Annotated in this window: 111 protein-coding genes, 1 tRNA gene and 4 pseudogenes (2 of these 116 cut by a window edge); 75 read left to right on the top strand and 41 right to left on the bottom strand. The window is 69.7% G+C overall.

The genetic code is table 11. The features are described 5' to 3' along the window. Positions 1 to 1,283 carry the 5' portion of an aminomethyl transferase family protein gene (locus tag AB0H62_RS32215; protein WP_360590262.1) on the bottom strand. It extends 121 nt beyond the left edge of the window, so the window shows 1,283 of its 1,404 coding nt (coding positions 1-1,283); the start codon lies at positions 1,281 to 1,283; its stop codon lies beyond the left edge, outside the window. A 331-nt stretch (positions 1,284 to 1,614) separates the two neighbouring features. Between AB0H62_RS32215 and AB0H62_RS32210 the strand changes: the two genes are divergently transcribed. The 22 genes and pseudogenes from AB0H62_RS32210 to AB0H62_RS32105 all read left to right on the top strand — a co-directional run. Next, complete coding sequence (locus AB0H62_RS32210; protein ID WP_360590260.1) at positions 1,615 to 2,496, top strand: methylenetetrahydrofolate reductase; 882 nt, start codon at positions 1,615 to 1,617, stop codon at positions 2,494 to 2,496. After that, entirely contained in the window at positions 2,493 to 3,365 is an 873-nt protein-coding gene (purU, locus tag AB0H62_RS32205; protein WP_220239707.1) for a formyltetrahydrofolate deformylase, read from the top strand. The genes AB0H62_RS32210 and purU overlap by 4 nt, the downstream gene beginning before the upstream one ends. Before the next feature lie 24 nt (positions 3,366 to 3,389). Further along, positions 3,390 to 3,734, top strand: a complete 345-nt coding sequence (locus tag AB0H62_RS32200; protein ID WP_220239708.1) for a protocatechuate 3,4-dioxygenase — start codon at positions 3,390 to 3,392, stop codon at positions 3,732 to 3,734. Next, positions 3,727 to 4,581: a class III extradiol dioxygenase subunit beta gene (locus AB0H62_RS32195; protein WP_360590257.1), complete on the top strand. Its 855-nt coding sequence runs from the start codon at positions 3,727 to 3,729 to the stop codon at positions 4,579 to 4,581. Before AB0H62_RS32200 ends, AB0H62_RS32195 begins: the two co-directional genes overlap by 8 nt. Beyond that, entirely contained in the window at positions 4,578 to 5,285 is a 708-nt protein-coding gene (locus AB0H62_RS32190; RefSeq protein WP_360590255.1) for an alpha/beta fold hydrolase, read from the top strand. The genes AB0H62_RS32195 and AB0H62_RS32190 overlap by 4 nt, the downstream gene beginning before the upstream one ends. A gap of 15 nt (positions 5,286 to 5,300) precedes the next feature. Further along, positions 5,301 to 5,597, top strand: coding sequence for a muconolactone Delta-isomerase family protein (locus AB0H62_RS32185; RefSeq protein ID WP_220239711.1), 297 nt, complete (start codon positions 5,301 to 5,303; stop codon positions 5,595 to 5,597). Positions 5,598 to 6,450: 853 nt separating this feature from the next. Further along, positions 6,451 to 6,903 carry a hypothetical protein gene (locus AB0H62_RS32180; RefSeq protein WP_220239712.1) on the top strand — a complete coding sequence of 151 codons (453 nt, stop codon included), beginning with the start codon at positions 6,451 to 6,453 and terminating at the stop codon, positions 6,901 to 6,903. A 571-nt stretch (positions 6,904 to 7,474) separates the two neighbouring features. Then, a complete protein-coding gene (locus tag AB0H62_RS32175) occupies positions 7,475 to 8,761 on the top strand; it encodes a bifunctional GNAT family N-acetyltransferase/ATP-binding protein (protein WP_360590252.1) in 1,287 nt (428 codons plus the stop codon). A 256-nt stretch (positions 8,762 to 9,017) separates the two neighbouring features. Further along, positions 9,018 to 9,797, top strand: a complete 780-nt coding sequence (locus AB0H62_RS32170; RefSeq protein WP_220239713.1) for an isocitrate lyase/phosphoenolpyruvate mutase family protein — start codon at positions 9,018 to 9,020, stop codon at positions 9,795 to 9,797. 879 nt (positions 9,798 to 10,676) lie between these two features. Then, on the top strand, positions 10,677 to 13,424 hold the full coding sequence (locus AB0H62_RS32165) for an AAA family ATPase (protein ID WP_360590250.1): 2,748 nt from the start codon (positions 10,677 to 10,679) through the stop codon (positions 13,422 to 13,424). 510 nt (positions 13,425 to 13,934) lie between these two features. Next, entirely contained in the window at positions 13,935 to 14,255 is a 321-nt protein-coding gene (locus AB0H62_RS32160; RefSeq protein WP_360590248.1) for a hypothetical protein, read from the top strand. A gap of 303 nt (positions 14,256 to 14,558) precedes the next feature. After that, positions 14,559 to 15,575: a nitroreductase gene (locus AB0H62_RS32155; RefSeq protein ID WP_360590246.1), complete on the top strand. Its 1,017-nt coding sequence runs from the start codon at positions 14,559 to 14,561 to the stop codon at positions 15,573 to 15,575. After that, the gene (locus tag AB0H62_RS32150) at positions 15,572 to 16,456 is read left to right on the top strand and encodes a universal stress protein (RefSeq protein ID WP_360590244.1); all 885 of its coding nucleotides are present in this window, start codon (positions 15,572 to 15,574) and stop codon (positions 16,454 to 16,456) included. The genes AB0H62_RS32155 and AB0H62_RS32150 overlap by 4 nt, the downstream gene beginning before the upstream one ends. After that, a complete protein-coding gene (locus tag AB0H62_RS32145) occupies positions 16,453 to 17,085 on the top strand; it encodes a CBS domain-containing protein (RefSeq protein WP_220239716.1) in 633 nt (210 codons plus the stop codon). The genes AB0H62_RS32150 and AB0H62_RS32145 overlap by 4 nt, the downstream gene beginning before the upstream one ends. Then, complete coding sequence (ppk2, locus tag AB0H62_RS32140) at positions 17,082 to 17,954, top strand: polyphosphate kinase 2 (RefSeq protein WP_220239717.1); 873 nt, start codon at positions 17,082 to 17,084, stop codon at positions 17,952 to 17,954. Before AB0H62_RS32145 ends, ppk2 begins: the two co-directional genes overlap by 4 nt. 51 nt (positions 17,955 to 18,005) lie before the next feature. Then, positions 18,006 to 18,842: a universal stress protein gene (locus AB0H62_RS32135; RefSeq protein WP_360590241.1), complete on the top strand. Its 837-nt coding sequence runs from the start codon at positions 18,006 to 18,008 to the stop codon at positions 18,840 to 18,842. Between the two features lie 18 nt (positions 18,843 to 18,860). Then, positions 18,861 to 19,433, top strand: coding sequence for a CBS domain-containing protein (locus tag AB0H62_RS32130; protein WP_360590239.1), 573 nt, complete (start codon positions 18,861 to 18,863; stop codon positions 19,431 to 19,433). A gap of 49 nt (positions 19,434 to 19,482) precedes the next feature. Next, positions 19,483 to 19,764, top strand: coding sequence for a DUF1918 domain-containing protein (locus AB0H62_RS32125; protein ID WP_360590237.1), 282 nt, complete (start codon positions 19,483 to 19,485; stop codon positions 19,762 to 19,764). Next, complete coding sequence (locus tag AB0H62_RS32120) at positions 19,751 to 20,644, top strand: universal stress protein (protein ID WP_360590235.1); 894 nt, start codon at positions 19,751 to 19,753, stop codon at positions 20,642 to 20,644. The genes AB0H62_RS32125 and AB0H62_RS32120 overlap by 14 nt, the downstream gene beginning before the upstream one ends. 308 nt (positions 20,645 to 20,952) lie before the next feature. After that, positions 20,953 to 21,567 (top strand): CBS domain-containing protein, encoded by a 615-nt coding sequence (locus AB0H62_RS32115; protein WP_360590233.1) that lies wholly within the window; start codon positions 20,953 to 20,955, stop codon positions 21,565 to 21,567. Beyond that, positions 21,564 to 22,466: a universal stress protein gene (locus tag AB0H62_RS32110; RefSeq protein WP_220239722.1), complete on the top strand. Its 903-nt coding sequence runs from the start codon at positions 21,564 to 21,566 to the stop codon at positions 22,464 to 22,466. The genes AB0H62_RS32115 and AB0H62_RS32110 overlap by 4 nt, the downstream gene beginning before the upstream one ends. Next, positions 22,463 to 22,872, top strand: a pseudogene (locus tag AB0H62_RS32105) (hypothetical protein); the annotation flags it as partial. The gene AB0H62_RS32110 and the pseudogene AB0H62_RS32105, both read left to right, overlap by 4 nt. A gap of 113 nt (positions 22,873 to 22,985) precedes the next feature. On the opposite strand, the gene AB0H62_RS32100 reads toward AB0H62_RS32105, so the two are convergent. Continuing rightward, positions 22,986 to 23,546, bottom strand: a complete 561-nt coding sequence (locus AB0H62_RS32100; protein ID WP_360590231.1) for a universal stress protein — start codon at positions 23,544 to 23,546, stop codon at positions 22,986 to 22,988. 595 nt (positions 23,547 to 24,141) lie between these two features. Here AB0H62_RS32100 and AB0H62_RS32095 point away from each other — a divergent pair. Then, complete coding sequence (locus AB0H62_RS32095; protein WP_360590229.1) at positions 24,142 to 24,714, top strand: nitroreductase family protein; 573 nt, start codon at positions 24,142 to 24,144, stop codon at positions 24,712 to 24,714. Between the two features lie 28 nt (positions 24,715 to 24,742). Then, complete coding sequence (locus tag AB0H62_RS32090; protein WP_360590227.1) at positions 24,743 to 25,030, top strand: hypothetical protein; 288 nt, start codon at positions 24,743 to 24,745, stop codon at positions 25,028 to 25,030. A 58-nt stretch (positions 25,031 to 25,088) separates the two neighbouring features. Here the strand turns inward: AB0H62_RS32090 and AB0H62_RS32085 are convergent, their stop codons facing one another. Further along, positions 25,089 to 25,511: a CBS domain-containing protein gene (locus AB0H62_RS32085; protein ID WP_220239725.1), complete on the bottom strand. Its 423-nt coding sequence runs from the start codon at positions 25,509 to 25,511 to the stop codon at positions 25,089 to 25,091. Between the two features lie 216 nt (positions 25,512 to 25,727). Between AB0H62_RS32085 and AB0H62_RS32080 the strand changes: the two genes are divergently transcribed. The 4 genes from AB0H62_RS32080 (at position 25,728) to AB0H62_RS32065 (ending at position 27,710) form a co-directional block, all read left to right on the top strand. Next, complete coding sequence (locus tag AB0H62_RS32080) at positions 25,728 to 26,327, top strand: hypothetical protein (RefSeq protein WP_360590225.1); 600 nt, start codon at positions 25,728 to 25,730, stop codon at positions 26,325 to 26,327. A 49-nt stretch (positions 26,328 to 26,376) separates the two neighbouring features. Then, positions 26,377 to 26,676 (top strand): dsRBD fold-containing protein, encoded by a 300-nt coding sequence (locus AB0H62_RS32075; RefSeq protein ID WP_360590223.1) that lies wholly within the window; start codon positions 26,377 to 26,379, stop codon positions 26,674 to 26,676. A 13-nt stretch (positions 26,677 to 26,689) separates the two neighbouring features. Beyond that, positions 26,690 to 27,211: a flavodoxin gene (locus AB0H62_RS32070; protein WP_360590221.1), complete on the top strand. Its 522-nt coding sequence runs from the start codon at positions 26,690 to 26,692 to the stop codon at positions 27,209 to 27,211. 328 nt (positions 27,212 to 27,539) lie between these two features. Further along, on the top strand, positions 27,540 to 27,710 hold the full coding sequence (locus tag AB0H62_RS32065; protein ID WP_220239728.1) for a hypothetical protein: 171 nt from the start codon (positions 27,540 to 27,542) through the stop codon (positions 27,708 to 27,710). A 56-nt stretch (positions 27,711 to 27,766) separates the two neighbouring features. Here AB0H62_RS32065 and AB0H62_RS32060 read toward each other — a convergent pair whose 3' ends face one another. Further along, a complete protein-coding gene (locus AB0H62_RS32060; protein WP_360590219.1) occupies positions 27,767 to 28,393 on the bottom strand; it encodes a hypothetical protein in 627 nt (208 codons plus the stop codon). Between the two features lie 177 nt (positions 28,394 to 28,570). Here AB0H62_RS32060 and AB0H62_RS32055 point away from each other — a divergent pair, with 177 nt between their 5' ends. From AB0H62_RS32055 to AB0H62_RS32040, 4 genes and pseudogenes are all read left to right on the top strand, one after another. Next, positions 28,571 to 29,104: a flavodoxin domain-containing protein gene (locus tag AB0H62_RS32055; RefSeq protein WP_360590217.1), complete on the top strand. Its 534-nt coding sequence runs from the start codon at positions 28,571 to 28,573 to the stop codon at positions 29,102 to 29,104. 289 nt (positions 29,105 to 29,393) lie between these two features. Beyond that, positions 29,394 to 29,642 (top strand): annotated as a pseudogene (locus tag AB0H62_RS32050) (PEP-utilizing enzyme); the annotation flags it as partial. Positions 29,643 to 29,674: 32 nt separating this feature from the next. After that, the gene (locus tag AB0H62_RS32045) at positions 29,675 to 30,181 is read left to right on the top strand and encodes a universal stress protein (RefSeq protein WP_220239731.1); all 507 of its coding nucleotides are present in this window, start codon (positions 29,675 to 29,677) and stop codon (positions 30,179 to 30,181) included. A gap of 10 nt (positions 30,182 to 30,191) precedes the next feature. Next, positions 30,192 to 30,893: a CBS domain-containing protein gene (locus AB0H62_RS32040; protein WP_360590215.1), complete on the top strand. Its 702-nt coding sequence runs from the start codon at positions 30,192 to 30,194 to the stop codon at positions 30,891 to 30,893. Positions 30,894 to 31,074: 181 nt separating this feature from the next. Here AB0H62_RS32040 and AB0H62_RS32035 read toward each other — a convergent pair whose 3' ends face one another. From AB0H62_RS32035 to AB0H62_RS32015, 5 genes and pseudogenes are all read right to left on the bottom strand, one after another. Beyond that, positions 31,075 to 31,677 (bottom strand): DoxX family membrane protein, encoded by a 603-nt coding sequence (locus AB0H62_RS32035; protein ID WP_220239733.1) that lies wholly within the window; start codon positions 31,675 to 31,677, stop codon positions 31,075 to 31,077. An 18-nt stretch (positions 31,678 to 31,695) separates the two neighbouring features. Next, positions 31,696 to 31,998, bottom strand: a complete 303-nt coding sequence (locus AB0H62_RS32030; protein WP_255637875.1) for a PLD nuclease N-terminal domain-containing protein — start codon at positions 31,996 to 31,998, stop codon at positions 31,696 to 31,698. A gap of 265 nt (positions 31,999 to 32,263) precedes the next feature. Then, positions 32,264 to 32,497, bottom strand: a complete 234-nt coding sequence (locus AB0H62_RS32025) for an SHOCT domain-containing protein (RefSeq protein WP_220239734.1) — start codon at positions 32,495 to 32,497, stop codon at positions 32,264 to 32,266. Positions 32,498 to 32,525: 28 nt separating this feature from the next. Next, positions 32,526 to 33,539, bottom strand: coding sequence for an NAD(P)H nitroreductase (locus tag AB0H62_RS32020; protein ID WP_360590213.1), 1,014 nt, complete (start codon positions 33,537 to 33,539; stop codon positions 32,526 to 32,528). Between the two features lie 617 nt (positions 33,540 to 34,156). Further along, positions 34,157 to 34,456: pseudogene (locus tag AB0H62_RS32015) on the bottom strand (alpha/beta fold hydrolase); the annotation flags it as partial. 240 nt (positions 34,457 to 34,696) lie between these two features. On the opposite strand from AB0H62_RS32015, the gene AB0H62_RS32010 reads away from it, so the two are divergent. Further along, a complete protein-coding gene (locus tag AB0H62_RS32010; protein ID WP_360590211.1) occupies positions 34,697 to 35,482 on the top strand; it encodes an AraC family transcriptional regulator in 786 nt (261 codons plus the stop codon). Between the two features lie 106 nt (positions 35,483 to 35,588). On the opposite strand, the gene AB0H62_RS32005 is transcribed toward AB0H62_RS32010, so the two are convergent. Continuing rightward, complete coding sequence (locus tag AB0H62_RS32005; RefSeq protein WP_360590209.1) at positions 35,589 to 35,981, bottom strand: hypothetical protein; 393 nt, start codon at positions 35,979 to 35,981, stop codon at positions 35,589 to 35,591. A 264-nt stretch (positions 35,982 to 36,245) separates the two neighbouring features. Here AB0H62_RS32005 and AB0H62_RS32000 point away from each other — a divergent pair, with 264 nt between their 5' ends. Further along, positions 36,246 to 36,758 carry a DUF2199 domain-containing protein gene (locus tag AB0H62_RS32000; protein ID WP_360590207.1) on the top strand — a complete coding sequence of 171 codons (513 nt, stop codon included), beginning with the start codon at positions 36,246 to 36,248 and terminating at the stop codon, positions 36,756 to 36,758. A 199-nt stretch (positions 36,759 to 36,957) separates the two neighbouring features. On the opposite strand, the gene AB0H62_RS31995 is transcribed toward AB0H62_RS32000, so the two are convergent. The 3 genes from AB0H62_RS31995 to AB0H62_RS31985 form a co-directional block, all read right to left on the bottom strand. Beyond that, positions 36,958 to 37,371, bottom strand: a complete 414-nt coding sequence (locus tag AB0H62_RS31995; protein WP_220239739.1) for a hypothetical protein — start codon at positions 37,369 to 37,371, stop codon at positions 36,958 to 36,960. A gap of 282 nt (positions 37,372 to 37,653) precedes the next feature. After that, the gene (locus AB0H62_RS31990) at positions 37,654 to 39,348 is read right to left on the bottom strand and encodes an FAD-binding protein (protein ID WP_220239740.1); all 1,695 of its coding nucleotides are present in this window, start codon (positions 39,346 to 39,348) and stop codon (positions 37,654 to 37,656) included. A 70-nt stretch (positions 39,349 to 39,418) separates the two neighbouring features. After that, positions 39,419 to 41,572, bottom strand: coding sequence for a PQQ-binding-like beta-propeller repeat protein (locus tag AB0H62_RS31985; protein ID WP_360590204.1), 2,154 nt, complete (start codon positions 41,570 to 41,572; stop codon positions 39,419 to 39,421). Between the two features lie 264 nt (positions 41,573 to 41,836). Here AB0H62_RS31985 and AB0H62_RS31980 point away from each other — a divergent pair, with 264 nt between their 5' ends. From AB0H62_RS31980 to AB0H62_RS31960, 5 genes are all read left to right on the top strand, one after another. Continuing rightward, entirely contained in the window at positions 41,837 to 41,980 is a 144-nt protein-coding gene (locus AB0H62_RS31980; RefSeq protein WP_220239742.1) for a hypothetical protein, read from the top strand. After that, on the top strand, positions 41,965 to 42,654 hold the full coding sequence (gene pqqC / locus AB0H62_RS31975) for a pyrroloquinoline-quinone synthase PqqC (protein ID WP_220239743.1): 690 nt from the start codon (positions 41,965 to 41,967) through the stop codon (positions 42,652 to 42,654). The genes AB0H62_RS31980 and pqqC overlap by 16 nt, the downstream gene beginning before the upstream one ends. Further along, positions 42,651 to 44,045, top strand: a complete 1,395-nt coding sequence (gene pqqE / locus AB0H62_RS31970; protein ID WP_220239744.1) for a pyrroloquinoline quinone biosynthesis protein PqqE — start codon at positions 42,651 to 42,653, stop codon at positions 44,043 to 44,045. Before pqqC ends, pqqE begins: the two co-directional genes overlap by 4 nt. Positions 44,046 to 44,134: 89 nt before the next feature. After that, entirely contained in the window at positions 44,135 to 44,908 is a 774-nt protein-coding gene (locus tag AB0H62_RS31965) for an MBL fold metallo-hydrolase (RefSeq protein WP_360590202.1), read from the top strand. A gap of 61 nt (positions 44,909 to 44,969) precedes the next feature. Next, entirely contained in the window at positions 44,970 to 45,941 is a 972-nt protein-coding gene (locus AB0H62_RS31960) for a ThuA domain-containing protein (RefSeq protein WP_360590200.1), read from the top strand. Positions 45,942 to 45,999: 58 nt separating this feature from the next. Here AB0H62_RS31960 and AB0H62_RS31955 read toward each other — a convergent pair whose 3' ends face one another. From AB0H62_RS31955 to AB0H62_RS31930, 6 genes are read right to left on the bottom strand one after another with little or no spacing between them, the layout of a single operon-like run. Beyond that, positions 46,000 to 46,758 carry an ABC transporter ATP-binding protein gene (locus AB0H62_RS31955; RefSeq protein WP_220239747.1) on the bottom strand — a complete coding sequence of 253 codons (759 nt, stop codon included), beginning with the start codon at positions 46,756 to 46,758 and terminating at the stop codon, positions 46,000 to 46,002. Further along, positions 46,755 to 48,584 (bottom strand): branched-chain amino acid ABC transporter ATP-binding protein/permease, encoded by a 1,830-nt coding sequence (locus tag AB0H62_RS31950; protein ID WP_360590198.1) that lies wholly within the window; start codon positions 48,582 to 48,584, stop codon positions 46,755 to 46,757. The genes AB0H62_RS31955 and AB0H62_RS31950 overlap by 4 nt, the downstream gene beginning before the upstream one ends. Further along, on the bottom strand, positions 48,581 to 49,450 hold the full coding sequence (locus tag AB0H62_RS31945; RefSeq protein ID WP_220239749.1) for a branched-chain amino acid ABC transporter permease: 870 nt from the start codon (positions 49,448 to 49,450) through the stop codon (positions 48,581 to 48,583). Before AB0H62_RS31945 ends, AB0H62_RS31950 begins: the two co-directional genes overlap by 4 nt. Before the next feature lie 52 nt (positions 49,451 to 49,502). After that, positions 49,503 to 50,663 (bottom strand): ABC transporter substrate-binding protein, encoded by a 1,161-nt coding sequence (locus tag AB0H62_RS31940; RefSeq protein WP_360590196.1) that lies wholly within the window; start codon positions 50,661 to 50,663, stop codon positions 49,503 to 49,505. Positions 50,664 to 50,695: 32 nt separating this feature from the next. Further along, positions 50,696 to 52,441: a thiamine pyrophosphate-binding protein gene (locus AB0H62_RS31935; protein WP_220239751.1), complete on the bottom strand. Its 1,746-nt coding sequence runs from the start codon at positions 52,439 to 52,441 to the stop codon at positions 50,696 to 50,698. Between the two features lie 32 nt (positions 52,442 to 52,473). Beyond that, positions 52,474 to 53,952 carry an aldehyde dehydrogenase family protein gene (locus AB0H62_RS31930; protein WP_360590193.1) on the bottom strand — a complete coding sequence of 493 codons (1,479 nt, stop codon included), beginning with the start codon at positions 53,950 to 53,952 and terminating at the stop codon, positions 52,474 to 52,476. Between the two features lie 208 nt (positions 53,953 to 54,160). On the opposite strand from AB0H62_RS31930, the gene AB0H62_RS31925 reads away from it, so the two are divergent. The 4 genes from AB0H62_RS31925 to AB0H62_RS31910 are packed head-to-tail and all read left to right on the top strand — an operon-like array spanning position 54,161 to position 57,560. Further along, positions 54,161 to 54,970 carry an IclR family transcriptional regulator gene (locus tag AB0H62_RS31925; protein WP_360590191.1) on the top strand — a complete coding sequence of 270 codons (810 nt, stop codon included), beginning with the start codon at positions 54,161 to 54,163 and terminating at the stop codon, positions 54,968 to 54,970. 58 nt (positions 54,971 to 55,028) lie between these two features. Continuing rightward, positions 55,029 to 56,267, top strand: coding sequence for a CoA transferase (locus AB0H62_RS31920; protein WP_360590189.1), 1,239 nt, complete (start codon positions 55,029 to 55,031; stop codon positions 56,265 to 56,267). 1 nt (position 56,268) lies between these two features. Continuing rightward, positions 56,269 to 57,072: a citryl-CoA lyase gene (locus tag AB0H62_RS31915; protein ID WP_360590187.1), complete on the top strand. Its 804-nt coding sequence runs from the start codon at positions 56,269 to 56,271 to the stop codon at positions 57,070 to 57,072. Positions 57,073 to 57,083: 11 nt separating this feature from the next. Then, positions 57,084 to 57,560: a type II 3-dehydroquinate dehydratase gene (locus tag AB0H62_RS31910; protein ID WP_360590185.1), complete on the top strand. Its 477-nt coding sequence runs from the start codon at positions 57,084 to 57,086 to the stop codon at positions 57,558 to 57,560. Positions 57,561 to 57,758: 198 nt separating this feature from the next. Here AB0H62_RS31910 and AB0H62_RS31905 read toward each other — a convergent pair whose 3' ends face one another. Then, positions 57,759 to 58,871, bottom strand: coding sequence for a Gfo/Idh/MocA family oxidoreductase (locus AB0H62_RS31905; RefSeq protein ID WP_360590183.1), 1,113 nt, complete (start codon positions 58,869 to 58,871; stop codon positions 57,759 to 57,761). Positions 58,872 to 59,086: 215 nt separating this feature from the next. Continuing rightward, positions 59,087 to 59,875, bottom strand: coding sequence for a TetR family transcriptional regulator (locus tag AB0H62_RS31900; protein WP_360590181.1), 789 nt, complete (start codon positions 59,873 to 59,875; stop codon positions 59,087 to 59,089). 278 nt (positions 59,876 to 60,153) lie between these two features. Between AB0H62_RS31900 and AB0H62_RS31895 the strand changes: the two genes are divergently transcribed. Genes AB0H62_RS31895 through AB0H62_RS31860 form a run of 8 tightly spaced genes read left to right on the top strand, consistent with a single transcriptional unit; the run spans position 60,154 to position 70,860 of the window. Next, positions 60,154 to 62,313, top strand: a complete 2,160-nt coding sequence (locus AB0H62_RS31895) for a N,N-dimethylformamidase beta subunit family domain-containing protein (protein ID WP_360590179.1) — start codon at positions 60,154 to 60,156, stop codon at positions 62,311 to 62,313. Between the two features lie 40 nt (positions 62,314 to 62,353). Next, positions 62,354 to 63,355, top strand: coding sequence for a sugar ABC transporter substrate-binding protein (locus tag AB0H62_RS31890; RefSeq protein ID WP_220239760.1), 1,002 nt, complete (start codon positions 62,354 to 62,356; stop codon positions 63,353 to 63,355). Between the two features lie 8 nt (positions 63,356 to 63,363). Continuing rightward, positions 63,364 to 64,905, top strand: coding sequence for a sugar ABC transporter ATP-binding protein (locus AB0H62_RS31885; protein WP_220239761.1), 1,542 nt, complete (start codon positions 63,364 to 63,366; stop codon positions 64,903 to 64,905). Then, positions 64,902 to 65,909, top strand: a complete 1,008-nt coding sequence (locus AB0H62_RS31880) for an ABC transporter permease (protein WP_220239762.1) — start codon at positions 64,902 to 64,904, stop codon at positions 65,907 to 65,909. The genes AB0H62_RS31885 and AB0H62_RS31880 overlap by 4 nt, the downstream gene beginning before the upstream one ends. Before the next feature lie 43 nt (positions 65,910 to 65,952). Next, entirely contained in the window at positions 65,953 to 66,750 is a 798-nt protein-coding gene (locus AB0H62_RS31875) for a DeoR/GlpR family DNA-binding transcription regulator (protein ID WP_360590176.1), read from the top strand. After that, positions 66,747 to 68,198, top strand: a complete 1,452-nt coding sequence (locus AB0H62_RS31870) for an FGGY family carbohydrate kinase (protein ID WP_360590175.1) — start codon at positions 66,747 to 66,749, stop codon at positions 68,196 to 68,198. Before AB0H62_RS31875 ends, AB0H62_RS31870 begins: the two co-directional genes overlap by 4 nt. Continuing rightward, a complete protein-coding gene (locus tag AB0H62_RS31865) occupies positions 68,198 to 69,607 on the top strand; it encodes an NAD(P)/FAD-dependent oxidoreductase (RefSeq protein WP_360590173.1) in 1,410 nt (469 codons plus the stop codon). Before AB0H62_RS31870 ends, AB0H62_RS31865 begins: the two co-directional genes overlap by 1 nt. Beyond that, positions 69,604 to 70,860, top strand: coding sequence for an FAD-dependent oxidoreductase (locus tag AB0H62_RS31860; RefSeq protein ID WP_360590170.1), 1,257 nt, complete (start codon positions 69,604 to 69,606; stop codon positions 70,858 to 70,860). The genes AB0H62_RS31865 and AB0H62_RS31860 overlap by 4 nt, the downstream gene beginning before the upstream one ends. 195 nt (positions 70,861 to 71,055) lie before the next feature. On the opposite strand, the gene AB0H62_RS31855 is transcribed toward AB0H62_RS31860, so the two are convergent. Further along, a complete protein-coding gene (locus AB0H62_RS31855) occupies positions 71,056 to 71,967 on the bottom strand; it encodes a LysR family transcriptional regulator (RefSeq protein ID WP_360590168.1) in 912 nt (303 codons plus the stop codon). Between the two features lie 123 nt (positions 71,968 to 72,090). Between AB0H62_RS31855 and AB0H62_RS31850 the strand changes: the two genes are divergently transcribed. Next, positions 72,091 to 73,242 (top strand): alkene reductase, encoded by a 1,152-nt coding sequence (locus AB0H62_RS31850; RefSeq protein ID WP_360590166.1) that lies wholly within the window; start codon positions 72,091 to 72,093, stop codon positions 73,240 to 73,242. 257 nt (positions 73,243 to 73,499) lie between these two features. Here AB0H62_RS31850 and AB0H62_RS31845 read toward each other — a convergent pair whose 3' ends face one another. Next, a complete protein-coding gene (locus AB0H62_RS31845; protein WP_220239769.1) occupies positions 73,500 to 74,837 on the bottom strand; it encodes an acyl-CoA dehydrogenase family protein in 1,338 nt (445 codons plus the stop codon). A gap of 140 nt (positions 74,838 to 74,977) precedes the next feature. On the opposite strand from AB0H62_RS31845, the gene AB0H62_RS31840 reads away from it, so the two are divergent. From AB0H62_RS31840 to allB, 10 genes are all read left to right on the top strand, one after another. After that, a complete protein-coding gene (locus AB0H62_RS31840; RefSeq protein ID WP_360590163.1) occupies positions 74,978 to 76,180 on the top strand; it encodes a LytTR family transcriptional regulator DNA-binding domain-containing protein in 1,203 nt (400 codons plus the stop codon). A 94-nt stretch (positions 76,181 to 76,274) separates the two neighbouring features. Next, positions 76,275 to 76,397, top strand: a complete 123-nt coding sequence (locus AB0H62_RS31835) for a hypothetical protein (RefSeq protein ID WP_360590161.1) — start codon at positions 76,275 to 76,277, stop codon at positions 76,395 to 76,397. A 220-nt stretch (positions 76,398 to 76,617) separates the two neighbouring features. Further along, positions 76,618 to 78,081, top strand: a complete 1,464-nt coding sequence (gene lnt, locus AB0H62_RS31830; RefSeq protein WP_360590159.1) for an apolipoprotein N-acyltransferase — start codon at positions 76,618 to 76,620, stop codon at positions 78,079 to 78,081. A gap of 71 nt (positions 78,082 to 78,152) precedes the next feature. Further along, the gene (locus AB0H62_RS31825; protein WP_360590157.1) at positions 78,153 to 78,344 is read left to right on the top strand and encodes a hypothetical protein; all 192 of its coding nucleotides are present in this window, start codon (positions 78,153 to 78,155) and stop codon (positions 78,342 to 78,344) included. Continuing rightward, entirely contained in the window at positions 78,289 to 79,125 is an 837-nt protein-coding gene (locus AB0H62_RS31820; protein WP_360590155.1) for a transporter substrate-binding domain-containing protein, read from the top strand. The genes AB0H62_RS31825 and AB0H62_RS31820 overlap by 56 nt, the downstream gene beginning before the upstream one ends. Before the next feature lie 21 nt (positions 79,126 to 79,146). Beyond that, positions 79,147 to 79,806: an amino acid ABC transporter permease gene (locus AB0H62_RS31815; RefSeq protein WP_360590153.1), complete on the top strand. Its 660-nt coding sequence runs from the start codon at positions 79,147 to 79,149 to the stop codon at positions 79,804 to 79,806. A gap of 20 nt (positions 79,807 to 79,826) precedes the next feature. Continuing rightward, positions 79,827 to 80,621 (top strand): amino acid ABC transporter ATP-binding protein, encoded by a 795-nt coding sequence (locus AB0H62_RS31810; protein ID WP_360590151.1) that lies wholly within the window; start codon positions 79,827 to 79,829, stop codon positions 80,619 to 80,621. A 2-nt stretch (positions 80,622 to 80,623) separates the two neighbouring features. After that, positions 80,624 to 81,529 carry an NAD(P)-dependent oxidoreductase gene (locus tag AB0H62_RS31805; protein WP_220239776.1) on the top strand — a complete coding sequence of 302 codons (906 nt, stop codon included), beginning with the start codon at positions 80,624 to 80,626 and terminating at the stop codon, positions 81,527 to 81,529. A 40-nt stretch (positions 81,530 to 81,569) separates the two neighbouring features. After that, positions 81,570 to 82,295, top strand: coding sequence for an SDR family NAD(P)-dependent oxidoreductase (locus AB0H62_RS31800; protein ID WP_360590149.1), 726 nt, complete (start codon positions 81,570 to 81,572; stop codon positions 82,293 to 82,295). Positions 82,296 to 82,344: 49 nt separating this feature from the next. After that, positions 82,345 to 83,751, top strand: coding sequence for an allantoinase AllB (gene allB / locus AB0H62_RS31795; protein WP_360590147.1), 1,407 nt, complete (start codon positions 82,345 to 82,347; stop codon positions 83,749 to 83,751). 128 nt (positions 83,752 to 83,879) lie between these two features. Here the strand turns inward: allB and AB0H62_RS31790 are convergent, their stop codons facing one another. From AB0H62_RS31790 to AB0H62_RS31780, 3 genes are read right to left on the bottom strand one after another with little or no spacing between them, the layout of a single operon-like run. Next, positions 83,880 to 85,895 (bottom strand): ABC transporter ATP-binding protein, encoded by a 2,016-nt coding sequence (locus AB0H62_RS31790; RefSeq protein WP_360590145.1) that lies wholly within the window; start codon positions 85,893 to 85,895, stop codon positions 83,880 to 83,882. 21 nt (positions 85,896 to 85,916) lie between these two features. Beyond that, positions 85,917 to 86,813, bottom strand: coding sequence for an ABC transporter permease (locus tag AB0H62_RS31785; protein ID WP_220239780.1), 897 nt, complete (start codon positions 86,811 to 86,813; stop codon positions 85,917 to 85,919). A 28-nt stretch (positions 86,814 to 86,841) separates the two neighbouring features. Next, positions 86,842 to 87,789, bottom strand: coding sequence for an ABC transporter permease (locus tag AB0H62_RS31780; RefSeq protein WP_220239781.1), 948 nt, complete (start codon positions 87,787 to 87,789; stop codon positions 86,842 to 86,844). 349 nt (positions 87,790 to 88,138) lie between these two features. On the opposite strand from AB0H62_RS31780, the gene AB0H62_RS31775 reads away from it, so the two are divergent. The 6 genes from AB0H62_RS31775 to AB0H62_RS31750 are packed head-to-tail and all read left to right on the top strand — an operon-like array spanning position 88,139 to position 93,998. Next, positions 88,139 to 89,776, top strand: a complete 1,638-nt coding sequence (locus tag AB0H62_RS31775) for an ABC transporter substrate-binding protein (RefSeq protein ID WP_220239782.1) — start codon at positions 88,139 to 88,141, stop codon at positions 89,774 to 89,776. Further along, positions 89,773 to 90,753, top strand: a complete 981-nt coding sequence (locus tag AB0H62_RS31770) for a Gfo/Idh/MocA family oxidoreductase (protein ID WP_220239783.1) — start codon at positions 89,773 to 89,775, stop codon at positions 90,751 to 90,753. The genes AB0H62_RS31775 and AB0H62_RS31770 overlap by 4 nt, the downstream gene beginning before the upstream one ends. Beyond that, the gene (locus tag AB0H62_RS31765) at positions 90,750 to 91,487 is read left to right on the top strand and encodes an SDR family oxidoreductase (protein WP_360590142.1); all 738 of its coding nucleotides are present in this window, start codon (positions 90,750 to 90,752) and stop codon (positions 91,485 to 91,487) included. The genes AB0H62_RS31770 and AB0H62_RS31765 overlap by 4 nt, the downstream gene beginning before the upstream one ends. Before the next feature lie 20 nt (positions 91,488 to 91,507). Continuing rightward, positions 91,508 to 92,437 (top strand): allantoinase, encoded by a 930-nt coding sequence (locus tag AB0H62_RS31760; RefSeq protein WP_360590140.1) that lies wholly within the window; start codon positions 91,508 to 91,510, stop codon positions 92,435 to 92,437. Beyond that, a complete protein-coding gene (locus AB0H62_RS31755; RefSeq protein WP_220239786.1) occupies positions 92,434 to 93,240 on the top strand; it encodes a sugar phosphate isomerase/epimerase in 807 nt (268 codons plus the stop codon). The genes AB0H62_RS31760 and AB0H62_RS31755 overlap by 4 nt, the downstream gene beginning before the upstream one ends. Next, positions 93,237 to 93,998 (top strand): SDR family oxidoreductase, encoded by a 762-nt coding sequence (locus tag AB0H62_RS31750; protein ID WP_360590138.1) that lies wholly within the window; start codon positions 93,237 to 93,239, stop codon positions 93,996 to 93,998. Before AB0H62_RS31755 ends, AB0H62_RS31750 begins: the two co-directional genes overlap by 4 nt. Positions 93,999 to 94,060: 62 nt before the next feature. Here AB0H62_RS31750 and AB0H62_RS31745 read toward each other — a convergent pair whose 3' ends face one another. Further along, positions 94,061 to 94,783: a GntR family transcriptional regulator gene (locus AB0H62_RS31745; RefSeq protein ID WP_220239788.1), complete on the bottom strand. Its 723-nt coding sequence runs from the start codon at positions 94,781 to 94,783 to the stop codon at positions 94,061 to 94,063. After that, positions 94,780 to 96,102 carry an amidohydrolase family protein gene (locus tag AB0H62_RS31740; protein WP_360590135.1) on the bottom strand — a complete coding sequence of 441 codons (1,323 nt, stop codon included), beginning with the start codon at positions 96,100 to 96,102 and terminating at the stop codon, positions 94,780 to 94,782. The genes AB0H62_RS31745 and AB0H62_RS31740 overlap by 4 nt, the downstream gene beginning before the upstream one ends. Before the next feature lie 108 nt (positions 96,103 to 96,210). Here AB0H62_RS31740 and AB0H62_RS31735 point away from each other — a divergent pair, with 108 nt between their 5' ends. Continuing rightward, positions 96,211 to 96,975 carry an SDR family oxidoreductase gene (locus AB0H62_RS31735; RefSeq protein WP_220239790.1) on the top strand — a complete coding sequence of 255 codons (765 nt, stop codon included), beginning with the start codon at positions 96,211 to 96,213 and terminating at the stop codon, positions 96,973 to 96,975. A gap of 169 nt (positions 96,976 to 97,144) precedes the next feature. Continuing rightward, positions 97,145 to 97,303: a hypothetical protein gene (locus AB0H62_RS31730; protein ID WP_360590133.1), complete on the top strand. Its 159-nt coding sequence runs from the start codon at positions 97,145 to 97,147 to the stop codon at positions 97,301 to 97,303. Between the two features lie 443 nt (positions 97,304 to 97,746). Here the strand turns inward: AB0H62_RS31730 and AB0H62_RS31725 are convergent, their stop codons facing one another. From AB0H62_RS31725 to AB0H62_RS31705, 5 genes are all read right to left on the bottom strand, one after another. Further along, positions 97,747 to 99,441 carry a GAF domain-containing protein gene (locus tag AB0H62_RS31725; protein ID WP_360590131.1) on the bottom strand — a complete coding sequence of 565 codons (1,695 nt, stop codon included), beginning with the start codon at positions 99,439 to 99,441 and terminating at the stop codon, positions 97,747 to 97,749. 480 nt (positions 99,442 to 99,921) lie between these two features. Continuing rightward, on the bottom strand, positions 99,922 to 100,206 hold the full coding sequence (locus AB0H62_RS31720) for a hypothetical protein (protein ID WP_360590129.1): 285 nt from the start codon (positions 100,204 to 100,206) through the stop codon (positions 99,922 to 99,924). Next, entirely contained in the window at positions 100,149 to 100,820 is a 672-nt protein-coding gene (locus AB0H62_RS31715) for a hypothetical protein (protein ID WP_360590127.1), read from the bottom strand. The genes AB0H62_RS31720 and AB0H62_RS31715 overlap by 58 nt, the downstream gene beginning before the upstream one ends. Positions 100,821 to 100,846: 26 nt before the next feature. Beyond that, positions 100,847 to 101,803 carry a hypothetical protein gene (locus AB0H62_RS31710; RefSeq protein WP_360590125.1) on the bottom strand — a complete coding sequence of 319 codons (957 nt, stop codon included), beginning with the start codon at positions 101,801 to 101,803 and terminating at the stop codon, positions 100,847 to 100,849. A gap of 218 nt (positions 101,804 to 102,021) precedes the next feature. Then, positions 102,022 to 102,174, bottom strand: coding sequence for a hypothetical protein (locus AB0H62_RS31705; protein WP_360590123.1), 153 nt, complete (start codon positions 102,172 to 102,174; stop codon positions 102,022 to 102,024). A 206-nt stretch (positions 102,175 to 102,380) separates the two neighbouring features. Here AB0H62_RS31705 and AB0H62_RS31700 point away from each other — a divergent pair, with 206 nt between their 5' ends. Next, entirely contained in the window at positions 102,381 to 103,034 is a 654-nt protein-coding gene (locus tag AB0H62_RS31700; protein ID WP_360590121.1) for a GNAT family protein, read from the top strand. Between the two features lie 22 nt (positions 103,035 to 103,056). Here the strand turns inward: AB0H62_RS31700 and AB0H62_RS31695 are convergent, their stop codons facing one another. The 3 genes from AB0H62_RS31695 to AB0H62_RS31685 all read right to left on the bottom strand — a co-directional run bounded on the left by AB0H62_RS31695 (position 103,057) and on the right by AB0H62_RS31685 (position 104,205). Then, complete coding sequence (locus AB0H62_RS31695) at positions 103,057 to 103,329, bottom strand: hypothetical protein (RefSeq protein WP_360590119.1); 273 nt, start codon at positions 103,327 to 103,329, stop codon at positions 103,057 to 103,059. A 60-nt stretch (positions 103,330 to 103,389) separates the two neighbouring features. Beyond that, positions 103,390 to 103,671, bottom strand: coding sequence for a hypothetical protein (locus AB0H62_RS31690; RefSeq protein ID WP_360590118.1), 282 nt, complete (start codon positions 103,669 to 103,671; stop codon positions 103,390 to 103,392). Between the two features lie 276 nt (positions 103,672 to 103,947). Continuing rightward, entirely contained in the window at positions 103,948 to 104,205 is a 258-nt protein-coding gene (locus AB0H62_RS31685; protein WP_360590117.1) for a hypothetical protein, read from the bottom strand. A gap of 296 nt (positions 104,206 to 104,501) precedes the next feature. Here AB0H62_RS31685 and AB0H62_RS31680 point away from each other — a divergent pair, with 296 nt between their 5' ends. Together AB0H62_RS31680 and AB0H62_RS31675 are read left to right on the top strand one after the other, a co-directional pair. After that, positions 104,502 to 104,918 (top strand): hypothetical protein, encoded by a 417-nt coding sequence (locus AB0H62_RS31680; RefSeq protein ID WP_360590115.1) that lies wholly within the window; start codon positions 104,502 to 104,504, stop codon positions 104,916 to 104,918. Between the two features lie 286 nt (positions 104,919 to 105,204). Beyond that, entirely contained in the window at positions 105,205 to 106,098 is an 894-nt protein-coding gene (locus tag AB0H62_RS31675; RefSeq protein ID WP_360590113.1) for a class I SAM-dependent methyltransferase, read from the top strand. Between the two features lie 44 nt (positions 106,099 to 106,142). Here AB0H62_RS31675 and AB0H62_RS31670 read toward each other — a convergent pair. Beyond that, positions 106,143 to 106,216, bottom strand: a tRNA-Met gene (locus AB0H62_RS31670). Positions 106,217 to 106,801: 585 nt separating this feature from the next. Here AB0H62_RS31670 and AB0H62_RS31665 point away from each other — a divergent pair. Then, positions 106,802 to 107,743: a recombinase family protein gene (locus AB0H62_RS31665; RefSeq protein ID WP_360590111.1), complete on the top strand. Its 942-nt coding sequence runs from the start codon at positions 106,802 to 106,804 to the stop codon at positions 107,741 to 107,743. An 814-nt stretch (positions 107,744 to 108,557) separates the two neighbouring features. On the opposite strand, the gene AB0H62_RS31660 is transcribed toward AB0H62_RS31665, so the two are convergent. Both AB0H62_RS31660 and AB0H62_RS31655 read right to left on the bottom strand, forming a co-directional pair. Continuing rightward, on the bottom strand, positions 108,558 to 108,971 hold the full coding sequence (locus AB0H62_RS31660) for a hypothetical protein (RefSeq protein ID WP_360590109.1): 414 nt from the start codon (positions 108,969 to 108,971) through the stop codon (positions 108,558 to 108,560). A 13-nt stretch (positions 108,972 to 108,984) separates the two neighbouring features. Further along, positions 108,985 to 109,941 (bottom strand): annotated as a pseudogene (locus AB0H62_RS31655) (RHS repeat-associated core domain-containing protein); the annotation flags it as partial. 39 nt (positions 109,942 to 109,980) lie between these two features. Between AB0H62_RS31655 and AB0H62_RS31650 the strand changes: the two are divergent. Further along, a complete protein-coding gene (locus AB0H62_RS31650; protein ID WP_360590107.1) occupies positions 109,981 to 110,724 on the top strand; it encodes a site-specific integrase in 744 nt (247 codons plus the stop codon). Positions 110,725 to 110,868: 144 nt separating this feature from the next. Here AB0H62_RS31650 and AB0H62_RS31645 read toward each other — a convergent pair whose 3' ends face one another. Next, entirely contained in the window at positions 110,869 to 111,372 is a 504-nt protein-coding gene (locus AB0H62_RS31645; protein ID WP_360590105.1) for a hypothetical protein, read from the bottom strand. Next, positions 111,372 to 113,293 carry the 3' end of a DNRLRE domain-containing protein gene (locus AB0H62_RS31640; protein ID WP_360590103.1) on the bottom strand. Its footprint extends 5,689 nt past the window's final position, so the window shows 1,922 of its 7,611 coding nt (coding positions 5,690-7,611); the start codon falls outside the window, past its right edge; its stop codon occupies positions 111,372 to 111,374. Before AB0H62_RS31640 ends, AB0H62_RS31645 begins: the two co-directional genes overlap by 1 nt.

Here is a 113,293-nt window from a genome sequence, read left to right as displayed (position 1 = left end):
CGGGAGCCGCCGTCCGGCTCGCCCCAGACCACGCGGACCTCCGCTCCGAGCGGCACGTCGGGGTTGACCGTGGCCAGAGACAGGGCGGCGCGCTCGTTCGCGCTGTAGCCGGTGAACAGCGACAATCCGATCCGGTTGCCGTCGGCGTCGAGCACCGAGTCGAAGTTCGACGAGCCGTAGTTGGCGTTGGGCAGGTCGAAGAACTGGTAGCCGGGACCGTCCGGATCGACGGGTGAGGTGAGCAGGGTGCCCACGTCTTCGGCGTTCCACGCGAGGGTGACCTTGCGCCGTTGGCTCTCGGGGTCGATCGCGGCGAGCGCGTCGCGGCCGATGAAGTCGTGGTCGAACTTGACGAACGAGCCGTAGCCGAGCTCCCAGGGGTTGAGGTAGTAGTCCTCGATCCGGTCGGACACGAAGCTGCCGGCCAGCGCGTTGGTCGCCTCGTAACTTTCGGCGCCGAGCCATTCGCGGTACGGGCGCAGCTGCTCGCCGGTGTAGATCGCGGGCAGCGGCGACGGGATCCAGCCGGACTCCATCGTGTTGCACGAGTACGCGCGCGCCCCGGCCGGCTCGAGCCCGAACTCGCGGCCGGCTTCCAGGATGGTTTCGCGCACCTCGTCGTAGGTTTCGTACGGGCCCCACAGCTCCAGGCCGGGCGCGCCCGCCATGCCGTGGCGCAGGGTCCGGACCTGCCGGCCGGCGATGTTCAGGTGTCCCATGCGGAAGAACCGGACCTGCTCCACCGGGCCGCCGTGGACCTTTTCGATCACGGGCCAGGCGTTCGGGCCCTGGATCTGGAAGCGCCACAGATCCCGGGTCACCGGCTTGCCGTACGGCCGCGACGGCGACCGCTGGTCCAGCCGCAGCTCGACGTCGTAGCCCTGGCTCGCGTGGAAGGTCAGCCAGTTGGCCACCGGGGCGCGGCCGACGAACACGAATTCTTCCTCGGCCAGCCGGAACAGGATGCCGTCGCCGATCACCCCGCCGTCGGGCGAGACGGGGACGAACTGCTTGGCCGAGTCGACCGGGAACTTCGCGACGCTGTTGATGCCGGTGTCGGAGATCAGCTTCAGCGCGTCGGGGCCCGAGAGGAAGAGGTTGACCATGTGGTGGGTCTGGTCGAACAGCACGGCTGTGGACCGCCAGGCGATCACCTCGCGGCGGAAGTTGGTGAACTCGGCCGGGACGACCGGGTAGATGTAGGCGCCGAGCTGGGAATTGCGGAGCAGGTCCACCGTGTTCCCCGCGTGATCGACCACGTCCTGCAGGCTTTTCGCGCTCATGTGCGGTCCGTTCTCGTGCGACTGGTGTCTGGGTCCCGGCGGCGGTCGCACGCCGCCGGAAGGCCGAGGGCCACTCGCCGGTCCTGGGCTGCCCCCGTTGGACGGTAGGCCCGCGGAGGTGCCGAGCGTGAGGTCCCGCAGGCCGGTCTCGGCTACGTCATTCGACCTAGGCGCATCGCGCGGGGCGGACGCCCCCGTCATTTGTCGCGGTGAACTAGGCCTCCCTGCCGGACGAAAAACGATCGGCGTTCCGTTCTACTGGTGGCCGGCCGATGGCGCGCCGGTCGGCGCGGCAGGCAGCGCTTGCGGTACGAGGAAACGAGGGCGGCGCATGACCATCCAGCAGGAGGTTGCGGGCTCGGGGCGCCGGCGGCCGGATCTGGCCGATCTGGTGCGGACCATGAGCTACGAGGTGATGCCGTTCCGCGGCACCGAGTCGGCCGTGCTCGAGCACGTGCCCACCGCCGTCCCGTTGACGGTCACCGTCACCGAGGCGAAGGGTATCGACACCACCCTGGACCTGACCGAACGTCTGCTGCGTCACGGTTATCAGGTCGCTCCGCACCTGCCGGCGCGGCAGTTCATCGACCGCGCCCACGTCGCCGACGTGGTAACCCGCCTGCGTGAGACCGGGGTGCGGTCGGTGTTCGTCATCGGGGGTGACGCGCCGAAGCCGGCGGGCGAGTTCGCCGACGCGTACGCCTTGCTGCGGGCGATGGAGGACCTGGGCCACCCGTTCACCGACGTCGGTATAGGTGGCTACCCGGAAGGCCACGCGAAGATCCCGGCCCCCGCGCTCGAGCGGGGGTTGCGGCAGAAGGCTCCGCTCGCGACCCGCGTGATCACCCAGATCTGCTTCGACGCGGCGGTCACCGGCGCGTGGTCCGCGGGACTCTCCGCCTCCGGGATCGACCTGCCGGTCCACATCGGACTGCCGGGCCCGGTGAACCGCCAGAAGCTCGTGCGGATCTCGGCCGGGATCGGGCTGGGGCAGTCGGCGCGGTTCCTGCGCAAGCAGCAGAACCTGATGTGGCGGTTGCTGCTGCCGCGTGGTTACGAACCGACGAAACTGGCCAGGCAGCTCGCCGCCGAGGCGCCGCGCGGCGGCAACGTCCACGGGCTGCACGTCTTCACGTTCAACGAGCTCGCGAAGACCGAAGCGTGGCGGCAGGAGCTGCTCGCCCGGATCGAGGGAAAGGACGGGCGCGCGTGACCGGGGCCACCCAGGACGACGACTACGGGCGCCTGATCGTGCAGGGCGCGGACCGGCCGGGGATCGTGGCGACCGTGTCGGGGGTGCTGACGGACGAGGGCGCCAACATCGTCTCGCTCGACCAGTCGACCAGCGATCCGTCCGGCGGCCGGTTCTTCCAGCGCACGGTTTTCCACTTGGCGGATCTGCCTTCGCGGCTGGCCGACCTGAACGCGACATTGGAAACGCGCCTGGGCGAACAGCTGGGACTCGAGTTCCGGCTGGTGGAGGCGAGGCGGCGCAAGCGGGCCGCGATCCTGGTGTCCAAAGCGGACCACTGCCTGCTCGACCTGTTGTGGCGCCAGCGCCGCGGCGAGGTGCACATGACGGTGCCGATGGTGGTGTCGAACCACCCCGACCTGGGCGACGACGTGCGCGGCTTCGACATCCCGTTCTTCCACGTGCCGGTGGGCAAGGGGGACAAGGCGGCCGCTGAGAAAGAACAGCTGAACCTGCTCAAGGGCAACGTCGATGTGGTGGTGCTGGCGCGCTACATGCAGATCCTGTCCGCCGATTTCCTCGCCGAGCTCGGCGTGCCGGTGATCAACATCCACCATTCGTTCCTGCCGGCGTTCGTCGGCGCCGGGCCGTACCAGCGGGCGAAGGAGCGCGGTGTGAAGCTCGTCGGCGCGACCGCGCACTACGTCACCGAAGACCTCGACGAGGGGCCGATCATCGAGCAGGACGTGATCCGCGTGTCGCACCGGGACTCGGTACCCGAGCTACAGCGAAAGGGGGCGGACGTCGAACGGCTCGTGCTCTCTCGCGCGGTGGCGTGGCACTGCGACGACCGCGTCGTCCGGGACGGCTCCACCACCGTGGTGTTCTAGCCGGGGGAACGGAAGGGAGTGGCTATGACGAAGGCCCGTGACGACTACCTGCTCGACCTGCGCGCGAGCCGGCGGGGGTACGCGCTGAACAAGATGTGCCTGTCGCTGAAGGACGAACGGAACCGGCGGCGGTTCACCGAGGACGAATCCGCCTACTGCGACGAGTTCGGGCTGTCGCCGGAGCAGAAGAAGGCGATCCTCGAGCGGGACTGGACCGGGATGCTCGAACTCGGCGGCTCCGTCTTCTACACCTACAAACTGGCGATGCTGGACGGGAAGTCCATGCAGTACCTCGGCGGTGTGTTCACCGGCATGACGGCCGAGGAGTTCGCCGAGGCGATGCGATCGGGAGGGCGGAAACTTGGCTAGGGTGATCTGGGGTCTCGCCACGTCGCACGTCCCGTCGATCGGCGCGGCGATGGACAACCGCAAAACCGCCGAGCCGTACTGGAAACCGTTGTTCGACGGGTACGCAGCGGCCCGGGAGTGGATGGCCGAGCATCGGCCGGACGTCGCGGTGATCGTGTACAACGACCATGCCAACGCGCTCGACCTCGACCTGGTCCCGACCTTCGCGGTCGGCACCGCGGAGTCCTACGAAGTGGCCGACGAGGGCTGGGGCCGCCGCCCGGTGCCACCGGTCGTCGGTGCGCCGGAGCTGAGTGAGCACCTCGTCCGCCGGCTCATCGACGACTCCTTCGACATCGCGACCTTCCACGGCCTCGACGTCGACCACGGCCTCACCGTGCCGCTGTCGGTGTACTGCCCGGATCCGGGGGAGCAGTGGCCGTGCGCGGTGGTGCCTGTGCTCGTCAACGTCATCCAGCACCCGCAGCCCACGGCCGCCCGCTGCTACGCGCTGGGGCAGGCGATCGGACGCGCGATCCGGTCGTTCCCGGAGGATCTCAGCGTCGCGGTGTTCGGCACCGGCGGCATGTCGCACCAGCTGGCCGGTGCTCGCGCGGGTTTGATCAACACGCCGTTCGACCGCATGTTCCTGGAGAAGATCGAGACCGACCCGGAGGCCCTCACGCGGCTCACGCGGGAGGAGTACGTCGCCCGGGCCGGCACGGAGGGCATCGAGCTGATCATGTGGCTGGTGATGCGGGGCGCGATGGACGAGCGGATCACGCGGATCCACGAGACCTACCACGTGCCGGCGTCCAACACCGCGGCCGCGCTGGCGCTGTTCGAGAACGGGGGAGGACCCGCATGACCGCTTTCGTCCTGCTGCACGGAGCGTGGCACGGGGGCTGGGCTTGGCAGCGGGTGGCCCCCGCGCTGCGCTCGGCCGGCCACGAGGTCTTCGCACCGACGCTGACCGGGCTCAGCGACCGCGCCCACCTGCTCAGCCCCGCGGTGGGGCTCGGCACGCACATCCAGGACGTCGTGAGCCTGCTCGAGGCGCACGACCTGCGCGACGTCGTGCTGGTCGGGCACAGCTACGCCGGGCAGGTGGTCACCGGTGTCGCCGATCGGGTGCCCGAGCGGCTCGCCAAGCGGGTGTACCTCGACGCGTTCGCCGGCCGTGACGGCGAAGCCGCCATCGACCTGCTGCCCGAGCAGGTCGCCGGACACTACCGCGAGTCGGTGGCCGGCCCGGGTTTCGGCTGGCTCATCCCCGTCCGGTCCCTGAGTGTGCTCGGCGTGACGGACGAGGCCGACCTGGCGTGGCTCGGCCCGCGCCTGACGCCGCAGCCGTGGCTGACCTACACCGAGCCGCTGCGTCTCACCGGCGCGGGCGAGGGCGTGCCCGCGGAGTTCGTCGAGTGCACGGACTGGATGCGGGTGTTCCGGACCCACGCGGAGCGGGCCGCGAACCGCGGCTGGCCCGTGCACGAGATCGCCACCGGGCACGAGGCAATGGTGACCGCGCCCGGCGAGCTCGTGGACCGCCTGCTCGCGATCGCGAAGTCGTAGCCCACCGGAGGAACCGTGGAATTCCTGGTCCGCACCGAGAACCTGCTGCCGCCCGAGACCCCGGACGAGCTCCGTGAGCGGCTGCGCAAGGCCGAACGCGAGCGCGCGCACGAGTTGCGCGCCGCCGGTGTGCTCAAACGACTGTGGCGGGTGCCGGGCCGCAACGCGACCATCGGCCTGTACGAGGCCGAAGACCCGGCCGCCCTGCACGACGCCCTGACCTCGCTGCCGATGTGGAAGTGGATGGACGTCAACGTCGAGGCACTGGCCACTCATCCGCAGGAGCGTTCGGCGGGGAACGGAGCGCCGTGACGCGGTAGTACTCGCTGAGCGGGGGACGAGTTCGACGGACACCATCGGCGATCCGTGGTCGTCATCCGCCACAGCCACACGGCCGATCTCCGGCCTCGAGCCGCTGCGATCGTTCCGGCTGAACAGAAGACAGTGTCGGCCGACTGCGGTACGGCAGCCGCCTTCCCCCAGGATGCCGTCTCCGACCTGCTGGTCTCCTAGGACGCGGCCGCCAACACGACCTCGATCACCGGTGATCAGATTCTCAGCCGGCACGCTCAGAGCTCCGACGGCCGTGGCCAAGGGGTCAGCGCGACCATCGACTGCGCGGGCATCACGGTGATCCAGTGACGTGCCGAGGTAGGTCGTGCAGCCAATGTCCGAAGCGGGCTCCGAGCGACTCGTCGAGTCCTGGGGGTAGGCCCATTCGGGCTCGGTCCGGTTGCGGAAGCAGCACAGGTCGGCCTTTGTCACCGGGAAGAATCTCGGCGTAGGCGAATCTGCCACACCTTCTTGATCAAGACCGTGCAGTGAATCCGCTCACTCGACGCCGGCTCGCCGTCTACGGCCTGGCTCGCGGTCAGTGCGTGCTGCCCGTGGGCGTGAACGTGCTCTAGCCAGCGCCGTTGTTCGCCGGCGTCGGCTGCACGATGGCCGCCTCGTGTTGTCCGCTGCAGACGCGCTGCTCGTCGGAGGAAGCGCCTGGGTCGTCGGGAGCCGAATTCCCGGCGGCGGCCGGTAACGCCGGGCGGGGTCGGACCGACCATGTCGTGTTGATGTCAGCGAAGGAGCACCAGTGTCCAACTCACACCCGATGGTCCCGCCACAACCAGCGTCCAGAGCGAGGCGGCGCTGGCCGTGGATCTTCGGGGCGGTGCTGGTCGTCGTGATGGTCGGGGTCGGCGCAAACGCTCGTCGAGCGGAGAGTCTGCAGCCCTCCCAGGCTGCCCACGATGCGGCGACGTCGTCGGCTACGGCAACCGACGGCGGCACCGGCGAGGCGGCCATCCTGCGTGCGGCCGGCCTGCTGCACGCGCACGTCGAGAACCTCGAGCAACTGATCTGCGACCCGTACACGGCGACCGCGACGGCGACCGCCGGTGGGTTCGATGTCCACGTCACCTACCCGGGCCCCGCGAATTTGACCGTCTTCGCCGAGACCTTCGACGAGCGCCCCAGCACGCAGCACAAGACGATCGGTGGGCAAGACGCCGGGGCGACGTTCACGTTCACCGGATTCCCGCTCGATCAGGTGATGGCGATCTCGGTGTCGGAGACATCGGACCGCGGCCCCGGCACTTGCGACGTCTTCGATCGGGCTCCGTAGCCGACACCGCTTCCCCGGCACGTGCGCCAGTGTCGGCGGTGATCTCCCGCGCCACGCGCCGGGCGGCTTCTTCGACGGCGCCATCGAAGAAGCCGGCCCGGAAGTCGGCGAGACAGCGCGAGCAGCTGGCTACGACGATCGTCGTAGGGCACCGTCGAACTGGATTCTGGTGCTGAGCTGGAGCAGGTCGAACGCGAGGATCCGGGCCCGGCAGGTCGTCGACGAGGCGGTAGCTGATCTTCCGCTGCGGGAACCTGACGCTTTCCTGGCCGCTCCAGTCCGTCCGTTCGGAAGTCTCGTTGGTTCGAGAAATGATCGGCACCACGGCCGACCCGCTGGTCGGCCCCTGCGCTCGGCGGCGATTCGGTGGAGCTCTCACGCCGTGGTGAAGTGAAACGCGGTCACGTCCTGCCCCACCTTGGCCTCGGCTACCGATTGGTAACCGACGTTGGCCTGGGCACCTTCAAAGTGCGCCCCTGCCGGTGCGCTGGCGGTGTTGCGAGCCTTCGGAGAGCCGAGTCTGCCGCTCCTGGACGTTGGGCCTCGCACACCAGGCGCGGTGGCCGGTACCGTGCAGGTCGTGCCGACGTGGCGTTTACGGGATTTCCACGACGACGATCTGGACCGCGCCATCCAGCTCTGGGATCAGGACCGGCAGGCGGACGATTCGCCTCCGGTGTTTCCGATTTCGGAGGTCATGGCTGCGACCCGGACCGGCGTTGTCGTGGTGGCGGTGGTGGGCGATGACCTGGTGGGGATGGCGGTCGCCCAGGCACAGGGGGAGCGGGCCTGGATCACGGGGGTGTCGCTCGAGCGGCGGTGGCGCAACCGGGGGATCGGCAGCTCCTTGATCGGCGAGCTCGAGCGGCGGCTGAGGGAGCACGGAATCCGCCGGATCAGTGCGCTGCTCCCGCCCGGCGCGACGGGAACCGTGGCCCTGGAAAACTCCGGCTATCCGGCTCGCCCCGGGTTGATCTTCTACGAAAAGGTCGAGCATCTCGGGGCCAGCGACGCGGGCCTGCTCGCGGAGCTCGGCGGGCGGGTTCTGCCGCGTGGACTGTGGACCGATCTCGCAGGGATGGAGCGGGAGAAGGAAACCATCGAGCGGCGGATCGTGCTGCCGCTGGCCAAGCCCGTGCTGGCGGACCGGTACGGCGTCGTGCAGCCGAAGGCGGTCATCCTCTTCGGCCCGCCGGGCACGGGCAAGACCAGCTTCGCCAAAGCGGTCGCCTCCCGGCTGGAATGGCCGTTCGTGGAGCTGTTCCCCTCCAGGCTCGCGTCGTCGGGAGCCGGAGGCTTGGCTACTTCGCTACGGGACACGTTCGCCGACCTGGCCGACCTCGAGGCCGTTGTGCTGTTCATCGACGAAGTCGAGGAGATCGCCGGCGTCCGGTCCGGGCTGGCCGTCGATCCTGGCCACGGAGTCACCAACGAGCTGCTCAAACTGATCCCGGGCTTCCGCGACCACGACGACCGCCTGCTGATCTGCGCCACCAACTCCGTCCGCTCTCTCGATCCGGCGTTCCTGCGCCCGGGCCGGTTCGACTACGTTCTTCCGGTCGGTCCCCCGGACCCGGCGGCCCGGGCGGCGATCTGGCGGCGGTACCTCGGCCCCGCTGCCGGAGGCGTCGAGCTCGAGCGGCTCGTTGCGGCGAGCGAGATGTTCACCCCCGCCGACATCGAGTTCGCCGCTCGCAAAGGTGCCCAGGCCGCGTTCGAACGTGATGTCGTCCACGGCCGCGGCGCCCCCGCCGGCACCGAGGATTACCTCGCCGCCGTCGCCGACACCCGGCCCACCCTCACCGAACAGGCCCTGACCGAGTTCCGGGAAGACATCGCCCGGTACGTGCGGATGTGATCGGCGCACGCGTCGGCCGTCGCCGTCTCGAACTCGGCCGCACCACGAGGTTCGCCCGCGCGCCGGGACACCTCGCTGAGCGGCGTCGGCTGTGCTCACCAGCTCAGTTCCCGGTTGACCACGGGCAGCGTGACAGCGACGACCCGACGCTGCCAGGCGCTGCGCGACTCCCGCGATGCCTGATGCCAGTCAGCGAACGTCGGCCGGGATCGTCCTTGTCATTCGGCCGGAAGATTGACCGGATAGATTGACCGGCATGACTTCCACCGGCGACAAGGCCACGCTGCTGCAGGAGCTGCACGCGGCCCCGGAACTGCTGCTCGTCGTCAACGTCTGGGACGCGATCACCGCCAAGGTTGTCGCCGAGACGCCCGGGACCAAGGCACTGGCCACACCCAGCCACGGGATCGCGGCTTCCCGCGGCTACCCCGACGGCGAGAAAATCCCGCGCGACGAGATGATCGCCGAGGTCGCCCTGATCGTGCGCGTCGCGGGTGACCTGCCGGTGACCGCCGACCTCGAGGCCGGCTACGGCGACCCGGGCGGCACGGTGGCGCGGGCGATCGACGTCGGCGCCGTCGGCTGCAACCTCGAGGACCAGATGAAGCCGCTGGCCGACTCAGTGAAGGCTGTCGAGGCCGCCGTGGCCGCCGCCCAGAACTCGGGTGTCGACTTCGTGCTCAACGCCCGCACTGACGCGTTCCTCAAGGCCGGCGACCGCGACCCCGACGAGGTGCTCGCCGACGCCATCGCCCGCGGCCGCGCCTACCTGGCGGCAGGTGCGTCGAACTTCTTCGTGCCCGGTCTGCTCGACGAGGACCAGGTGGCCCGCCTGGTCGACGCACTCGGCGAGCGCAAGGTCAACCTGATCGGCATCCCCGGCTCGATCCCGTTGGCGCGTGCGCAGGAACTGGGCGTCTCACGGGTGTCCTACGGTCCGTGGAGCCAGAATGTGGCGCTCACCGCCCTCGCGAAGCTCGCCGAGGACGTATACGCGGGCGGCGGCCTGCCCTCGGACACGCGCAAACTGAACTGACCCCACCTCCGGCCCCGGCAGGCCGAACGCTGCGAGGGCCGGACTCGTTCACCGCGTCATGTGGCGATCTCGACCACCCGCCGCCCCGACGCCGACCGGACCCGGCGACCGCGAAGCACGTTGCTTCTAACGTGTTTCGCGGGCGCCCACCTGAACCGCAGCTGTTCTGAGCGATCAGCCACGCGCACGGCGGGCCGGGCCGCGTTCATGACCGACATGACCGCTGCGTTGACGTCGGCCGGGCTCGACTCCGCACCATCCACACAGAGCTGTTCGGCGCGCTCGACGCCATCAACCCCGGGCTCGTCGGGCGGATCACCCGGCCGCCGCACCCGCCGGCCGGGCCGCCCGGCACCGGGCCGGGCGTCACGTTCGCCCGCAGTGGCATTTCGGCACCGTTCCCAGGCGGCACGCTGCTGGAACTCGCCGACGCGTGCGACGTGCCCGCACGCTGGAGCTTGCTGCACCGGCGCGTGCCAGACGTGCGGCACGCCGGTCCTGTCGGGCTCCGTCGGCTACGCGCAGTTGCCGCTGGAGTCGCCGGCAGCAGGCCAGGCGCTGCTCTGCTGCTCCACCCCGCGCACCGACCTTCGATAAACAAGCGCGTCGGAGTCGGCACCCTCTCGGCCGGCGATGTCGGCAAAGCACTGGAGTGGGACCTAGACGATGCTCGCGAAATCCGCTCGGCCGGCTGATGACCGCTCGTTGACAACGCGCTCGCGTCCGTGTTGAGACAGCGCCCGGTTGTGAACGTGGAACTTGGTCGACCGGGCGTGCACGCGGTGCCGGAGTTATGTTTGAGGCTCCGATGAGGTCGCCGCGGGGTCTGTCCGATCAGGCCGGCGGGGGCGGCGACGGAGCGGGTAGCGGTGGTGCGAGATGCTGCGGGACCGGCACAGGGAGCGGGTTGAATTCGACCGGCTGGTCGACGCCGTGCGGGCGGGCCAGAGCCGGGTCCTGGTGGTGCGTGGCGAGCCCGGCGTGGGCAAGACGGCCTTGCTGGAGTACGCCGCCGAGGTCGCCCGGGGGTGTCGGGTGATGCGCGCGGCCGGGGCTCAGGCCGAGGCGGAGCTGGCCTTCGCGGGGCTGCATCAGGTGTGCGCGCCGATGCTGGCTGGGCTGGCTCGATTGCCGGGGCCGCAGCGGGTCGCGCTGGAAACGGTTCTGGGGATGGGGAGGAGCGACAGGCCGCCGGATCGGTTCCTGGTCGGGCTGGCCGTGTTGAGCCTGCTGGCGGAGGCCGCCCACGAGCGGCCGCTGGTGTGCCTGGTGGACGACACGCAGTGGCTGGATCAGGCGTCGGTGCAGGCTCTGGTGTTCGTGGCGCGGCGGTTGTCGGCGGAGTCCGTCGGCATGGTCTTCGCCGTGCGGGAGCCGCAGGAGACCGGGGAGCTGGCGCGGCTTCCGGACCTGGTTGTCGGTGGTCTTCCCGCCGAGGAGGCGCGGGAGTTGCTGAGCTCAGCGCTGGGACCGCTGGACCCGGAGGTGCGGGACCGCGTCGTGGCCGAGACGCGGGGGAATCCGTTGGCGCTGTTGGAACTCCCGCGCGGGCTGAGCCCGGCCGAGCTGGCGGGTGGGTTCGGGCTGCCGAGCATCGAGGGGCTGCCGAACCGGATCGAGGAGAGTTTTCACCGGCGATTGGCGCCGCTGCCGGCCGAGACGCGGTTGCTGCTGCTGGTCGCGGCCGCCGAGCAGAGCGGCGAACCGGTGCTGCTGTGGCGCGCGGCCCAGCGGCTCGGCATCAGGATCACGGCAGCGGCACCGGCGAAGGAGACCGGCCTGGTCAGCTTCGATCCACAAGCGTGGTTCCGGCATCCGCTGGTGCGCTCGGCCGTCTACCGCGCCGCATCTTCCGAAGATCGGCGCCGCGTACACGCCGCGCTGGGCGCGGTCACCGACGCGGAGCAGGATCCGGATCGACGGGCGTGGCACCGCGCCCACGCGGCCGCGGGGCCGGACGAGATGGTCGCGGCCGAGCTGGAAAACTCGGCCGGGCGGGCGCAGGCGCGCGGGGGTGTGGCCGCGGCTGCCGCGTTTCTCGAGCGGGCCACTCGCCTGACTCCCGACCCCGTCCAGCGGGCCGAGCGAGCGCTCGGCGCCGCGCAGGCCAAGCAGCAGGCCGGCGCGCCGGACGCGGCGCTGGAACTGCTGGCCACTGTCGAGGCGGGTCCGCCCGACGAATTCCGCCGTGCTCGCTGCGAGCTGCTACGCGCCCAGATCGCGTTGGTCACCAGGCGCGGCCGCGACACCCCGCGGCTGCTGCTCGAGGCCGCCACTCGGCTCGCGCCACTCGACGCGCGCCTGTCGCGCGACACCTTCCTCGGGGCACTGGAGGCGGCGGCTTTCGCCGGCCCGCTGGCGAGCGGCGGGGGAATCCGGGAGGTCGCGGAAGCCGCGCGGGCTGCGCCCCCGGCCCCGGACCCGCCGCGCCCGCTCGATCTGCTGCTCGACGGTCTGATCCTGCAGATCACGGAGGGATACGCGGCCGCCGTGGCGCCGCTGAAGCGAGCGCTCGCGGCGTTCCGCAGCCCCGACCTCGCCCCGGAGGACGCCCTTCGCTGGACGTGGTTCGCGCTGGTCACCGCCCGCAATCTGTGGGATGACGAGACATTCGACGTCCTCACGCGCCGCCACGTCGAGATCGCCCGAGACACCGGCACGCTCGCCGCGCTCCCCCTCGCCCTCCAAACGCGCGTGTCCGCGCAGGTGGTCGACGGCGAGCTGACCGAGGTCGCGCCGCTGCTCGAAGAGAGCGCAGCGGCCGCGGAGGCGACCGGAATCGAGCTCCCGCCCTACGGCGGCCTGCTGCTCAGGGCCTGGCAAGGGCGGGAAACCGAGTTCCACGACCTGAGCGAACCGGTCGTCGCGGGCGCGGCCGCGCGGGGCGAGGGCATCGCGCTGGCCGCGACGGCGTGGACGAGCGTGGTGTTGTACCTGGGGCTGGCCCGCTACGACGACGCGCTCGGGGCAGCCCAGCGCCTCATCGAGTCGGACAACCCGGGCCAGCGGTTCGTTTCCCAATGGGGTGCGGCAGAGCTGATCGAGGCGGCCGTCCGGACCGGAACGCGAGACGCCGGTGCCGAGACATGGGCCTGGTTCTCACCCCTGTTGCGGGCCGCCGGCACCGACTGGGCGCTGGGCGTCGAGGCTCGTTCTCGCGCGCTGCTGGCCGACGGGCCGGGCGCAGAGCACGCCTACCGCGACGCCATCGAACATCTCGGCCGCACCCGCGTCCGGCCCGAACTGGCCCGAGCGCACCTGCTGTACGGCGAATGGCTGCACCACGAACGCCGCCGCGGCGACGCCCGCGACCAGCTGCGCACCGCGCACGACCTGTTCACCACCATGGGCATGGCCGGCTTCGCCGAACGCGCCGCCCGCGCACTCCACACCACCGGGGCGACCGTCCGCACCCACCGCACCGAGACCGACACCACCCTGACCGCGCAGGAAACCCAGATCGCCCGCCTCGTCCAGGACGGCCACACCAACCCCGAAATCGCCGAACGGCTGTTCCTCAGCCCCCGCACCGTCGAAAGCCACCTCACGCGCATCTACGACAAGCTCAGGTCACCGCCGCCGTCTCCTCCAGTGCCGCCGTCACCACCCTTGCCGCCGGCGACGTGACTGCCGCGGGCCGGATCGGCGGATTCCGGCTCCACCATCGTTCGCCGCCGTTCTGGCCTCCGGCACCTGTGCCACCGCTCGCCGCGCAGGTGCAGCCGAACCCGTTGTGGCCAAGGAGTTCTGCGACGTATTCGCGTTGGATGTTGCGCCAGAGCGAGAAGTCTGCGGCGACGGCGGCAGGCAGGACGCTGCAGAGCGCCGCGGATGTTGAGGGTGCCGACGGCTCCCATCAACGGTCGGAGACCGTTGCTGCAAGGCCCTGCGACGAGAGCGGGCGCTATTCGCCGACACCGGTCTCAAACTGGAGATTTTCGGGCTCAACGTCAGCTCGGCCGGCGCGATCAGCCAATCGCCTGATCGCCACGAGATCAGCTGGGCGCAGAACGTCGAGCTGGTCCGCGCGGCTGAGGTCGCCGGGTTCGAATCCGCCGCGACCCCGCGGCTGCGCGCGAGAAGAGTCAGGAACTACGCAGCCTGGCCGCGCGGGAGAACCGAACGATCCGGGTGTGGATGTCCGCCAGCGTCATCCTCGGCGAATCGGACACCGACGCCGCCCGCATCCGCGACGACTACGAGACCCGCCACCGCGACGACTACGCCATCCGCAACTGTCTCGACTGGACCATGGGCGGCGCGCACCTGCCCCCGGACCGACGGCGGCACCTGGAACGCACCCTGGCTTCGACCGCCGGCAGCCACAGCCTCATCGGCGGCACCTGGTGTCCGAGCTCGCGGGGCATGGCCACGGCCCCGGCGAGTCCACCGTCTGGCGTGAGGATCCGTCGGGTCGGCTCATCGACGGCGGCGAGCAGCCGACATTCGCTGCGGTAGAAGGAACACCGCTGTTCGAGGGCCGAGGTCACATGGTGATCTGCGGTGCGGGTGGCCGACGGTGTCACGAGGAACCGTCTCCATGGGCTGGGGGACGTATCGGGCAGCGTGCACCGGTCTGCAGGGCTGCGGTAGGCGGAGATGTGCGGACCGAGAGCCCGCGAGTTTCGCTGCGGGTCGAGAGGTTCGATCGCCGCTTCGGTGACGTTGGTCCTTCGCCGCGATGCCTTGTGGCCGGCGCGCCGAACCCGGTGCCGGCGGTTAGCTGAGGAGTCGGGCCAGTCGACACCTTCAGGAGAAGCCGTGACCAGCGAAGCCGATCCGGCACCCGGACCGCGGGCCGGTGCCTGGACGGGCGCCGAGGTGGAGGTACTCGGCCGCGCGGTGCTGCGCGCGCCGTCAGTGCACAACACCCAGCCCTGGACGGTCGAGCCGGTCGGGCGAGCGGTCGTGCTGCGCGAGCGGACGGATGTCGCGTTGCCGCGGCACGATCCCGATCGGCGCGACCTGGTGATGTCGTGTGGGGCTGCACTGGCGAACCTCGAGCTGGCGGTGCGGGTGCTCGGCCGGCGAGCGGACGTCACGATCCTGCCCGACACCGCCCATCCGGAAGTGGTGGCGCGCATCGATGCGACAGTCCCGGCGCAGCCGTCGGACGCGGACCTGAGGCGGTTTTCCGCGACCACGACCCGGCGCAGTCAGCGGGCGCGGTTCACCGGAACGCCCGTGGGGCGGAGGCAGGCCGAGCAGGTGGCGCGGGCCGCGGTGACGACCGGAGCCCAGGCGGTGCCGCTGCCCGACGCCGGTGAGCTGGCGGCGTTGTTCGACCACGCTGCGCGCGCGATCCGTGACGACGGCGCGTATCAACGTGAGATCGCCTTGTGGACGATTCGCGACGAAGCGAGCCACCGCCACGGAGCGGGGCTCGGGCGCACCGTGGTTCCGGGCGGCGAGTTCCCGTGGGCGGGGCTGGTCCGACGCACCACCGACCTACCGGAGCTGCCCGTCTTGCGATCCAGGCTGGCGGGCGAGACGTTCCTGCTCTTCCTGACCACCGATGACGGCCGCGCCGATCACGTCCACGCGGGCTACGCGCTGGAGCAGTGCTGGCTCGAGGCGATCGCGAGCGGGCTGGCGGTGGCGGTGCTGACGCAGCCCCTGCACGTGCCGGAGGTGCGGTCGGCGCTGTGCGAGGACCGCGGCTTGCCCGGTTTCCCGCAGGCGTTGATGCGGCTGGGCCGTACGTCGCGCATCGCGCCGCCGAGCGTCCGCAGGGGCCTGGGTGAAGTCTTGATCGGGCAGCGGGGGAGCGAGTCGTGATCGATCACATGGTCGTGGGTGTCGACGGCAGCGAACCGGCCGCGGTTGCTGCTCGCTGGGCTGCGCGGGAAGCCGCGTGGTGGCACACGTCGCTGACTGTGCTCACCGTGAGTGGGGTCGACGGTCCGTCCGTCGGTGGCGCCGAGTGGCGTGCGGCCAAGGAGGCGCTCGCGCTGGAGGTTGCGCGGACGACGCGTGACGAGCTGGCGGTGGCCGAGCCCGGTGTGTCGATCACCACCGAGGCGAGCGGCGCCGGCGTCGAGGCCGCTTTGCGGCAGGCCTCCCAGAGCGCGCTGTTGCTGGTGCTGGGCCCGCCCACCGGAACACTGTCCGGTCTGCTGGCGGGTTCACCTGACGCAGACCTCATCGCCCGCGCCGGCTGTCCGGTGGCGATCGTCCGCGGCAGTGGCGCCACACGGGTGGACGGGCCGGTCATCGTCGGCGTGGACGGCAGCCCGACGAGCGACGCCGCGATCGGATGGGCGTTCGAGGAGGCGTCGCGGCGACACACCCGGCTGGTGGCCTTGCACGCGTGGCAGGACAGCTGCAGCGGCCGGCCGTTCGGGGAAAGCCGCGCGACCCCACTGATCGACGTCGGCGAAGCGGAAGAGCGCGCGCTCGCTCAGCGGCTGGCCGGTCGGCGCGAACGCTTTCCGGACGTCGACGTCGAGCTCGTTGTGGAGCGGGACCGGCCGAGCGACCGGCTGATCGAATACGGCAAGGACGCGGCCGTCGTGATCGTGGGCAGCCGCGGGCGAGGCGGCTTCACGGGCATGGTGCTCGGTTCCACCACCCACGCGTTGCTGCACCACGCCGACTGCCCCGTGCTGGTGGTCAGCAGGGAGCGGAACGGACAAACCTCGACAGGGGAGGAACGATGAACACGAGCACGACACCCGTCGCAGCGGTGATGACGCCCAGTCCGGTGTGCGCGCGGCTGGACACCCCGGTCAAGGAGATCGCGGACGTCCTGGTCCGCCGCGGGATCAGCGCGGTGGCCGTGGTCGATCGCCAAGGTGCGATCGCCGGTGTGGTGTCCGAACGGGACTTGCTGCCGCTGCTGCGCTCGGATCGCCGTCGCGGCTGGTGGCGCCGCAACGCGTGGCCGCCGCGAACGGCGCGGGACGTGATGACGAGCCCGGCGTTGACCGTGGCTGCCGGTGCGCCGGTTGCCGACGTCGCGGCGCGGCTGGCCGAATCGGGGCTGCGACGGCTCTTCGTTGTCGCCGCCGGGCGGCCGGTGGGTGTTGTCGCGCGGCGCGACCTCGTCGGGTTGATCTCGCGCTCGGACTCCGAGATCGCCCGCGAGGTGACGGTCCTGCTGAGAAAGTCCCTGCGGATCGGGCCGGATCGTGCGCGGGTGATGGTCCACTCCGGTGTGGTGACGGTGGCGGGCCGGGTCGAGCAGCGCAGCGAGATCGCGTCCGTGACCAGTCGCATCGAAGCGGTGTCCGGGGTGGTCGAGGTGTGCAACGGCCTCGACTTCGTGTGGGACGACGTGACCCGATGACCGGAAAGCACCCCGCGGCGCGGCTGTCGCGCGCGGTTTACGAGAAGGAGCTCGCCCGGCTGCAGATCGAGCTGGTGAAGTTGCAGGAGTGGGTGCGCGCAGAGGGCGCGCGGCTCGTCGTGGTGTTCGAGGGCCGTGACGCGGCGGGGAAGGGCAGCACGATCAAGCGGCTGACCGAGCACCTCAACCCCCGGGTGGCGCGGGTCGAGGCGTTGCCGAAGCCGACCGAGCGGGAGCGCACGCAGTGGTACTTCCAGCGGTACGTGGAATTGTTGCCCGCCGCCGGTGAGATCGTGCTGTTCGACCGCAGCTGGTACAACCGCGCGGGCGTGGAGCGGGTGCTGGGGTTCTGCACACCCGACGAGTACCACCGGTTCTTGCAGCAGTGCCCGATTTTCGAGCGTCTGCTCGTGGGCGACGGCATCCTGTTGCACAAGTACTGGTTCTCGGTGAGCCGCGACGAGCAGGAGCGCCGGTTCCGGGCGCGGATCGACGACCCGCTCCGGCGCTGGAAGCTGTCCACGACGGACCTGGAATCGGTGTCGCGATGGGAGGACTACTCCCGGGCGAAGGACGACATGTTCGTGCACACCGACATCCCCGAAGCACCGTGGTACGTGGTCGACAGCGACCAGAAGCGCCGTGGGCGGATCAACATGATCGCGCACCTGCTCGCCGGCGTCCCCTATCGCGAGATCCCGCGCGAGGCCGTGACCATTCCGCCGCGGCCGAGCGACGGCGGGTACGCGCGGACGGACCGGCGGTTGCAGCGCGAGGTCCCCGACTACGCGGCGACGCTGATGAAGCACTCCGCGCTTTCGTCCCGTCCGGAAGGGACTTCCTCCCCTGACCGTGCTCATCGCGGCTGAGCGACGGTGGAGTGAGTCACCGGTCTGAGGTGGCGGGAACGGAGACATGTCGTGACGGGAACGACAGCCCGCGCCGCGGTGGTGGTCGGTGTCGACGAATCGGAGGCGGCTTTGGCCGCCGCCCGGTGGGCGGCGGAAGAAGCGGTGCGCCGGGATTGCGTGCTCCGGCTGTTCCACGCCGGGCTGTTCGACACGGCCGACCTCAGCGGCCGCGAACGGTCGTGGGAAGAACCGCTGCTGCTGGAGCGCGCCCGCCGCTGGATCCAACGAGCCGCGCAGGAGGCCGCGCCGGGTGTGCGCATCGAGTACCTGGTCCGGCTCGGGCTCGCCGCCGACTTGCTCGTCGGGCTGTCGGACGAGGCAGCGCTGATCGTGCTGGGTTCGCACGGAATCGGCGGGCTGCGGGGAGCCGCGATCGGGTCGGTGGCGTTGCGAGTCGCCGCGAGCGCGCGCTGCCCCGCGGTGATCGTGCGCGGCCGCGAGAAGCAGGGCGGGCCGGTGGTCGCGGGTGTTGTCGGTGATGGTGACGGTCGCACGCTGAAGTTCGCGGTCGAGGCCGCCCGCGACCGCCAGGTGCCGCTGATCTTGGTGCACGCGTGGCACGGGGGACGGCTCGACGATCCGGAACTGGTCAAAGCGGCCGCGGAGGGCGAAGAGCGAGCGCTCCGACGCCGGGGCGACGACCTGGCACGGACCGGTCCCGGTGTCACGATCCTGGCTCGGGCAATCCGCGAACGCTCGGCTGCGCGCGCGTTGCTGGGTTTCGAGGACGCCCAGTTGCTCGTGATCGGCAGTCGCGGCCGGGGGTCGGTCTCGGGCGGTCTGCTCGGCTCGACCGGGAACCGGTTGCTCGCTCATGCGATGTGCCCGGTCGCCGTCGTTCATTGAGACATCAGGAGGAGAGCCGTGCGCGCACGGGACATCATGACGCGGCCGGTGGTCGTGGTCGGGCCGGCGACGCCGGTGCGGGAGGCGATCGTGCTGCTCATGGAGCACGGCATCGCCGCGTTGCCCGTGGTCGACGAGGAAAACCACGTCGTCGGTTCGTTCACGGAGGCCGACGCGCTGAGCGGGGTGCTGACCGGAGAGCCGGTCGCGCCGGGCCGGCTCGTGGAATCCGTGATGACCAGGCTGGTCGTCGTGGTCGAGCTTGACACCGATGTCAGCGACATCGCCGCCCGCATGCTCGTCGACCGGCTGCGCAGCATCCCGGTCGTCGACGCGGGCGGTCTGGCGGGGATTGTCAGCCGGCGAGACCTGCTGCGCCCGCTCGTGCGGCACGACGACGCCATCGCCGCACAGGTCCGTGGCTTGTTCAAGGACTACACGGGGCACCGCGACCTGTGGTCTGTCTCCGTCATTGCAGGTTTGGTGACTGTCCGCGGCACCTTCGCCGACGAAGCCGAACGAGGGCTCGTCGCCGCTCTCGCGAAAACGGTCGAGGGCGTCACCGCGGTGGAACTTGCCGGCAAGAACTGACTTGTGCGGCCGCGATTCCCGCCGCCGAACCTGATCTCGAGGAGGAGTGATGCACGCACGACCCGGCGACTGGCTCGTAGTGAAGGGAGTTCGAGTCGACCTGCCCGAACAGCGGGGCCTGATCTTCGCCGTCGGAGGGCCGGACGGCACCCCTCCGTTCAGCGTCCGTTGGCCGGCCGACGACCACGTGTCGATCGTGTTCCCCGGCCCGGACGCCATCGTCCTGACCGAAGCGGAGATCACCGCGCGTGACGAAGACGACCGTGCGCGGTTCGAGCGGTTGCGGGCGCTGCGACAGTCGGGCGAAGGTGCGCACAGTGTCCCGGCGTGACGACCGCGTGGTGCTGGCCGGCGTGGACGGTTCGGCTTCGGCCCTGCACGCTGCGGTCTGGGCAGCCGAGGTGGCTGTGCGCCGGGGCGCGGTGCTGAGACTCGTGCAGGCGTACGTGGTTCCCTCGCCGGGAGTCTCGGGCATGGCTGTGACAGCCGTGCGCGAAGGCTTCCGGTCCCTCGCCGAGTCGGGCGTGGCCGAGGCCGAGGGGGCCGTGCTGGCGAAGTGGCCGTCGGTGCGGATCGAGCGGGCCGTCGTGGAGGGCGGTCGGGTGGGCGTCCTGCTGCGAGAGTGTGCGGACGCCGAAGTGGTGGTGCTGGGCTCGCGCGGGATGGGCGGGTTCACCGGGCTTCTGATCGGCTCGACCGCGGTCTCACTCGCCGCCCACGCGCCGTGCCCGGTCGTCGTGGTGCGCGGGCGTCGGCCGGACGACCCGCCGCCGGTGGCCGGCCCGGTGCTTGTCGGGCTCGACGGGTCTCCCGACAGCAACGACGCTCTGGGTTACGCGTGCGAAGAAGCCGAGGCTCGCGGCACCGCTCTCGTGGCGGTGCACACCTGGAACGAGATCACGCCGGAGGGAAAGTTGCGGGCAGCGGGCACCCGCCCGGAGGACGTCGCCGCAGCCGAACGACGGCGGGTCGACGAGCAGCTCGCGCCCTGGCGTGAAAAATTCCCCGACCTCCCGATCGACGTCGTGGTGGTCCGAGGACGGCCGGTCCGGACTCTTCTGGAGCTCGGAGCGGACGCGCAACTCGTCGTGGTGGGCAGCCGTGGCCGCGGCGGGTTCACCGGGATGTTGCTGGGCTCCACCAGCCAAGCGCTGCTCGTGCACTCCGCGTGCCCGGTCGCGGTCGTCCGCCCGGGCAGGCAACCGTCATGACCGTCGCAGCACCACGGCGCCGAGGTCGCTCGCCGTGTCAGAGACGGTGTTCGCGCCATGCCCTCATGGCGGCTTGCGGCCCGGTCCGCGGTGATCGGGATCCACTAACCCGCGTGGCAGGAAACGTCTCTTGTGGACAGTCGTGGCGGGAACCGGCACAGCGCCGGCGGTGCGGGAAGCCGTGGTCTGGGCACTCGGATCGGCTCGCAGACGGTGACGTTGGTCCTTCGCGATGGTGACTCCGGACCGGCGTGGCCGGCCTTGCCCGGTGGTTACTTTCGGTGCAGCGAACGGAAGGGGCGAACTCCATGCGTGCACGAGATCTGATGTCCGCGCCGGTGGTGACGGTGCACCCGTGGGCGCCGGTGAAGGAGGCGGCCGCAGTGCTTTCCGAACATCGGTTCACCGCGCTGCCGGTGGTCGACGACGACGAACGCCTCATCGGCATCGTCACTGAAGCCGACCTGATCCGCGGGCGCATCCCGGCCGACGCGCGGACGGCCCATCAACGCCCGGAAATCCCCTCGGTGGCGGAGACGTCGGTCGAGCAGGTGATGACCACGCCGGTCACCGCGATGTCGTCGGGGACCGACGTCGCCGATCTCTGCCAGGCCCTCGTCGACGCCAAGATCCGCGCGATGCCGATCGTCGACGGCAGCCGCCTGGTCGGGATCGTCACGCGTGGTGACGTGGTCCGTGTGCTCGCCCGGGAAGACAGTGCGATCTCCGCCGACGTGCGGCACCGGCTGGAGATCTACGGCGGCACCGGTCGCTGGAAGGTCGAGGTGCACGAGGGGGTCGTGCGGATCGTCGACCGCTACGACGACAAGACCGATCGCCACGTCGCGAGCCTGCTTGCCCTGGCTGTGCCAGGCGTCGTCGGTGCCGAGACGGTTTCGTCGAGAGAGGACCCGTGGTCATGACAACGCACAACAGCAACACCGTGGTGATCGGCGTCGACGGTTCGGCAGGCGCGGACGAGGCGGTCCGCTGGGCCGCGCGGCTCGCGTCCGGACGGGGGCTCGAGCTGGAACTGGTGAACTGCTTGCAGGGCGCCGCGCTCTACTACGGTGGCGGCCTGGCCGGAAGTGACGAGCTGTTCGAGCAATTTCGGCGGGAAGGTGATCGCCTCGTCACCGCGGCTCGCGAGCTGGCTCTGTCCGTGGACGCGTCGCTCACCGTGCGAACCGGCGTGGTCTTCGACGCTTCAACCAACGCCCTCCTCGACCTGTCGAGGCGCGTTCGGCTGATCGTGGTCGGCCGGACCGGCACCGGTGGCTTCGCCGGGATGCTGGTCGGCTCCACGGCCGCCACCGTGGCCAGCCACGCCGAGTGCCCCGTCGCGGTGGTCCGTGGGCGACACGGCGATGGCCCGGTTCCGCTCGACGGGCCGGTCGTGGTCGGCGTGGACTGCACTCCGAACAGCGAGGCCGCCATCGCGGCGGCCTTCGAGGAAGCGGGTTTCCGCGGTGTGCCGCTCGTGGCCGTGCACGCGTGGAACGACGTCACGTACGACTCCACGGACAGCACGGCCCGCCTGATGCCCCAGCCGGAATCGCTCGAGCCGACGGAGGAGCGATTGCTGGCTCAGCGGCTGGCGGGCTGGCAGGAGAAGTTCCCCGAAGTGGCGGTCCGCCGAGCGTTGGTCCAGGACCGGCCGCGGCACGCGCTGCTCGCCGAGTCCGACGGGGCACAGCTGGTGGTGGTCGGCAGCCACGGCCGCGGCGGCTTCACGGGCATGCTTCTCGGCTCGACCGCCCAGGCGCTGATCCATCACTCGTCCTGCCCCGTGCTCGTGGTGCGGCCGGAGCCCAAGCGGTGACGGCTCTCGAAGCCACTGCCTCGACGCTTTCGCCGGTCGAGCCGGCCCAGGTCGACGCACAGTGGCGATCGGCGAACTACCTGGCCGTGGGCCAGATCTACCTCGTGAGCAACACACTGCTGCGTGAGCCGCTCGTGCCCGGGCAGGTCAAGCCGCGCCTACTCGGGCACTGGGGACCTCGCCGGGGCTGAGCTTCGTCCACGCCCACCACGACCGTGCGATCCTCATCCACGACCTGGCCGCGATGTTCGTGACCGGTTCGGCCGCTCTCGACGGAAAGCAGGTCGAAGGCACCTGGCGTGCCCACCAGGTGCCGGTCGCGCATGTGCGCGAGGATCCCGAGCACCTCAGTGTGCTGGAGACATGGTTGCGGTCGTACCGGCCCGAAGAGCTGTTCGACGAACGATGCTGCCCTACGGGTGCTCGTGGTGGCCGACGACGGAGCGGGCTTGCCGGTGGACATCGCGGCGAGCGGGCTGCGTAACCTTCGCGACCGCGCGGAGTCGGCCGGCGGCACGTTCACGCTCGATTCGCACCCTGGCCGCGGCGTGCGGATTCAGTGGACTGCGCCGTTGTCTTGAGTCTGGAACGTCTCAGCGGCCAGGGGGACGCGGCCGGGACCAGGCGGCGCGCGGCCCCGGGTGTGACGACCACGACCGGGCAGCGCGAGTAGCGCACGCAGTCGCACGAAACGCTGCGGAGCAGCAGTTCCCGCGTGCGGCCGGCGCCGTGTGCGCCGACGACGAGGAGGTCGGCGTCGGTGGACGCGGCGATCAGCTCCGTGGCCGGATCGCCCCGCGGCGTCGAGATCGTGACGTCCGCGGCGGGCGGGAACTCCGCGCGGATGCGCGCGATGTCGTCGTGCGGGGCATACACACCGGCGGGATGCCGACCGCGCCGCGGCAGCGCGAAAGACGTTTCCGACAACAGGGTTTCCGTCGGCCGCACCAGCACGGCGTGCATGGAGTCATCGGGCTGAGCGGCAACGCCGAGCACCCAGCGCAGCGCCGCATCGCTCTGAGGGGAGCCGTCGAAGCCGACGATGATGAAGCGGCCGGAAGCCGGGTTCGCGGAATTCATCGCACACGCCTCTCCTCGGGTTACGGGTCGAGCGTCGTGGAGGAGATCGTGCGGGGGCCAGGGCATGAGGTCGCCGGTGCGGGCGAGGACGTCTGCCATGGGCGCGGTGACTTTGGGCCGCATCGGCGGGATCGCACGACGGCGAGCATGGGGTTTGCCGGAGTGACCGTCTCCGGGTACAGGAGTGGAATATGCGGACCTCGGCACAGGCGGAGGCGCTCGCCGCTTCCGAGATCGTGGTGCTCGCCCGGGCGATGAGTCGGGCTCCGTCGGTCCACAACACGCAACCCTGGCGCATGCGCGTCCGGAGCAGCGACATCGACCTGATCGAGCGAGCCTCCGTGGCGTTGCCGAACCACGATCCGGAGGGCCGCGACCGCATGGTGTCCTGCGGCGCGGCGCTCGCGCACCTTCAGGTGGCCGCGCGGGTGCTGTGCCGGGCGACCACCACGTCGTACCCCGCCGATGGTGCGGTCGTGGCCACCATCCACGCCGAGCCGGGCTTGAGCCCCGACCACGCCGAGCTCGCGCGCTACCACGCCATCGGGCGCCGGCACACCCACCGCCGCTGGTTCTCGGCCGAGCGTTGTCCGAAGTGGACCAGGCGGCGGTGGCCGCGGCTGGCGGCGAGGCGTGCGTGCGCGCGGTGGTGCCACGTCATCTCGGCGAACTGGGGGCGATGCTCGGTTTCGCCACCCGGGTCTTCCGGGCGGACCCGGCCTACCAGCGTGAGCTGCGCGCGTGGACCGCGAGCACGAGCGGTGCCCACGCGTCGGGCGCCGAGGACGGCGTGCCCGAGGCGGCGCTCGGCCCCGAATCGCTGCCTGCCGCGGGGCTGGTGCGCCGCGAAACGCCGGTGCCGGACGACGCCAGGCTCACCGCGCGGCTAGAAGCAGAGCACCTCCTGGTCTTCTGCACCGAGGGGGACAGCCGGCGCGAGCACCTCGCCGCCGGCGCCGTGTGCGCCCGGACGTGGCTGGAAGCGACCGCGCGCGGTCTCGCCGGGTCGGTCCTCACCCAGCCGCTGCACCTGTGCGGCTTCCGCGAGCTGCTCGCCGAGCGGTTGGAACTGCCCGGACTGCCGCAGGTGATCTTCCGCTACGGGCACCCGGTGGATCCCGCGCCACCTTCGCCTCGCCGCCTCCTCGCCGACCTGCTTCCGGACTGAACCGGGCCGGCTCGACCAGGAGACCATGGTGACCACAGCGCTTTCCCCGTTCGTCGAGCAGGTCCTGCCGGCCGCGGTCCTGGCAGTTGCCGACCCGGACCCCCCGCGAGGCGCGGCTCTCGTGCGGGGCGGCGGTGTGACCGCGCTTGTCCGCCGGGCGGAGGCCGAACAGTCGCCCGACGCCGCGTTTCGCGCTGAAGCTGCCCAGCGGACGGGCCGTGATCCGGATATCCCGGACGGGGTGCCGACGATCGCCTTCGGCCCACCACCGGACATCCCCGGACTCACCGAGCGCGGCGTCCGGTGGCGGAGGTGACGACCGTGCGCGCCCCTGACGTGCCTGCTCGCTGACCACCTGGTGCGGACTCGGTGTCCTATGAAGACCGCTCCTCGGCGGGCAGGACGCGCAGCAGGTCCTGATATGTCACTATGCCCACCAGCAATCCGTTGTCGTCGACCACGGGCAGCGCGCGCACACCTGATTCGGTCATGCGGTGCGCGAGCGCGGTGGCGTCGAGCTCTGGGGTCGCGGTCGGGGCCGGGGTGCGCATGACCGCGGACACGGTGCGGTGGCGGCCGAGCAGGACGCCCGTGTCAGGGTCCCCGGTGGCCGAGTCGCCGGGGAATCCGGCCTGGACGAGGTCCCGTTCGCTGATCAGGCCCACGAGCTTGGCCGAACGGGTGACCACGGGCAGGGTGGTGAAGCCCTGTCGCGTCATCAGGTGAGCGGCCTCGGCGAGCGAAGCGTCGAAAGTCACGCTGATCACGGGGGTCGTCATGATGTCACGCGTTCGCATGGCGTTCTCCGTTCCGGCCGGGTGTGGGTGCCTCGTCCGACCTTGATGCCGGCGGCCCGGGCGGGCCAAGGGTCTTTGGTCCCTGGCCGGCCGCCGGGCGGGGCGCGCGCTGGGGACCGGTGACCCGGCGAATCGGGCAGAAGGCCTCTTCGGACCAGCCGGCGCGCGGCCCATGCTGATGAGCGGACCGGTCCGTCGAAACGAAAGGCGCGAGACATGGTTCCGTCGGCGAACCGCTTGCCGCGGTGGTGGCACCTGCTCGTTCCCACTCGCGGCTCCGTCGCGCGGACTTCGGACCGGCTGCAGGCCGGTCTGGTGCTCGTGGTGATCCTCGTGGCCCTCGCCGCGGTCCCGTTCTCGGCGGCCGTCGGCTCGTCGGTCTACGCTTCGCAGAAGGCGGTCTCGGTGCGGGAACTCGCCGAGCGCGCGCCGGTGACGGCGACGCTCCTCGCCGATGGCCCGCCGATTTCCGTGAGTGGCCGCAGTGGCGCCGTCGGCAGCCCGATGCCGACCGACGCGACGTGGGACTCCGCCGGCGGCGTCCGTTACTTCGGGAAAGTGGGTGCGAACGGAGGCTCCCACCGTGGCGATACCGTGCAGATCTGGGTGGATCACACCGGCGTCGTGGTCGAACCGCCGCTGAGCGCCGTCGCCGCCGTCGTGAACGCGACCGCGGCCGCGGCCGGGCTGTTGTTCGCGGTGTGCCTCGGGCTGGCGCTGGTCTACGGGATCGCTGTCTTCGCACTGAATCGCTACCGCAGGGGGAAGTGGCAGCAGGAGTGGTTCGCCTTCGTGAGCAAGAAAGCGCGCTCGTGAGCTCGGGGCGACCGATCGACGACCGCGTGCCGACGAGGGTTCGAGGATCGTGGCCGAACCGTCGGCGGAACAGGAGGTAGTCATGCACACCAGGCAATGGCACGTCGAAGTGTTCCTCAGCGAGAACGAAGGGCGGACGAACGCCACGGCCCGGCTGGACACCGGGTCAGGTGCGACGCTCGACGCGGCAGGCACCGCGAGGCTCAACCCGGTTGACCGCGACGTCCCGGAGATCGGGGACGAGCTCGCCGCCGCCCGGGCACTGAGCGCGCTCGCGCACCGGCTGCTGGACGTCGCTGCCGAGGACATCGAAGGCATCACCCACGAGCCTGCTCGGCTCGACAGGTGAGGAGGTGGCCGGGATGCACGCGATCGTCGTGTACGAGTCCATGTTCGGCGACACCGAAGAGGTCGCCCGAGCGGTGGCGGACGGGCTGGATTCGGCGGAGGTCGTCCCCGTCGACCTCGCGCCACGCAATCTGACGGGGTGCGACCTGCTCGTGGTCGGCGCACCGACGCACGTCCACGGCCTGAGCCGGCCGTCTACGCGCAAGGCGGCGGTGGAGCAGGCTCCGGACGGGGCTCGCACGCACGAGCCGGGGATGCGCGAGTGGCTGGGCGGCTTTCACGTCCTGCCTCCGGGAACGACCACGGCCGCGTTCGACACCAGGCTCCGCAAACCTGTCTGGCTCACCGGCTCCGCCGCGAGGGCGGCCGGCAAGTTCTTGCGCCGCCTCGGCCATCCGCCGGTGGTCCCGGCGACGAGCTTCTTCGTCGAGGTGGTGGACGGCGAAACACGGCTGGTGGACGGAGAACGAGCACGAGCTCGGGAGTGGGGCGAGTCCCTCGCCCGGACGCAGCGGACCGGGTCCGGCCGCGGCTGAGGGTCGGGCGTCCCTGGGTGCCCAGCCACCGGTCCGCAGGCGCACCGATGGGCGCTTCGGCCGGGCTGTGGAAGCACACTACGGCGATCACGCCGGCGAAACCGGCCGGAACCGCAAGGCGCCGCGCCTACGCGTACGCCGCCGAGCGGGAGCGGCGCGTGGGTCATCGCCCGAGTGTGCGGCTGTGCGCTTTGCCCGGAGCAGGGCAACACCGCACCGGAGGGAGGGACCAAAGACTCCAGGCCCGCCGACGTCCGGCCGCAGCGCCGCGATCACGGCCGCCTCTGACCTCGGGGGAAGGTCTCTGGCAGAGGGAAGGAGGAGCATCGTGGACGAGAAGGAACAGGCATTGACCGAGGAAGACGCGCGGCGCGAGGTCGCCGCGCGTGGCCGGCGCACTACTACGATCCGCCGGTACCTGCTGGTGGGTGAACGGCGGGCGATCGAGGAGAACGAGAAGGACGTGGTGCCCGAATCGGCACCCGAGTCCGGATGCTGACGGGCGAGCCTGAGCCGGTTCCCGGAGTCGCGGCGGGACCCGGCTCGAGCGGCCGTTCATTCCGGTCGGCTGTAGGCGGCCAGAGCCCGGTCCCGTGCCTCTTGGGAGATCGTCCGCACCAGCGTGGTGTGGGCCGCCCGGGCGAAGGGGCGGGCGATTCGCCAGTACCGGCGGAACTTCAGCCAGCTCTGCGGGTCCGTCATCTGCACTCGGGAGTCGACGGTCAGCAGGCTGTGATGGAGTCCGTAAGGCCGCACGCCGAACGTGATCACCAGCTTTCCGTATCCGGGTTCGGAAAAAGCCGCGAAGTCGTCCGGGTCGACCCGGCGCCAGGTGATGACCGGGCGCCAGAACTTCCCTGCGACGCCGACGGCGAATTCGGTGCCCGGGTGCTCGCCGAGGAGCGCCCAGTCGGAACCGCTGTCGAGGTCGTCGACGGTCAGGCGGGTGGGCTGCCGCGGCGGCCCATGCCGCCGGTCGCGCCAGCGAGCGGGCAGCTCGCGAAGCCGCTCCGTGATCGTCAGAAGACCACTGTGGATATCCGTCAGGTCGAGGTCGCGTGCCGCCGCGTACGTCTCTTTGACCGGTGCGTCGACGATCTCGTGGTGCACCAATGAGAAATGGGGGTGCGGGGCGAACCGGTCGACGAGCAGATCGGGTGCCTGCGGGTGGGAATCCGTCATGGTGCCTCCTCTTCGGGCGGGTGTGGAGTTTCCAGGCTGGGCGCGCCCGCGTACGTGCGCTAGGAGCGGACGGTGTGTGCGTGGCTGATTTCGTCATCGCCGGAAGTGACTTCGTGCCCTGCCGCGGGCTGTGGTGGAACGCGACGGTGAGGAGTGTCGATCGAAAGGCGGCTTGCCATGAGGATTCTCGTCGTGGTGGCGACCAGACACGGGGCCACGAGAGAAATCGCCGAGCAGATCGCCGCGACGGCCGCGGCTTCGCTCGAGGAAACCGGTGTCGCGGCGGAGACCGAGGTGCGCGATGCCGAGCACGTCACGTCGTTCGTGGGGTACGACGCGGTGGTGCTCGGCAGCGCGGTCTACTTCGGGCATTGGCTCGACAGCGCACGTCGTCTCGTGCACGAGCACCAGGGGGAACTGCGCCACGTCCCCGTGTGGCTGTTTTCCAGCGGGCCGGCGGGGGAGCAGGCGCACCCGGGCGAGGATCCGGTGGACGTCTCCGACGTGCTGGCCGCTTCGGGTGCCCGCGAGCACCGGCTTTTCGGTGGCCGGATCGAGCGCGCGAAGCTGCGCTTCCCCGAGCGGGCCGTGGTCGCCGCGTTACGAGTACCGGACGGCGACAACCGTGACTGGCCGATGATCCGGGCCTGGGCGCGGACCATCGCCGGCGAACTGGCCACGGCGCCCGTGGAGCGACAGGGCCGGCGATGACAGGGCGAGTCCCGAAGAGCCGCGGTCATGCCCGTTCGGGTTCGTGAAGCGACGTCTCGGCCCTGTCGCACCCGATCTTCGCCGCCTGTGTCGCTTGTGGAGGCAGTCCGTTCGCCGGGCGCGCCGCGTGGACGACGTCACGGCATCGGTTACCGGACGACGTTGCCGAACATCGCCCGAGCGGCGGCCGCGCCCGCCATCACGTTTTCGGAGGAGAATCATGACCGCGAACCCGTCCGTGAGGGCGCTGCAGCCCGACGGCGAGGTCGGCCTGATCCGCACGCTCGCTCCGGCCGAAGCCGCGCAGCTGCTCGAAGGCGAGGTGCTGGCCGCGCCGATGACGAACCCGGACTGGGTGCCCGCCATTCGCCGGTCGGCCGCGCTCGTGACCGACGGAGGCGGGATGACTTGCCACGCGGCGGTGGTCGCGCGCGAGCTGCGCGTGTCCTGCGTGGTCGGGACCGGTGACGCCACCCGCGTGCTCGCGGACCGGGCTCTGGTGACGGTCGATGGCACGAGGGGCGAGGTGCGCGCCGGCGCCGTCGTTTCCCGTCGGGAGAGGAGAACACCGTGACCACGGCAGACCAGGACGACATCGTCGTCGGCGTCGACGGCTCGGCGGGCAGCGCCGCGGCACTGCGCTGGGCCATGGCCGAGGCGAGGGCGAGCGGCCGCCGCGTCGTGGCGGTCAGAGCGTGGAGCTTCGACCCGACCGCCGATCTGGAGTCGGCGGCGACGCAGTCGCTGCCGGGCATGGAAATCCGGTATCGGCAGCAGCTGGAGCGGTCCGTCGCCGACGCACTCGCCGGCGCCGACCCGGTGCCGGTCCGCGCGGAACCGGTCGATGGTGCCCCCGGCCCGGTTCTCGTACGAGTCTCGCAGAACGCGGCGATGCTCGTCGTCGGGAGCCACGGCCACGGCCGCTTGCTGCGGCTGCTCGTCGGGTCCGTGTCCGCGTACTGCCTCAAGGAGTCCCGCTGCCCTGTTGTCGTCGTGCCGGTGCGCACGGCGGAGGAACGGGGACCGGTTCCGGAGGCGGACACGGTCGCGACCTACCAGCCCGGCCCGCTGTTGTGAGGAGCCGACGATGACCGGACAGCGCAAGGTGAGTGCCGTCATGACGACGGACGTCGTGAGCGTCCCGCTCGGTGCCCCGTTCAAGACGGTGGCCGGGCTGCTGGAGGAGCGCGGCGTCGGCGGTGCGCCGGTCGTGGACGGGCACGGTCGTGTCGCGGGTGTCGTGTCCCGCGGCGATCTGCTCGAACGAGAAGTCGGGCACCGGGGTTTCGGCCCGCGGGCGAGGCGTGTGCGACGCAAGGCCGAAGGGGTGTTCGCCGCCGACCTGATGAGCAGCCCGGCCGTGACGATCGGACCCGACGAGGACGTCGTCCGCGCCGCACGGCTGAGGGAGTCCCACCGCGTGCACCGGCTGCCGGTCGTCGACGCCGAAGGCGCTCTCGCCGGCGTCGTGTCGCGAGCAGACTTGCTGCGCGTGTTCCTGCGCCCGGACGAGGACATCCGCGAGGAGGTCTGCGACGAGGTGCTCGCGAAGGAGATGTACGTGGATCCTCGGTCGCTGTACGTCGCGGTGCAGGACGGGATCGTGTCGCTCAGCGGTACGGTCGAGCGGTACGGCATGATTTCGCTCGTCGAGGCGCTCGTCCGCCGCGTCGACGGGGTCGTCGAAGTGCGCGGGCATCTCAAGGTCGAGCTCGACGATCGCGACATCCACCCGGACGAGCCAGTGGCCGGCGGCTGGTTCGGCAGGCGGTCGCCGTACCGCCCCTGACCCCCGCTGCTGACGACCATCGCCGCTGACGGCCATCGTCCTGATCGGACGGTGGCCGTCGTGCTTCGCGTGGTGATGCCATGCGAAAGCGGGGCTCAATTCAAGAACAGCGCCGGCGTGAGAGCTTCGGTTTTCACGGCCGGGGGACCTCGTCGCCAGCGCCCTTGTCGCGGTGGGCGGGTCAGCGCAGCCAGGCACGGTCGCCGGTGAAGGTGGCCCAGCGGTGGCCGAACCCCCAGGTGTTGCCGGCGAGCGTCGTGGCGAGTGCGACGAGGACGAGTGCGTAGACGATGTGGTAGTCGAGGAACGGGTGGGTCGAGTGTGTCGCCTGACCGGCGACGGTGAACCGCGCCGGAGGCCATTCGGCGGCCCACATCAGCAGAAGCATGACCGTGCCCGCGACGGCGGTGATCCGCAGCGTAACCCCGGCCAGCAACGCGAGGCCGATGCCGAGCAGGCCGGCCATGAAGAGCCAGTCGGCCCACCACGTGCCGGCCCAGGCGTGGAACGTCGAGGCGAGCGGACCCACGTCGACGGAGCCCAGGAAGCCGCGGGTGGGGGAGCCGCCGCGGATCCAGGCACCCGCGGCGGCGGTGGAGTAGCCGAGGCCGAACAGCTTGTCGGCGAACGCCCACAGGAAGACGACGCCCATGGCGATCCGCAGCAGGGCCAGAGCACGGCCGCCGTCGGCCCGGCGGTGGCGGGGCGGCGCGGGCCGCCGAGGCTCGTGAGGCGCGGGAACCTTTGTGTCGGAAGGCTTTTCATGCTCGGGTTTGATGGACATGATCTCTCCGTTCGTCGGTCACTCCGAGTGTCGTGCGCGACGGTGGATGACTCTGGAGCCGAAGGTCCTCTCCGCGGAGGTCCTTGGCAGCCGGCCCCATCCGAAGTACGCGAGCGGCCCGGCGAAGTTGACGGCGATCACCGCCGCCCACAACGCTTTCGGCCCGCGAACCTGATCCGCCGGCCGGTGCGCGAGGTCCCACCACGCCGTCGCGGCCAGCGTGGCCTGGACCACGGCCGCGCCGGCGACGACCTGGCGTTCGGTGGCGGAGAGATCGGCCCACTTGCGGCCGCGGGCGCGATCAGCGCGGGGTGAGTTCACGGCCCACCAGCTCGGCGAGCTCGACGGTGCGGCACGCGTGGGCCCATTCGTTGTCGTACCAGCCGAACACCTTGGCGGTGCGGATCACGTGGTGCGCTTACGGACCGTAGGTGCTTTCGTCGACGCCGAGCACGATCGTCGCGTCCACGCCCTTGTCCGGCGCGGAGACGATCACTTTGCGGGCGCCGGCGGCGAGGTGCTCTGCGACCGCCTCGTACGGTCATGGGAACTTCCTTCACGACGGTGACCTGTTCCGCCCCGGGCGTCAGGGCCCGAGCGCCGTGCGGCGGCGCTCGTATTCCTCCTGATCGATTTCCCCACGCGCGAATCGCTCGCGCAGGATGCTCATGGCGCGGTCTTCGACCGATGTGGTCTTCGGAGTGCGCCGGATCAGCAGCGCGGCAACGATCGCGGCGGCGGCCAGCACCACGAGCAGCCCGATGATGACCAGCGCCGGAACGACCCAGCCGGCTGTCGTTCCGTAATGCCAGTACGGCATGTTGTCCACCTCGCTCAGATCAGTGCTCCTAGTGGTCGCCGCCGAAGGGCGCTTCGGCCGTGTCGAGAGGAATCAGTACGTCCTGCAGGTCGCGGCGTGGGGTCGCAGGCAGTGGATCCGCGTTCACGGGCGCCCAGCCGAGGCGCACGACCATCTGCGGGAACGTGCCGGACGAGACCTTGTTCTCTACCGTGCGCCGGACGTCGGGCAGTTCGAGCGGCTCCGTCAGCGGGCAGGTGGCGAGCCCGAGTCGGGTCGCCGTCAGCAGGGCCGCACTGGTCGCTTCCCCCGCGCGCAGGCGGGACATCCGGTCGTCGGACGCCGTGCTCAGCACCAGGAGCACGGTCTCGTCGTCTTCGCCGGTGGCGCCGACCGGTTCGGAGAGCTCGGGGTCGGCGAAGCGCCGGGTAGGCAACGTCCCCGGCGTGACGTCAGGAGCCGGCGTGCTTTTCGACGGGACGCCGTCGGGGGCTGCCCGCCGGCCGCTCCAGGCGGCGAGTTCGACCTGGTATGCGGGATCGGCTTGGTGGCGTCGGTTCGCTTCGCTGATCGCGACGGCCAGGTAGTGGCGCTCGGCGTTCTCGGCGACGCGCAGGACGACGCCCTCGTCGGCCACGGCCTCGGCGATCGACTCGAGGTACCCGCGCGGGACTTCCCACGAGCTGTGGCGGCGGCGGTCGGTACGGCGCCGCGGGATGGCCGCGGCGAGCGCGACCTCCGATGCGCTGGGCTCGCTCCGCCGGAACTCGACGGCGGCGAGGTGGTCGGGTTCGGCAGGATTGGGCAGCCGGTGCACGTCGGCCTGCCAGCCGAGCGCGGCGAAGCCGATTCGCAGGTGGTGCAAGGCGGCACCGCAGCCGATGAGAAGGTCGCGTCCGTCCGGGTCGGTTTGCGCGAGCTGCCGGGACGGATCGGCATACAGGTGCAGCGACCGGGCGCCCACTGCCCACCGCCAAGGCTGGGAGTTGTGCACCGACGGTGCGCGGATGGCCATCGCCACCGCGGCTTTGACGGTGAAGTCGTCGGGAAGTCCACGTTCCATGGCGGGCCCTGCCTAGCCGAGTCGTGAAGTCGTCGGCTTGACCCTGCCACTCGCGTGCCGCCCCGCTGGAGAGTCCGAGTTCCCCGGGTGGAGGGACTTTCGCCGGTCCTCGGCGCACGGCGAACGTCGGGGCTCGGGACCGCTCGGCGGTGCCGCTCGTGTCGATGCCGAGCGCGTCCGGCCACTCGTCGGTTTCTGCGGCCATCCGCAGCGCGACACGCCGGACTGCTGGTCACCGAGGACGGGCAGTGTTGATCACTTCGAGAATCCGCTGCCGGTCGGGGGGGCCGGAGATAGAGGTAGTGCCCGGCTTCGGGCAGGAGGTCGACCTCGGCATGGGGGAGGAGTGTGCGGAGGTTCGCTGCGGCGGCGGTCGGATCGTGGACGACGCTGCGACCGCCGAACAGCGCCAGGACGGGTACCTGGATCGCTCGCAGGTCTTCCTCCCTCGCGCAGGTCTGGAACGGGACCCGGGCGCGGTAGGTGCGGATCCCGGCGACGATGACTTGTGCGGCGGGCTGGTCGAAGATGTCCTGTCCCGCCGACCAGATCAGGAAGCGTCGCCAGGCGCTGTCGCGGTTCAATACCGCCGAGGTGAGGCCGCGCCACTGGACGGCGGGCGAGAATTTGGCGCCGACGGTGGTGGGGTCGAGGAGGGAGATCGCGGCGAGCCGGGCCGGGGCGTGGATGGCTTGGTTGACCGCGTGCCAGCCACCGGTCGATCCTCCGACGAGGTGGACATTTCGCAGTCCGAGCGCGGTCAGGACGTCGTCGAGGCCCCGGGCGCGATCGCCGATGCTCGTGAACGGCGCGGTCTGCACGCTGCGCCCGGCTTCGCCGAGCGTGTCGAGGGCGTAGACCGGGCCGTGTTGCGCGAGTCCGGGGATCAGCGGTGCGTAGCAGGCGGAGGTGCCCATGAGGCTCGGCAGGAACACGATCGGGTGCTCGCCGGCGCCGAAGCGGTAGACGCGGGTGGTGCCGTGGCGGCACGGGTCGTCGTACACCTCGTCCGGTGGTGGAGTTTGCCCCATCGCGCGCTCGTAGACGTCGAAGTAACGCCGCTGTGCTTCGGGATTCTTGAACCTGCCGATGCCCTTCATGACGAGAACGCTATTTCGCGAGGCCCCGGCAGTCTTGGACGAAAGTAAGATGTTGGCATGACGGAGTGGTCGCTCGTCGTGCCACGCGGGGAGGTCACGAGAGCGCAGGGGCGGCACGTCTTCGGGGCTTCGCGTGTCCCGGGAGTCTTGACGTACGCGGCTCACGACTTCCCCGACGCGGACGCAATGCCGTGGCGGGTGACGCCGTTGGGCGCGATCACGGTGGTCCTCGACCTCGAGGCGCCGGTACGGACGCTGCCGCCGTCGCCGGTCCTCGGGCTGCGCGACCGCCCCCTGCTCGTGTCGCAAGGCGGACGGGCGCGAGGGATCACGATCGCTTTGTCACCGCCCGCCGCGCACGCGTTGTTCGGGATGCCGCTGCGCCTGCCGGCCAACACGAGCGTCGGCGCGACCGACCTGCTCGGCCGGGACGTGGCCCTGCTGACCGAACGGCTCGCCGCGACCTCCGGCTGGTCCGCGCGGTTCAACCTGCTCGACGACTTCCTCCGGCCCCGGGTGCTGGCCGGCCCGGCCCTGCCCCCGTCGGTGCAGGCGGCGTGGCAGCGGCTGACGTCCGGCCCGGTCCGGGTCGACGCGGTGGCGGCCGAGATCGGCTGGACGCGGCAGCACCTGACGGCCCGGTTCCGCGAAGACATCGGCCTCTCGCCCAAGACTGTCGGGCGGATCGCCCGCCTGCACCGCGCGGTGTCCCTCCTCCCCTCGGCACGTTCATGGGCAGGACTCGCGATCCGCTGCGGTTACGCGGACCAGTCCCACCTCAGCCGCGATTTCCGTAGCCTCACCGGCTGCACTCCCACCGAATACCTGACCGACAACGCATAGCTCAACGCGATCGTCCATCCGGTGCTGCATTCGGCCCCCGAAAGCAAGATCCACAGCACGTCGGCTGCTACGCGAAGACGTCGGCGCTCGCGGAACACGAGAGCGTTCACCGGGTCGGCATTCCTCCGTGCGGGCTGTTGATCACCAAGGGCAGGGATCCGTCAGCCAGGTAGGGGTGCCCGGGAAAGTAGTCGACGTGAAGATGGCCGCCGTCATCGGCAGTGGCCATGGCATGCACATTTTCGGCCAGGACGGCCCTGGAATCGGCATTGCCGCTGATCACGAGGACCTGCGTCGGGGCATCGAGGCGGATGCAGACGGCGGAGTCGGTTGTCGCCTTGACTTCGATCCCCGTCAGGGTGTGGCCGTTGGGTGAAGAAGCGGACGCGGCGCTGATGAACCCGGTCCCTTCGGCGATCGCGCTCGCCAAGCACGCCAGTTCTCTCGCGGTCGCGGTGATATCCACTTCTCCGAAAACAGGATCTGACATGAGTTCCACGGTTGACGCTCCTTCCTTGACACGATATTCCTCTGGGCGAACACGCCGGCCTCGCGGCCCTCCGCCTGTCCTCGGTGCTCAGCGGACGTCGAGTGACGAGGTGGTGAGCCTTGACCGCCTCCGCGCAATCATCATCGGCCTGGTGTCCACCACGCCTACGGGAACTTCCTCGCGTATAGCCGGCACGAGAACCGGCTCCTGCCGCTCAGCCAATCCGAGACCAGATCGATCAAGGCCGTTCGAGGCATGCCTATGCTGTGCGCCATGACGACCGACCTGGGGTTCGACTGTTCCTGCTGCGGCCGGCACCATGACGAGCTCCCCTTGGGCTATGGCACATTCGCACCTGCCTACTGGCACGACGGCTTGGCCGGAAAATCTGACGGCATCCTCGGTGACGAGCAATGCATGATCGATGGAGAGCATTTCTTCATCAGGGCTCGCCTGATCCTGCCGACCCTGGATGCCGGCGATGACTTCGAATGGGGCGTGTGGGTGTCGCTCAGCGAGCCCAACTTTGCCCGCGTCACCGAACTGTGGGACAAGCCTGAACGAGTGCAGGAGGCACCCTATTTCGGATGGCTCGCCACCGAACTCCCCACCTACGAGCCGACAACCCTGAACCTGAAAACCAACCTGCACAGCCAGCCGGTCGGCGTCCGGCCAACCGTGGAACTCGAGCCCACCGACCACCCACTGGCGGTTGAACAGCGCACAGGTATCACCCGTGCCCGCGTGCGAACGATCGCCGAACTGCTCCTGCACCCCACCCAGTGATGACTCCGTGACGCGGGATCTCGGCAGCGCACCCGGATGCAGGTCAAGCACCGCGCGCGGATAGCCGCCGACCACAACACGATGCGCCAGCGGAAACGCGACCGCTTCTGACCGCCAGAAGCCAAGTCGCTCACGCACGCCGACAGCAGCGACCGTCACCAGTGCTGCCAACGTGCGGTCTCGACGGTCGGCGCCGGCGTCAGCGCAACGTCCAGCCGGCCGGGTCATCCTCTGTCCACAGCTCATGACGTTCCAGCGCGAACCGATCAGCGAAGCTGATGCGCTCATCCACCGCCAGCACTGTCTCTGCGCCGCCTGCCGCGTTGCGGCCAGGACCGATGCGATAGCCGGTGTCTATTTCCTCGTGCCAGGGCTGCTCGTCCACCACGACCCGGCACTTCGCGTCGTGGTCGATTCGGGCGTATCGCCGACCTGAGATGACCAGTCGCTGCGCCCGGGTCGACCATTGGAACAGCACCTGCTCCGAACTGAGGGCGTTGCTCCACACGGACCAGCCCTGGCCGTTGGCCAGGAAGACCAGATCGGTCGCTTCCATGCTGCCCGGGTAGATGCGGGCGTCGCTCCACTTGCCGACCAAGTCCGCGTCGTTCATCCCGCGATCATCGCACCCCCACCTGCACGCAGTCGGCCACGACAGCACAGCCAGTTCCAGCCGCTGCTCAACCCATTGCGAACTTGCCGCGGGATCGAGGCACCACCCGCGCCGGCGCGGCCGTCACCACTGGCCAGCCGCCAGAGTGCTTGCCAAGTGAGCACCTCCGGTCACGCCGGCAGTGCCCTCCAGTTCGGGAAAGCGGGTCAACCAGCTGTGCTCGGACAGCTGACGTCGCGATCTGGTCGCGGTACTGCCAAACGGATGTGAGTAGCAGAGCGTCTAAGTCGTGGCGTGGCGGGCCGCGAGGTAGCCGAAGATCAGGCCCGCGCTCACTTGGCATCCGGCGCCGGGGTATTCGGAAGCCATGGGAGAGTCCGCGTCGTTGCCGCAGGCGTACAAGCCCGGGATCGGGGTCCCCTGCTCGTCGAGGACTCTCGCGTCGGGATCGGTCCGCAGGCCCAGTGAGGTGGCCAGCGGGGTGGGAACGACGGCGATTGCGTGGAACGGGGCCGTTCGAACAGGGCCGAGGTTGGCGTTGGGTGTGTGGCGGGGGTCGCCACTCCGCTGCCCGAAGGGGCTTCGTCCTTTTCCGAACTCGTCGTCGACGCCGGTCCGCGCGTGCCGGTCGGCGGCCGCGACTGTGCGCTCGAGGCCGTCCGGATCGACGCCGATCATGGTGGCGAGCTCCCGTACCGTCGGTGCGGTGTGGAGGTAGCCGGCCGCGGTGTGCCGCCGGAGCACGGTCTTGGGCGCGTGCGGGCGGATCATGCCGAGCCCGTACCGGGAGAGAGTCCGGGAGTCGAGCACGAGCCACGCGGGGATGGTCGGCATGGACTGGTGCGAGTTGTACATCGCGCGGGTGAAGCGGTGGTAGGAAACGGATTCGTCGACGAACCGGCGTCCGGCGGCGTTGACGGCGATGATGCCGGGCTTGGCGCGGTCCCAGATGTGCGGGAACACCGCGGTCGACCCGTCTCGGCGACGGCCGATCGAGCTGGGAAACCACCATGCGTTGTCGTCGCGAGGTTCGCCGAGCGCGCCGCCGACAGCTTGGGCGAGGGCGATCGTGTCGCCGGTTGCGCCCTCGGCTGCCGGTGTGAACTGTGGCGTCGGCCGGGGCAGGTGCCGAGCTCGCAGCTCCGGGTCGGCGGGGAAGCCACCGCCGGCGAGGACGACTCCGCGACGTGCGGCAATCCGGACCGTCCGGCCGCGATGCTGGGCGGCCGCTCCGACGACGCGGCCTGCGCCGTCGGTGACGAGGTCGGTGGTGTGTGCGGTGAACCAAACCTCGCCCGAACGCAGAAGCAGCTGGTGATACAGGCTCGCGACGAGGGCGTTGCCCATGACCAGCCGGGTGCCGCGTGGGTAACGGAGCCGGTCGATCGCCCAGCGCAGGCCGAGGCGCAGCGCGACGGCCACGCCCCGCACCGAACCATCGAAGATGGTGAGGAGCTGGTCGACCTCGAGGCGGCGGACCATCAGGGTGCCACCGAAGAGCGCGAGTTCCGGGATCGGCGGGCGGATCCGGGCGAAGGCGCGCTTGCCCAGCCGCCGGCCGTCGAAGACGTGCGGCTCGAGTGCTCGGCCCACGCCGGATCCGGCGAGTTCGGGATGGTAGTCGACGACGGTCGCGGAATGCCGGAACCGCACTCCGATGCGGTCCAGGTAGTCGATCGCAGTGGGGCCGTGCGAGAGATATGTTTCCCGGAGTTCACGGGCTGCGCGGGCACCGACCAGCGCGTCGAGATAGGACGCCGCGGCCTCGGTATCGGCGACGGGGTCGTCCTGGAACTGGTGCCCCGGAATCCAGCAGGTCCCGGCGGAGCGGGCGGTGGTCCCGCCCAGCCACTCGGTTTTCTCCAGCACCAGGGCGGACAGCCCCTCGTGCGCGCCGACCGTTGCCGCGCACAGCCCCGCCGCGCCGGAGCCGAGTACCAGCAGGTCGACCTCGTGGTCCCATCGCTCGTCGGGCACGCTGTGGTCCCTTCTGATGAGGCTCCGCCGCGGTCTCCCTGAGTGGCGCCGGGAGGCCGCGGCGGAGCGGTCAGATCACGACGATCTTGCCGGTGTTCTGCGGGTAGATCGGGTCGTTGTAGAAGTACTCGCCCTTCTTCGCGAAGGTGTGCTTGAAGGATTGCCCCGGCATGAGGGTCCCGCTGTCGAACTCGTACTCGAAGAACGAGACCGCGCCGTGTGCGGTGGCGTTGCCGACCGGGTTGACGAAGGTGATCTCGGTGCCGACCGGGACGGTCAGGTTCTGCGGTGACATCGCGTTCTGCGCCACCGTGTTCTCCTGTGCGCCCGGCGTGCCCGCGCCGGCGTCCCAGATCCGGCCGAGCGTGACGGTGTAGCCGGCCGCCGCGGCGGTCACCGCCGCCGTGCGGATCTGGTTGCGCTTCGACGGGGGAGTGGGCGCGGTGGCGGGGGCGACCCGGCCGCCGAGCTTGAACGCCCACAGGTGGTCGCCCTTCGGGATGTCGGGGTAAGGCAGGCCGTTGCCGCCGGCGAACACGGCGAGGTACTGCTGCCCGTCGATCTCGTAGGTGACCGGGCTGGTGTGCACGCCCGCTCCACATTGGAATCGCCACAGTTCTTTGGCGTCGGTGTCGTCCATGCCGAGTAGGACGCCGTCGGGGCCGCCCTGGAACATCACGCCGCCCGCGGTGGTGAGGATGCCGTTGCCGTGCGCCAGCGACCATTCGCTGTCCTTGCTCCACACCAGCTTGTTCGTGCGGGGGTCGATCGCCGCGAGGCCGCCCGCGAAGTACTCGCCGTAGGGGCGGGCGGTGTTGACCCGGCCTCCGGTGGTGTTGGAGTACGCGGAGTTGACGAGGCCGTAGCCGACGTAAACGTAGCCGGTCTCGGGGTTGAACGAGACGTGCGCCCAGTCGGCGCCGCCGCCCGCGCCCGGGAAGATGATGGTGGCGCGGTCCCAGTGCGTGGCGAAGAGCCCGCCGTTGGGGTAAAACGGCACCGGCCGGGTGGAGTTGTCCAGGCGGGGTTCCTGGGGGACGAACGGGTCGCCCTTCGGGAACGGCTGGGTCGGCGAGGTCTTGTGTCGCGGGTCCTGCGGCACGGGGCGCTCTTCGACACCCTGCACGGGCTTTCCGTTGGTGCGGTCGAGGATGTAGTACATGCCGACTTTGGAGCCGTACACGACGACCTTGCGCAGCTTCCCGTCGATGCGCAGGTCGATCAGCACCGGCGCCATCACGTTGTCGTAGTCCCAGATGTCGTGGTGTACCGACTGGAAGTGCCAGCGCCGCTTGCCCGTCTTGGCGTCGATGGCCACGAGCGAGTTGGCGAAGAGGTTGTCGCCGCCGCGGGTGGATCCGTTGGTGCGCGGGTAGGGGTTGCCGAACGTCCAGTAGACGAGCCCGAGGTCGGGGTCGACCGCGGGGTGGATCCACGGCACGGCCCCACCGGTCTTCCAGCTTTCGCCTTCCCAGGTGTCGTTGCCGAACTCGCCGGGGCCCGGCACGGACCAGAACGTCCAGGCGATCTTCCCGGTTGCCGCATCGAGGGCATACGCACGCCCGCGCGCGCCGGCGGTGCTGCCCTGCATTCCGACGTAGATGAGCCCGTCCCAGTAGACGATGGCGCCCGCGAGCGTCCCGGTCGCGCCGCCGCACTGCCCGTTGGCCGGGTCGCACTCCTCCGGCGTGCCCTGGGTCGGGTCTTCGGTCAGCAGCTGGCGCTTCCACAACACCGCGCCCGTTTTCTGGTTCAGCGCATACACGATGTTCGCGCCCGACGTCGAGAAGACCTTGCCCTGGCCGAGTGCGACGCCGCGCATGTTGGTGGTTTCGGAACCGACGTTCGACTTCCACCGGATGGCGCCGGTCTTCCCGTCGACGGCGAACACGTTCTGCTGGGTGGTCTGGACGTAGAGCACGCCGTCCTGCGCGACGATCGTGCTCTGCTGCGCGCGGGAGGTGTCGCCGCCCTCGAGGTTCACGTGCCAGGCGCCGCCGAGCCGGTCGAGGGTGCGGCGGTTGATCTGCTTGAGCGGTGAGTGGTTCTGGTTGGCGAGGTTTCCGCCGACCTTCGGGAAATCCGCACCGGTGGCACCGAAGGCATCGGGTTGCTTCGGCGTGTCCGGGGCCCCTGCCGACGCCGGCGCCGTGCCGAGCACTGTGCCCACCACCGCCGCGCTCGCCGTGGTGGCCGCACCGGACAGAAATCTGCGTCGATCCATCGATTGCCCTCTCTTCATTGAGGAAAAGCGCTGCGAGGAGTGACTCAACCCGAAGGACGTGGTCCACCTGGTGGTCCATCAAGTCCGTTGGTCGGTTGAGCTTAAAGGCTTCCGGAGTGGTCCACAAGACTGCGCGGCGGCCAAGTCGCCTCTTGTTCGACCTTGGGTCCAGGAGGTACTGTCCGGAGCGCCAGGTGGGCCAATCGGTCCGCTACATGGACCTGTTGGTTTCTCTGTCCCACTGTTGTGAAGAGGAGCGAAGCCATGTCCGCTGTACCGGAAACGCCCAGCACCAAGCTCGTCGAGTCCGTCCTGCCCACGTGGACCGACCCGGTGCTGGAGGGATACGAAACGCGGCCGGAGGTGACGGCCTACGCGCTTGAGAGCGGGCCGTGGAACGCCCGCTGACCAGGGCGGAGTTCACCGACGCCCTGCTCGGTCTGTCCAAACGCTACTGGGCGCACCACCCGTTCCACCTTCGCCTGCACGACGGGGGCTGCGAGCCGGCGGACCTGCGCCGCTGGGTGGCGAACCGCTGGTACTACCAGAAGTGCCTGTCGCGCAAGAACGCGGCGATCGTCGCGAACTGCCCGCTGCCCGAGGTTCGCCGCGCGTGGGTGGGCCGCATCGTGTTCCACGACGGGGAGCACGAGCACGAAGGTGGCATGCACGAGTGGCTGCGGCTGGCGGAAGCGGTGGGGCTGAGCAGGGCGGAGGTGCTCGACGAACGGCACGTGCTGCCCGGGGTGCGGTTCGCGGTCGACGGTTACCTCGACTTCTGCCGCACCCGGCCGTGGAAGGAAAGCGTGGCGGCCGCGCTGACGGAGCTGTTCTCCCCGGACCACATGAGCGACCGCATGGACGCGTGGCGCCGCCACTACGGCTGGATCGAGCCGGACGGGTTCGCGTACTTCGACCGGCGCATTCCGGCCGCTCGCGACGACAGCGCGTTCACCCTCGAGCTGGTGCTGACGCACTGCCGCACCCGTGCGGAACAGGAAGCCGCGATCCGGGCGCTGTCGTTCAAGTGCGACGTCCTCTGGAGCGTGCTCGACGCAGTGGACTATGCGAGGTGCTCATGACGCTGGACACCGGCAGCAGGCCCGGGGTGCGCCCGGGCGTGCGCCTGGAGCTCGACCCGGTGCGGCAGAGCCGGGTTCTCCTGTTCCCCGAAGGGGTTCTGGTGCTCAACGACACCGCGGCCGCCGTGGTCGAGCTCTGCGACACCCGGCGCACCGTGGCGGAGATCGTGGCCTGTCTGGGCGAGCGGTACTCCGGCGTCACGAATAGTTCGGTGCTGCGGGCGCTGGCCGACCTGGAGACCCGCGGGCTGGTGGGCACCGGGCCGGACGTGCGCGCGGCGCGTCCGGTACCCGCCGGAAAGCCGGTGACGGCGGCCGCGCCACGATCACCGGCGCCCCTCGGGCTGCTCGCGGAGCTGACCTACCGGTGCCCGCTGCAGTGCACCTATTGCGCCAACCCGCTGAACCTCGGCGACTACCGCGACGAGCTCGACACTGCCGGCTGGCAGGACGTTTTCGCGCAGGCGAGGGCTCTCGGTGTGCTGCAGCTGCACCTCTCGGGAGGGGAACCCGGTCTCCGGAAGGACCTGGTCGAGCTGGTGGCGACGGGGCACGACCTCGGGTTCTACCTCAACCTGGTCACCAGCGGCGTCTCGCTGAACGCCGCGCGGATCGGACAGCTCGCCGAGGCGGGACTGGACCACTTCCAGCTGTCCTTGCAGGATGCGGAAGCCGCACCGGCGAATGCGATCGCGGGGCGTCGGGCACACGAGCGCAAGCTCGCCGTCGCCGAGGCCGTGCGCGAAGCCGGACTCCCGTTGACGATCAACGTGGTGCTGCACAGGGGGAACGTCGGGCGGATCCCGGCCATCGCCGCGCTCGCGGTGGACCTCGGCGCGGATCGGCTGGAGCTGGCGCACACCCAGTTCTACGGCTGGGCCCTGCGCAATCGCGGCGCCCTGCTGCCGAGCCGGGAGCAGGTGGAGCGTGCTGCCGCCGATGTCGCCGAAGTGCGGGCCCGGTTCGGGGCCGGGCTCGAGGTCGTGCACGTCGCGGCCGACTACTACAGTCCCCGGCCCAAACCCTGCAACTACGGCTGGGGCTCGCGCCAGCTCGTGGTGAATCCCGTCGGCGGGGTGCTGCCGTGCCTGGCGGCGGAGACCTTGCCGGACCTTCAGGTGCCCTCGGTCCGCACCGAAGCGCTGGCCTCGATCTGGTACGACTCGCCGGCGTTCCGCCGGTTCCGCGGCACCGACTGGATGCCGGATCCCTGCCGGAGCTGCGTGCTCAAGGAAGTCGACTTCGGTGGCTGTCGCTGCCAGGCGTACCAGGTCACTGGCGACGCCGCGGCGACCGATCCGGTCTGCGACCTCTCGGAGTACCACCAGGTGGTTCTCGACCAGGTCGAGGACCCCGGTCCTGCGCCGGCCGTGCCCCGGCGGATGCGATGAAGGTCCGCTTCCTCGGCACCGCGGCGGGAGGTGGTGCCCCGCAATGGAACTGCGGCTGCGCAACCTGTGTGCGGGCGCGCCGAGCCGGGGTGTCGCGCACCCAGGATTGCCTGGCCGTCAGCGGTGACGGCGAGTCGTGGTACCTCACCAACGCCTCGCCGGACCTGCGGACGCAACTGCTCGCGACACCGGAGCTGGCACCGGCCGCGGGATCGCGCGAATCACCTGTCCGCGGGGTGGTCTTCACCAGCGCCGAACTCGACCACACCCTCGGGCTGCTCACCCTCCGCGAAGCCGGCGGCCTGGACGTCTACGCCACCGCGACCGTCCACAAGGCATTGCGATCCGGGTTTCCGATCGAGACCACGATCGGCTCGTACACGCAGCTTCGCGAACACCACCTCGCACCCGGAACGCCGGTGGAGCTCGAAGGCGGGCTCCGTGTCACCTTGACCGTGCTGAGCAGCAAGAGGCCCAGGTATGCGGGCACGGCGCCGTCGGGCGAGTGGGTCAGCGCGTGCCGCTTCGATTCCGGCCCAGGCACGCGAGCCTTCGTCTACGCGCCGGGCCTCGCCGCGTGGACCGACGAGTTCGCCACGGTGATCGACGGTGCGGACGTCGTCGCGCTCGACGGTACTTTCCTCACCGAGGAAGAGATGGGGCCAGGACGTCCGGCGTCGGGCATGGGGCACCTGGCCATCACCGAGGCCCTGCCTTTCCTGGCCGGGCATCCCGGACCCCGGTACCTGTTCACCCACCTCAACAACACCAATCCGCTGGTGCTTCCGGACGCCCACGAGGCGTCCGCGCTCGCGGAGGTGAACGCCGCTGTGGCGTTCGACGGGCAACTGCTCGAACTCTGAATCCGATTCCCCTGCCGGCTTCGACGGCAGGTCCACTGTGTCCAGAACAGGATGGAGAACCATGAAGAGACGTTCGGCAACGGTGCTGACAGCTCTGGCGAGCGCGTCCGCCGCCGCACTCGCGACCGTGCTGGCCTTCGGAATGCCCGCGTCGGCCCACGACGGCAGTGGCAAGACGGGTGCGCAACAACTGGGCGATCCCCAATACGGGGTGTGCCGCGGCCTCGACTCCAGCTGCTACCACAACTGGGGCAACTTCGACCTCTCCAAGGGGATCAAGGTCCTCGTCTACTCGCGCACGGCGGGGCCGCGCCACGCCAACCTCGGCCCCGCGCTCGGCCCCGGTATGAACCCGCCGCTGGCCGACGCCAACGTCGCGCAGAAGGCGCTGGTGAAGCTCGGGCAGCAGAACGGTTTCGCGGTCGACTGGACCGAGGACGTCACCCAGCTGGCGAGCCCGAACACGTTGTTCAAGTACAACGCCGTGATCTTCCTCAGCACCAGCCGTGACGCGCTCGACGACTCGGCCCAGACGTCACTGCGCCAGTACATCCGCGGCGGCGGTGGTTTCGTGGCCATCCACAACGCCTTCGGCACCGAGTACAACTGGCCCTGGTACGAGGGACTGCTGGGCGGGACCAACTACTACGACCACGGCCCCGCGCAGGCCGGCACCGTGCAGACGGTGGAGCGCAACGACGTCTCGACGAAGAACCTTCCGAACCGCTGGGCCTTCACCGACGAGTGGTACAACGTGGATCCCTTCCCCAGCAACGTCCGCTTCCTCGCGAAGGTGGACGAGTCGAGCCTGGCCGAGGGCGTGAAGGGCTCGATGGGGCACCCCGGCCACGGGACGAACCACCCGGTGGCCTGGTGCCAGTACTACGACGGCGGCAGGTCGTGGGTGACGACGCTCGGCCACGAGGACTGGGCTTACACCAACTCGACCACCTCCGACGGCGCGCGGTACTTCCAGTCGCTGATCGTGGGCGGGATCAAGTCCGCAGCGGGTGCGGCGCCGTTCTGCCGCTGACGACGAGAGAGGGCCCCGGCTTCGACGAAGCCGGGGCCCTCTCTCGTGAGTGCGCTCGTCAGAGGCCGAGGTAGATCTGCCGGACCAGCGGGTCGTGGCTGAGGTCCGCGGAGCTGCCGGTCATCGCAACCTGGCCGTTCTCCATGACCAGGCAGGTTTCGGTGGCTTCGAAGGTGAGCTTCGCGTTCTGCTCGACCAGCAGCAGCCCGAGGCCGGCCTCGGAGAGGCGTTGCAGGCTCGCGAGGACCTCCTCGACGAGCTTGGGGGACAGCCCCATGGACGGCTCGTCCAGCAAGACCAGCTTGGGTTCGGACATGAGGGCCCGCCCGATGGCGAGCATCTGCTGCTGGCCCCCGGACAGGGCGCCGGCGAGGCGGTGTTGCATCTCGCCGAGCACGGGGAACATCTCGTACACCTCGTGCAGGACTTGTCGGGTCCGGCCTCGCCACGGCTTGAGGTACGCGCCGAGAAGGAGGTTCTTCTCCACGGAGAGGCCGCCGAACACGTGCCGGCCCTCGGGGACGTAGCCGATGCCGTGGCGCACGACGTCCTTGGGTTTCACCTTGGTCAGATCCTGGTCGCCGAACCACAAGCCGCCGACGGACCGGGGGACGAGACCCATGAGTGCCTTCAACGTCGAGGTCTTGCCTGCTCCGTTGGCCCCGATGATGCCCATGCAGCACCCCGCTGCGACGGTGAACCCGACGGAGCTGACGGCCTGGACTCCGCCGTAGCGCACCGAGAGGTTCTCGACGCGAAGGTCGCCCGCGAGGCCGTGGCCGGCCTCGCGCTGGTGTCCGCTTTGCTCGGTCTTCACGGCATGACCTCTGTTTCCACTGCGTGGGCGACCTCGGCGACGCTGAACGAGTCTCCGAGGTAGGCCTCGATGACCTCGGGCCGGATCGCGACTTCGGCGGGAGTGCCTTCGGCGATCACGCCGCCTCCGGCGAGGACGGTGACGCGGTCGCACAGCGACATGACCAGGCTCATGTTGTGCTCGATCAGCACGACGGTGACGCCACTGTCGCGAATGGATCGGACGATCTCCTTGAGCTGGCCCACTTCCTGTCCGTTGAGACCCGCGGCCGGCTCGTCGAGAAGCAGCACCTTCGGGTCGGCGGCCATGGCCCGGGCCAGCTCCACCCTGCGCTGGATCCCGTACGGGAGTGACCGGGGGGCCGCGTCGGCGAAGTCCTCGAGGCCGAACCGGCTCAGCAAAGCGCGGGCATCCCGGCGCAGAGCGCGTTCGGCACGCCAGACACCAACTGGCCAGACCACGTAGTGCCAGAGCGAACGCATCGACGAGTGATCCAGCGCGACCAGCAGGTTCTCCTCGACCGTCAGCTGGCCGAAGAGGCGCAGGTTCTGGAACGTCCGCGAGAGGCCGGCGCGGGACAGCTGGTGGGTCCGGCGCCCGGTGAGGGTCAGGTCCCCGATGGCCGCTGTGCCTGTCGACGCGGTGTAAAGCCCGCTGATCACGTTGAACAGCGTTGTCTTCCCCGAACCGTTGGGTCCGACGATGCCGCGGATCTCACCGGCCTCGACGGACAACGACACGCCCTTGAGTGCCTTCAACCCGCGGAATTGCTTGCTGATCCCGGAGATCTCGAGTGGCGCGCCCTGGCGGCTCCCCTCGGTGGGCGGGTAGGGGAGGAATGGCCCGAGTACGGCCCGGTCGGCGGGTTTCCTCCGCCGCAGTACCCGGCGGATCTGTGTGGGCAGTCCGGCCAGCCCCGCCGGTGCGAAGACGACCATGAGCACGACGACCGCGCCGTAGCCGAGTTGCGCGTAGACGGAGAAGTCGGTGAGCGCTTCGCGGACCAGGGACAGGGCGACCGCGCCGACGATGCACCCGGGGATGCTCTGCCGACCGCCGATGATGACCATGGCCAGCAGGAGGAACATGTTGGCGACGCTGAACGTCTCGGGCGCGATGTAGTGGATGAGCCCCGCGTAGAGCACTCCGGCGACGCCGCCGTACACGCTCGAGACGAGGAACGCGGTCATGCGCAGTACCGGGACCGGCGCCCCGACGGCGCCGGCTGCGATGGAGTCGTCGCGCATGGCGCGCAGGCGCCGGCCCAGTGCGGTCCGCACGACGAACACGGCGAACGCCACGGCAAGCGCGAACACGACGAGTTCGAGGTAGTAGTACAGGTACTCGTTGGTCAGGTCGATGCCGAACAGAGGCGGAACCGGGATGCCGCTGATACCTGATGCTCCGCCGGCGATGTGCGCGTTGGTCACCCAGTTGGTGAAGGCCAGCGCGAGCCCCAGCGTGACGATGCCCAGATAGTGCGATTGCACGCGCAGGGCGGGAATTCCGACGACCAGTCCCGCGGCCGCGGTGGCGATCACGGCCAGCACGGCGGAGACCCAGAACCCGAGCCCGGAGGCGGTGGTGAAGATGGCGAGGGCGTAGGAGCCGACGCCGAAGAACGCGATCTGCGCGAGGTTGATCTGCCCGGCCACGCCCATGGCGATGCCCATGCCGACCGCCAGCAGGGCGAACACGATCGCGATGTTGACGACGTGGATGCCGTAGCCGTCGAGTCCGTAGGGCAGGAGCCAGGCGAGGACGGCGAGCAGGATGATTCCGGCGATCCGCGCGCTCAGGCCGCGGTTGCGCACGAGGAGGTTCATGCCCGGCTCACCGTCCGCTCGCCGAACAGGCCGGTCGGTTTGACCATGACGATCACGGTGAACACGAGGAACACCACCAGGTCCGAGTAGCCTTGGAACCAGCCGGCGGCGAAGGAATCCAGGATTCCGATGGCCAGCCCGCCCACGATCGCGCCCGTGATGTTGCCGAAGCCGCCGAGGATAGCGGCGGCGAAACCCTTGATGCCCAGGGCCCCGCCCATGGTCGGGCTCACGTACAGAAGTGGGCCGACGAGGCCGCCGGCGAGCGCCGCCAGCCCGGCGCCGATCGCGAAGGCGATGGCGTTGCTGCGTCCGACGTGGATGCCGACCGCGGTGGCCGCTTCGTGGTCCATGGCGACGGCTTGCATTGCGGCACCTCGTTTGGTCCGCTGCAAGAAGATGAGCAGGAGCACCGTGGCGACCGCGGCGATCCCGAGCACGACGAGGCTGTAGGTGCGGATACGCACGCCGAAGACGTCGAGGGGCTGGGAGCCCACCGGGGTGGGAACGGCGCGGCCGGTCGCACCCCAGATGATGGTGGCGAGCGACTCCAGCACGACGCCGAAGCCGATCGTGCCGATCAGCATCAGGTCGAAGTCCTTGTTCTCCAACGGACGCAGCACCCGTTCCATCACCAGCGCGATGAGGCCGGTGACGACCATGGCGACGATGATGGCGAGGACGAACGGCAGCCGGGAGGACATGTAGAAGGTCGATGCCGCGTAGGCGCCGACCATCACGACCTGGCCGTGTGCGAAGTTCACCAGGCCCATGGTGCGATAGACGATCGAGAAGCCCATGGCGACGAGGGCGTAGACAGCGCCGAAGCTGAGCCCGCCCACGAGCGTCTGGAGAAAGACTTGCATGAAAAGTCCTTTCACAGACGGGGGCCGCGCGCAGGGCGCGGCCCCCGCAGGATCAGCTGGTGGCGGTGGCGATCAGTTTCCCGCCGGTGATGACGCCGATCGAGGTGGCGTGGATGCCGACGCCGGTCTGGTCGAAGGTGAACGTGCCGAGCAGGCCCGGGTACTTGGTGGCGCGGATCGCATCGGCCAGCTGCTGACCGGTCGCGGCGTTGCTGTTCTTCATCGCGGTCAGGAAAATGTTCGTGCCGTCGAAGGATTTCGCGCCGTGCAGTTCGGCGTCCTCGTTGTAGGCCGTCTTGTAGGCCTGGGCGAAGGAGCGGGAAGCGTCACTGGTGTCATTGCTCAGGTAGGGGCTGCTCACCACGGTCCCCTCGGCGTTGGCGGCGCCCGAGGTCTGGAGGTAGACGGTCGTTCCCATGGGTGCCGCGCCGGCCACGGTGGCGTTCAGCCCGAGCTCGCGCGCCTGTTTGACGATGAGCCCGGCTTCGACCTCCTCGGTGCCGACGAACAGCACCTGCGGGTTCTTCTGCCGGATGGACGTCAGCGCCGCGCTGAAGTCCTTCTGGTCGGTGGTCACCACCTGGTCGTCGACCGGCTTGATCCCCCGATCGGCCAATGCTTTCCCGAAGGCGTCGTGCTCGCCCTTGCCGTAGGAGCCGTTGTTGCTGATGAAGGCGATGCTCTTCAGGTTCTTCTGGTCGACGAGGTACTTGGCCAAGGTCTCGTCGTAGGTCGTGCTCGTCGGGCCGTTGAGGAACTGGAACGGACTTTTCACCGCGGTGATCGAGGGGGACTGCCCGGAGGTGATGCTGGGAATCTTGGCCTGCTGCAGGACGGGTGCCATGGCGACGGTGACCGCGCTTTCGGCGGTGCCGATCATCGCGACGTAGCCCTCGCTGGCGATCTTGCGAGCGAGGTTGGTGCCGATCGTGGGGTCGCCCGTGTCGTCGAACACATCGAGCTGGATTTTCCTGCCGTTGACCCCGCCTTTCGCGTTCCACTGGTCGACGGCGAGCTTCGCGCCCTTGTATTCCCAGGCGCCCAGCGAGCTGAGCTGGCCGCTCTGGGCGTCGACGACGGCCATCTTGATGGGACCGGTCGTCGAGGCGTTGGTGTTCGACGAGCTCCCAGGCGCGCTGCAGGCGCTGCCGACGCCCACCGCCAGCACCGCCAATGCGGACGCCACCACGCGCCCACGTCGGAATCGGATCATGAATGCCACCTCGTTGTGTCAGGAGTGCGGAGTTATTCGAAGACGCCCTGGTAGATGTCCTTGATGTTCCAGTGCCCCGGAGTCGGCACCGGCTCGTTGACCATCGGAACGTCGAGGACCGCCGGCCGACGGCGCGCGACCGCGTCGCGGAGTGCTTCGCCGAGGCCCTCCGGGGTCTCGACCAGGTATCCGTCGGCGCCGCAGGAACGGCCGAGCGCGGCGAAGTCGGGCGACGCGGGATTGCCGTCGCGGTCGAGGAACTCGCAGCCGAAGCTCTGCCCGAAGTTCCCGGCCTGCAGGTCCGCGATGGTTCCGTGGGCCCGGTTGTTCATCACGACGAAGATCACGGGCAGGCCCTGCTCGACGGCCAGCGGAATGGCGGGCAGCTGCGCGCTCATCCCGCCATCGCCCACCAGGGCGACGACGACCCGCTCGGGCGCGGCGATCTGCACGCCGACCGCGGCCGCCGGCCCGAAGCCCATTGTGGACGCTCCGCCAGGGGTGATGAACCGGCCGTCCTCGGGCAGTTCGTAGCACTGGGCCACACCGTTCTTGTTCCACCCGACGTCGGTGACGAGGACGGCGTCGGACGGCAGGACGGTGCGGAGGTCCTCGAGGATGCGTTCCGGCCGGAGGGGGAAATCGTCGCTGCGGCCGCGCTCCTGGCTCGACTCGAACAGCGTCGTCCGGGCGGTGGTGATGGTTTCCCGCAGGCCGGGCCTGGAGACCCGCTCGGGGGCGAGGGCTCGCACCGCCGCGGTGATCGCCGGAACCGCGTGGTTGACGTCGGCGACGGCTCCGAGGGCGACGGGGTAGTTCCGGCCGATCTCGGCGGCGTCGATGTCGATCTGGATCAGCTGTGCCGGCGGGAACCGCCACGTGTAGTCGGAGTCCCACGAGCTGGCGTCGGTCTCGGCGAAGCGGGTCGCCAGCGCGAGCACGAGGTCGGTGTCGCGGGTGTAGTCGTTCGTGAGCTCCAGGCCCCAGAAGCCGGTCATGCCCATGACCAGCGGGTGCCGGTCGGGAAGCGTGCCCTTGGCCATGAGCGAGTGGGCGACGGGGATGTCGAGGTGCTCCGCGAGGTCGAGCAGCGCCGCCCGCCCGGCCGGCCCGCGCAGACCGCCGCCGAGGTAGATCAACGGACGCTTCGCGTTAACGAGCAGCTCGGCGATCCGCGCGGCGTCCGCGTCGCTCAACGCCGGCGTCGCGACCTGCTCGACCAGCGGGTAGTCCACCACGCGGACCTGGCGGGAGAACAGGTCCATCGGGACGTTGAGCAGAACCGCGCCCTTGCGGCCGGACGTCGCCGTCCAGAAGGCGCGCTCGGTGAACCTGGTCAGGTCCTCGGCGCGGTGGACGTGCCAGGCGCGCTTGACGAACGGGCGGTAGATGGCGGTCTGGTCGGCGTCGGCGTGGAGGTTCACCTCCTGGTGGGGGTGGCGACCATGGTAGTACGACGGGACATCGCCGGAGATCGTGATGAGCGGGACGGAGTCGAGTGCGGCGGTGGCGACACCGGTCACCGCGTTCATCATGCCGGGACCCGCGTGCACGAGCAGGACTCCGGGTTTGCCCGACACGCGGGCGTACCCGTCGGCGGCGTGGGCGGCCGCTTGCTCGTGCCGGGCCATGACGAATTCGATGCTGCTGCGCCCGAGTGCGTCCAGGAAGGCGATGTTGGTGTGGCCGCACAGGCCGAAGACGTACTCGACGCCGTAGGACTCCAGCTGCCGGACGAGTGCTTCCGCTGCGGTCGTCGTCGGGGCGGGTGCGGTCATCGGTGCGTCGCTCCTCTTGTCACGGGTCTCGGTCACTGCTCGCCCCAGATCGAGGTGCCGCGCAGGATCAGGGTCTTCACGACGGTGTAGTCGTCGATCATGTGCGCGGGTGACTCCCGGCCGAAGCCGGAGTCTTTGACACCGCCGAAGGGAATGTGGTCGAGCCGGTAGTTCGACGAGCCGTTCACGACCAGCCCGCCGACCTGCAGCTCGCGCCACGCGGCGAAGATCGTGCGGATGTCCTGGGTGAAGATCCCGGCCTGCAGGCCGAACCGGCTCGCATTGCAGGCGCGGATGACGTCGTCCAGGTCGTCGAACGGCAGGACGGCGACGAGGGCGCCGAAGACTTCCTTGACCACGACGTCGGCGTCGCCGGGTGGGTCGGCCACGATGGTCGGGAGCAGCGTGGCGCCGTCGCGGGTCCCGCCGAGCAGGACCCGCGCGCCACCGAGGCTCGCGTCGGCGGCCCACTGCTCCACGCGTGCGGCGGCTTGTTCGTCGACCATCGCCCCGACCTCGGTCGCGGGGTCGAGCGGATCCCCGACCTTGAGCTGGGCGACCTCGTCGCGGAAGGCGGTCAGGAAGTCGTCGAAGCGGCTTCGGTGGACGTAGACCCGCTGCACGGAGATGCAGCTCTGGCCGGAGTTGCTGTACCCGGTCCGGGCGCAGGTCCGGGCGGCGTGCGCGAGGTCGGCGTCGGCGCACACCAAGGTGGCGGCGTTGCCGCCGAGCTCCAGGACGAGGCGTTTCGCGCCGGCTGCCCGCGCGACCGCGGCCCCGGTCTCCGCGCTGCCGGTGAAGCTGATGACGGCGACGGCGTCGCCCGCACACAACGCGGCTCCGACCTCGCCGCCGCCGTGCAGCAGCTGGACCGCCTCGACGGGCATGCCGGCGTCGAGGAGCAGGGCCACGATCGCGGCTGTCGTCGCGGGAGCCTGGGGCGGCGCCTTCACGATCGTGGTGTTGCCGGCCGCGAACGACGCGCCGAGCTTGTGGGCCAGCAGGTTCGCGGGGGCGTTGAACGGTGTGATCGCCAGAGCGACACCGGCGGGGGCTCGGAAGGTCATGGCGGTGTTGCCGACGCCGCGGTCCCAGCCCGACACCGGGAGCATGTCGCCGCCGATGTGCCGGGTTTCGTTGGCGCACACGGCGAACGTGTCCGCCACGCGGTCCAGCTCGCCCCGCCCGTCCTTGAGCGGTTTGCCGAGCTCCAGCGCGATCAGCCGGGCGATCGCGTCTCGGTGCTCGATCGCCGACTGTGCCGCACGTTCGAGAATCGCGGCCCGGGTCGCCGGTGCGAGGCGTCCGACGACGGGCGCGTTCTCCGCGGCGTAGGCCAGAGCGTCGGCCACCTGGGTTTCCGACGCGGGGTACGACTTCGTCACCACTCTGCGGACGTACGGGCCCATCCGGTCGGTCGGCGGTCCGTCGCGTGTCCACTTGCCGCCGACGAACGCGGCGGCCTCCATGGCGTCATCGGATGTCGAGGATTCGAGAATCTCCTGCAGCACCGCCACACTCCCTTGTGAACCATCAAACGGTACATCTGGACCACTCTGCGGACTCCGTGTAACGTACGGTTGGCGACAGGCGCTGGCAAGACTTCGAGCCGAAGAAGTTACGAACCGGCCCAGGGTGGCCACCCGGTTCGAAATCCGGGTCGAAACCCGAGGATGCTGGGCAAAACGATTACGACAATGGGCAAGGGGAGAGTTGGTCATGAAGCGGGCCGGTGCCGACGAAGCCGTCGACCAGACGGAAAACTCGTCGCAGGAAAGCGGCGAGTCGCAGGGCGTGCGCAGTGTCCAACGGGCACTGGACATTCTGGCGCTGCTGACGGAAACTCAGCCCACGGTGTCGATCTCCGACATCGTGAAGGAAACCGGTCTGGCCAAGACGACGGTGATCCGCTTGGCGCAGACCCTCGAGCAGAATGGCCTCCTGTGGGCGACGCCCAAGGGGTACATGGCGGGGCCGGGTCTCTGGCGCTGGGCACATCTGGCCAAACAGAGCTGGGAGCTTCCCGCGGAAACCACGCAGCTGATGCGCGAGCTGGGGGATCGTCAGCGGGAGACCGTCAACCTCTACGTCTTGCGTGATGTTTACCGGGTTTGTGTTGCTCAGCAAGAGAGTCCTCAATCGCTGCGGCACGTCGTGCGCGTCGGAGACGAGCTTCCCCTGTGGGCGGGTGCGTCGTCGAAGGTGCTGCTGCGCGACGCGTCTGCCGCCCTGTTGACGCGCATCGCCCGCAGCTCGCCCGACGGAGTGGAGCACTTACCTGCTTTGCAGGCGACGGTGACGGAGGCCGCCGAGCAGGGTTTCGCGTTCAGCCACGGCGAGCGCGAAGCAGGTCTTTCGGCGGTGGCGGTTCCGATTGTCAGTGCGGCGGGAACTGTTGTGGCGGCGTTGTCGCTGAGCGGGCCGACCGTGCGTTTTCCCGACGACCGTATTTCCGAGTTCGTCGACGATCTCAAATCTGTTGCCGCGCGCATGGCGGAGCGGGGGTTCGCCCATCCCTTCGCCGGGTGAAGCCGGCCCGACACGACGTGCCGTCCGCGCTGATGCGGGCGGCGCACAAGGAGAGGGAATGCAGAGGAGACCGCTTCGCGGCATCCGGGTACTGGACCTGACGAATGTTCTCGCCGGTCCGTACTGCAGCTACCAGCTGATGCTCTTCGGTGCCGAGGTGGTGAAGGTCGAGGTCCCCGGATCCGGGGACCTGGCCAGGAGCCTGGGACCGGACGCGGAGCTCAACCGGGCGGGCCTCGGCGCCTCGTTCCTGGCGCAGAACGCCGGCAAGAAGTCGATCGAGCTGAACTTGAAGGACGCGGTGCAGCGCGCGCTGTTCGAGGACCTCGTCCGTGGGGCCGACGTCCTGCTCGAGAACTACCGCGCCGGAGTGCTGGAGCGGCTCGGCTTCGGCTGGGACCGGTTGCGGCAGCTGAACGGCCGGCTCGTCTACTGCGCGATCTCGGGGTTCGGGCAGTCCGGACCATTGAGCCAGGCACCCGCCTACGACCAGATCATCCAGGGCCTGTCGGGAATGATGAGCGTCACCGGCACGGAGGACACCGCCCCCCTGCGGGTCGGCTTCCCGGTCGCGGACACCGTGGGCGGGCTGATGGCGGCGCTGTCGATTTCCTCGGCGCTGGTCGGCCGTGAGCGGTCCGGCGAGGGCTGTTTCCTCGACCTGTCGATGCTCGAGGCGTCCATTTCGGCGATGGGCTGGGTGGTGTCCAACTACGTCATCAGCGGAATCCCTCCGGAGCCGATGGGACGGGAGAACGCGACGGCCGCGCCGTCCGGGACCTTCTTCGCCGCGGACGGCCCCCTCAACATCGCCGCGAACCGGCAGGAGCAGTTCGTGACGCTGTGCGGTCTCGTGGGACGGCCGGATCTGGTGGCGGACCCGCGGTTCGCCGATCGAGAAGACCGCAAACGCCATCGCGCCGAACTCAGCGACGAGCTCAACCGGGCGTTGCGGCTTCGAAACTCGCAGGAGTGGGAGACGGAGCTGTCGGCTGCCGGAGTGCCCGCCGCCCGCATCCTGACGGTGCCGCAGGCACTGAAATCCGAACAGCTCGCGCACCGCGGATTCTTCACCGAGATCGGGTTCCCCGGTGATTCCGAGCGAACCCTGCGCGCCAGCGGCAACGGCGTGCTCGTCGACGGTGAACCACTCCGACCGACCGCCGCGCCACCGTGGCTCGGGCAGCACAACGACGAAGCCGCCGAACTCGTCCGGCGCTGGCGCGCCACCGGCATCCCGTCGCCGGCACGCCCGATCCCCGACCAGGTGTCGCCCGGCCGAACCGAAAGGGACTGACATGGCTGTCACACCTGCACAGACCACTGTGGACGATGTCGCCGACTGGTGGGCCAACAGCATCTGCCGCATGGAACCTGGCGTGGTCGAGCTGCGGGGCGTCCCTGTGCAGGATCTGATCGGCCACCGCGGCCTGGTGTCGACGATCTGGCTGATGGTCCGCGGCAGCAGCCCGACCACCGACGAGGAAGCACTGCTGGAAGCGGCGATGGTCGCGTCCGTCGACCACGGCCCGCAGGCACCTTCCATCGCGATCGCCAGGATGACGGCCACCTGCGGCGTCGGCATGAACAACGCCATCGCGTCCGGCGTCAACGCCCTCGGCGACTCCCACGGCGGCGCCGGACAGCAGTGCGTGGAACTGCTGTCCGACATCGTGGAACGCCAGTCGGCGGGAGTGGATCTCGACGCCGCGACGGAGGAAGTGGTCGCCGAGTACCGTGCGCGCGACCCGTACCTGCCCGGGTTCGGTCACCGGTTCCACCCGGTCGATCCCCGGCGCGACCCGCTGCTCGGCCTGGTCGACAAGGCGGTGTCGGCGGGAGTTGTCGAGGGCAGGCACGTCGCGGCAGCCCGGGCGGTCGAGACGGAGCTCAACCGAGGGCGCCGCAAGCCCGTGCCGATGAACATCGACGGAGCCACCGCCGTGATCTACGCCGAACTCGGGTTCCCGCCCGAGCTCGCGCGGGGCCTGTTCGTTTTGAGCCGCAGCGTCGGCATCCTCGCCCACGCCTGGGAGGAAACGAACTCCGGCCGGCGCAACAAGGGCCCGATGCCGACCTCGATCCTGCCCACCTACCGCTGAGACGGGAACTGATGCGAATCGCCGTCCTCCACGGTCCGAACCTCAACTTGCTGGGGGCGCGCCGGCCGGAGAAGTACGGGACCACCACACTCGCCGAGATCACCGCCGACGTTGATCAGACCGCGGCGCAGTGGGGCGCCACGGCCGTTCACTACCAGTCGAACCACGAGGGCGCGCTCGTCGACTGGGTGCACGCCCACCGCGACGCGGTCGACGCGATCGTGATCAACCCGGCCGGACTGACCCCGGTGGCCTACTCGCTCCTCGACGCCATCCGGGACACCGACCGGCCGTTCGCCGTCGTGCACATCTCTCAGTGGCACGCCCTCGACGGCAAGGAACGCAACGACATCTTCGCCCCCTTGGCCGCGGTGTACCTCGCCGGCGCGGGCTGGCACGGTTACGCCCTGGCCGTCGAGGCACTCGTGTTCAAGGTTCAGAACCGGGTGGCAGCGGAGGCATCGGGGAACGCGGCCGCGGGGTGGTGAATCAGGCCTCAGCAGAGGTCCAGGTCGGCCCCCACTGTGGTTCTGGTCAACCGCAAGTACAAGAGGTTGCCCGCCTGTTCAGGATTGACCGCGGCCGCGTGCATGTGGATCCGGACTTCGCCGGGGCTGGGGTGCGGGGTCGGCCGCTCGATTGCGCCGAGCACTACGCGTCCGCCGTGACGAGGATGCCAACTGCCTTCACCGCGTGACTCCGCCTGCCGGGATGAGCTGGCGCACGCCGGTGGAGGCTGCGCGGTTCACGGCGTCGATGAAGCGGTGGCGGTGGAGTGCGTGCCGGAAGTCCGGGACGAGTGAGGTGTTCTCCGCGAGGTCGCGGGCGTGCTGCGCGTATAGCTGCGCGACGTTGTGCGCGGGTCCGGAGAGGTCGCGAGGGACGTCGGTGTAGTAGGCGTCGGGCACCGTCAGGGGGTGCACCGTGGTGTCGTCGCCGCGGCCGCCGGAGAGGGTGAGATCGGCGACCTGGAAGTTGCCGTTGGAGGAGGTAAGGACAAGGTCGCCCGCGGTGCCGTTGATTTCCCAGCGCAGGTTGTCGCCGCGGGAGACGCCGCCACGGTAGTAGATCGAAGCCGCGGCGCCGCTGGTGAGCACACCGCTGATCGCGACGTGGTCGGGAGCGGTGACGGTGAGGATGCTGCCGTCGTCGGCGACCGTGACTTGGTCGCGGCGGCGCACGAGGTCCGCGGTGATGCCGGCGAAGTCGCCGACGACGTGATTGACCGCATCGAGCGCGTGCATGGTCGGGACGGTGAACGTGGTGACGCCCTTCTTGTCGTCGTACCAGTAGGAGTTCGCCTTGGTGGCCGTCGGCCCCCACGCGGCACCGGAACCGACGAGTGTGGTGCCGAGGATGTCGCCGACATACCCGTCTGCGATCAGATCGCGGGCGTAGCGAACCTCGGGCGCGAACCGGCCCTGCAGGCCGGCGATCGTCCTGACGCCCTTCGCGGCGGCGATGCGGGTGAGCTCCTCGGCGTTCTCGAGATCGATCGCGAGCGGCCACTCGGTGAAAACCGTCTTGCCCGCGGCCACGACGGCGGTCGTCAGCTCACGATGGTGCGAGACCTTGACCGCGACGACGACGATGTCGACGTCCGGATCGGCGATGAGGTCGGCATGGTTGTCGTAGCCCTTCACGCCGAACGCCTCGGCTGCCGCGTCAGCGGACACGCGCCTGGAGGTGCTCACGGCCCGCAGGGCGAAACCCCGGAGGGCGGCGAGTGCGGGAACGTGACTGATGGCAGCCCAGCCGGTGGTGCCGCCACCGATGATGCCGACGCCGATCTGATTCATCGGTTTGCTTCTCCTCTGACTTGAAGGTGGGGATTGGTGGGATTTCTGGACCGGGTATCGAGTGGCTTCCTCGCCTGCGAACTCGATCTCCGGCATCGACGCCTGTTGGACGCCGGACCCGCGCGAGAGACGGGCACAACCACTCTTTCTGTAATGACTGATCGTTCCTGAATTAAGGCATGGTCTCGGTTCAGTTGCCGTTCTGGGACTTGGACTCAGCAGAAGCAGGTCAGGGCGAGGTCCACCGTCGCCATGAGTGTGGCGCGGTCGGGTCGGATGGCGCCGACGACCCGGAGTCCCTGGATGGTGGTGACGAGCAGTCGCGCCGTTGTCGCGGCACTGCGGTCGGCGGGGAGCTCGCCGGCGGCCTGGCCGCGAACGATCAGCTCGAACAGTGCATCCTCGAGTGACTGGATGGTGCCCTGCAGACGATCACGCACGGCGAGATCGCGGTGCGCGAGCTCGGTCGCCGCGCCAACCACGAGGCAGGCCTCACGGTTACCGTCCTCGACGGTCGCGTCGACCACGCCCACCAGAACCTCGCGAATGACCGCCTTGGTGTTCACGCCTTCCTTGAGCAGGCCGACGATCGGCTCCGCGTACCGCTCTCGGTACCGGTCGAGGACGGCCAGGTAGAGGCCTTCTTTGCTGCCGAATGCCGCGTAGAGCGACCCTCGGCCGACGCCGGTGGCGTCCACGAGGTCCTGGATCGACGTCCCCGCGTAGCCTGCCCGCCGGAACGCCGACATGGCGGTCTCGATCGCCGCGTCGGTGTCGAATTCTCTCGTCCGTGCCACGAAGTGACCGTACTTGTTATGGAATGACCGGTCAAGTAATGAGCTGGAGGTGTAGGTCGCGCCGCTGACGGTGTCGATCTGCGTGCTCTGCGCCTGCAGTACCTCCTGGTTGAGCACGGGCACCGCGGCGGAGTTGATGCGCACGTCGCGGCCGGACTCCTCGGGTACCTGCAGCACACGCGCGGCCGTGATGTTCCTGCCCGCCACTCTTCCCGACCCTGCCCACTGCGATCAGCGGCGACCACGCCTGGACCGCGGCTCACGGCTGAGGGTGACCCGGCGGCGCCCGACGAACGCCGTCGTCCCCGGATCGCGCGCCATGCCGGCGCCGTAACGAGAACGTGATGAGCGGAAACCTCCTCGTAAATACGAGGTATTGCGTGGAAGTTCGGTCACAGGTACGGTCCTCGCAATCAGAAACCGCAGGGCAGGCCCGACCGTTGTTGTGGAAGTTCGGGCACTAGGCGATTGGGCGGAGAGCGTTCATGAGGTTGATCGGCTACCTGGACCAGCTGTCCGCCCGGCCGGGGGACTCGCTCCCGGTCCGGATCAGCGGTGACGGCGGGCAGGTCACGGTCGATCTCGTCCGGCTCCTGCATGGCGACACGAACCCGCTCGGCCCCGGCTTCCTCAGCACCGACGTGGCTTCCGTCCCCAGCCAGGTCGTGGTCGCGGGGGAGCAGGTCACGCCGGTGGGCTCCTGCCTGCGAGCGGACGACGTCGTCCCGGTCGGCACCACCCGGCTGAGCGCCGGCGTGGTGATCTGGCCGACCACTGTGGACGCGGGCCGGGAGCAGGGTGTGCTGAGCGTGGTGGACGCCGGGGGTGAGCCGGTCGTCGCGGTGACACTCGGGGAATCCGGCCGCCTTCGGCTGTCCACCGGTGCCGGTGCGGTGCTGCTCGAAGCCGCCCGGCCGCTGGCGAACCGGCGCTGGTACCGCGTCTGCGCCGAGGTCGGCGCCGGTGGTGTGGCATTGGAAATCGTGCCGCTGGAACCGTTCCCGGGCGACGAAAAGCCGGTCAGCCTGCGTGGCGAGTCCGAAGTGGACCTTTCGGCCGCGAGCGGGGTGGTGGTCGCCGCGCTGCGCTGCCCGTCGGAGGGCACCCGGTACTTCCCCGGTGCCGTGTTCAACGGGAAGGTCGAGCATCCCGTGCTCTCCTCCGGTGAAGACACGCTCGCCGAGTGGGCCTTCGAACGCGGTTTCGCCACCGACACCGCCGAGGACGTCTCCGGCCGGGGCCGGCACGGGCTGCTGGTGAACAAACCGGCGCGCGCGATGACGGGGCACACCTGGACCGGCGAGGTGCACGACAGCGCCGCCGCGCCGGAGCAGTACGCCGCGATCCACTTCCACGACGACGACCTGATCGACGCCGGCTGGCCCGAGACGGCCCGGGTGGACCTGCCGGCCGACCTGCCGAGCGGCATCTACGCGGTCCGGCTCCGCGGGACCACCCGGGACGGCGAGGAAACCGACCACATCCCCGTCGTGGTGGCGCCCGCGACCGGTGCGCCCCGCCCGAAGGTCGCCTACCTGATCCCGACCTTCACCTACCTGGCCTACGCCAACGAACGCCTCCAGCACCGCCTCGACTACGAGGCCGCCGGCATCACCGATCATCCGATCACGCCGGGACTGCACGACGTGACGCTCGCCGAGCACCCGGAGTTCGGAGCCAGCCTCTACGACCTGCACAGCGACGGCTCCGGCATCTGCTACACGAGCGCGTTGCGGCCGATCCTCAACCTGCGCCCGGACTACCGCATGTGGCTGCAGAACGCGCCGCGCAGCTTGGGTGCCGACCTCTACCTCGAGCACTGGCTCGTCCGAAGCGGTGTCGAGCACGACGTGCTCAGCGACCACGACCTGCACGCCGACCCCGAGCACGCGCTGGACGGCTACCAGGTGGTGCTCACCGGCTCGCACCCCGAGTACTACAGCGGGGCGATGCTCGACGCGCTGCAGCGTCACGTCGACACCGGACACTGCCTGATGTACCTGGGCGGCAACGGGTTCTACTGGGTCACCTCGCAGGACCCGGGACAGCCGGGTGTGCTGGAGGTGCGTCGCTCGGGTGGCATCCGGACCTGGGAGATCCAGCCGGGGGAGGGCCACCACTCGACCACCGGCGAGCCGGGTGGGCTGTGGCGCTGGCGCGGCCGGTCGCCCAACAAGCTCGCCGGAGTCGGCATGTGCAGCCAGGGCTGGGACGAGAAGGCCCCGCCCTTCGAGCGCGCCGCACTGTCCTACGAGCCCGAATGGGCCTGGGTTTTCGAAGGCATCGACGACCATCTCATCGGTGACTTCGGTCTGATCATGAACGGCGCGAGCGGCGACGAACTCGACCGCTGCGACTTCGCACTGGGCAGCCCGCCGAACACGGCTGTGCTGGCCACCTCACAGCGCCACAGCGACTTCTACCAGCTCGCCGTCGAGGACGTGCTGATGCTCGCCCCCGGGCTGGGCGGCAGCGAGTCCGATCTCGTCCGCTCCGACATGGTGATCGTCGAGCGCCCGGGCGGCGGTGCGGTCTTCTCCGTCGGCTCCATCTGCTTCACCGGCTGCCTGCCGTGGAACGGCTACGAGAACAACGTTTCCCGGCTGCTGAACAACGTGCTCGGCAACTTCCGCGCCCGCGTCTGAAAATCGGTCCCCCCGAATCCCGATTGCAGGGAGAATTTCGATGAAACACCCCGTCCCGTTCCGCCGGCTGGCCGGCGCCACCGCGGTGGCCCTCTTGACTCTGTCCCTGGCCGCTTGCGGTGGCATCACCCAGGACAGCGGCTCGGCCTCCGGCGGCCAGTCGTGCAAGCGCTCCACCGACAAGGTGATCGGCTTCGACTACCCGTTGACGTCGCTGTCGGTCTACGGCGACCTCAAGCGGTTCGCCGAGCAGCGAGCCACCGCGCGCGGGTACCAGTTGAAGTACACCGCCGACGACGAGGATCTGCAGAAGCAGACCCAGAACGTGCAAACGTGGGTCACGCAGAAGATCCCCGCGATCGTGTCCTACCCGCTCGAGCCGGCGTCGATGGAACCGCTCGCACAGCAGGCGCGGGGCAACTGCACGGTGTTCGTCTCCTACGCCTCGCCGCTGAAGAACCAGGACGCCTCGGTGCTGTTCAGCGGCCTCGAGAGCGGTCAGGCGCTTGGCAAGACGGCCACCGAGTGGGCCAAGCAGCACCAGGGACCGGTGAAGGTGCTCGTGCTCAACAACCGGGACCTCGCGGTGGGTGCGCAGCGCGACGACGGCCTGAAGGCGTCCTTCGCCGCGGGTGGCAACGTCGAGATCGTCTCCACGCAGAAGGCCGGCACCCGCGCGGACGGCGAGCAGATCGCCCGTACCGTCCTGCAGGCGCACCCTGACCTCAACATGGTGCTCGGGTACGACGACGACGTCGCCCTGGGCGCGCAGCAGGCGTTCCTCAACGCGGGCAAGAACCCGAAGGACCCGGGCATCTTCATCGGCGGCCAGGACGGGTCGAAGGAAGGCCTTCAGGCGGTGTCGCAGGGCGGGATCTACCGGGTCTCGGTCGCGGTGCGCATCCGTGACATCGGCTTCGCGGTCACCGACGTGGCGGCGGACCTGTTGGAGGGCAAGCCGAACAAGGGTGTGAACGTCCCGCCGGTCGCGCTCACCGCGAGCACCCCCTCGCTCAAGGACTACCTGAGCGACTACAGCTGAGGAACCCGATGACGCTCACCATTCGAGGCCTGGTCAAGGGATACGGCGCGGCCACCGTCCTCAAGGGAGTCGATCTCGACATCGCTCCCGGAGAGGTGCACGCGCTGCTCGGCCCCAACGGCGCCGGCAAGTCGACCTTGATCAAGTGCATCGGCGGAGTGGTGACCCCGGACGCGGGTGAGCTGGCGCTCGACGGCGAGTCGCTGGGCCAGCTCACCCCGAACCGGGCCTTCGCCGCCGGGATCGCCACCATCCACCAGCACCTCTCGCTGATCGACGTGCTGTCGGTGAGCGACAACCTGTTCCTCGGCCAGGAGAAGACCGTCGCCGGGGTGCTCGACCGGGCCGGCCAGCGGCGGGTCACCGCCGAGCTGCTCGACCGGTTCGGCCTCGACGTCGCGCCGGGGACGAAGGTCGGCGGACTGCCCATGGGCACCAAGCAGCTCCTCGAGATCGCGAAGGCGTGGCACCGCACCGACGTGCGGGTGCTGATCCTCGACGAGCCCACGGCGTCGCTGTCGGAGAGCGAAACGGAACGGCTCTTCGCCGAGATCGCGAAGATGAAGGACGGCGGGGCGCGCATCGTCTACACCACGCACCGCCTGGGCGAGGTCTTCCGCATCGCCGACCGGGTCACGGTCCTTCGTGACGGTGTGGTCGCGTTGCGGGAGAAGGTCTCCGATGTCGCGCCGGAGCGGATCGTCGAGGTGATCTCCGGCGGTACCGGCGCGCCGACGGCACCGGCCGAGCCCGCCGACCTCGGTCCGGTCCGGCTGCGGCTGCGGGACCTGGCCGGCCCGCGGTTCGGGCCGATCGACCTCGACGTGCGATCCGGCGAGATCCTCGGCCTCTACGGTGTGCTCGGCTCCGGCCGCACGTCGCTTCTGGAGACACTCGCCGGCGGCTACCGCGCCGCCGGCGGCAGCGCGGAGGTCGACGGCGAACGGTCGGCACCGCGCACCCCGGCGGGTGCGGTGCGGCGCGGGATCGCGCTCGTCCCGTCGGACCGGCTCCGGCAGGCGCTGTGGCCGACCCGCAACGCGGCGGACAACCTGCTGCTCCCGTCGTACCGGCGGCTCGCGCGGTTCGGCCTTCGGCGGCACGGTCGCGAGAAGCGGCTGTTCGCCGAGACCGCCCGGCAGGTCGACCTCCAGCCGCCCGACGGCGGACGCAAGGGCGGCCAGTTCTCCGGCGGGAACCAGCAGAAGCTCGTCCTCGGCCGCTGGCTCGCGCGGGCCGGGGAGCTCGGTGTGCTGTTGCTCGACGAGCCGACGCAGGGCGTCGACGTCGGGGCCCGGCGGCAGATCTACCAGGTGTGCCGGGAGCTGGCCGCCCGCGGTCTCGCGGTGGTCTTCGCGTCTTCGGATGCCCAGGAGGTCGCCCTGCTCGCGCACCGCGCCGTCGTGATGGACCGCGGCCGGCTCACCACCGAGCTGACCGGCGAGGACATCACCGAATCCGCCTTGCTCGCCGAAGCCCATCAGTTCACCGGTGTCACCACTGACCTGCCCGACGACGCCGCAGCCACGCTCCCGGAGGTACGCCCATGACGACGGCAACCGTCACCCCCGAGGGGAGTACCACCCGGCGTACGCCGGTGCTGGAGCTCGTCCTGCGGTCGGCACTGCTGATCGGCCTGCTCGTGTTGGTCGGCTTCTTCACCAGCGGGTCGGACCTGTTCCTCACCGTGGGGAACATCAAGAACATCGCGCTGTCGGGCGCCGTGCTGCTCATCGTCGCGGTGCCGCAGGCGGTGCTCGTGATCATGGGCTACGTGGACCTGTCGGTGGGGTCGGTGGTCGGGCTGTCCGGGGTGGTCACCGGGCTGCTCATCGTCGACCATCACCTGAACTGGGGGCTGGCCGTGCTCGCCGGCCTCGTCGTCGGCGCCGTGGGTGGTCTGGTCAACGGCGTACTCGTGTCCTACACCCGGCTCAGCCCGATCATCGTCACGCTCGGTACTTTGCAGCTGTATCGGGGGATCGCGCAGTTCCTGCGCTCGGACCCGCCGGCCGACTTCGGCACGGGGATGTCGCTGCTGGGGCGTGGTATCTACGCCGGCATCCCGGTCCCGGTGTGGATCGCGTTCATCGTGTTCGGGCTCGGCGCGCTGTTCCTCTACGGCACGCCCGCCGGCCGCCAGGTCTACGCGATCGGCGTCAACCGGGAGGCGGCGTTCCTCTCCGGGATCGCGACGAAACGGTTGCCGCTGCTGGTGTTCGTGGTCACCGGTCTCGCCGCCGGCCTCGGCGGGGTGCTCTTCGCGGCGCGGCTCGACTCCGCGCCGCCGAGCACGCTCGGCGCCAACTTCGAGCTGCAGGTGCTCACCGCGGTGCTGCTGGGCGGGGTCGCGTTCAGCGGCGGCCGGGGGACGATGCTCGGTGTCCTGCTGGGGGTGGTTTTCCTCGGCGTGCTCAACAACGGTATGACCTTGATGAACGTGCCGTACTTCGCACAGGCCATCGCGACCGGCGCGGCCCTCGTGGTCGCGGCCGGCCTGGACGAACTCGGGCAGCAGGCCGGCGCTCTGCGCCGGGTGCTCCGGAGAACGTGATGGGCCTGGCTCGCTCGTGCATTTGAGGAAGGTAGGGGGAAACGTGCTTCCCGACGAACGCCGCAGGCGGATCCTGGCGCTGCTGAACAGCAGCGAGGTGCTCCGGCCCGCGGACATGGCGGTCCAGCTCGACGTGTCGCCGGAGACCATCCGGCGCGATCTCGTGCTGCTGGAACGCGAAGGCGCCATCCGCCGCGTGTACGGGGGTGCCGCCAAGGCCAAGAACCTGTCCCGCAGCGCCGAGCCCGGCCGGGTGGAGCGCGAGAACATCGAGCGGGAGGCCAAGGCGGAGATCGCCGAGGTGGTCGCCTCGATCGTCGGTGACGACGACACGGTGTTCCTCGACGTGGGCACCACTGTGCTCGCCGCCGCCCGCGCGCTGCCCGAGTCGTTCCGCGGCCGCGTGGTCACCAACAACCTCGGCGCGGTCCTGTCGATGGCCGGCCGGGACGCGGTGAACCTTCACCTCGTGGGCGGCCGGGTCCGGCACGACGAGCTGACCTGCTCCGGGCCCGACGCCGAGGACCAGGTCAGCAACTTCTTCGCGGACAAGGCGTTCCTGGGCTCCGGCGGGGTCCACGCGACCGGCGGGCTCACCGACTACCACCTCGACGAGATCGCCGTCCGGCGCCGGATGATCAGCAACGCGGCCGAGGTCTACGTGCTGGCGGACGGAAGCAAGCTCGGGCACGTCGCGCTGCGGAAGGTCTGCGAGCTCGACCGCATCACGGCGCTGATCACCGACTCCTCAGCGGACCCCGAAATGGTCGCGCAGCTGCGCGACGCGGGGCTGACCGTCGTGCAGCCGGCCGTGGCCGGAGCCGAGGACGCGGCCTCATGACCGGAGCCGTGCTCGCCATCGACCAGGGCACGTCGGCGACCAAGGCGCTCGTCGTCGCCGAGGACGGCACCGTGCTGGCCGAGGTCGACCGGCCACTGTCCGTGCGGACGCCGAAACCGGGTGCAGTGGAGGTCGATCCGGGCGAGCTGCTGGCGTCGGTTCTCGACGCGGGCCGCGCAGCCGTCGCGGCGGCCGGGGTGGGTGCCGGCGTCGTCGGACTCGCCAACCAGGGCGAGACGGTGCTGGCGTGGGACCCCGCGACGGGAGAAGCCCTTTCGCAGTGCGTGGTGTGGCAGGACCGCCGGGCCGTCGAGGTGTGCGAGTCCCTGCGCGACGTCGCCGACCGGCTCGGCGAGATCAGCGGCCTGCCGCTCGACCCGTACTTCTCCGCCCCGAAAATGCGCTGGCTGCGGGAGCACGTGGGCGCAGGGGGAGTGGTCACCACCACCGACACGTGGCTGTTGCATCGGCTCACCGGCGAGTTCGTCACGGACGTCGCGACCGCGTCGCGCAGCATGCTGCTCGACCTCGAGTCCGGCACCTGGTCGGACGAGGCCTGGGAGCTGTTCGGGCTGACCGAGCGCCGTCCGCGGCTGGCCGGCAACGACGAAGTGGTCGGCACTACCAGCGCATTCGGCACCGAGGTCCCGGTGGCCGGGGTGATCGTCGACCAGCAGGCTGCGCTGTGGGCGCAGCGCTGCCGGGAACGCGGCGAGGCGAAGTGCACGTACGGCACCGGCGCCTTCCTGCTCGTCAACACCGGTGACCGGCCGCAGCGCAGCGAAGCCGGGCTGACCCCGTCGATCGCGTGGCAGATCGCGGGGCAGCGGCGCTGGTGCCTCGACGGGCAGGTGTACACCGTGGGCAAAGCGGTGTCCTGGCTGCGCGACGTCGGCCTGCTCGGCTCGGCCGGCGAGCTCGACGCGCTCGCGTCCACAGTGGACGACACGGGCGGGGTCTTTTTCGTGCCGTCGCTCGCCGGGCTGGCCGCGCCGCACTGGCAGCCGGGCGCGACCGGTGGCTTCCTGGGACTGAACCTGGCGGCGACCCGGGCGCACTTGGCCCGCGCGGTCTGCCTGGGGATCGCCGCGCAGATCGTGGACCTCGTCGACGCCGCGGCGGCGGACCTCGGCGGCACCGCGCCCAGGCTGCGGCTCGACGGCGGGCTCACCCGGTCGCGAGTCTTGGTGCAGCTGCAGGCCGACTTGCTGCAGGCACCGGTGGAGGTGGCCGCCGCCCCGCACGCGACCGCGCTCGGCGTCGCCGACCTGGCGCAACGCGGTGCCGTCGGCCGCCCGTTGCCCGACCCGCGGCCGGGCACGGTCGTCGAACCGAGCCGGCCGCCCGCCTGGGCCGCCGACCAGCTGGGCCGCTGGCGGTCCGCGCTGGAGGCGACCCGGCAGTTCAGCGGCGAAGGCCGCGTGTTTCCCGGAAGGGCTGATTCCTGATGCCAGTGCCCGAGTACGACCTGGTCGTGATCGGAGCCGGAGTGGTCGGCTCCGCGCTGGCGCGCGAGTTCACACTGCGCGGCCGGTCCGTGGCGCTGGTGGACGCGCGCTCCGACGTCGGGGACGCGACCAGCAAGGCCAACACCGCGATCCTGCACACCGGCTTCGACGCGACGCCCGGCACCACCGAGTCGCGGCTCGTCGCCCGGGGGTACCGGCTGCTGTCCGACTACGCCGCCAAGGCGGGGATCCCGGTCGAGCCGCTGGGCGCCCTGCTGGTCGCCTGGGACGACGAGCAGCTGGCGGCACTGCCGGGGCTGGCCGAGAAGGCCGCGGCCAACGGCTACCACGAGACCCGGCTGCTTGACCCCGCCGAGTTGGCGCGGCGCGAGCCCCACCTCGGCCCGGGCGCGTTGGGTGCCCTGGAGGTGCCGGGGGAGTCCATCATCTGCCCGTGGACGACCACGCTGGCGTTCGCGACGGAGGCGGTGCGCCACGGTGCCGAACTGCTGCTCGGCCACACCGTGACCGGCGCCGAGCCGGGCGCGGGCCACACGGTGCTGCACACCGACCGGGGACCGGTCCGCGCCCGGTCCGTGGTCAACGCCGCCGGCCTCGGCAGCGATCACGTGCACGCGATGTTCGGGCACGAGTCGTTCACGATCACCCCCCGCCGCGGCCAGCTCATCGTGTTCGACAAGCTCGCGCGGTCGCTGGTGAACCACATCCTGCTGCCGGTACCGACGAAGATGGGCAAGGGCGTGCTGGTGAGCCCGACCGTCTACGGCAACGTGATGCTCGGTCCCACCGCGGAGGACCTGACCGACCGCTCGGCCACCGAGTCCACAGAGGACGGCCTGGCCATGTTGCGGGAGAAGGGAAACCGGATCGTCCCCGCGCTGCTGCGCGAGGAGGTCACCACGATCTACGCCGGCCTGCGGGCGGCGACCGAGTTCGGCGACTACCAGATCTCGTTCCACCCCGATCAGAGGTACGTGTGCGTGGGTGGGATCCGGTCGACGGGGCTGACTTCGTCGCTCGCGATCGCCGAGTACGTCGGGGCTGAGCTGGCGGGCTGGCCGGGCGAGGCTATGCCGGGGCCGCGTGCGGACGTCGTCCCGCCGCAGATGCCGTATCTCGGCCAGGTGGACGTCCGCCCGGCCGAGGACGCGGAGCTGATCGCGAAGGACCCCGCCTACGGCGAGATCGTCTGCTTCTGCGAACGCGTCAGCCGCGGTGAGATCCGCGACGCGCTGCACAGCGAAATCGCACCATCCACTGTGGAGGGGCTGCGCCGCCGTACCCGGGCCGGGATGGGCCGGTGTCAGGGTTTCTACTGTGGGGCGGTGGTTTCGCGCATGGTCGACGAGGGCGCGGACGCGCCCGTGAAAGCGGAGGCCGTGAAGTGAACGAGCGGATCAGGCACGATGTCGACGTCGCCGTGATCGGCGGCGGGCCGGCCGGGCTCGCCGCGGCGGTCGCGCTGCGCCAGGCCGGGGTGGAGCGGGTCGAGGTGCTGGAGCGGGAGGTCGTCGCCGGCGGGATTCCACGGCATTCCGCGCACACCGGTTACGGCCTGCGGGACTTGCGGCGGATCATGACCGGGCCGGCCTACGCCCGGCGGTACGCCGCGCTGGCCGCGGTGGCCGGCGTCACCGTACGCACCACGACCATGGTCACCGGCTGGTCCGGCGACGGCGGGCTCGAGGTGACGGCGCCGGACGGGCTGTCAGTCGTGCACGCCTCGGCGGTGCTGATGGCCACCGGCGCCCGGGAGCGCCCGCGCCCGGCGCGCTGGGTGCCGGGCGACCGTGGCCAGGGGGTGTACACCACCGGGCAGCTGCAGCAGACCGTGTACCTCCACGGCCGGCCGGTCGGACGGCGCGCGATCGTGGTGGGTGCCGAGCACGTCGGCTTCTCGGCGATGATGACGTTGCGGCACGCCGGGGTCGAGGTCGCGGCGCTGACCACCGAGCTGCCGCGGCATCAGAGCTACCTGCCGTTCCACCTCGGCGCGCGGTGGATGCTGCGCGTCCCGGTGCTGACGGGCACCCGGGTCGTCGCGGTGCGGGGCAAGCCGCGGCTTGCGGAGGTCGAGCTGGAGCGCGTCGCCGACGGGCACCGGTGGACCGAGGCCTGCGACACCGTCGTGTTCACCGGCGACTGGGTGCCGGACCACGAGCTGGCCCGGACGGCGGGCGTCGGGATGGACGCGCGCACCCTCGGGCCGGTGATCGACGCGACCGGGGCCACCAGCACGCCGGGGCTCTTCGCCGCCGGAAACCTTTGTCACCCGGTCGAAACCGCGGACGTCGCGGCGCTGTCGGGCCGCCACGCGGGCCGTTCGATCGCCCGCTGGCTGGCCGGCCGCGCGGCCTCGGCGGCCGGCGCCGGGGTCCCGATCGAGGTCGACGGCCCGCTGGCCTGGACCAGTCCGCAACGCATCTCGTCGTCGGCGGACCTCCCGGCGCGCGGCCGGGTGATCCTGCGGCCGAGCGTGTTCGCCCGCCTGCCGCGGGTGCGGGTCAGCCAGGGCGACCGGGTCCTTTGGCAGGGCCGGCTTCCGCAATTCGTCCCGTCCCGCCCGGCGCTGCTGCCGGCCTCCTGGCTCGCCCGCGTGGACCCGTCGGGCGCCGCGGTGCGGATCGAAGCGCTGGTCTGACCGTCCGTCCACGGTGGACGATGCTGGGCACCCATCGCAGGAACAGGCCCTTCGTGCTGTCCACGCCGGAGGGGCACTCGTGGCGGCGGTCGAACTTCCGGATCCGGTTCTGGCGCCCGAGGAACTCGTGCTGCCGGTTTTGGGTCACCGACGTGATCTCGGTGCGGGTACGCGGTCGGCTGTCCATAACTCGGGTCAACCGCGTACCTGCCGGGGATTCGGTGTCGGGTGTACCTCGTCGAGCAGCTCCAGAAATGCCTGCGCGGCAGCACTGGGCCGTCGAGTTGCCGAAGTCGCCACGGTGAGCTGCCACAGGAGTTCGTGATCGGCGACCTCCACGGTGGCCAGCCCGGCGGGGTCGTCGACCAGGAATCGGCCGAGGAAACCGATTCCGAGTCCGGCGCGGATGAAGTGCACGGCTGTCCCGATGTCGGCGACCTCCAGGGTGACCTCCCGTTCGATGCCGGCGCTCGCGAAGGCTTGATCGGCGATGATGCGGTTGCCGAAGCCTGGCGGGGAGTCGATGAAGGGGAATTCGGCGAGCTGCGACAGCGAGACCCGGCCCATGCCCGCCAGCGGGTGCTCCGCAGGGACGTAGAGCACCAGCGGGGTCATCTCCAGCACCCTGACCCGCAACCCGGCCGGCGCCGGGCCGGGAAGGGAGAGGAAGGCGACGTCGAGCTGGCCGTCTCGCAGTTCCTGCGCCAGCCCCGTCGATCCGGCGAGCGCCGCCCGGAGCCGGACGGTGACTCCTGGATGGCGGGCGCGCAGCGTGGCGAGGATGCCCGGCGTGTCGATGAGGTTGACCGAGGTGAGCGTGCCGACGGTGACGGTTCCCTGAAGCGTGCCGCCGAGCTCCTGCACCGCGTCCTTGGCGGCGCGGGCGGAGTCCAGTGTTTCTCGCGCCCGGGGCAGGAAGACGCGCCCGGCCGGGGTGAGCGTCACTTCGTCGCGTCCACGGTCGAACAGCCGGGAGCCCAGCTCGCGTTCCAGCGCTTTGACCGTCGCCGACACCCCCGACTGGACGACGTGCAGACGGCGTGCCGCCGGGGTGAACCCGCCCGTGTCGGCCACAGCGAGAAAGTGCTCGAGGTGTCGTAGTTCCACGACCCGATTATCACTCATGGTGCTGGAAGAAATCTGTAGTCATCGTTGGACATGATTCAGGTCCGGAGAGAAGGTGAACTGGTCAAGATCTTCTCTTCCACACACGAAACCGAGGAGGCGCACGTGTCCGGCTCGTCACCGACGGTGCAGCAGCCGCTACTCCGCCCCTACGACCTTGGCGATCTGTGGTTGCGCAACCGCGTCGTGATGGCCCCGATGACCAGGGCGCGCGCGGAGAACCGCGATCTCGCGCCGATGCCGATGCACGCCGAGTACTACCGGCAGCGGGCCGGCGCCGGATTGATCGTGTCCGAAGGCACGTGGATCAGCCCCGGCGCCATCGGTTCGGTCAATGTTCCCGGCCTCTACAGCGACGAGCAGGTCGCAGGCTGGACGGAGGTGACGGGTGCCGTGCACGCCGAGCGCGGGGTGATCTTCTCGCAGCTCGCTCACACTGGCGCCAGCTCGCATCCGGACTACCACGGCGGGCATCTGCCGGTCGCGCCGTCCGCGGTCAACCCCGGGGGACGGGTGTTCACCCCCGCCGGCGGGTTCACCGACACGGTGACGCCGAGGGCGCTGACCGTGGACGAGATCGCCGAGATCGTGGAGCAGTACCGTTGCGCGGCGGCCAACGCGCGCCGCGCCGGGTTCGACGGTGTCGAGATCCACGCCCAGCGTGGCTACCTGATCGCCCAGTTCCTGAACCCCGCGCTCAACCTGCGCACCGACACCTATGGCGGCAGCGCCGAGAACCGCGCGCGGTTCCTGTTCGAGATCCTGGAGGCGGTGACCGGCGTCTGGGGTCCGCACCGCGTCGGCGTGAAGTTCGCGCCCTACCAGGAGATCGGCTCGACCACCGGAGTGGCACCGGAACTGCTGACCGGCCACGAGCACGTCGCCGAGCGGCTCAACGACCACCCGCTCGCCTACCTGCACCTCATGATGACGAGGCGGCCCAACGAGCTCGTCACGCCGGATCAGCGCCGTGCTTCGCTGGTCCGGTTCCGCCCGCGGTACCGCGGCACGCTGGTCGCCAACGCCGGCATGGACCAGGAGTCCGGCAACCTGGTGATCACGGAAGGCTTGGCCGACCTGGTGTCCTTCGCGCAACTGTTCATCGCGAACCCGGATCTGCCCACTCGATTCGAGCGCGGCCACCCGCTCGCCGTCGCCGATCGCGAAACCTTCTACCAAGGTGGTACCAGCGGCTACGCCGACTACCCGGCCTACGCCGGGGAACCCGAATCCCAGCCCGTGGGGAGTGTCCGATGACGGCCTCAAGCGCTACCCGGAGTTCACCGCGACGCGGTGGTTTTCGACGGCCGAAGCCGACCGGTTCATCGGGCGCGGCCCGGCGACCGGAAAGCCGGGCACGCTCGTCCATACTCGATGCCGGGGTAGAGGAGAGCGTCGCTGTTTTTCTGGACGCGCTGCGGTGCGCGGGTCGACGTCGCCGGGTACCGGTTCCGCGAGGCCGGCGCCCAGCGCCCGGGTGCGTCCGGTGAGGGGCGCACCCGAGCGCCCGCCCGTCACACGGGAAGCGGGGTCTCCTGGTAGGTGGGGACCGTGTCGATGGTCTCCATGAACTTCGTGAACGGCACGAACTCGTCGTCCATCAGCGCACGCGGGTTGTAGTCCGGGCTGGCGAGCACGCCGTGGACGCGACGGCGCTGCATGCCGAAGTTGCCGGCATCGTAGAGCGGCAGCACTGCGGCCTCGCGCAGCAGCTTCTCGAACTCGTGCTGCTTGTCCAGGCTGTTCACGCCCACGACCTGCATGCACTTGTAGACCGCGTCGAACATCAGCTCCGTGCATTGGATCTTGCACATCGCGCCGATCAGCTCGCCGTGGTAGTCGTGCTGGTCCAGGAAGTGCGCGGTCTTCCAGCAGAAGCAGCGGCACATCTCGATCCGCGCCGCGACGTCCCCGAGCACATAACCGACGTTCTGGTGGTTGATGATCGGGCTCGGGCCACCGGCGGTGTAGGTCCGCGCCCACTCGAGGGCGGATTCGTAGGCGGTCCGGGCCACACCGACCGCCGCGATCCCGGCCACCGGCCCCGACCAGGCGAAGTTGCGGTTGATCAGCAGGTCGCCGTTGCCGCGGGTGCCCTCGACGAGGTTGTTCGCGGGAACCCGGGCGTCGGTGAAGACGATCTCGGCGTTGGGGGTGAGCCGATGCCCCATCTTGCTGATGAGGTTGTAGCTGACACCGGGGGTGCCGCGCTCGATCATGATCGCCGAAAGCCCCTCGGTGCCGCCCTTCGACGGGTCGGTGCGCACCACGACGATGCTCGCGTTGGCACCCTGCCCGTCCCAGCCCGCGACGTTGCACGGCCAGTACTTGCGGCCGTTGAGCACGTAGTGGTCGCCATCGAGCGTGGCCGTGACACCGATTCCGACGGGTGAAGCATCGGGTGCGTCGAAGTTCGCCGTGCCGCCAGGGCTGCCGGCCGGCTCGCTCACCGCGTAGCCGACGATGTACTCGCCGGTCGGGTCCGAGGTGGCCGCGCGCAGGAAGCGGTCCTTCTGCTCGTCACTGCCCCAGTACCAGACGGGCATCAGGCCCAGCCCGTTGACCAGGATGGTGCAGGCGAAACCCGGGTCGACGGCGCACACCTCCTCGGCGGCCAGGATGAGGTCCACATTGGACACCCCACCGCCGCCGTACTGCGTGGGCAGCATGCAGAACGCGATGCCGGCGCGGTAGGCCTGCACATAAGCGTCCTTGGTCATCTGGAAGGCGCGCAACGGGTCCGTCTCGGCGTCGGCCGCGCGGACCACCGGCGCGAGTATGTCGCGGGCGAAGGCGCGGGTGCTCGCCTGGAGTTCCCGTTGTTCCGGGGTGAGGGTGAAGTCGATGGCCATGACGAAACCTCCCTGCAATCGGGTCGTCGGATCGGCCGGAATCGTCGATCTGCCCGGGTGAGGAGTACGCGGACGCTATCCCGGCCGGCCACGTCGGTCCTAGTCTGTTCAGGGGGCCGCCCGAACGCGAGGAGGTCGGCATGGACGGTCAGTCGGCCGGCGCCGGCGGGCACGAACCCGGAATGAACGGCACCGCCGCGATCCCGCCTGCGATCCAGGCGTCCTGGCAGCGCTGCCGCGAGGTCTACGGCGTTGCCCCCGACACTCCGCCGCCCGACCCGTCTGCCGACTCGGTTGCGGCGCCGAGCAGCGTCGTGTCGGCCGCCCGCTCACTGGCGGCCGACATCACTCGAACCGACGGGGTGGTGGCGGTCGCGGCCGGCGACGGGCGGGTCGCCGCGGTGTTCGGGAGCCGTTCGGCCGTCGCGCTCGCGGGCGCACACCAGCTCGCGCCCGGGCACGACTGGTCGGAGAGCAGCCGCGGTACCAATGCCCTCGGCACCGCGCTGCTCGACGGACACGCCGAGGTGACCGGTTCCGAGCACTGGCGCGGTGACCTGGCCGACTGGTCCGGCGCGGGCGTCGCGGTGGCCGGCCCCGACTGTCCGCGGCCGTGCGCGGTCCTCGCGTTCCTGGTGCACCGCCGTCCGCTGCCGGCGCTCGCGATCGCGCGGCTGCACTGTTGCGCCCAGGAACTGGGCCTCGGCCTGCGTCGCCGGCACGACGACGTGCTCACCGAGCTGGCCGGATCGCTGCTACCGCAGGCCGCCGACGACGCCGGACCGCTGGCGGTCATCGACCGGCGCGGGCGGCTTGTGACGGCGAACGAGGTCGGGCGCGCGGTGCTCGGCTCAAGCGCGCGTGCCGGCGCGCTGCGGCTGGCCGCCTGCACGGAGGACGGGTGCCCGATCACCGTCCAGCCCATCCAGCACGACGGGCAGCTCATCGGCACGCTCCTCACCACCAGTACGGCCTCACCGCCGGCGATCGAGGCCGCCCAAGCGCCGGTGTTCCGGGTCGCCGGCATCCACGGCGGGCACATCCTGCTCATGGCCCCGGCCGAGATCCGGGTCGCGCAGGCCGAGGGCAAGACCGTGTGGCTGCTGACCGACCGGGGCCGGCTGCGGGCACTGAACCACACCCTGAGCCGGCTGGCGACGCGGCTGGCACCACACGGATTCCTGCGGGTGCACCGACACTGCGTGGTGAACCTGTACCGGGTGCGCGAAATCGCCCCGACCTTCCACGGCAGGTTCGCACTCGTCCTGGACGGGCCCGATCGCGAGACCGTCGCGGTGTCGCGGCGGCATCTGGCCGAGGTCCGTCGCGCGCTGGGCCTTTGAGAGGCGACCGTCGGCGTCGCGGGGAAGGTCATGCTCCAGGCGATTTCCGAGCGATCCCGCCAGTCCCGGAGCGGGAGGCGCCGGAAAGATCGGGGTGGAGTCGGTCGGCGTCTTGTTCGAACGCCGGACGTTCCACGCTCTGCTCGCCGCCCACGACCAGAAGGAAGGCATGGCCGCGTTCACCGAGAAGTGCCCACCCGGGTTCCACCACGCCTGACTCAGGTCGGACCGTGCATCGGCGGTAACCCGTTTGACGTAGTCCTGGTCGGCGCGGTACTGCCTGGTAGGGGTGGGCGCGCGGAGAATGCTCGGCGGGCCGGGAGGTGCGGTGACCTGGCCCGACTCACGCCTGGCGGGAGTAGCGTGCTTGTATGCCTGTTGCCGTGCGGGTGCGTCGGTGGGCGGTGCGTGGGCTGGCTTTGCCGTGTGGTGGCGTGGTGGCGCTGGCCTTCCCGGCTGCCGATGCGTGGTGGCTGGGGTGGGTCGGGCTGGTCCCGCTGGTGTTGTTGCTCGGGCGCGCGGGCTCGTACGGTGAGGCGGCTTGGCGGAGTTCGCTTGCCGCGGTCGGGTTCTTTCTCGTTGCGCTGCAGTGGCTGCTGCCGAACATCGGAATGCTGGCGCTTGTGGTGGGCGTTGTGGTCGCCGCCCTCTGGGTGCCGTTCGGGCTGGCGACGTATGGGTTGCTGCGAGAACCGTCCGGTGCGCGGGTGGCCTTGGCGGTGGTGGTGCTGCCGTCGGTCTGGGTCAGCGTCGAGGCGCTGCGTTCCTGGGAAGGTCTGGGCGGTGCCTGGGGTCTTGTCGGTCTGACGCAGTGGCAGGTGCGGCCGGTGCTGGCCGTGGCGTCGCTGGGCGGGGTGTGGTTGCTCAGCTTCGTGCTGGTGGCGGTCAACGTCGGGCTTGCTGCCGTGTTCCTTCCCGGCGCCGGCCGGGCAGCGCGATTGCTCGGGGGAGGGCTCGCCGTCGTGCTCGCCGCGCTCGCGATCGGCTATGGGCTGCTCCGGCCGGAACCGGTGGTGACCGGCAGCGTCCGCGTGGTGGGGGTGCAGCCTGGCGTCGTGTACGGAGGAGACGAGCGTTTGGCGGCGCATCTGGACTTGACCCACAGGGCCGCCGGTCTGGGGCAGGACATGGTGGTCTGGGGCCAGAGCAGCGTGCCATTCGACCCGGCGCGCCGTCCCGATGTGTTGGGCCGGTTGCGCCAAGCCGCGACGATCGCGGGAAGTGACGTACTGGTCAACGTCGACGCGCGCGCAGCGGACGGTCGGATCAGGAAGACGACTCAGCAGTACGGACCCGGTGGTTTGGTTGGTACGTATGAGAAGCGGCGGCTGGTCCCGTTCGGCGAGTACGTGCCGATGCGGCAGCTGCTGGGAAAGGTGCTTCAGGGCACCGCCATCGCCGAGGAAGATCGGGCCCCGGGCCGAGAGCCGGTGGTGCTGCGGGTCGGCGGGACACGGGTGGGCCCGCTGATCTCCTACGAGTCGATCTTTCCCGACCTGCGCCGGGAACTCGTTCGACTGCACGCCGACGTCACGGTGGTGCAGGGCTCGCTCACGTCGTTCCACGGAACCTGGGTGCAACCGCAACAGGCGAGTGCCGAGGCGGTGCGGGCGGTGGAGTCCGGCCGGTCCGCCGTCCTGGTGGAGCTGAACGGAACGTCCGCGGCGTTCGACGCCCGGGGCAGGCAGCTGGCCTGGATGCCGCCGGACGAGCGCGGGATCTTCGTGGTCGATGTGCCGCTGTACGAGGAGATCACTCCCTACGTGCGGTGGGGCGACTGGGTTCCGCGCACGGCGGGAGCGATCACTGTGATCGGCATCGCCCTGCTGGTCGCGCGCTGGGCGTCGTCGAGAGCGACCGGGCTTCACGGACGATCTTCGTCGACCGGACAGGGGCGTTGACGACCTGTCGGCCGACTGCCAAGGTGTGCGCGTCGGCGTGTTCGACGTCGATGCGGCCATTGTGGCCAGGCGTGCTGGCGGAACGGATGTGGTCGCGCGTGCTGATCGGGGGGTTGCTGCAGCTGTCGCCGAGGACGTTGAAGGACCAGGCCGCTGGCGTGCTGCCACATCACCGATTTGGCAAGCACTACCGGTTCACCCGAGGCGATGTTGCCGAGATCGTGCGACTCGGCGAAGCCGGCACGGCGGCGAATGTCCTTTGAGGACCTTGACCGGAAGGCTGCTGAGGACTGGGGCGGGGAGCAGGAGGCTTTGATCCGGCGGAACCTGTGGCTGGATCCGCGTGATGGCGGGACCGGGTTTGACGACTTGGCCGAGGAGCGGCTGGATGCTGTGTCTCCACGGCTGGAGTTGAACACGGTCGCCGGCAGCAGCGCACGAGAACGAATCCGGCGGCCAGAACCGGATCCGGAAAGTCAGTCCATCGCCACCGCGACCCCCGACGGCAGCGCCACGAACCGCCACGGGACCGGGTCGATGTCGACGACTCCGGTGTCAGGTCTGCGAGTGACGCCCGACCGCCAGAAGGTCGTCGACTTCTCCGAACCGATCGGCTACGACGACGCCGTGGCGGTGTACCCGCAGAAGGAAACCGGCATCACCGGGCCGGAAAGCATCAAGGGCAAGAGCGTCTGCGTCGTCGCGGGCTCGTCCAACGGCGAGGCACCGGTGCAGCGCATCGGCGGCGCGGCGAAGATGACGCGTTACCCCGGACAGGCAGAAGCGTTCTCCGACTTGAAGAACGGCCGCTGCGACCTGATGGTCACCGGCCGGATCCTCGCGCTGTACTGGATCAAGTCGGGTGACGGCGCCGGCTACGCGGTGTCGCAGAACGGCACGGACGGGACGGCGCTGGCCGTGGGCGTGCCCAAGGGCTCCGACGCGCTGCTGCAGGCCGTCAACAAGGCCATCGACGACGCCAAGAAGACCGGCGCGTACGTGAGCATCGCGCAGAAGTGGCTCGGCCAACCGTTCAAGCAGTGAGCGCGACGAAGGGGAAACCCCATGAATCTTGACTTCTCCGTTGTGGCACAGTACTTTCCCCTGCTCCTGGACGGTTTGCTGGTCACCGTTGAGGTTTCGGCGATCACCCTGGTCCTCGCGACCGTGCTCGGCACCTTCATCGCGATGGCCCGGATCTCGCACCGCCAGTGGCTCCGGGTCCTCGCGGCGATCTACGTGTGGATCATGCGTGGCACGCCGGTGCTGCTGGTGCTGTTCTTCATCTACTACGCGGCACCGAGTTTCGGCCTGCAGCTGCCGGCGTTCGCCGCGGCCGTGATCGGCATGACGCTGAACTCCGCCGCGTACAAGGCGGAGATCATCCGATCCGGCATCGAAGCGATCCCCCGTACGCAGACAGAGGCCGCCTTCGCGGTGAACATGACCTACGTGCAGACGATGCACCGGATCGTGCTGCCGCAGGCGGTGCGGATCGTCATCCCGCCCTACATCAACAACGCGATCCTGCTGGTGAAGAACAGTGCGCTGGTCTCCGTGATCACTGTGCCGGACCTGATGCTCAACGCGCAGCAGATCGTGTCGAGCACCTACCGCGCCGTCGAGATCCTCGGCACCGCGGGCTTGCTGTACTTGGTCGTGACCAGTCTGCTGATGCTGGCGCAGCGCTACAGCGAACGACGCTTCGCCCTCCCTGACCGATGAGCCGATCGACCGGAGCAGACATGTCCCAGCAGCCGGCCACCGAGGCCGTGCTCCCGCTGTTGCGCATCAGCGGGCTGCGCAAGACGTTTGGTACCACCGAGGTCCTTCGCGGCATCGACCTCGAAGTGCGCGCCGGCGAGACGGTGGCGATCATCGGTCCGTCGGGCACCGGCAAGTCGACGCTGTTGCGAAGCGTCAACTGGCTGGAGAAACCCACCGGCGGTGAGGTCACGCTCGACGGGGTGCGCCTGCACGCCGAGATGACGGGCCGGGAAGAGCAACAGGCCATGCGCGCGCTGCGCAGCCGCGTCGGGATGGTCTTCCAGCAGTACAACCTCTGGCCCCACTTCAGCGTGCTGCGCAACGTGACCGAGGGACAGGTGCGTGTGCTCGGCACGGACCCGCGGGAAGCGGAGAAGAACGCGCGCGAATACCTGGCCCGCGTTCGGATGGAGACGTTCGCGGACCGCCACCCCAGCCAGCTGTCCGGCGGTCAGCAGCAGCGTGTGGCGATTGCGCGCGCGCTGGCGATGGAACCACGGCTGGTGTTGTTCGACGAAGTGACCTCGGCACTCGATCCCGAGCTCGTCGGCGAGGTTCTCGAGACGATGAAGCAGCTCGCCGACGACGGCCTGACCATGCTGGTCGTGACGCACGAAATGGGCTTCGCCCGGCGGGTGGCCGATCGCGTGGTGATGATGGACGGTGGGGTCATCGCCGAAGAAGGACCGGCCCGCGCGGTGTTCGAGAACCCGAGTCACGAACGCACGAAGGCATTTCTCGACCACGTCCGCCGTTCGTCGTGGACCGTGTGACCGTGGCCGGCACGATCGTGACGGGCAGCGCCGGGTTCCTCGGCGCACACCTCGTCCGGGCAGTCGCCGACCGAGGTGGCCGGGTGGTCGCCGCCGACCTGGCGGAGCCGCCGGCCGACGTGCTGGCCCTGTGGGCGGGCCGGCCCGTCGAGTACCGGAAGCTCGACGTGCGTGATCCTGGCGCGGTGTTCGCCGAGGTTCGGCCCGAGGTGGTGATCCACGCGGCCGCGGTGACGAACGGGGATCGCGCGACTCTGCGACAGGTCAATGTGGACGGTACCGCCGCGGTGCTGGCGGCCGCGGGACCGGCGCGGGTCGTGTACGTCTCCTCGGCCTCGGTCTACGCGGACAGCGCCGGTGTGCTCGACGAGGCGAGTCCCGTGCGGACGGACCCCGGCGACTACCCGGCCTCGAAACTCGCGGCCGAGCAGCTGGCGGCCGAAGCCGGAGCGGTGATCGCCCGGGTGGCCGCGTGTTACGGCCCGCTCGAACGGGACACCGGCACGAGGCAGGTCATGTCACTGCCTTACACCGCGGTCCGGGCCGCGCTGGGCGGCAGGCTGGTGCGCGTGGCCGCGGAGGCAGCGGGCCAGTCCTTCGATCCGACGTGGGTCGCAGATATCGCGGAAGGCGTCGCCGCCCTCGCCGGCGCCGAAGGCCCGCCGCACCGGCTGTACAACATCGGTTCCGGCACTGCCGTCACGCTCGCCGAGCTGGCCGACACGGTGAACTCGGTGGTGGGTGCGCCCCACGCCGGCGGGGACCCGTTGCTCCTCCGGCTGCCACCGGGGCACCGCACCGGTGCGCTGGACGTGACCAGACTGCGAGAGCTGTCGGTACGCGAACCGACGCCTCTGGCCGTCGGGCTGACCACCTACCTGGGATGGCTGCGTGAACACCACTACTGAACCGCCGAGGGCGGCCAGATTCGCCAGTCGTCGTGCCGTGGTGACCGGCGGCGCGGCCGGCATCGGCCGGGCCATCGCAGAACGCCTCGCGCTCGAGGGTGCCGCGGTCACCATCCTCGACCGGGACCCCGAAAACCTGCGGGAGACGGTACGAGCGCTGCCTGGCGACGGTCACCACGGCCGGCTGCTCGACCTGGCCGACGGAGCCGCGACGCGGGAGGCGGTGGCGGAAGCGGCCGCACCCGGCGGGCTGGACGTGCTCGTTCACAGCGCCGCGACCTCGGTCGGCGGGACGGCCCCGGAACTCACGGCGCACCAGTGGGCCAGCGTGCTGTCGGTGAACCTCACTGCCGCGTTCCACTTGGCGGCGGCCGCGATCCCGCACCTGGCTCGCGCCGAAGGCGGGGCGTTGCTGCTGATCGCGAGTCAGCTCGGTCTCGTCGGCACTCGCGGTTCCGTCGCTTACACGGCGAGCAAAGGTGGCGTGGTGAACCTGACGCGGTCCCTTGCGCTGGACCACGCGGGCGAAGGCGTGCGGGTCAACTGCCTGTGCCCTGGCCCGACGGACACCCCCTTTCTGCGCAGGAGCTTCGAACGCACCGGGAACGCGGATTCCGCGCGCGCCGCGGCGCTGGGCCGGGTGCCGCTCGGCCGGTTCGGGCAGCCGGAGGAGGTCGCGGCCGCGGCCGCCTTCCTGTGCTCGTCCGATGCGTCGTTCATCACGGGCGCCACCCTCGTCGTCGACGGGGGCTATATCGCGCAGTGAGCGCGAGACCTCTTTGCTGGGGACGTTTGCCAAATCGACGAGGAGCATTGTGGATTACGACCTGGTCCTGCACGACGTGCAGTTGGTGAGTGCGCAGGGAGTGCGCCGGGCGACGGTGGCCGTCGCGGACGGAAAGGTGGCCGACGTCCTCGACGCGGGCACGCGGCCCTCCGCCGCCGAACACCTCGACGCCGGTGGGCTGTACCTGCTCCCCGGGCTCGTCGACACCCACGTGCACCTGCGCGCACCGGCTCGGCCCGACCGTGAGACCTTCCGCTCGGGAACCGCGGCCGCGGCGGCCGGGGGAGTCACCACGATCTGCGAGATGCCGACCTCGGAACCCCCGGTCAAATCGGGCCGGACACTCGCGGACCGAGCTGTGCGGCTGCAGCCCGACGCGTTGGTCGACTACGCCCTCTACGGCGGCGCGGCGTGGGAGAACCGCCACGAGATCGCCGCGATGGCCGAGGCCGGCGCGGTGGCGTTCAAAACCTGGCTGCACGCACCGGCGCTCGGCCGGGAGGCCGAGTTCACCGGACTGTCCTGCCCGGACACCGGGCGGCTCCACGAGGTGATGCGGGAGGTCGCGCGCACCGGGCTGGTGCACGCTCTGCACTGCGAACACGAACAGATCCTTGCTGTCGCAGGGGAAAATGCCCGGCACCAGCACGGCGTGCCCGGCGCCGTCCACGCGGCGGCTCGGCCGCAAGTCGCCGAAGACGCTTCCGTCGCGACCGTGCTGGCTCTCGCGGCAGCGACCGGTGCCCGGGTGCAGCCGGTGCACGTGTCCAGCGCCGAATCGGTCGTGCTCGCCGCCGAAGCACGGGCCCGTGGCGTTCAGGTCACCGTGGAGACTTGTCCGCACTACCTGCAGCTGGACGAGAAAACCCTGTTCGAGTTCGGATCCTGGGCCAAGTGCAACCCCCCGCTGCGCAGCGCCGCGACCGTCGAACGGCTCTGGGCCGAGGTGAGGGCCGGCCGGGTCGACGTGATCGGCACCGACCACTGCCCGTATCGGCCCGAGGAGATCGCGGCCGGCGAGCAGGACATCTTCGTGTCACCGCCCGGGCTGCCCGGTCTGGAAACCATGCTGCCGATCCTGCTCACCGCCGTGCACGACGGCCGCCTCACCCTGCCCGACGTTGTGCGGCTGACGTCGGCCCGCGCGGCCGAGATCTTCGACCTCCCGGCGAAGGGCCGGATCGCACCGGGAGCGGACGCGGACCTGGTGCTCGTCGACACCGGCCGGCAGTGGACCTTCCGCCCGGAGGGGTTCTCCAAGGCCGCCGCCAACGCCACGTTCCTCGAAGGAGCCCGGTTCACCGGAGGTGTGGTGACCACCTTCTCGCGCGGGCACCGGGTGTTCGACGGTGGCCACATCGTCGGCGAACCGGGGCACGGCCGCTTCGTACGGCCCGACCGGGCCCGGGTGGCCGGTCGTCGCACCACGACCTGACGCCTGCCACCGGGACGTCGCCGGGGGATCGAGGGTGATTCGGTGCTCCGGCTGGCCGGGATGGATGGCGGTTCTGGCCCGAGTGGGGGGAGCTCCGGCCAGAACCGCCGGCTTGGTGGACGCGAGTCCTATTCGGACTTGATCCGCCGCAGCAGGTCTTGCGGGGCGATGTGGCAGCGGTAGGTGTTGCCCTTCCCAGTGTCCTGCCACGGTGGTTCCTGCGTGCGGCAGATCTCGCCCAGCTGACGCGGGCAGCGCGTGTGGAAGCGGCATCCGCTGGGCGGGGCCGACGCGCTGGGGTAGGTGCCGTCGAGGCGGATCCGTTCGCGCGTCTGCCCGGGGTCGAGGTCGGGTGCGGCCGACAGCAGTGCCTCGGTGTAGGGGTGGTGCGGTGGCTGGAAAACGGCGTCGGCCGTGCCGATCTCGACCAGCTGCCCGAGGTAGAGGACGCCGATCCGGTCGGCGAGGTAGCGCACCACGGACATGTCGTGCGAGATGAACAGGTACGCGACGTCCTTGGCCACCTGCAGTTCGACGAGCAGGTTGAGGATCGCCGCCTGCACCGAGACGTCGAGGGCGGAGACGGGTTCGTCGCACAGCACCAGGGACGGCTCTCCGGCGAAGGCCCGGGCGATCGCCACGCGCTGCTTGAGGCCACCGGACAACGCGCGCGGGCGGACGTCGAGGTGCCGCGGCTCGAGGCGGACCGAGGACGTCAGCTCCTCGACCCGGTCTTCGCGGGCCTGCCCGCGCAAGCGGCCGTTGAGGAGGGTGACCGCGCGGCTGATGATGCGGCGCACGGGATGGCGCGGGTTGAGCGCGTTGTCCGGGTTCTGGAACACCATCTGGATCTTCCGGCGCAATGTCCGCTCTTCGCGGCCCGGCCGCTTCGTGAGCGTGACGTCTTCGAAACGCAGCGCGCCCTCCGACGGCCGGGTCATGCCGGCGATGCACTTGGCGATGGTGGTCTTGCCGCTGCCGGATTCACCGACCAGGCCGAACACCTCGCCGCGGTGCAGTTCGAACGACACGTCGGACACCGCGGTGAACTCTCGGCCGCCGGTCCGGTACCGCTTGGTCAGGTTGCGGACCTCCAGCAGGACTTCGGTCTCTCGTGCACAATCCTGGAACCGCTCGACCGCGCGATCCTGCGCCACTTCGTCGTGGTGGAAGCAGCTCACGGCGTGCTCGCTGCCGACGGTCTCCACCGGAGGCGTTTCGGTGTGGCAGCGCTCGGTGGCGAGCTCGCACCTCGCGGCGTACGGACAGCCGCTCAACGCAGTGCCCGGTGCGGGCAGGGAACCGGGGATGGTGGCGAGCATGCCGGCCGTTTTGGTGACGCCGTGGCGAGGCACAGAACGCAGCAAGTCGCGCGTGTACGGGTGCTGCGGCGCGGCGAACAGTTCCGCGGCCGGTGCTTCCTCGACCAGCCGTCCGGCGTAGAGCACGCCGACGCGATCGCAGATCTGCGCGACGATGCCGAGGTTGTGGCTGATGAACAGCACGGCGGTGTGGAACTCCTCGCGCAGCTGCCGGATCAGCTCCAGCACCTCGGCCTCCACGGTGGCGTCGAGCCCGGTCGTGGGCTCGTCCAGCACCAGCAGGTCGGGGTTGCCCGACAGCGCCATCGCGATCATCACGCGCTGCTGTTGCCCGCCTGAGAGCTCGTGGGGGTAGCGGGCGGCGACGGCTTCCGGGTCGGGGATCCGTACCTTCGCGAGCATCTCCAGCGCCTTGCGCTTGCACTCCGAGCCGGACAGTCCACTGTGTACCCGGATGCCCTCGGCGACCTGGGCGCCGACACGCATCGACGGGTTCAGCGACGCGCCGGGGTTCTGGTACACCATCGCGATCCGGCCACCGCGCCACTGGCGCAGCGCCGTCTTGCCCGCTCCCAGCACGTCTTCGCCGGAGAAGCTGATGCCACTGCCGTCGCCGACCGTCGCGTTGTCCGGCAGGTAGCGCATGATCGACATCGCGACCGTGGTCTTTCCGCAGCCGGACTCGCCGACGAGGCCGTACGCTTCGCCGGGGCGGATCGTGAACGAAACGTCCCGCACCACCGGCGATTCCTGTGTGCCCCGGCGGTAGCTGATGTCCAGGTTGCGCACGGCCAGCGTCGGCTGTTCCAGTGTGGTGGTCATTTCGGTGCCTTCCGGGGGTGATCAGGCGTCCAGCACGCGCTGGAGGCCGTCGGCGACGAGGTTGACGGCGACGACCAGCGTCGCGAGCGCCAGCGCGGGGAAGAGGACGATCCATGGCGCGACCTGCAGGTAGACCTGGCCCAGCGAGATCGTCAGGCCCCAGTCGGGCGAAGGCTGCTGGATGCCGAGCGTGAGGAAGGACAGCGTCGCCGAGGTGAAGATGGCGTAGCCGAGCCGCACGGTGCCCTCGACGATGATCGGCCCGGTGACGTTCGGCAGGATCTCGGTGAACATGATCTTCGGGCCCGACGCACCAGCGAGCTTGGCTGCCGCGACGTATTCGAGTTCCCTCTGGGTGAGCACCGCGGCGCGAACCGTTCGGGCGACGCCGGGGACGAACGTGACCGCGATCAGGAGGATCACCGGCAGCTCACCGGAGCCCAGCACCGTCAGCACCAGAACGGCGATGATGACCAGCGGGAACGCCAGCACGGCATCGACGATCCGCATCGTGACGTCGTCGAGCACTCCGCGGTAGTACCCGGTGAACAGTCCGACCACGGCACCGCCGACGAGGCCGAGCGCGGTGGCCGCCGGGGCGACGGTGAGCACGGGCGAGGCGCCGGCCAGCAGCCGCGAGAACACGTCGCGGCCGAGGTTGTCGGTCCCGAACAGGTGCGAGCCCGACGGGCCTTTCAGCGTGTCGGGGAAAATCTGCTGCGGGTCATGCGGCACGAAGGCGTGCCAGAAGATGGCGTCGACGACCCAGAACAGCAGGATCACCGCGCCGATCAGGAAGGTGGGGGACCGCAGCAGTCCGCGGGCGACCTCGCTGCGGCGCGCTTTCGCGGCGGCGGACGCACCACCGGGCGCGGCGCCGCCGATCGCTTGCGTGGGTATCGTCTCCGTCGACGTCATGGGGAGTTCTCCTTCGCGTCCGGCCGGATCAGGCCGCAGCCAGGCGGATGCGGGGGTTGAGCACGCCGTAGAGCAGGTCGGCGCACAGGTTCGCCAGGGTGTAGATCACGGCGATCACGAGCACGGCCGCCTCGAGCACCGGCAGGTCGTGGCCCGTGGCCGAGGTGTAGATGAGCTGGCCGATGCCGGGGTAGTTGAAGAGCTTCTCCACGACGACGAGGCCGCCGACGGCGTAACCGACCTGCGCGCTCACCACGGTGATCGCGGGCAGTAGTGAGTTGCGCAGTACGTGTTTGCCGATGACGCGGCCGGGTTTCAGTCCTTTCAGGACGGCCGTGCGCACGTAGGCGGATTCGAGCACGTCGACCGTGCCCGCGCGCGCCATGCGCGAGATGTAGCCGAAGAGGACGAACATCAGGGGGATCGCCGGCAGCATGAACTGCCGGAACACGTCCACGACATTGGGCAGTGGCACCGAGGACGAGACCGGGAACCACTTGAGCGACACCCCGAACACGACCAGCAGCACGGTGCCGGCGACGAACTCCGGAAGGGCGATCAGCGACAGCCCGGTCACCGAGATCGCGCGGTCGGCGAACCGGTCGCGCCGCAGGGCCGCGATCACACCGAACCCGAGCGAGATCGGCACCGCGATGACGAGTGCGAACCCGCCGAGCATCAGCGAGTCGCCGAGGTGCCCGAGCACGAGACCGGTGACGGGTTCCTGCAGGAGATAGGACTTGCCCCAGTCTCCGTGGAGGAACCCCCACATGTAGTCGAAGTAGCGCACGGGCAGCGGCCGGTCGAGCCCGAGCGAGTGGTTGAGTTGCGCGACCTGGTCGCTGGTTGCGTACGGCCCGAGGATCGTGCGTCCCACATCGCCGGGGAGTACCTGCGAGACGGCGAACACGATGATCGACACGAGCAGGAGCGTCAGCACGCTCAGCCCGAGCCGTTTGGTGATGAATCCGATCATGTCTGAGCCCAGCCCTGTCGTCTGGTGGGGCGCATCCGGGAGAACGCCGGGGAGATGGTCTGCGGGCCGCTCATGCCGACGCCCGTAGATATTCGGTATAGCGTATCTGTCGCGCGAAGGGAAGTTACGTCCTCGCTTGATGTCGTCGTGTTACCGACCTGTCGCTGAGCGTGGAGATTGATGCTGATCAGCGCGTCTGGCAGGGACGAGGGCGATCCGAGGGCGAACGGGGATTGTGCTCGGCCCGTGAGGCGGGTTAGCGTATTTGGAATATCAAATCTCGGCCCAGCGTCTGAGGGTCGGAACCCGGCGGCACCCGTTCGGCGTGTCCCGTGTGGAGGAACTGCCGATGGACGACTACGAGTACCACTTGTTCGAAGAGGTGCGAGCCCGGCGCCTGAGCAGGCGCGGGTTCCTGCGCCGGGCCAGTGTGCTCGGGCTCGGTCTGCCCGCCGCCTCGGTCATCCTCGCGGCCTGCGGACAGGGCGGTGGCATCAACTCCGTGCCGGCCTCGGGCCCGCCGCGGCGTGGTGGCACGGCGAACGTCGCGATCACCCGGCCGGCCTCGCTGGTGGACCCGGTGACCCTCTACAACCAGGGCGGTCAGACGACGGCGCAGATCGCCGGTGAGTACCTGTGTTTCCCGCGGGCGGACTACACACTCGACCCGCGGCTCGCGGTGTCCTGGTCGGCGGCCAAGCCGGACACCTGGACCTTCGTGCTGCGCCAAGGCGTGAAGTGGCACGACGGCAAGCCGTTCACCGCTGACGACGTCGTCTACACGATGAACCTGCTGACGGATCCGAAGGTGAACTCCTCGGCGCTGTCGGCGTTCAAGGGGATCTTCTCGCACGGCAACATCGAGAAGGTCGACGACCACACGGTCACGTTCCACCTCGACCAGCCGTTCGTGGACTTCCCGTACCTCGTGTCCGCCTTCAACTTCAACGCGATCATCCTGCCGGACAAGTACCAGATCGGCGATTTCGCGAAGGGCCGCGTCGGGACCGGTGCGTTCATCATGACCGGCTACCAGCCCGAGACCGGCGCCACCTTCGCCCGCAACCCGGATTACTGGGACAAGCGGTATCCGTACCTGGACAGCCTGCGGCTGACCTACTACGCCGACGACAGCACGATCGCGCTCAACATGCAGGGCGGGCGGGAGAACGTGTGGCCGATCGCGCCGCACCAGAGCGCGCAAGCCCTCCAGGAAACCCCGAACCTGAAGATCATCAAGAGCCCGTCCAGCGAGTACCGCGGGTTCCACATGCGAACCGACCAGGCGCCGTTCGACAGCCCGCTGGTCCGGCAGGCGGTCGCCGCCTGTTTCGACCGGCCGGCGTTGATGCAGGCATTGCTCGGGGGTGACGGCGAGATCGGCAACGACCACTCGTTCGCGCCGGTGTTCCCGGTGTCGAAGCAGGCGATCGCCCAAGTCCCGCAACGCAAGCAGGACTACGCGCTGGCCAAGTCGCTGCTCGCCCGCGCCGGGCACGCGGGCGGCTTTTCGGTCACGTTGACCACTGAGCAGTACCTGGAGATCCCGCAGTACGCGGTTCTCGCGCAGCAGGCACTGAAGCCGGCGGGAATCACCCTGCAGCTCAACGTGCAGCAGCAGAGCGCTTACTACGGCACGGGCAACAGCCAGCCGTGGCTCGAAGTGCCGATGGGCATCGTCGACTGGGGTGCTCGCGGGGTGCCGAGCCAGGCGATCCTGCCGGCCTACACCTCCGGCGGCATCTGGAACTCGGCCCACTGGAAGAACCCCGATTTCGACCACGCCTTCGCGGACCTCAACGGCTCGCTCGACGAGCAGACCCGGCTCAAGGCCGCTGCGAAGATGGCCGCCATCCAGCACGATCAGGTGCCCGGGATCATCAGCTACTGGATCAAGAACCTGCGGGTCACCGGCGTGTCCATCGGCGGGCTGGCCGAAGGCCCCGCCAACCACTTCGACCCTCGAACCCTGTGGAGCGCGGTATGAGCACGGCCGTCGGACTCATCGGCCTCGGCTGGATCGGCGAGAGCCACCTCACGGACCTCGCGGCCCGCCCCGACGTCGAGATCAGGGCGGTGCACGACCTGGACACCGGGCGCACGGCCGACTTCGCCAAGCGGTTCGGCGCACGCGGGTGCGCGAACGTCGACGAGGTGCTGGACCAGGGCCTCGACGCCGTCTGGATCTGCACGCCGCCCCAGCACCACCTCGCGCCGGCCCGGCAGGCGTTCGCCCGGGGAATCCCCGTGTACCTCGAAAAACCGGTGGCCCGCGACTTGGCCGAGGCGACGGAGCTGACGCGGCTGGCCGGGGAATCCGGTGTGGTGTGCGCGGTCGGGTACCAGTGGCGCGCGCTCGGGCTTCTCGACCCGTTGCGTGCCGAGCTGGAGAGCGAGAACGTGGTGAGCCTGTCGGGTTACAGCGTCGGCCCGACCGCGGCCCGGCCGTGGTTCCTCGACCAGGCTCAAGGCGGGGGCAACCTGCTGGAACGGGGCAGCCACCAGATCGACCTGGTTCGCGCGGTGGCCGGCGAGGTCGAGTCGGTCCTGGCGGTCGGCAGCACGGTTCGCGTCGATCGGCCCGGCGTCGCCGCCCGGGACATCGACGACGCGCTCACCCTGGTGCTGCGCATGACCAGCGGCGCCGTCGCGACCATCGTGATCGCCTGGACCCCGGCGGATGTCCCCGGCCGCTACGGCCTCGACGTGGTGTCCGGCGCCGGAGTGCTGAGGATGGCCCTCGACCCCGACTTCCGGCTCACGGGTCACCACCGCGGGCAGGAAGTGTCCGCGTCGGTGACCGAAGAACCGTTCAGCGCTTCAAACTCCCGTTTCCTCGCGGCCGTGGGGGCCGGGGACCGGGGTTTGGTGGCGTGCACACCGGCCGACGCGCTCGCCACCTTGCGAGTCGCGCTCGCGGGTGAGGAAGCGCTCGCGACCGGAAGCGCGGTCGTGGTGTCGTGATCGGACGGACGATCGTCGTGACCGGTGCCGGCTCGGGAATCGGGCAGGCGGTGACCGACCGGTGCCTCGCCACCGGTGCTCGCGTGGCCGGGATCGATCTCGACGTCGAGGGCGTGCCCGCCCGGGACGCCGGGAACTTCATCGCGGTGGCGGCCGACGTGGCGGACGAGAACTCGGTGCGCGCGGCCGTCGCCGAGATCGTCGAGAACTTCGCTGACGTCGACGCGCTGGTGAACTGCGCCGGCATCGGCGGCTACACCGGAGACGTCACCGAGACGTCTCCCGAGTCGTGGCGCCGCGTGCTGGACGTGAACCTGACCGGCGCGTACCTGGTCTCCCGCGAAGTCCTGCCGGTGATGCGGCGCGGGTCGAGCGGAGCCGTCGTCCACGTGAGCTCGCAGTACGGCATGGTCGGTGGCGCGGGATTTCCCGCGTACTGCGCGGCCAAGGCGGGCTTGATCGGCCTGACCCGGGCGATGGCGGTCGACCACGCACCGGACGGGATCCGGGTGAACTGCGTGTGCCCGGGACCGACGGACACGCCGATGCTCGCGCGCAGCGGCCGCGACGAGACCGGCGGCCGTGAGGCCGAGCGCGTGCGCGAACGAAACTTGTTCGGCACGCCGGCGCCGGCGCGGAAGGTGGCCGAGGTGATCGGTTTCCTGCTGGGCCCGGGTTCGGCTTCGATGACCGGGGCTGTCGTCCCCGTGGACGGCGGCTGGACCGCAGGGTGAAACACGAGAGGGAGCGGAAAGTGGCAGAGTCCACGCGGCGCGAGCGGGATTTCGTCGGGTACGGGCGGCACGCGCCGCGAGTGCGGTGGCCCGGCGAGGAGAAGCTCGTCGTCAACATCGTGGTGAACTACGAGGAGGGCTCGGAGTACTCCGTGCTCGACGGCGACGACCACAACGACGGCTGGGGTGAGTACGACTACGAAGTCGACCCGGCGATCCGGGACTTCGGCAGCGAGACCCATTACGAGTTCGGCAGCCGGGTCGGGATCTGGCGGCTGGCGCGGTTGTTCGACCGCTTCGAGGTGCCGGTCACGATCGGCGCGTGCGCCACGGCGCTCGAACGCAACCCCGAAGTGGCGCAATGGATCCGCGAAAGCCCGCACGACGTCGTGGGCCACGGTTACCGGTGGCTCGAATACAACCGCGTCGACCGTGAGGTGGAGCGCGAACACCTGCGGCTCGCGATCGCGTCGCTGGAACGCACGACGGGGGAGCGGCCGCTGGGCTGGTACCTGCGCTCGTTTCCCAGTGAGAACACGCTCGAGCTGCTGGTCGAAGAGGGCGGCTTCCTCTACGACTCGGACGCGTGCAACGACGAGCTGCCGTACTTCACGGACGTGTCGGGTCAACAGGTGTTGATGATTCCGTATTCGAAGGTCTACAACGACACTCGTTACCTGCTGAATCCCACGTACGGGTCGCCGGCGCAGTTCTTCGAGAGCATGCGGCTGGGCATCGACTACCTGTGCGACGAGATCGACCACGGGCTGGGTCCGCGGATGCTCACCGTCGGGCTGCACCCGCGCTGGAGCGGGCAGGCGAACCGGGCCAGCGCCGTGCGGGACCTGCTGGAGTACGTGTCGGAGAAGAAGGGGGTCTCGTTCATGCGGCGCCTCGACATCGCGCGCTGGTGGCTGGACCACCACCACGAGTGGGCGGGGAGCCGATGACCACGGCGCCGCTCGCCGTGGCCAGCGCCGCCTTGCCGGGCCTCGATCCCGGCCAGGTGTGCGCACTCGCCGCGGAGCACGGCCTCGACGGCGTCGAGTGGGGCGTGGGCGTGGGGCAGGCGCTGCCGCTCACGGTTTCCGACGCGCAGCTCGACGACGTGGCCGCCGCGGCCGCGAGCCACGGCCTCGCCTGTGCGGGCCTGGCCGTGCACGAACCCGAGGCGCTGGCTTATCCTGCCGCGTTGTGGCAGCGAATCTGTGATCTGGCCGTGGTCCTGGGAGCTCCGCACGTGCGGGTGTACGCGACCGGGCACGACACCGATTTCGACAGTGGCTTCGCCGGCTTGCGCGAGCTGCTGGCGGACAAGGCGCGAGCCGCCGCGGAGCGGGGGGTGCGGCTGCTGCTCGAACCCGCGCCCGCCACCCTCGTACCGGATCCGGCACTGGCCCGGCGCGCTCTGTCCGGAGTGGACAGTGACCGCGTCGGTGTGGTCTACGACCCGGGCAGCCTGGCCCGCGAAGGCTGGCAGGATCCGTTCCTCGCCACCGGGGTTCTGGGCGTGCTGCTGCGGCACGTGCACGTCAAGAACGTCGCGCCGCGGCGCGACGAGGACGGTTCGTGGGTCTGGCAGCGTACGGGGCTGGACACGGGGATCGTCGACTGGTCACGGGTGTCCGAGGCGCTGGACGCGGCGGGCTACGCGGGCTGGTTCGTGCTGGACCACCTCAGCTCGCACGAGCCCGGCAGCTTGGCGGCCGACCTCGTTCACCTGAGGAAACTGGCGGAGGTGAGTCGCGCGTGAGTGACCTCAAGGGGCGGGTGGCCGTGGTGACCGGCGCCGCATCGGGCATCGGCCGGGCCATCGCGTTGTGTTTCGCCGACGCGGGTGCCCAAGTCGTGGTGGCGGACCGGCAGCGCGACGCGTGGCACGGTGGTGCGCCGACCGACGAGCTAGCTGGAGGCGCCACGTTCGTCGAGTGCGATCTGGCCGACCCGGCTGCCGTCGCGGCGCTCATCCCGGCGGTGGCCGAGCGCCACGGCCGGCTGGACGTGCTCGTGAACAACGCCGCCACGAGCGTCGGACGGGAACTGCTCGAGACGACCGACGACGACTGGCACCAGGTGCTCGCGGTCAACCTCACCGCGCCGTTCGTGCTCAGCCGGGCCGCCGTGCGCCAGATGCTCACCCAGGAACCCCGTGGTGAGGTGCGCGGCCGCATCGTGAACGTGACCTCGCAGCACGGAATCGTGGCCGCCCGGGAGGACACCGCGTACGGCGTGTCGAAGGCCGCGCTGAGCCAGCTGACCCGGCAGATCGCGGCCGAGTACGCCGAGCGGGGTGTGGTCTGCAACGCCGTGGCACCGGGCAAGATCGAGACCGGCCCCAGCGCGCGCGCCGGAGAACCCGCCTGGTTGGAGTACTGGACCAGCCGCACCCCGTGGCCGAGGCTCGGGCGCCCCGAGGACGTCGCTCGCGCGGCGCTCTTCCTGGCCGGTGACGACGCCACCTACCTCACCGGGACGACTTTGATGGTCGATGGCGGCTGGACCGCCCGCTGAGGCGACGCGGTGGCGCGGCGATCAGCCCGTCGCGCCACCGGCCCACCTCATCCGGGACGCGCTCAGCCGCGCCGCGCGCTTCCCGGATCCGTCAGGTACGCCACCACGTTGTCCCCGACCGACCGCACGTGTTCCTCCATCAGACGGCTCGCCAGCGCGCCGTCGCCGTCCAGGAGTGCCTTCGAAATGGCCATGTGCTGGCTCGCGCACAGCGGCGACGCGTCGATTCCGGGGACATCCCGCTGCCGGAGCGCGACTATCATCGCGTTCGCGTCGTCGATCAGGCGGGCGAGCCGGGTGTTGCCCGTGGCCTTCGCGATGGTCGTGTGGAACGCCTCGTCAGCCGCGCGATACGCGCCGAAATCGCGCTGGTCCGCCGCCACCACGGTGCGCTCGGCTTCGTGGCGCGCGGCGAGGAGCACTTCACGGTCACCGCGTTCGGCCGCCAGGCGTGCGGACTTCATCTCGAGCGCTTCGCGGACCTCGTACGCGTCGCGCAGGCGATCCGCCGACGGCGTCACGATCCGGTCGGCGCGAGGGCCGTCGGACTCGACGAGGCCGACTTCTTTCAGCCGCAGCAGCGCCTCGCGCACCGGGGTCTTGCTGACCCCGAGTTCCTTGGCCAGACCGGCCTCGGTGACCCGGCTCGCCGCGGCGAGCTTGCCGTCGACGATGGCCTGCCGGATCGTGTTGTAAACCGACATCGCGAGGCTGTCCGGACGAGGCGCCAGGCCGAGCGAGGCGTCCGATCCGCTCGTCCCGGTTCTGTGCGTGGTCTCCGTCATCGCGCCTGCCCGTCCCTCTCCGGAATGACTTGCCGCCCCGGTTCACCGGTACCGGTGAACGCCCCTTCGCGTACCAATTCCCGCCCCCGCGCCCACACCGAGCGGATCACACCCCGCACGGGTGTGCCCGCGTACGGACTGATGCCCGTGCCGTCGGCGAACGAGCTCTCGTCCGCCACCCAGGTCTCAGCAGGATCCCACAAGACGAGATCCGCGTCGGCGCCCGGCGCGATCCGGCCCTTGCTCCGGTGGCCGAACGCGTCGGCCGGCCCCGTGCACAGCACGTGCACGAGCCGCTCCAGCGGGATGCCGTTGTCCAGGCCCCACGACAGCAGTAGCGGCAGCCGTGCCCCGATCCCGGGGATGCCGTAGTGGGTGTCGCCGCACGGCGAGATCCGCCGGTCGACCTCGGTGCGTTCCTGCGAGTGGTCGGAGCCGACGGTGTCGAGCGTGCCGTCGCGCAACGCCTCGCGGACCGCGGCCACGTGGTCCTGCGCTCGCAGCGGGGGTGCCACCAGCAGCGTGTCGGCGCGGGGACCGTCGTACTCGTCGTCGGTGAGCAGGAGGTGGTGCAGGCAAGCCTCGGCGGTCACCACGGTCTCGCCGGCCGCGCGGGCCGTCCGGACGTGGTCGATCGCTTCGCGGCTCGACAGGTGCGTCACGTAGAGCCGCGCGCCGGCCAGCCCGGAGATGCCGAGCGCGCGGCGCACGGCGATCTCCTCGAGCACGGGCGGGCGCACCCCGCCGAACGTGCGCGCCCCCGTGCGCCCGCCGGCCGAAGCCTCCTCGACGAGCGCCTCCACGACTTCACCGTCTTCACAGTGCACCTGGACCGGCAGGCCGACGGCTTTCGCCGCCAGCATCGTGCGGTACAGCCCGTCGCCGGTCGCCATGATCCCCAGCTCCGGGTAGGCGAGGAACACCTTGACCGCGTCGGCGCCGAGCTCGGCCAGCTTTGTCAGGTCTTCGGTCGTGAGCTCGTTGGGGCGGTAACACATCGCGTGCAGGCCGACGTCCACCGCCGAGAGGCCCTGGGCGACGAGGTCCCGGGCACGTTCGAACGCCGCCACGGTTTCCTCGCCGTCGTCGGGCAGGGAGAACGACAGGGCGGTGGTGGTACCACCGAGCGCGGCGGCGCGCGTCGAATCGGCCAGACCGGCCATGAGGTGGCAGTGCGGGTCGACCCCGCCCGGCAGGACGTGGAGGCCGTCGGCGTCCACAACCTGCTCGGCGCTCACAGTGCCGGGCGCTTCGATTCCGACAATTCGCCCCTCGGCGACCGCGACGTCGGCCCGCAACGTGCCCGTGGGCGTAGTCACGAAACCTCCGCGAAACGCGAGCTTCACATCGTGCACCACCCAAGGCTAGCATGACGGAACTTCATACAGCGAATATGTTATCCGCTGTTCTCTACCTGAGAGGTGCCCATGGATCTCGGTCTTGCGGAACGCGTATACCTGGTGACCGGCGGTACGAGCGGGCTGGGCTACGCCACCGCCGAAGCGCTCGTCCGGGACGGGGCGAAGGTCGTCGTGTCTTCTCGTGACGAGGAAAAGGTCGCGAAGGCCGCCGCATCGCTGGGGGAGGGCGCCACTGGCGTCGCGGTCGACAACGCCGATCCCGAGGCTCCGCGCCTGCTCGTGGAAGCCGCGCTGGCCGCGTTCGGCCGAGTCGACGGCGCGCTCGTGAGCGTGGGTGGCCCGAAGCCAGGCGTCACCACAGCGGTGTCCGACGAGGTGTGGCGGTCCTCGTTCGAGAGCATCTTCCTCGGCACTGTCCGGCTCGTGCGCCACCTCGCTCCGCTCCTGGCCAAGGGAGACAATCGCGCCGACGGCGGTGCGATCGCGTTCGTCCTGTCCAGCTCGGCGAAGACGCCACTGCCGCGGCTGTCGGTGTCCAACGGACTGCGCGCGGGACTCGGGATGCTGGTGAAGGACTTGGCCGACGAGCTCGGGCCGCAGGACACCAGGGTGCTCGGTCTCCTGCCGGGCAAGGTCCTCACGGATCGCACCCTCGCGCTCGAGAAGGGTGATCCGCAGGCGCGCTCCCGGGCGGAGGCGGCCATTCCGCTGCGCCGCCTCGGCGATCCGGCCGAGTTCGGCCGGATGGCCGCGGTCCTGCTGTCGCCGGCGGCGTCCTATGTGACCGGAAGCCTGGTCTCCATCGACGGCGGGGCGATCAGGGCCCTGTGACCAGCCGACGGCTGCGATGTCGCCGTCGAGGAGGGCTCGTGCTGTCGGTGGTGTCGTGGGCGGGGACGGATGAGTCGCGCTGAGCGGTCACGGCGTGGTGGGCGGCGCCGGCGGAAGGTGGCCTCTTGATCCAGCGCCTTTCGGCTGGTCCCGGATCATGTGAATCCTGATGATCGGCACGGCCAATGTCGGCCACTTCCGGTCGATGGTCGCCTATGCCTATGCCTATGCCTATGCCTATGCCTATGCCTACGCCGCGCCGAGCCGGTTACAAGGTTGCGTTCGCCATGCCGGAATCCTTCTGACAAAACCGCTTTCGTCAACATAAGCTGACGATCTTTGCGCGGCGCGATACCGGGCAAAAGCGCGAGGCAGCAGAAAATCGCCCCGCGACGAAACACTCTTCGCGGTGCGCGACCCGGCTGGACGCGACGACTGATCGGGGACCGCAGCACGGCTTGGTGTTCGGCGGCCCGGCGACCTCGTTCACCGTGGTGCTCGGTGAGGCTCGTGCTCACCTGGCCCTTCACCGGGGCCGAGCGCCATGCGCCCGCGTGACTACGACGCGCCGAACACTGGCCTGTAGCCGGTACGCTCTTCGGCATGGCTGGACCGGCTGCAGGCCCGCCTGGCGGCCCTGGAGACGCAGGTCGCCGAGCTGGCCGATCGGGTGCGTCACAGCGAGCAGGACGCCGCCGCGGCGCGGGAGCTGGCCGGCGGAGCCGACCGCGACGTCGTACTCGACTGGCCCCGGCGATGTGCTTCTCGGGACTAAGATCGATCGTCCTTGATCGCTGACATGCTCACAGCTGGTCGGCTTCGCACGTGTTCCACCGGGAGCTGAACCTGAACGGTGGTGCCGTCTCCGGGCGGGCTGTGCAGCGTCAGGCGGCCGCCGAGCGCCTCGGCCCGATCCTTGAGGCCGGCGAGACCGGAGCCGTGGGTTATGTCGGCCCCGCCGCAGCCGTCGTCGCGGACGCGCACGTGCAGCACGCTTTTATCGGCGGCCACCTGGACCTCGGCGGTGGCGGCGTGCGCATGCTTGGCCGCGTTGGTCAGGGCCTCGGCCACCACGTAGTAGGCGGCGGTCTCGATCGGCTCGGCCAGCCGCCCCTCCACCCGGACATCCAGCCGGACGGGGACCGCGGAGCGGCGGGCCAGCGCCTTCAGCGCGGAGCGCAGTCCGCGCTCGGCCAGGGTGGCCGGGTGCAGGCCGTGGGCGATCTCGCGTAGCTCCTCCTGGACCTCGACCAGCCCAGTGGCCACCTCGTCCAGCTGCCGCATCAGCTCGCCGGTCCGGGGTGGCGCGGCCAGCTGCGCGGCTCGTAGCTGCAGGGCGAGCGAGATCAGGTGCTGCTGGGCGCCGTCGTGCAGGTTGCGCTCGATCCGGCGGCGGGTCGTGTCGGCGGTGGTCACGATCCGTGCCCGGGAGGCGGCTAGCTCTGCATGGGCCTCGGCGTTGGCGATGGCGGTGGCGGCGAGCTCGGTGAACTCGGCCAGCCGCGTCTCGGTGTCCGCCGGCAGCGGCTCCTCTTTCGTGCATGACACGACCATGACGCCCCACAGGCGGCCTTCGACGCTGACTGGCACGCCGACGGCCGAGCGGACGCCCAGCTCGCTGGCGATATCGCAGTCCGGGCCCGAGGTGCCGGTGGAGCTGTCGATGCGCGCGGGGCGGCCGGTCTGGAACACCAGCGTGTACGCGTTTCGCCCTCCGGGGGGCAGCCGGGTTCCGGCGGGGACGGCGGCGCCGGTGCTGCTCCACGTGGCGATCAATCTTGCCGCGCCATCGGGGTCGTATCGGGTCATCCACGCGTGGTGGGCGCCCAGCAGCCGCCCGGATTCCTCAGTGACCGCGGCAAACACCTCCTGCGGCGGAGGCGCCCGGGCCACCAGTGTCGCCACCCGCCGCAGCGCCGCCTGCGCCTCGGCGAACCGGCGCAGCTCCACCCGCGCCTGCGAGTTGGCGATCGCGGTGGCCACCAGCTCGGTGAACCCGGCCAGCCGCGCCTCGGAGCCGGCCGGCAGGGGCTCCCCTTGCGAGGATGCGACGACCATGACGCCCCACAGGCGGCCTTCGACGTTGACCGGCACGCCCACGGCCGCGCCGTAATCGAACTTGCGGGCGAGGTCGTCGGCGGCGAGGCCCGGGGTGCCGGTGGAGTGGTCGATGCGCGCGGGACGGCCGGTGTGGAACACCAGCGTGCGCACGTTCCGCCCTCCGAGGCTCAATCGGGTCCCGGCGGGGACAGCGGCGCCGGTGCTGCTCCACGTGGCGACCACTCTTGCCGCGCCATCGGGGTCGTATCGGGTCATCCACGCGTGGTGGGCGCCCAGCAGCCGCCCGGCTTCCTCAGCGACCGCGGCGAACACCTCCTCCGGCGGTGTCGCGCGGGCCACCAGTGTCGCCACCCGCCGCAGCGCTGCCTGCTCCCTGGCGATCCGGTCGCTCCGCTGAGTAACCATCAGGCCTCCGCTCCGGCGGCAGCCACGCCGCTTCCTCACCAGACGCCCGCCAGCGCCCGCACGCTCACAGCCAGAAGGCTGGCCAGGAACCGTCCGGGTGGACATGCCCAGCCACCCACCGCCACTAGCCGGATCCGGCCGCGCCGATCACCTCGCCACAACCGGCCTGACCAGCGGTGATTACTCCAACATAACCCCGGACTGTCCGGGCGGGAAGTCCGCGGGAAGTTGCGGTCGCGAGCACCCGGTCCGCACGATGTGGAGGATCGCGTCCACCAGTGCGCGGCGGGATGCCTGTCCGGCTGGCACCCGGTCCTCACCTCCGGTAGCAGCGGCTCGGTCAGAGCCCGTTGTTCGGTCGCTGGTGTGCGAGGAGTACCACGCGTCGTGCAACTCCGGCGCTGTTGATCACCTGGCCGACAAGGCCACGCAGGCACGCCAAGCCTTCTCAAACACGCTCTAAGTCCGGTGAGTGCAGCTTCACCGGCTTGGCAGCGCGACGCGGGTGGCGTCGAGCTCGGCGAGCAGGTCGCCGTGTTCGTCGACGCGGTGCAGGACGTCGTCGGCGGTGAAGGTGAGCTCGGCAGGGGTGCGGCAGGCGCGGACTTCGTCCCAGGTGATCGGGGTGGAGACGGTGGGGGTGGCGCGGCCGCGCAGCGAGTACGGGGCGATCGTGGTCTTCGCGACGTGGTTCTGGCTCCAATCGATCAGCACGCGGCCCGTGCGCAGGTTCTTCGCCATCTTGAAGACCACGAGGTCGGGCATCTCGGCGGCGAGCTGTTCGGCGATCGCCTTGGCGTAGGCGGAGGTCCGCTCGGGCCGGCGGACACGGACCCGCAGGACACCTGCAGGCCTTTCGAACCGCTGGTCTTCGGCAGCGGAGTGAGCCCGTCTGCGGTGAGCACCTCGAGCAGGCGCTCGGCGACACGGCAGCACTCGACCACGCTGGCGCCCTCGCCAGGATCGAGGTCGAACACGAGCTGGTCCGGGGCCAGGCGTTTCGGGCCAGGCCCGACGGTCCACTGGTGCACGTGCAGCTCGAGCGCGGCGAGGTTGGCCGCCCACACCAGGCTCGGCAGATCCTCGATCAGCGCGTAGGTGATCGTGCCGGGGCCGCGGCCGCTGCGGGATCCAGAGCTGGGCAGCGTCACGGTCTGGACCCAGTCGGGGGCGCCGCGCGGGAGGTTCTTCTCGAAGAACGCTTCCCCGCCGGTGCCGTCGGGGAAGCGCACCATCGTGATCGGCCGCCGGCTGATGTGGGGGAGCAGGAGCGGGGCGACGTGCGTGTAGTACCGCACGACCTCGCCTTTGGTGTACCCGCTCGGATACAGCGGCTTGTCCAGGTTGGACAGCACCAGCTGCCGTTCGCCGACCTGCACGGTGACCTTCTTCTCCGCAACCGGCCTCACCCGCCAGTGCCGCGGCCGCGCGGCAGGTCCTCGGCGACGAGGTCGGGCCGTGCGCGGTGCACGCGCGGCCGCTGCCGGCTGCTGAATGACTCGACGGCGGGGTCGGTCTCAGCTTCGACGACGACTTCGGGCCGGACCGGCAGGTACTGGGTGCGCCCGCGGCCGAACCCGCCGGCCGAGGTGTAGTGCGCGGGCGCACCGGTGAGCGTGACCCGGGCGCCGATCTGCTGTCCCAGCCGCGGTGCCAGCGGCAGGGACAGCCCGATCTGCCGCCACGCGCCGCCAGCGTCGCGGCGGGCGAGCACGACCTCGCTCGGCTCTTCGGGGTTGCCGGCCACGCCGACGACGACGGCATCGACGACGGCCGTCTGCCGGACTTTCACCCACGCGTCGGTCCGACCGGGGCGGTAGCGGGCGTCGAGCAGCTTGGCGATCACGCCCTCGATCCCGACGTCGCTGGCTTCCGGGCGCATCCATGCCATCGCGGCGTCGCGGTCGGTGGTGCTCGGCACCAGCTGCAACGGTGGCACGACACCGGCGAGCAGCTGCTCCAGGCGCGCTCGCCGCTCCCGGTACGGGCGGGAACGCAGATCGTCCACCCGTCCGTCGGCAAGCACGTCGAACGCCGCGAAGTAGATGCTCACCCCCGTCTTCGGGCGTGCGCCGGGCCGCGACGCGAGCGCGCCGAAGTCCAGCCGGCCCTCGCGCAGCGCGACGATCTCCCCGTCGAGCACGACGTCGCCCAACCGGGCGCCGGCCTGCACGATCTCGGGGAAGCGGTCGGCCATGTTGTTGTCGTGGCGTGACTGCAGCAGCCCCAGCTCGGCGAACAGGACCGCGCGCCAGCCATCAAGCTTCGTTTCAAATGCCCAGGACCAGCCCGGGCGCGACACCGGCACCTCCCGAGCGGACTGCGCCAGCGGCAACCGCACCGGCGGCCGGACCACGGCCACGGCTACCCGACTCCCACGCTGTTTCCGCTCATCGCCGCGGCGACCGGCTGCGCTGCATTCGTCGCTATGGCGATCACCCCGCACTCCGAAGGCCGGAGCGTGTGCGCACCGGCGCGCCTGACGCGAGCCTAACTCCGCTGAATCCGGCCGCGCCCGGAAAAGCACAGGTCATCAGCCTGCCGGGTGGTGTCGCCCTGGCACGGGCCGACTTCGTGCGCCTAGCGGGTGCGTCGCGGCGCCCGGCCGCTCAACCACCGGCGACGCATCGCCACGATGCCCAGCGACACGGAGAGAGGCTCGGCGTCGACGTCGCGTCGCCACGCGGCGTGCAGCCGCGTCAGCTTCTTCTCGATCGAATCCTCGTCGCGCACACCACAACGTCGCAGCCCGTCGCGTACTCGTTACCGCAGCTGGGTCGCCGGCCCGGCGGGCCGTGGGTTGCCAGCGGCCAGCTCAAATTTCCCACGGACAGCCAGCCACGATCTCACTCTTCGTACCTGCCACACCCCGGGAACCACATCCGCATGGCCGGGGAAATCCGGATGATCTGGTCCTCGTCCGCGGACATGATGGCCGCATGCTTGTCGATCACTTCCCTCTGCTGGGGCTGCGGCTGAGGACGCCACGGCTGGAACTGCGTCTGCCGTCGCCCGAGGAACTCGGCGCCCTGGCCGATCTGGCAGCCGCCGGCGTCCACGACTCGGACGTCATGCCGTTTGTCGTGCCCTGGACCGACCAGCCACCGGCCAAGGTTGCGCTCAGCGTCGTCCAGCACCACTGGCGGCAACTCGGCAGCTGGGCCCCGTACGACGGCTGGTTGCTCACCCTCGCGGTCTTCGATGCCGGTGTCGTCGTCGGACAGCAGAGCATCGGTGCCCGCGACCTGGCGATCACGCGCGAAGTACACACTGGCTCCTGGCTCGGACGGCGCTACCAGGGGCAGGGAATCGGCACCGAGATGCGCGCCGCGGCGCTGCACCTCGCGTTCGCCGGACTCGACGCCGACGAGGCGATCTCGGCCGCGTTCGACCACAACGTCGCCTCCCAGGCTGTGTCGCGCAAACTCGGCTACCAACCCGACGGCGTTCAACGCCGCGCCATCACCGGACGATTGTCGATCGAGCATCGGCTACGCCTGACCCGAGCGATGTGGCAGCAGCACCGCACCGTCCCGGTCAGTATGGAGGGGCTTGTCCCGTGCTTGCCGCTGCTCGGGCTTGACGCTCCGTAACCGCTGTCGAACGACGCCAGTTCTACGTCGGTGCGGCGTTCAGCTCGTCGCCGGCCAGCACCGCGCAGCGCGGGCACGTCCTGAGGTTCATGCCACCGATCTGGGGCCCGAACGGCGTCACGCGGATGACGATGCGCAACGTGCTGTCGCACAACGGATAGTCCGCCTGGCCGCGTACCGCGTGCCGCAGCCCGGCGGGTTGCTGAACCACGTCGCTGGCATGCGCGAACCGGCGGTTCACGCTTCGCGAACGCGGAGTCGGCGTCGTCTCGGTGAAGCCTGAGCTCAGGGTCATCTCGATGGTCCTCCCGGCGGTTGAGTCGTAGCCGGAGGCTGCAGCGCTACGCCTTGACGACTACCGAGGCGCTCCGGCGCCCGGCGCGTGCTGCCGCCGCCTGAACAGCGGGTATGCCTCCGGCCTGCCGTTCTTGTCCTGCGTGACCGACCATTCGACCAGTTGCCAGCCCTGCGCCTCGACAGCTTCGATCATCTCGGCCCATCCGGCGATCGAGCCGGACATCGTGTGATGCATCATCGGCGTGTTCAGCCGCGGCGTGAACACGGTTCGGCCTTCGGCAATCGCACGCCCGGCTTCCTTGGTCAGCGCGTCTGCCTTGGCTTGCTTGATAAATCCCACGTTTCCCTGCTTCTGTTGAGGGGGTGCGCCGTGCCCGGTACAGCGGCGATTCCGACCGGCTTGTCGAGGGCTGAACCGGTGACCGCCGTTGCGCCGTTACACCTCAGCTTCGGCCGGGGGGATTCGTAGCGTCGCAAAAACGGGCTGACGAGGTGCGCCCGGCCGATTGACGCAGCGCCGGTCATCGGCCACCTCAGACAGCGCACCGGTGGCCCGGCGCGAGCTGACAATCGCTGCCGGTCCACCCGCCCCCGGTCGCCGCCCACCAGACGCGTGTTACTCGCCGGCCTCGCCCTGACGGCGCCGGTTGACCTCCTCCTCGTCGGCCATCGCTGCCTGCAGCGCGTGCAGCAGCGACGCCGCGGGCACCACGAGGTAGTCCCCGACGCGCTGGCGCCGCTCGTCCTCGTCGACCTTGACCCGCGCGAGGTAGGCCTGCCCGTCGGTGACCGACACGCTCAGCTCGAAGGAGGGTGGTTCGTGGTACGTCTCGCCGTCCTGCTCGCGCGCGGCGATGTAGATGTCGCTGATCACCGAAGCGATTCTGCACCCGCACCCACTCCGGCGCGGTGGCGTGGACGCCCCGGGGCCGGGGTGGTCACCACTCTCGCCAGTGCTGCCCGGTCTCCGTGTACGAGGCCTAGGGACCTTTCCGGGCACGGTGATCCTTCCGCACCCCGGCGGCGGCACCGGCTCCCCCCGTCTCGCGCCGGCCGGGGATGTACTTCGGTGTCTCCCTCGACGACCCGAGGCTGCCGACTAACGTCCTCCTCCACGTCATTGGCCACGCCATCCACCCCGCACCGCACCTCGCTGGCCGGCACAGTCCCGTGGTAGAGGTCGAGATCCTCGGTGACCTCACCTTCTCAATCACAGACGACCAACTCTGCCGGGCCGAGCGCTGTCGTGTGCCGGAGCATGGCTACTTCGACTCGCTGTTGGGCCCAGACCGATGGACAGTAGCGGCCGCCGCCGCGCTGAGTCGACGAACCTTCGTCGAGGTGTGGCAGGACGAGCGCGGCCTGCGCCAGGAACTGGCAGGCGTGCGCCCGGTCGGACGGCTCGAGTCATTCACCGCATGCCGTTGCCGCGGTACGACGGTGATGATCGAGTTGGATTCCGACTGCATTGGCGCGCACGCGGCGATCAGCACCGATATTGAGGCGATCGCCCTCTATCACGGTGACGAATGTGCGGCCGATGCACCGCGACGGGTCACCGTCAACGATCGTCGCAGCGGACGATGATTCGGTAGGCGCTATCCAGCCCGTACGCGCGAGGTTCAGCGTGCTCCGCCATGCCTGCCGGCACGGCTTGGTGTCGACACGGGCGTCAGCCGCCGCGCCCGCCTCGCACACCATCAATCGCCGCAGCCGCGACCGAGCGGGCATGGACATCGAGGCCCACACTCGTACGCTCAGGCCGAGCCGTCAGCCCCTGCCCAGCAACCCACGAATGTGCGTGAGCGAGGCCCCGGCCCGCAACAGTCTCATCCGAGGCAGTCACGCCATACCGTCTAGTAAGGAGACAGGGGTGCCTCTCGACTCGACCGGCAAGATCTCCTTCGACCACATCTACGCCGAGCCCGATCCGCGTGCCTTCTACGGCACGCTGGGCCGGGTCGGCTACCTCATTCCACAACTGGCCAAGCCCTACTTCAGCAAGCTGATCGAGGAATACCGCGCCGAACGCGGCGTCGCGGAACCGACCGTGCTCGACGTCGGCTGCTCGTATGGTGTCAACGCGGTCTTGCAACGGTGCGACGTGACGATGGACCAGCTCTACGACTACTACACGGGCCCGGATGTGCTCGCCCTCGACCACGAAGCATTGCTCGCGGCCGACCGTGGCTGGGTCCGCTCGCATGCGGGTACCGAAGACATCCGTTTCATCGGTCTCGACAACTCGGGTCCGGCGCTGGCCTATGCGCAGTCGGCCGGGTTCATCGACGCCGCGATCCATGCGGATCTTGAGCAGGACGATCCGACGCCGGAGCAACAGGACCTGTTGGCCGGGGTCGACCTCGTCATCTCGACCGGTTGCGTCGGGTACGTCACGGACAAGACCATCGCCCGGGTCGCGCACGGGTCGCGGCCGTGGATGGCGCATTTTGTGCTGCGAATGTTCTCCTACGACCCGGTCGCGGCAAGCCTGGCCGAGCTGGGCTACCAGAGCGTCGGCGTCGACGGTGTGTTCCGGCAGCGGAGGTTCGCCTCGGCGGAGGAGCAGACCCAGATCCAGGAGACGCTCTCGAGCGCGGGTATGGACCCGGAGGGCCTGGAGACCGACGGCTGGCTGTACGCCCAGCTGTACATCTCCCGGCCGGCCGGCGCTGCCACAGAGCTCGCCACCGTGATGAACACCGTGTCGCCTGGTTCAGCCACCAGTCTCGCAAAGTTGGCGGATCCGCCACCGATCCGTCAATGACCAAGGCCCGGTTTGCACCATGTGCAAACCGGGCCTTTTCGCTGTAGCGGGGACAGGATTTGAACCTGCGACCTCTGGGTTATGAGCCCAGCGAGCTACCGAGCTGCTCCACCCCGCGTAGTGTGTTGAAAGGCTACACCGGGGGTGCGGTGGCGGCGGACCCAGTCGTCCGGGGCGGCTGTGATCCGGTTACCTCCGCGCGGAAGGTTCGGACCATGGCACAGAGCGCCGCGTGTCGTTGGGAACCTCCTCGCGCGACGCTGAGCAGAGCGGTCGACGCATCAAGCAGCAGCGCACCAAGCTGGACGAGATCGCCAAGTACAAACAAGCCCGAGCCGCCAGCGTGACCTACCGCCAGCAGTTGGCCTACTACCGGAGAAGCGTCAAGGCTGTGTGGCCGTGCTCCAAAGAACGCGGGCCATGCCGTTCCACAGTGCAGGCAGACGCCATTCCCTGCGGATCTCCAGATTTCACCAGTCACTGAGCTCCCTCCGCCACCTCGCGACCCGACTGATCGAAGCCGTCGAACATCTCGCTTCGGGTGCAGCCGTCTCACCTCTCCCGGCCTAGATTGGTCTCTAAAACGATCGTTTTCGGAACCCATGTCCACGGCGCGGTGATCGCCAGGTAGCATGGGTCCCAATTTCGTGTATCGAAATCAACGTTCGCCTAAGGGACGTCGGAGAGTTTGGAGACTCATCGCATGCGGTTCGGGTACGCCCGGGTGTCCACCCGGGACCAGAGCACCGACCATCAGATCGACGCGCTCGCCGCGGCCGGGGTGGCCGAGGAGAACATGTTCATCGAGAAGGTCTCCGGGAAGCTGTCCTCGCGCCCGAAGCTGGACCTGATGCTGGACAAGCTCCGCGCCGGCGACGAGGTCGTGGTGACCCGGCTCAAGCGCATCGGCCGCTCCCAGCAGCACCTGCTCGAACTGGTCCGCTGGTTCGGCGAGCACGAGGTCGACTTCATCGTGCTGGAGCAGGGCATCGATACCTCCACACCGGGTGGGCGGCTGGTGTTCCACTTCCTGGCCGCACTGGCCGAGTACGACCGGGAGATGATCGTCGAGGGCACGATGGACGGTCTGGCCGCCGCCCGGGCCCGTGGCCGCGTCGGTGGCCGGCCCCCGGCGCTGACGCAGCGGCAGCTGGACCAGGCGCAGCGGATGTACGACACGGGGGAGCACACCGTCGCCGAGATCGCCGAGACCTTCCGCGTCGGGCGCACCACCCTCTACCGGCAGCTGCACGCCTACAACGACGGCGGCGACTGCGCGCTGGTCGTCTACCGCAACACCCGCACCCGCAAAATCGACGCTGACACCAGCCGCCGCTACGGCGAAACCGGCGCCAGCGAGAAGGTGCAGCTGGAGGCCGACCGCAAGTGGTTCCCGATCGCCCCCGCCCGCTGGCCACAGCTCAAGGCGATCGTCTACGTCGTCGACGGCACCGTCGCCCGCATCCGCAGCGTCGAGGCAGACCTGGCGAAGTGGGACACCGACGACCGCGGCTACGCCGACGTCCCGGTCACCAAACCGCTCACCGAACTGCAGATCGCCACGCGGCTCCCAACACTGGGCATCGCACTCGGCGACCACCGCCCCCACCTACGCGGCAAGATCCGCGAATACGTCTCCCTGTAGGCCGCGGTGCCACGGCCGCCAGCAGCAGAATCCAGCGCGCTCGAAGACACCGGTGCCTACGGTCGCACATTTCGGCTGGCTCTGTTTCCGCACGTCACAGGCTTCCCTCGACGCTATACATGGCACCGATAGGCGCGCGGCCCTAGCCGCCAGCGTCTTGGCGACGGCCGGCACGGCGATGTGGTCCGTCAATCGATTAAGTGTCAAGGTAATGCCGGAGTTGCGTCTCGATCTGCTCGACTATTGGAAGAGTCTCCTCGAAGACTCGTGGCCCCCCAATCGTGTATTCAACCATGTCAAGGCGAGCCTCGGCATTCTTCAAGAATTCATGGATCGCATTTTCGTCGGCGGCCACGATGTCCTGAGCCGCTCCCCAAACTTCAGATTTGAATTCGGATAGCTTCACTCTACGTTTTTTGTATTCGTCGCAACGCTCCAGGAGCGCACGAGCCACCTGTGGATAAATCGCCACATCAACCGCCGAACGGGTTGATCGTCACAACTATTCTCCCGCTATCTTCCGTAACACCCGCCGTTCGACCGGGGGAGGCAGGGTCGGGGGGTATGACCAGGAGCGGCTCTTGCCTGGCCGCCATGACGCTGCCCGCGCCCGTGCCGCCCTCGGGACGGCGCTGGGAGGTAGCGGACCGTGACTGCACAAGTCGCCGAGGCGACTGGGCCGCGACCACGCTCTGCTAGGACCAGCCCCCACCAGGGCACACCGGCCGGAACAGTGGATGGCGGCCCGGCACGACGCCGACGTTCGCACCGCCGTGGCCATCGCTTCGCGCAGGCAGGCTTCCAAGACAACCCCCTACCTGGGCGGGTCTTCATAGAAGACTGGATGATGCCCCAGAAAGTCGGCTTCCCAGATACCGGCTAGTCGCGCCGGCTCCTCGACCTGGCGGAGGATTTCCTCGGCCTCTTGGTCCCAATCGGGACCATGCATAAGGAGGTACCGGGCATAGCAAAGCCTGGAGCGCACATCGTTGACCCCGATCGCGAAGAGTCTTTCGTATGTCGCCTTGACCACAGCCACTGGGAGGCTAAGCCCGTCGTCGTAACGCAATACCTCGCCTAGGCGGAATGCGGAGGTTTCAGCCTGCACAAGCATGAGAAGCGCATCGGCAGCGCGGCCCCACTCCTGCGGCGTCCAGGCTTCAGAGGGGTCTACGTGTTCGGCCTGCCTTGAATACTCTCGGGCAAGCTGGACGGGGTCGTTCCACATCGATTCAGATCCTTTAGGGAATCCAGTAGGTGGAAATATCATAGCGTTGCAACTTTGCAATGTAAACGGCGCGATACTCGACATTGTAGCCGTTGATTGCAGTCTGGAAGGTAGAGTACCCCGCCTTACCTGCGGTTGCGACCTGGGTTCCGGAGCCGACCCGCGCAGCGAGGTCTCTGGCCACTGCGGAGTCCACGACATCTCTATCCAGAACGGAGGTTATGTCCGCCGATGTCGCTGCATGATCCGAGCGATACCCATGACCACTCTTAACACGAATCTGCACACCGCCGAGATCGACATCACGGACAAGGTTATCGCCTAGGCCTGCGTCTTTGAACGCTAGGGGCCCAGCTTTTGCGACCTTTGCGCCCAGTGACTCCAATTTGCCAAGCTTGCCGAGGATCTTTCCGCCGAGCTTACCGAAGATGCCACCGAAAATGCCCATTGCAGCGGATGCGCAAGGCAGGGCGCTGCCGTTGTCGGCACAGTTTTCAACGTCGGAAGCCGGAGAGAGTTGGTAAGCAATTCCGCCGAGCCATTTGCCGAAGTCGAGCAGATCTCCGTAAGTTGGGGGGCTCCCATGGTTGTCCTTGAGCGCGGCCGCGCCCATGGCGTTGATTTCTTCCGAGCTCTTCCATTTGCCGTTTTTGTCGATCACCTTGGTGGGGTCGAGGTTCGGGTCTGCGCCGGTGGCCACGCCGGTGTATCCCCAGTTGCGGCAGGCGACCATGTCGGTTTCCGAGCAGGTGTCGAGCATGGGTTCGTGGCCGTCGAGCTCGATGCGGCTGATGGGGTTGCCGCCGGTGAAGGCGTAGCGGTTGGCGGTCCAGGGGTCAGTGCCGAGGTTGAGGTCGGCCAGGGCGCCGTTGTAGGAGTCGCGGGTGGTGAACCGGTTCAGGCTGGGGTTGTAGTCGCGGAAGCCCATGTCGTAGCTGCCGGATGCGCTGTCCCAGCGTTTGCCGTTGTAGCGGTAGAAGTTGCAGGGCTCCTAGCCTGCAACCTCGGCGTGCTCAAACCCGACCCCGAGCACCCCATCGTGCCGCTGACCCTCGCCCAGGCCCGCGCACTGCGCTACGCCGCCGAGACCTACCCGGTCCCCGACATGCGCCTGCGGTACCGGGTGATCGTCGCGGTCCTGCTCACCACCGGCGTCCGCGCCGAGGAGCTGTGCGCGCTCAACCGGCGCGATCTGCACCGCACCGGGCCTGGCGGCCAGCCCGCACTGTGGATCAACGGCAAGGGCCGCGAACGCCGCTGGGTCCGCCTCGTCGACTGGGTGCTCGCACTCATCGAGGAGTACCTGGCCGACCGCGACGCCGCCGACGCGAACAGCGAGATCGCCGTGCGCGGGCAGGTCTCAGCGAAGCCGGCCGACCGGCCGCTGCTGGCCAGCCGTGAAGGCAAACGGCTCGAGCCCCAGCAGATCACCGACGCGCTGCGGTACCTGTGCCGCAGCCTGCTGCGGCACGGCGCGACCTCGAGCACCGTCCGCGCGCACGCCGCTGCGGTCCGGGCGATCGCTGACACCGTGCACCCCCACGCGGCCCGGCACCTCTACGCCATCGCCGCCGAAGCCCACGGCATCCCCATCCGCCAGATCTCCCGCGACCTCGGCCACGCCACCCTCGCCACCACCGAGGCCTACCTCGAACAAGGCCACCAGCTCGCCGGCACCGCCGCCCCCACCCTCTCCGACCTCATCACCGCTGGTGAAGACACCACTGAATGGCCGGGGAGAAGCACGAACTGATCATCCGTCGATGTGGTTAGTGCCCAGCCTGTTCGCAGTCGGGCACTGGCCACACCGTAGCGGCGCGTACTCGGTGCCCGCCTCAGTCGGCAGGTATCCGTGCTGGCCAGCTGCAGAGTCGTCATCAAGTGCGCGGACAGCCACTCATGTCGATCCTTGCTCCCAGTACTTCTCGCCATCAGCGTTGAGCAGTCGCTGCAAGACCTCGGTCACCGATGCGCCAGCCGCATACCAGTCCTCCCGGGGGTCCAAGGGAAGCGCGATCAGGTACCGGCGATTGTTCTCCTCCGAGGGCGCGTAGATGAGCAAGTCGGAGTCACCGAGGAACTCGCCGAGCACTACATCGTCGGGACGCACATCATCCGGCCGGTCAGCTCGCTCTGCCTCGCTTCGAGCAGCACTATCCCCGGGGCTCAACAGGTGCAGTCCCCACTGGCCGTACTCCACGTCCTCGAAGAGCCAGGCTTCACGACTCGCCGACCAAAGATCAGCTAGATCGTCAGAGCCCCGCATCCCCGAGACAGCGTGCTCGATCTCACTGGCAGTGGCGCCCGGTTCTATGCGGCAAGCGAGCTTAAATGGATTCTCGCTGACGTGCGGCTGCTTCCACATCTTCAGCGATCGGAGCAGGTCGTCGAGCCTTGGCATCAGTAGTCTCTCCACCAGGTGTTGAACTGCTGCTGGTGCACGTCTCGCGGTATGGGCACCAGGTTGTCGAAGTCGTTTGTGCCGCCGTACTGTCGTGGGCGGATGTGGTGGATATCGTAGCCGCTCCAGCCGCCTTCAGGGGTTGCGTAGCCGCGGTCGTACCACTCTTTGATGAAGGCGCCGCGCTCCTTGCCACTCCAGGGCACCCGCTGGGAGAGGGGCACCTCAGGTAACCCCTCGCCGGGGAAGTGAATTGGCGCCCCGGTGCGAATGTCGATCACGTCGGGGTACGCGCGGCCAGCTCGATTTAGCTTTTTCGCTGCTTTTGCGACACGGGCTGCTGCGCTTGCCGCGTCCGCTGCTACCTCTGCGGCTTTGCCGATCTTGCCAATGCCAAAGGGGATTAGGTCGGCGGCGAGCCAGCCGCAGCCTGCGAGGCTGCCATCGGAGCAATCTTCAGCGTCGGAGACGGGCGTTAGCTGGTAGAGGAAGTCGAGGGTGTTGTCCCAGGTCGGTTCTACGCCGTTTCCGCGGAAGGATTTGTAGGCGGCCGCTCCCATCTCGTTGATTTGTTCCGAGGTCTTCCATTTGCCGTTTTTGTCGATCACCTTGGTGGTGTCGAGGTTCGGGTCGGCGCCGGTGGCCACGCCGGTGTAGCCCCAGTTGCGGCAGGCGACCATGTCGGTTTCCGAGCAGGTGGGGAGCATGGGTTCGTGGCCGTCGAGTTCGATGCGGCTGATGGGGTTGCCGCCGGTGAAGGCGTAGCGGTTGGCGGTCCAGGGGTCGGTGCCGAGGTTGAGGTCGGCCAGGGCGCCGTTGTAGGAGTCGCGGGTGGTGAAGCGGTTGATGCCCGGGTTGTAGTCGCGGAAGCCCATGTCGTAGCTGCCGGATGCGCTGTCCCAGCGTTTGCCGTTGTAGCGGTAGAAGTTGTAGGGCTCCTTGCCCGGGTTCTGGGTGTCGGGCTTGTCGATGCCGGTGAACGCTTGCTCGTCGTCTTTGCCGTAGGCGGTGTAGCCGTAGGTGGTCTTGGTGTTGCCGTTGTCCGTGGTCAGGGTCTCCACGTCGGTGTGCGGGTTGTAGCCGTAGTAGGAGTCTTCGGCGACGCCGGGCCCGGCGCCGTCGGTGTCTTTGGTGAGCTGTGTCAGCCGGCGTCCGGACGCGTCGTACTGGTAGGTGCGCTGCAGTTGTCCGGCGATCTCCTCCGATACGACCTGGTCGGTGAGGCCGAGGTAGGCGTAGTCGGTGGTCTTTGCCTGCGCGGTGCCTACGTTGTCGGTCTTGCTGGTGCTGCGGTCGAACGGGTCGTAGGCGTAGGTGGTGGTGGTCAGCGAGCCGTCGGCCGCGGCAGCTCGGTGGGTGGCGGTGCGGTCGAATCCGTCATAGGTGTTGGACTCGATGATCTGGCCCGCGGCGACCACGGAGCTGAGTCGACCGAACGGGTCGTAGGTGTAGTTCGCCGCGGTGCCGCTCGCGGTCGCGGAGGTCAGCCGGTTGCGGTCGTAGGTGAACGATGTTTGCTTGCCGTCGACGGTCTGGTCGATGACGTTGTCGTTCGCGTCGTGCCGGTAGGTTTCGCTCTCGAGGACGGCGCCGGTTGCCGCTGCCTTCTTGGTGGATCCGGTCAGCCGCTCGCGGGGGTCGTAGCTGTAGTCGACGATGTTGTCGAGGTAGGTGGCGTTGTTGTCGGCGTTCTGGATTTTCGCCGCGTCGCGTGACCGGCTGCCGTTGGCCGTGTAGTCGATCAGGTGTTGCGCGACCAGGGTGCCGTCGGCCTTCTTCTCCACCTGTGTGGCTTCGGAGGCGTCGAGGTAGTACGTGTAGTCGACGGTGTTGCCGTTGGGTTTGGTTTCCCGGGCGACTTGCTTGCGCGGGGTGTAGCCGAACGTCGTGACTTTCGCCGTGCCCCCGGCTTCGGTGTTGG

Source organism: Amycolatopsis sp. NPDC050768 (genome assembly GCF_040654155.1).
Taxonomy (GTDB): domain Bacteria; phylum Actinomycetota; class Actinomycetes; order Mycobacteriales; family Pseudonocardiaceae; genus Amycolatopsis.
This window is presented reverse-complemented; position numbering and strand designations above follow the sequence as displayed.

Bases quoted from the DNA above. Each gene is read 5' to 3' on its own strand.
- AB0H62_RS32210 (WP_360590260.1), top strand. From the start codon at position 1,615: ATGACCATCCAGCAGGAGGTTGCGGGCTCGGGGCGCCGGCGGCCGGAT.
- AB0H62_RS32200 (WP_220239708.1), top strand. From the start codon at position 3,390: ATGACGAAGGCCCGTGACGACTACCTGCTCGACCTGCGCGCGAGCCGG.
- AB0H62_RS32190 (WP_360590255.1), top strand. From the start codon at position 4,578: ATGACCGCTTTCGTCCTGCTGCACGGAGCGTGGCACGGGGGCTGGGCT.
- AB0H62_RS32170 (WP_220239713.1), top strand. From the start codon at position 9,018: ATGACTTCCACCGGCGACAAGGCCACGCTGCTGCAGGAGCTGCACGCG.
- AB0H62_RS32165 (WP_360590250.1), top strand. From the start codon at position 10,677: ATGCTGCGGGACCGGCACAGGGAGCGGGTTGAATTCGACCGGCTGGTC.
- AB0H62_RS32160 (WP_360590248.1), top strand. From the start codon at position 13,935: ATGTCCGCCAGCGTCATCCTCGGCGAATCGGACACCGACGCCGCCCGC.
- AB0H62_RS32145 (WP_220239716.1), top strand. From the start codon at position 16,453: ATGAACACGAGCACGACACCCGTCGCAGCGGTGATGACGCCCAGTCCG.
- ppk2 (WP_220239717.1), top strand. From the start codon at position 17,082: ATGACCGGAAAGCACCCCGCGGCGCGGCTGTCGCGCGCGGTTTACGAG.
- AB0H62_RS32125 (WP_360590237.1), top strand. From the start codon at position 19,483: ATGCACGCACGACCCGGCGACTGGCTCGTAGTGAAGGGAGTTCGAGTC.
- AB0H62_RS32115 (WP_360590233.1), top strand. From the start codon at position 20,953: ATGCGTGCACGAGATCTGATGTCCGCGCCGGTGGTGACGGTGCACCCG.
- AB0H62_RS32110 (WP_220239722.1), top strand. From the start codon at position 21,564: ATGACAACGCACAACAGCAACACCGTGGTGATCGGCGTCGACGGTTCG.
- AB0H62_RS32100 (WP_360590231.1), bottom strand. From the start codon at position 23,546: ATGAATTCCGCGAACCCGGCTTCCGGCCGCTTCATCATCGTCGGCTTC.
- AB0H62_RS32085 (WP_220239725.1), bottom strand. From the start codon at position 25,511: ATGCGAACGCGTGACATCATGACGACCCCCGTGATCAGCGTGACTTTC.
- AB0H62_RS32080 (WP_360590225.1), top strand. From the start codon at position 25,728: ATGGTTCCGTCGGCGAACCGCTTGCCGCGGTGGTGGCACCTGCTCGTT.
- AB0H62_RS32070 (WP_360590221.1), top strand. From the start codon at position 26,690: ATGCACGCGATCGTCGTGTACGAGTCCATGTTCGGCGACACCGAAGAG.
- AB0H62_RS32060 (WP_360590219.1), bottom strand. From the start codon at position 28,393: ATGACGGATTCCCACCCGCAGGCACCCGATCTGCTCGTCGACCGGTTC.
- AB0H62_RS32055 (WP_360590217.1), top strand. From the start codon at position 28,571: ATGAGGATTCTCGTCGTGGTGGCGACCAGACACGGGGCCACGAGAGAA.
- AB0H62_RS32040 (WP_360590215.1), top strand. From the start codon at position 30,192: ATGACCGGACAGCGCAAGGTGAGTGCCGTCATGACGACGGACGTCGTG.
- AB0H62_RS32035 (WP_220239733.1), bottom strand. From the start codon at position 31,677: ATGTCCATCAAACCCGAGCATGAAAAGCCTTCCGACACAAAGGTTCCC.
- AB0H62_RS32025 (WP_220239734.1), bottom strand. From the start codon at position 32,497: ATGCCGTACTGGCATTACGGAACGACAGCCGGCTGGGTCGTTCCGGCG.
- AB0H62_RS32020 (WP_360590213.1), bottom strand. From the start codon at position 33,539: ATGGAACGTGGACTTCCCGACGACTTCACCGTCAAAGCCGCGGTGGCG.
- AB0H62_RS32010 (WP_360590211.1), top strand. From the start codon at position 34,697: ATGACGGAGTGGTCGCTCGTCGTGCCACGCGGGGAGGTCACGAGAGCG.
- AB0H62_RS32000 (WP_360590207.1), top strand. From the start codon at position 36,246: ATGACGACCGACCTGGGGTTCGACTGTTCCTGCTGCGGCCGGCACCAT.
- AB0H62_RS31995 (WP_220239739.1), bottom strand. From the start codon at position 37,371: ATGAACGACGCGGACTTGGTCGGCAAGTGGAGCGACGCCCGCATCTAC.
- AB0H62_RS31985 (WP_360590204.1), bottom strand. From the start codon at position 41,572: ATGGATCGACGCAGATTTCTGTCCGGTGCGGCCACCACGGCGAGCGCG.
- AB0H62_RS31980 (WP_220239742.1), top strand. From the start codon at position 41,837: ATGTCCGCTGTACCGGAAACGCCCAGCACCAAGCTCGTCGAGTCCGTC.
- pqqE (WP_220239744.1), top strand. From the start codon at position 42,651: ATGACGCTGGACACCGGCAGCAGGCCCGGGGTGCGCCCGGGCGTGCGC.
- AB0H62_RS31960 (WP_360590200.1), top strand. From the start codon at position 44,970: ATGAAGAGACGTTCGGCAACGGTGCTGACAGCTCTGGCGAGCGCGTCC.
- AB0H62_RS31950 (WP_360590198.1), bottom strand. From the start codon at position 48,584: ATGAACCTCCTCGTGCGCAACCGCGGCCTGAGCGCGCGGATCGCCGGA.
- AB0H62_RS31945 (WP_220239749.1), bottom strand. From the start codon at position 49,450: ATGCAAGTCTTTCTCCAGACGCTCGTGGGCGGGCTCAGCTTCGGCGCT.
- AB0H62_RS31940 (WP_360590196.1), bottom strand. From the start codon at position 50,663: ATGATCCGATTCCGACGTGGGCGCGTGGTGGCGTCCGCATTGGCGGTG.
- AB0H62_RS31935 (WP_220239751.1), bottom strand. From the start codon at position 52,441: ATGACCGCACCCGCCCCGACGACGACCGCAGCGGAAGCACTCGTCCGG.
- AB0H62_RS31925 (WP_360590191.1), top strand. From the start codon at position 54,161: ATGAAGCGGGCCGGTGCCGACGAAGCCGTCGACCAGACGGAAAACTCG.
- AB0H62_RS31920 (WP_360590189.1), top strand. From the start codon at position 55,029: ATGCAGAGGAGACCGCTTCGCGGCATCCGGGTACTGGACCTGACGAAT.
- AB0H62_RS31915 (WP_360590187.1), top strand. From the start codon at position 56,269: ATGGCTGTCACACCTGCACAGACCACTGTGGACGATGTCGCCGACTGG.
- AB0H62_RS31910 (WP_360590185.1), top strand. From the start codon at position 57,084: ATGCGAATCGCCGTCCTCCACGGTCCGAACCTCAACTTGCTGGGGGCG.
- AB0H62_RS31905 (WP_360590183.1), bottom strand. From the start codon at position 58,871: ATGAATCAGATCGGCGTCGGCATCATCGGTGGCGGCACCACCGGCTGG.
- AB0H62_RS31895 (WP_360590179.1), top strand. From the start codon at position 60,154: ATGAGGTTGATCGGCTACCTGGACCAGCTGTCCGCCCGGCCGGGGGAC.
- AB0H62_RS31890 (WP_220239760.1), top strand. From the start codon at position 62,354: ATGAAACACCCCGTCCCGTTCCGCCGGCTGGCCGGCGCCACCGCGGTG.
- AB0H62_RS31885 (WP_220239761.1), top strand. From the start codon at position 63,364: ATGACGCTCACCATTCGAGGCCTGGTCAAGGGATACGGCGCGGCCACC.
- AB0H62_RS31880 (WP_220239762.1), top strand. From the start codon at position 64,902: ATGACGACGGCAACCGTCACCCCCGAGGGGAGTACCACCCGGCGTACG.
- AB0H62_RS31870 (WP_360590175.1), top strand. From the start codon at position 66,747: ATGACCGGAGCCGTGCTCGCCATCGACCAGGGCACGTCGGCGACCAAG.
- AB0H62_RS31865 (WP_360590173.1), top strand. From the start codon at position 68,198: ATGCCAGTGCCCGAGTACGACCTGGTCGTGATCGGAGCCGGAGTGGTC.
- AB0H62_RS31845 (WP_220239769.1), bottom strand. From the start codon at position 74,837: ATGGCCATCGACTTCACCCTCACCCCGGAACAACGGGAACTCCAGGCG.
- AB0H62_RS31840 (WP_360590163.1), top strand. From the start codon at position 74,978: ATGGACGGTCAGTCGGCCGGCGCCGGCGGGCACGAACCCGGAATGAAC.
- AB0H62_RS31820 (WP_360590155.1), top strand. From the start codon at position 78,289: ATGTTGCCGAGATCGTGCGACTCGGCGAAGCCGGCACGGCGGCGAATG.
- AB0H62_RS31815 (WP_360590153.1), top strand. From the start codon at position 79,147: ATGAATCTTGACTTCTCCGTTGTGGCACAGTACTTTCCCCTGCTCCTG.
- AB0H62_RS31810 (WP_360590151.1), top strand. From the start codon at position 79,827: ATGTCCCAGCAGCCGGCCACCGAGGCCGTGCTCCCGCTGTTGCGCATC.
- AB0H62_RS31790 (WP_360590145.1), bottom strand. From the start codon at position 85,895: ATGACCACCACACTGGAACAGCCGACGCTGGCCGTGCGCAACCTGGAC.
- AB0H62_RS31785 (WP_220239780.1), bottom strand. From the start codon at position 86,813: ATGACGTCGACGGAGACGATACCCACGCAAGCGATCGGCGGCGCCGCG.
- AB0H62_RS31780 (WP_220239781.1), bottom strand. From the start codon at position 87,789: ATGATCGGATTCATCACCAAACGGCTCGGGCTGAGCGTGCTGACGCTC.
- AB0H62_RS31775 (WP_220239782.1), top strand. From the start codon at position 88,139: ATGGACGACTACGAGTACCACTTGTTCGAAGAGGTGCGAGCCCGGCGC.
- AB0H62_RS31770 (WP_220239783.1), top strand. From the start codon at position 89,773: ATGAGCACGGCCGTCGGACTCATCGGCCTCGGCTGGATCGGCGAGAGC.
- AB0H62_RS31755 (WP_220239786.1), top strand. From the start codon at position 92,434: ATGACCACGGCGCCGCTCGCCGTGGCCAGCGCCGCCTTGCCGGGCCTC.
- AB0H62_RS31745 (WP_220239788.1), bottom strand. From the start codon at position 94,783: ATGACGGAGACCACGCACAGAACCGGGACGAGCGGATCGGACGCCTCG.
- AB0H62_RS31735 (WP_220239790.1), top strand. From the start codon at position 96,211: ATGGATCTCGGTCTTGCGGAACGCGTATACCTGGTGACCGGCGGTACG.
- AB0H62_RS31730 (WP_360590133.1), top strand. From the start codon at position 97,145: ATGATCGGCACGGCCAATGTCGGCCACTTCCGGTCGATGGTCGCCTAT.
- AB0H62_RS31725 (WP_360590131.1), bottom strand. From the start codon at position 99,441: ATGGTTACTCAGCGGAGCGACCGGATCGCCAGGGAGCAGGCAGCGCTG.
- AB0H62_RS31720 (WP_360590129.1), bottom strand. From the start codon at position 100,206: ATGCCCGACCTCGTGGTCTTCAAGATGGCGAAGAACCTGCGCACGGGC.
- AB0H62_RS31700 (WP_360590121.1), top strand. From the start codon at position 102,381: ATGCTTGTCGATCACTTCCCTCTGCTGGGGCTGCGGCTGAGGACGCCA.
- AB0H62_RS31695 (WP_360590119.1), bottom strand. From the start codon at position 103,329: ATGACCCTGAGCTCAGGCTTCACCGAGACGACGCCGACTCCGCGTTCG.
- AB0H62_RS31665 (WP_360590111.1), top strand. From the start codon at position 106,802: ATGCGGTTCGGGTACGCCCGGGTGTCCACCCGGGACCAGAGCACCGAC.
- AB0H62_RS31660 (WP_360590109.1), bottom strand. From the start codon at position 108,971: ATGTGGAACGACCCCGTCCAGCTTGCCCGAGAGTATTCAAGGCAGGCC.
- AB0H62_RS31645 (WP_360590105.1), bottom strand. From the start codon at position 111,372: ATGCCAAGGCTCGACGACCTGCTCCGATCGCTGAAGATGTGGAAGCAG.